Source organism: Streptomyces sp. XH2 (assembly GCF_049725035.1).
In the GTDB taxonomy this organism is placed as follows: Bacteria; Actinomycetota; Actinomycetes; order Streptomycetales; family Streptomycetaceae; genus Streptomyces; species Streptomyces roseoverticillatus.
Map to the genome: position 1 here is coordinate 296230 of NZ_JBMMMZ010000001.1, position 112803 is coordinate 409032.

Consider the following 112803-nt stretch of genomic DNA (forward strand, 5'->3'; position numbering starts at 1 on the left):
GGCACCCTGGCGGGTCCCCCGGGGGTGCCCCGGCCCCCCGGGGGGGGGGGGGCGCGGGGCAACGCGCTCGTCGTCGCGCCTCCGTCCGGGCGCGACCAGCGGGCGTGCCCGGCGCCGCCACTGCCCGCTGGTCCCGGCGGCCGAGGCCGTTCGGCCCTTCCTGCCCGGGCGCTCTTGGCGATCTCCTGATCAGGCAGCGGAGGAACACCGTCCCCCGGCACCGGCGCCCCGGGCGGCCGGGAGCGGACGGATACCACCGGTGGGCGCATTCCGGTGGCGGTCCGAACGGTCTGATGGGAGAACACCACACATGTTGAGGCCGGCAGTTGACCCGGAGGAGACCGAGGACGCGCGGCAGGGCGCCGCGGAACGGGCGCGGACCGGCGAGGTCCGTCCCCTCCTCGGAGCCGGGCGCACCTTCGCCTGGATGCTGATCGTCACCGGCGCGCTGGGCCTGCTCGCCTCCTTCGTGATCACCGTCGACAAGTTCCGGCTGCTTCAGGAGCCGGGCTTCCGGCCGTCGTGCAGCATCAACCCGGTGCTCTCGTGCACGAACGTGATGAGCAGCCCGCAGGCATCGGTGTTCGGCTTCCCCAACCCGCTGCTCGGTCTGGCCGGCTACGGCGCCGTCACGCTGATCGGCTTCGGTCTGCTGGCGGGGGCCGGCTACCGCCGCTGGTTCTGGATCGGGCTGAACCTGGGCACGCTGCTCGGCGCGGGCTTCTGCATGTGGCTGATGGCCCAGGCGCTGTACTCGATCGGCGCGCTGTGCCTGTGGTGCTGCCTGGCCTGGTTCGCCACCATCGCCATGTTCTGGTGCACGACCCTGCACAACCTCAAGCACGGGATCGTCCCGGCACCCCGCCGCCCGGTGATCGGACTGCTGGAGTTTCCCTGGGCGGTGCCGGTGACCTGGTACCTCGTCATCGCGATGCTCATCGCGACCCGGTTCTGGACGTACTGGCGGTCCCTGATCTGACCCCCTGCCGACCGGCACCGGGCAGGGACCGCGGCGGTCCTGCCCCGCAGGCCGTCCCGCGTCCGCCTTCCGGGGCGCCGCGGCGGGAAACGAGCCGACCGGCCCGAGGGGAGAGACGTCCGGACGCTGCCGCGACCGGACGGCGGAGAGATCATAGGAGAGAGCCCGGCCGGGAACCCGGCCGTCCGAAGGGAGACTCCGGTGACACCACCACCCCTGGACGACACCTCCGTGGCACAGCTGGTGGGGGACGCCGCGGCCGCTCCGTCCATGCACAACGCCCAGCCGTGGCGCTTCCGCTACGCGCGGGGAAGCGGCACCTTCCGGGTGTACGCCGACTTCGAGCGGACCATGCCGCACTCCGACCCGGAGGGCCGCGCCCTTCACCTGGGATGCGGTGCTGCCTTGTTCAACCTCCGCGTCGCCGTCGCGAACGCCGGCCTGCACCCGCAGGTCGACCTGCTGCCCGACCCCTCCGACGCGTCACTGCTCGCGGCCGTCCGGGCAACCGCACCGGGTGACGAGCGGGACGCGGACCTCGGGCTGCTCCACCCCGCGATCCGCGAGCGGCACACCAGCCGGTACCCGTTCACGGAGACCGACATCCCGGAGGACCTGCGGTCCGCCCTCATGGACGCCGCGCGCCGGGAGGGCGCCACCCTCGCCTTCCCCTCCTCCTGGCACCTGCGCTGGGTCCAGGAGCTCGCCGAAGAGGCCGAGGCCCGCAATCTCACCGACGCCGGCAGCGAGGAGGACCTGGCCCGCTGGACCAGGACCGGCCCCGAAGAGGCCGACACCTCCCCCGACGGCGTGCCCGCGTACGCCTTCGGTCCCCGCAAACGCGGCGGCCGGGCCCCCATGCGCGACTTCTCCGGCGGCAGGCCGTCGGCCGACCTGGGGTCGACGCCCTTCGAGACCAACCCCCACTTGGCGCTGCTCACGACGGAGGAGGACGGTCCGCGCGACTGGCTGGTCGCCGGCCAGGCCATGGAGCGCGTCCTGCTCCTGGCCACGGCGAAGGGGCTCGCCACCTCCTTCTCCACGCAGGCCCTCGAATGGCCCGACCTGCGCTGGCCCCTGCGCGACCCCGTCAGCGGCACGGGCCGGGTGCAGATGATCCTGCGGCTCGGATACGGCCCGAAAGGCCCGGGCGCGCCCCGGCGCCCCGTGGGCGACGTGCTCGGCTTCGAGCCGTAGCTCCCCGGTGGCCCGGCGCGCCCCTCCGAACCGGGGAACCGGCCGAGCCGGCGGCCGACCGGTCCACCGCCATGGCCCGGTCGGCCCCTGCCGCGGGACTCCGCCCGGCCCGACGCTGAAAGCAGCGACAGGCCGACGAAGGGCTCGCCATGGCGGACACCACGGATACGGCGCACACCGCACAAGCTGTCGGTTCTCCCGGCACCACGGACACCCGGCACCCTGCCGGGAAGGTCCCCGCTCCACCGGCGGACGGCACCACCGCGGAGATCCGGCCGGCGGATGTCACCGGTCTCCAGCGGCTGCTGCGCCCCCGGTCGATCGCCGTGGTGGGAGCCGGGCGCCGTGCGGGGTCCGCCGGACGGGCGGTGCTGCGCAGCATCCGGGCCGGCGGTTTCGCCGGGCGCCTGTACGCGATCAACCCGCATGCTCATGCGATCGACCGCGTGCCGTGTCATCCGTCCGTGGCGGACCTGCCGTGCACTCCCGACCTCGTCGTCCTGGCCGTTCCCCCGGCGGCCGTGCCCGGCGCCGCGGAGGAGTGCGGCACGCTCGGTGCGGGCGGCCTGGTCGTGGTGACCTCCCGGCTGGACGCGGAGCAGGCGTCCGGGCTCCTGTCGGCGTGCCGCCGGCACGGCATGCGGCTGGTGGGGCCGGGCTGCCTGGGCATCGTCAACACCGAGGCCGGGGTCCGGCTGGACGCCACGTTCGCGACCCGGCGGCCGCTGTCCGGCACGGCCGGGGTCGCCGTGCAGTCCGGCGGCGTGGGCATCGCCCTGCTGGGCGGGCTGTCCCGCCTCGGCATCGGCGTCTCCACGTTCGTTTCCCTGGGCGACAAGTACGACGTCAGCGGCAACGACATGCTCCAGTGGTGGGAGAACGACGGGCACACGGACCTGGCCATCCTGCACCTGGAGTCCTTCGGCAACCCGCGCGCCTTCTCCCGCACCGCACGCCGGGTCGGCCACCGGATGCCGGTGCTCACCGTGGACGCGGGCCGTTCGGAGCCGGGGCGCAGGGCCGCCGCTTCGCACACGGCCGCGGCCGCGACCCGGGCCATGACCCGGCAGGCGCTGTTCGACCAGGCCGGGGTCATCGCCACGCGCAGCATCGCCGAGCTCGTCGACACCGCAGCCCTGCTGCACGCACAGCCCCTGCCCGCGGGGCGCAGCGTCGCCGTCGTGACGAACGCGGGCGGGGCCGGGGTGCTCGCGGCCGACGCCTGTGCCGAGGCGGGCCTGAGCGTGCCCCTCTTCGACCCCGGAACGGCCGCCGAGCTATCGGCCCTCCTGCCTCCCGGAGCCGTCACGGCCAACCCCGTGGACGCCACCGCGGCCGTTTCCGAAGCGCAGCTGCGCGCCTGCGTCGACCGGCTGGCGCAGAGCGAGGCCGTCGACGCCGTGCTGGTGGCCCTGGTCCCCACCGCACTGGCCGCGGCGACCGGCGATGATCTCACCCGGGCCCTCGTCCCGCGGGGCCCCGCGTGCCGGATCCGCACGGTCGCCGCGGTCCTTCTCGACCAGAGCGTGCCCGCCGCGCTCCTGCCCGCGGGCGACGGCCGGCCGGTGCCCGCCTACGCCGACCCCCTGTCCGCCGCCCGGGCCCTCGCCCACGCCGCCGCCCACGCCCGCCGCCGGGACCGGCTCCCGGGCACCGTTCCCGAGCTGACCGGCATCGATGCGGACGCCGCGGCGGCGGTCGTGGACGCCCATCTCGCCCGCCACCCGGAGGGCGGCTGGCTCGACCCCCTGGCCTGCGCGAAGCTGCTGGGCAGCTACGGCATCCCGCAGCTGCCCTGGGAGTGGGCGACCGACGAGGACCAGGCCGTGGCCGCGGCCGCCCGGCTCGCCGGCCCGGACGGGCGCGTCGTCGTGAAGGCCCACTGGCCGGGGCTGCTGCACAAGAGCGAGCGCGGCGCGATCCACCTCGACCTGATGAACGCCTCGCAGGTGCGGGCCGCCTACCGCGATCTGGACACCCGCTTCGGCGACGTGCTCTCCGGAGTGGTCGTACAGCCACTGGCCGAACGCGGCACCGAACTGGTCGCCGGCGTGGTCCAGGACGAGGTCTTCGGCCCGCTGGTCCTCTTCGGCCTCGGCGGCACGGCCACCGAGCTGCTCGCCGACCGGGCGGCCCGGCTCGCACCGCTCGACGACCGGGACGCGCACGAGCTCATCACTTCTCCGCGCTGCGCCCCGCTGCTGCTCGGCCACCGCGGGGCCCGCCCGGTGGACCTGCGAGGCCTGGAACAGCTGCTGCTGCGGCTGTCCCGGATGGCCTGCGACCTGCCCCGGCTCGCCGAGGCCGAACTCAACCCGGTCCTGGCGCGGCCGGGCGGGGTGACCACGCTCGACGTCCGCGTACGGCTGGAGCCGTGCCGCGCCCGCAATCCCCATCTGCCCCGGCCGCGCTGACGCGCCCCGCCCGAAGCGGGCGTGACGGCCGGCCCGAGAGGAAGGAGAAGCCGTGAAGCACTGCAAGACCGGCACCGTCATGAAGGACGACGTCGTCCGTGCGGAGCCCGGCACGCCCTTCAAAGAGGTCGTGCGGCTCCTCGCCGAGCACCGCATCAGCGGCCTGCCGGTCGTGGACCCCCGCGGCAAGGTGCTCGGGGTGATCTCCGAGACCGATCTGCTCACCCGCCCGGGCGCCGGGGCCGGCGGCCCGGGCCGCCGGGGGCGGCGCCCCCGGCGCGGGCGCGCCGCCCGCAGGTCGGCCGCCAAGGCCCGTGCCCGCACGGCGGAGCAGCTGATGACCGCGCCGGCCGTGACCGTACGCGCCGGGGACAGCATCGCCGAGGCCGCCCGGACCATGGCCCGCCACCGCGTCGAGCGGCTGCCCGTCGTCGACGAGGAGAACCGTCTGGTCGGCATCGTCACCCGCCGCGAACTGCTGCAGGTGTTCCTGCGCACCGACGCCGACATCCGCCAAGAAGTCGTCGATGAGGTCCTCGTCCGCACCCTGTGGCTGGCTCCCCATGCCGTCGACGTCGCCGTGGCCGACGGAGTGGTCACCCTTGCGGGTGAGCTGGAGCAGCTCAGCGAGGTGCAGGTGGCCCTGCGGATGACGAAGGAGATCGACGGCGTCGTGGCGGTGGTGGACAAGCTGACGCACCGCGTCGACGACTCGCGCCTCCGGCCCGACGAGCAGGCCTTGCATGGCGTCGCGGACGGATGGCTGCGCAGACTCTGAGGAGTCAGGACGGGCACACCGGCGAGGAGAGACGGTGAACGACGACGGGAAGGCCGGCGGACACGCCGGAGCACCGGACGGCCGGCTGGACCAGGACATCTACCAGCAGGAGCTGTTCCGGCTCCAGACGGAGCTGGCCAAGCTGCAGGAGTGGGTGCGGGCCGAGGGGGCCCGGCTCGTCGTCGTCTTCGAGGGGCGGGACGCCGCGGGCAAGGGCGGGGTGATCAAACGTGTGACGGAGCGCCTCAACCCGCGCGTCGCACGGACGGTCGCCCTGCCCGTGCCGACCGACCGCGAGCGCGGCCAGTGGTACTTCCAGCGCTACGTCGCGCACCTCCCCTCGGCGGGCGAGATCGTGCTGTTCGACCGCAGCTGGTACAACCGCGCCGGCGTCGAGCGCGTCATGGGCTTCTGCACCGAGCAGGAGTACCGGCTCTTCCTGCGCCAGTGCCCGGTCTTCGAGCGGCTGCTGACCGAGGACGGCATCCTGCTGCGCAAGTACTGGTTCTCCGTCAGTGACGCCGTCCAGGAACAGCGCTTCCGCAGCCGTCTGGAGGACCCCACTCGCCGCTGGAAGCTGTCGGCCATGGACCTGGAGTCCGTCACCCGGTGGGAGGCGTACTCCCGGGCCAAGGACGAGATGTTCGCCCGCACGGACACCGCCGAAGCGCCCTGGTACGTCGTCGAGAGCGACGACAAACGCAGCGCCCGGATCAACATGATCGCGCACCTGCTGTCCACCGTGCCCTACCGGGATGTCCCCCGGCCGGATCTGACGCTGCCTCCGCGTCCGCCCGCCCACGGCTACCGGCGCCCGCCACGAGACCAGCAGACCCACGTCCCCGACCACGCCGGAACTCTCGCACCCGGCACGGCCCCTGACGGCCCCTGAAGACCGATTCCGCCCGAAGGCACAAGCGATTCCTTTGAAGACACATCCGTTTGGAGACACGGAGGAACTTCCCATGGATCCAGTCATCACCGCCGGGCTCGACGGTTCTCCCGAGAGCAGGTCCGCCGCGCTGTGGGCGGCGGGCGAGGCACAGCTCCGCGGCTGCACGCTGCGGCTGCTGCACGCGTGGGTCCTGCTCTCCCCGTCGAAGCAGGAGGACACCGCCGGCGCGGACCAGAACTACTGGGCACGAAGGATCGTCGACGACGCGCAGGAGGAGATCCGCCGGCACTACCCGGACCTGCCCGTCTGCGAGGACCTCGTGGCGGCGGACCCGGGGCCCGCGCTGCTGGCCGCTGCTGCGGAGTCCGATGCGCTCGTGCTCGGCTCCCGGGGCATGGCGCCCGTCGCGGCGTATTTCCTCGGGGACACCGGCCTGCACGTGATGGCGCGGGCGGGCAGTCCGGTGGTGGTCGTCCGCGCCCGGGGCGACGCGGCGGAAGACACCGGAAAGCCGTGGCCTCCGCCGTCCGCCCAGGGCGACGTGGTCCTGGCCCTGAGCCTGCACGGCCCGTGCGACCCGCTCTTCGATTTCGCCTTCGACGCGGCCGCGCGCCGGGGCGTGCCCCTGCGGGCCGTCCACGGCAGGAGCCTGCCGGTGCAGGCGTACGCTCCCTGGGGCATCGATCCCGACGTCGGGGAGGAACTTGCCGTCGATGCGCGGAAGGAGCTTCACGACGCGCTGCGCCCGTGGCGCTCGAAGTTTCCCGGGGTGGAGCTCACCGAGACCGTGCACCTGGAAAGCCCCGCCCGGGTGGTCTTGCGGGCCGCGGGCGGGGCGGGTCTGCTGGTCGCCGGCCGCCGGCAGAAGCGACCTGCTCTCGCCCCGCCCTTCGGGCCCGTCCTGCAGGCGGCCCTCCACCACGCCCCCTGCCCGGTGGCGGTCGTTCCGCACGAGTGACACGCGTGGCCGCGCCACCGGCGGATGCCGCCCCCGGGTGCCCGGGGGCGGCTGGAACCGCCTCTTCCCACTCCCCTCTCCCCTCAGAACTGAGGACCGACGACGGGCGGCTCGGGGAGCCGGTGCCGGACGACCGGGCCGGAGAGCCGCAGTTCGACGTTCACCACGCCTTCCACGGCCCGTACCAGCCGTGCCATGACCGGGACCAGCGCCGTGTCGTGGAGGGTCCCGGTGAGGGTCACCACGCCTTCCTTCACATGGGCTTCCACCGTGGGCGCCCGGTGGCGGAAGAAGTGACCGATCACCTCACGGCGTACTTCGTCGGCGATGTCCTCGTCGTCACGGAGGTAGACCTTGAGCAGGTCGCTGCGGCTCACTATGCCGACCAGCTTCCCTTCGCCGTCCACGACCGGAAGGCGCTTGACGCGCTGGTGCGCCATGGCGCGGGCGGCCTCGGCGAGCGTCGCGTCCCCGTGGACGGTCACCGCGGGGGTGGACATCAGCTCCCCGGCCGTCCCGGCTCCGGCCTTCACCAGTTCGTCCAGGTGGCGCATCTGCTCCAGGCGCGAGGGGTCGCGGTCCTTGAACTCCTGCTTCGGCAGCAGGTCCGCCTCGGAGACCACTCCGACGACGCGGCCCTCGCCCTCCAGGACGGGCAGAGCACTGACCTTCCACTGTGCGAGCGTTTTGGCGATCTCCTTGAAGGGTGCGGCGCGGCTGACCGCGACGACCGTCTGGGTCATCACGTCGCTGACGGTGTGCGGGGTGTCCTTCATCAGGGGCTCCTCCTTCTCGGCGGGCTGTATCCCGCGCGCTCCTGCTGCTGCTGCACGATGCGTTCCCGGACCGAGACCACGCCGTCCACAGCACGGCACAGCCTCACCAGGGCGGGGACCGTGCCCCGGTCCTGCACGGATCCCGTGAGCGTGACCTGCCCTTCGCTCACGTCGGCCGCGACGGCCGACGGGGCCAGCCCCAGGGTGCGTTCCAGGAGGTCGTGGACGATCTCCTCGCGGATGGCACGGTCGTCACGCAGGAAGACCCGCAGCAGGTCACCGCGGCTGACGATGCCCACCAGCCTGTCGGCCTCGTCGACCACGGGCAGCCGTTTGACGCCCTCGACGGCCATGAGGCGGGCCGCCTCGACGACGTTCCATCCGGGCCGTGCGCAGACGGCGGGCGCCGACATCAGTTCCTCCGCCCGGGTGCCCTCGGCCCTGGCGCGCTCCCACGCCTCCAGGCACGGCACCGGAAGGCGGCCGAACGGGTCCGTCTGATCCGCCGACTTGCACATCAGGTCGCCCTCGGAGACCACGCCCACCACCCGGTTCCCGGCGTCCACCACGGGCACGGCCGTGACGTCGTTCTGCGCGAGTTCCTTGACGATCTCCTTGAACGGGGTCGCCGGCCCCACACTGACGACCTTCTTCGTCATGAGCTCGTCAACAGTGCGGTGCTGCATGGCGCTCACCCTCCAGAGGCCGCGGCCGGCCGGTCCCGGCCTGCCTGATGCCAGCGTGCCCGGCAGAGGGCGGCCTTTGCATGAGCCGCACGGCCCCGCAGGAGGGACGCTCGGCCCCTCATCCGGCCGGCGAAGGCCGTTGCCGGACTCGGCGTCGACCGGCGCATCCGACGACAAGACGTGAGATCGTCCGCGGCAGCGTCAACGGCGTCCTCATCGAGGTGACCTGACGGGCGCCCGCCCGCGAGGCGGCCTCGACGGCGGCGCGCCGCTCAGTCCGGGGCGCCCGGACCGGCCCCGCGCGCCGCCGTGCCCGTTTCCCCCGTGGGCAGTGGAATTTCCCAGGTCAGAAGCGTACCGCCGCCGGGTGGCGTACCGAATCGCAGGCGCCCGCCGTGGCGTTCCGCCCGCTCGGCGAGGTTCCGGAGGCCGCTGCGGCGGCCTCCGGAAGGCATACCGACACCGTTGTCGGTCACCGTGAGCACCAGGGACCGGCCGTCGTTGGCCACGGCGACGTCCGCGGAAGCCGCGTGCGCGTGCCGGGCGACGTTGGCCAGGGCTTCTCCCAGGACGGCGACCACGTCGTCGGCGGCGGCACGGGGCACCTGGGTATCCAGCAGACCCTCCATCCGAAGGCTGGGCGTGAAGCCGAGAAGCGCGGCCGCCTCCCCTGCCGTCCGCACCACGCGCATGCGCAGCCCGTGCTGGGGCGCGGTCTCCCGGGACCGCAGCCCGAAGATCGTCGACCTGATGATCTTGATGGTTTCGTCCAGGTCGCCCACCGCGCGCTGCACGCGTTCCGACGCCTGCGGATGATCGATGAAACGGTCGGCGCTCTGCAGGGTCATGCCCGTGGCGAACAACCGCTGGATCGCCAGATCGTGCAGGTCACGGGCGATCCGGTCGCGTTCCTCCAGCAACGTGAGCTGCTCGGCGTCCATGCGGCGTTCGGCCAGCTCCATGGCGAGGGCCGCCTGTCCGGCGAAGCGCAGCAGGGGCTCGACCTCCGTCTCCGAGAACACCGGCCGGCCCGCGCCCCGGGCCAGGAAAAGCACTCCCTTCACCGTCTCTCCGGAGGTGATCGGCACCGCGACCGCCGGCCCGAGCCCCGCCACGGCTCCGGGTACCCCCGTCACCCTCGGGTCCTCCGCGACTCCCGCGCTGCACACCGGCTCGCGCCCGGCGAAGGCGGCTCCGGCCAGGGTGCCCTCCACCGGGAGCCTGAGACCGCGGACGTCATCGGCCGCCTCGCCGGTGGCGACGTCGACCGTCAGCGCCGAGCCGTCCTTGAGCGGCAGCGACACCGTGGCCAGCCGGGCCTCGGTGATCTCCTTCGCCAGCTCGGCGATCTGGGCGGTCACGCTCGCCCGCGGGCTGCCGGACATCAGGCTGTTGGTCACCTGCGCACCGGCTCGCAGCCAGCGTTCGCGCCGCGTGGACTCCTCGTACAACCGTGCGTTGTCGATGGCGACCCCGGCGGCGACGGCGAGCGTGGAGAGCACCGCCTCGTCCTCCTCGTCGAAGTGCGCCCCGCCGCGCTTCTCGGTCAGGTAGAGGTTCCCGAACACCTGGTCGCGGACCCGGATGGGGACACCGAGGAAGCTGTGCATCGGCGGGTGGTTGGGCGGGAATCCGTACGAGGCGGCGTGCGCGGAGATCTCGGGCAGCCGCAGCGGCTCGGGACGGCGGATCAGTTCACCCAGCAGACCGTGCCCGGAGGGGAACGGCCCGATCGCCTTGATCTGCTCGTCGGTCAGCCCGACCGTCAGGAACTGCGAAAGCCTCCGCCCGTCGGGCCCGATGACCCCCAGAGCGCCGTACCGGGCTTCGACCAGCGCCACCGCCGCCTCGATGATGCGACGCAGCACGTGCTCCACGTCCAGCCCGCGGCCGACCGAGAGCACCGCCTCCAGCAGGCTGTGCACCCGGTCCCTGGTGCCGCGCGCGGCGTCCAGCCGGGCCTGCAGTTCACCCAGCAGCTCGTCCAGCCTGAGATGCGGCAACCGGACCGGACCGTCCCCGATGGTCTCCAACGCGTCTCCTCACGGGTGCGCCCGACAGATCCCGAAGGGGCCTCCCCCGGACCACCGTATCCGCCTGTTTACGGAGCAGAAGCGTCTCGGCGCACGGAGGCCGGAAGAGGCTCCCGCTCGTCGCGGGCGGCGACGCTCCGCAGCGGTTGCCCGGCGGCTGACGCTCCCTCCGATGAGCGAGCACGCGATCACGCACCGGACCGATCGGGGCCGAAGAGGGGTTGCACCGCGCGCGGCATCAGGCGCGGTGTGCCAGCAGGTCGTCCAGTTCGGCCGCGAAGAGCAGGGCCGGGTCGAAGCCCATGTTGGTGAAGTGGCCGGCGAGTTCCAGGGACAGGAGGCCGTGCAGCCGGGTCCAGACGGTCAGGGCCCGGTGGAGGGCCGCGGGCGGGGCGGGGTGGCCGCCGGCCCAGTCCCGGTGGTCTTCCAGGTGGGCGCTGAACGGAGCCGCGGAGCCGTCCGGAGCGAGGGCGGTGCACGCGTCGAGCAAGGTTGTCATGATCTCGGAGGAGATGCCGGTGATGTCCTCGGGCGCGTGATAACCGGGGACGGGAGTGCCGTAGATGAGGAAATACCGCTGGGGGTCTTCCAGGGCCCAGCCGCGTAGCGCGTGTGCCAGGCCGGCCAGGCCGGCACCGCCGGCGGAGGCGGCGCGGAAGGTATCGGCGAGACTTCGGTACGCCTCGCGGATGAGTTCGGTGATGAGCTCGTCGCGGCTGGCGAAGTAGCGGTAGAGCGCGGGGCCGCTCATGCCCATCCGTTTGGCGATCGCGTTGAGGGAGAGCGCGGACGCCCCCGCCGTGGCGATCTGCTCCCAGGCGTGCTCCTTGATCTCCGCCCGCACCTGGGCGCGATAGCGCTCCCGCGGGGTCTTCCCGTCCGTCTTCACCACGGGCCCGGCCCACCGCCTTCCCCACTCATGCCACTACACCTTCAAGATTGAACTAGAGGCTATCACTCAACCGTTGACCCATCACTCCGCATTGCGTTATACCTTATAACGAACACGTGAGCTTCTAGCTCAATGCGTAGTGCGCGCACGTCTGACGTCCACCCGACAGCGAACGCTCGCCCAGCAGACAACACTCGCCCGCCGACTGACACCGACCTGACAAGGGGAACACCATGTCCGGCATGCACAGCACTCGAAACCGCGCCGCCTTGTTCGCGGCCCCGCTTCTCGTCATCGGCGCGCTCGGGGCCGCTGCCGCACCCGCCGGGGCCACCGCCTCGCACCCCGCCGCGTCCCTCACCTGCCGCGGGGAAGACGTCGACCCCGACGCCCGGGTTCGCCACCGGACGGAAACCGTGATCCACGCGCCACTGCGCACCATCTGGAAGCTGCAGACCGACGTGGAGCGCTGGCCGTTCCGGCAGAACGCCGTCACGACCGCGGAACGCCTCGATCACGGCCCGTTCCGCGAGGGTTCGGCGTTCCGGTGGACGACCCCGATACCTCCCAACCCCACGACTCCCGCCACCCGCCTGGAGATCACCTCGACCGTCGAGCAGCTCAAGCACAACACCTGCATCCGCTGGACCGGCCCCGCGGTCGCTGAAGGACTGCGCATCGACGGCGTCCACGTGTGGAACTTCGCCAAGGTCCATGGCGGCGTCCGGGTGAGCACCGAAGAGACCCACACCGGCGCCCAGGTCGCAGCGGACGTTCCCGCCGCGACCAAGATCCTCCGCGAGGGACTCGAAGCGTGGCTGCGCGACCTCAAGGCCGCCGCCGAAGCCCCCGCCCCCAACCCGCCGCGCTGAACCACGGAGCCGACCCGCCGGAGGTGCCGGAGGACGCGCAGTTCAGCGGCACAGAGCCGTGTCCACGACCTTCTCGATGCGCTCCTTGGCCGCCTGGTTCGGCTGCATGGTCACCGCGACGTCGGCGGCGCGGCCGTCGTCGGTGACACCGCCCCTGGTCTCGTATCCCGTCATGCTGCCGCCGTGGCCCCAGTAGACACCGCCGCACGACAGCGGCCTGCTCATGAGCCCCAGTCCGTAGCGGACGCCGGAGCCGAAGGCTTCAGCGGGGACGGTGGTGCGCATCTGGTCGAGCTGGGCCTCCGGGAGGAGCCGGCCGGCCAGGAGCGCGGCGAAGAACTGGTTGAGGTCGGAGTTGGTGGAGATCATCTGACCTGCCGCCCATCCCCAGGAAGGGTCCCATTCCGTGACGTCGACCTTGGGCGCGCCTGCCGACTCCTGGTAGTAGCCCTTGGGATGGGGTTCCCGGATGGTCGTGTCACCGGGGGCGGGGAAATAGGTGTGGCGCAGCCCGGCGCGTTTGATGATGCGCTGCTCCATCTCCTGGGCGAGGGCGTGGCCGGTGACCTTCTGGATGATCAGTCCCGCCACCACGTAGTTCGTGTTGCTGTACGCCCATTTCGTCCCAGGGGTGAAGTCGGCCTTGTACCGGAGAGCGATGTCCAGGAGGTCGCGCGGGTCGTAGTACCTCGGCTCCAGCTCGGCTTTGCTGTAGTCCGGAAGTCCGCTGGTGTGCTGGAGGAGCTGCCGGACGGTGATGCGTCGCCCGTCGATCCCCTTCCCGCGGACGAGCCCCGGCAGGTAGGTGTCGACCGGGGCGTCCAGGCCGATCTTCCCTTCACCGACCAGCTGCAGCACGACCACTGCGGTGAACGTCTTCGTGTTGCTGCCGATCCGCACCTGCCCGTCCCGGGGCACCTTCGAGCCGGTGGCCAGGTCGGCGACCCCTGCGGTGTAGGTACGGGTAAGGCCGTCACGAGCCTTCACGCTTGCCAGCGCGGCGGGCATGCCGTCAGTGCGCACCAGTGCGTTCAGGCCCTGCTGGACGGCGTCGGGCCTGCTGGCGGCAGACGCCGCCGGCGGTGTCAGCGCACCCACCGCCATGACGCCGACGGCTACCGCGGCCGCGAACGGCACGGCGCTGCGCCGATCGCCACGTCGCCATCCGGAAGAACGGAACTTTTGCCATGCCTGTTCACGCACGGGTCAACTCCTGGGGAATTGCTGGAAGATCAACGGAATGTGCCGGGCCCAGCATGTCCGTACGCGGCCGCCCGCTGCGATCCGGCCACCCTCCCACTGCAGGTGGGGCTATCCCCCGGTGGGCTCACCAGGCGGTGGGGAACCGGGGGCGGACGGCATGCCGTCCGGCACGCCGGCTGAGCTCGCGCATGCAACCGCCCCCAGGCAGGTGAGCCTCCTGCGGATGCCCGTGGGGTGACGCCTCGCGGGGTTGACACCCTCTGGTGCCCTTCCTGACGGCTGTGCCACCATGCCCTCCGCCCGCAACACGAGACGTAACGGAGCGGATGGCCATGGGTGATCACCGCAAGCCGGACCCGGACTTGGACAAGGGCAAGCCACCGCCCGGCAATACCGACGGGCAGGTGCCTCCCCCGCCTCCTCCGTCCGGCACGCGCAGAAAATGACGCCGGTGCGCGAACTGAGCTCCCTGCGCCGGGCTCACGACGCGGAGATGGAACGGCTCCACGGGTGGCCCGAGCGCTCCCCGTGGATCCGCCGGGCCGTCGCAGCGCTCCCCCGCGACCACTTCGCCCCCGACCGGCTCTGGCAGTGGGACGGTCACGCCTACGTCCCCGTCGACCGCGATATCGATCCGGGACGATGGGCGGGACTGGTGTACGGCAGTCCCCACGAAGCGGCCGTCACCCAAGTCATCGGCGGCCTGGCGACGTCCAGCCTGTCCTGCGAGTCCGTCGTCGCCGACATGCTCGACTGCCTCGGCGTCCGGCCCGGCCACCACGTGCTCGAACTCGGGACCGGAACCGGCCGCAACGCAGCTCTTCTCGCCCACCGGGCGGGCCCCGGCCGCGTCGTCAGCATCGAGACCGACCCCGGCCTGGCCGAGCACGCACGACAGCGTCTGAAGAAGAGCGGCGCAGACGTGCAGGTGATCGTCGGAGACGGCGCCGCAGGCCGGCCGCAAGCCGGGACTTCCGAACCTTTCGACCGGGTGATCTCTACCTACGCCGTCGATGCCGTCCCTTGGGCATGGGTCGAGCAGACCCGGCCCGGCGGCCGCATCGTCACCCCCTGGGGTCACCTCGGCCTCGTGTCCCTGACCGTGGCCGGCGACGGAAACTCCGCGCGCGGCCACGTCCAAGGGCTCGCCCAGTTCATGCCCGCGCGCGGGGGTTCCGGCGGTCCGGACGGAGACTTCTCCCGGGTACGCGCCGGACGCGAACCCGAGCACGAACACCACGTCCGCCTCGATCTGTCCCCGCTGCACGCAGACTGGCACCTCCGGTTCGCGTTGCGGGTCCTGCTGCCGGACGTGCACATCGCCGTCAGCACGGACACCGACGGAACCAACGCCTGGCTCAACGACAGCACGGCGTCCTGGGCCGCGTTCTACGCCCAGGACGACGGCACTGTCCTCGTCTGCCAGGGCGGGCCGCGCCGGTTGGCCGAAGGCCTCGAAGAGGCCTGGAACTGGTGGAGGGCCGCAGGCGAGCCCGATCTGTACGACTGGGGGATGACGGTCACCCCGGAGCGCCAGTGGATGTGGGTGAGGGAGGAGTCCACGTCGATGCCGGTCTTCCCCGGCGGTGCCGGCCCGGTCGCCGAGTAGGCCGGACGCCCCGCCGCTGCCTCGCGGCGGCGCCACGTTCCCCGAGCCGTGGGCAGGCGCAGCCGCCCCTCGCCGGGCTCGTTCAGGAGTCGGTCGATCCGTCAACGGGCCGGGGCGAGGGCGACGCCGGTGGCACCGAGGCGTCGGTCAGCAGAGGGAACAACCTGGCGACCGCGGCTACGGCCATGGCTCCGGCAGGGCGCGCGGCGGGTGTCCGTTCCCGTTCGCGGTAGCCGGCCAGGAGGCCGCGGATGGAGGCGGCGAGTTCGGTCACCTCCTTTGGGGTGAGGTGGACCACCGCACTGAAACTCTCGTCGTGCCGCCACTCGGCCGGCGCCTGGTCCCGGTGGGCCAGCCAGTGCTGGTAGCTCTCGTCTTCCAGGCCGCGCGCGAGTGTGTCGAACTCTTCCGGTGCTTGCCGGTCGGTCCGGTCAGTCCGGTCAGTCCGGCCGGTCCGATCGAGGGGCCCCCAGCGCAACCGCCACGGCCGTGCCCTGCTGTCCGTCTGGGGGGCCTCCTCGATGAGGCCGTGCCGGGCGAGCTGGCGCAGGTGGAAGGAGCAGAGGCCGGAGCTGTAGCCGAGGCGTTGGGCGGCCTGGGTGGAGGTGAGGGTGCCGGCCTCGGCGAGCAGGTCCAGCAGGGCAATCCGGACGGGGTGTTCGGGGAGGGAGGGCCGGTTGCGGTGCGGCAGCGGGCCCGTTCGCTTGTTGTCGTCTTCTGCGTCGCTCACTTTGCAAAGTCTGCTACTTTGCAAAGTGTTCGGTCAAGATCACCGGGCCGGGGCTTCGGCCCCTGCCCGGTTGAGGAATGTTCGGAAGGCGTTGGTAGTTCATGGCTGTTCGGTCCGGTCACGATGCTCATGACCGTCAGGCTCACGACCGTCGGGTGCGGGTGCAGGGTGAGCCTGTCGAGAGCTATCCACGGCGTGCCCCGGAGGCGGAACGGGGCGAGGTACGCCGCATCACCGTCGTCGGGGAGGAGATCCTGGCGCGCAGGTGCCGGGAGGTCACCGAGTTCGGCACTCCGGAACTGTCACGGCTGATCGATGACATGTTCGCCACCAACCAGGCGGCCGAGGGCGCGGGGCTCGCCGCCAATCAGATCGGTGTCGACCTGCAGTTGTTCGTATGGGACATCACGGACGAGTGGGGGGTGCGGCACGTGGGCCACATCGCCAACCCCGTTCTCGACGACGTACCGGCGGAGGATCGTGTGCTGGTCGAGGAGTCGGAGGGCTGCTTGTCGGTCCCCGGCCCCTACCGCATGGTGCCGCGTCCGGACCGTGCTGTCGTCCGGGGCCGCGACAAGGACGGCGAGCCGCTGGTGATCGAGGGCAGGGGCTACTTCGCCCGGTGCCTGCAGCACGAGACGGACCACCTCCACGGTCACCTGTACCTGGACCGGCTCGGCCGGAGGGAACGGAAGTCGGCGCTCGGCGAGATGGCCGCGGTCAAGGACGAGGTGTTCGCCCGGCGTGCCGCTCTGGCTCAGAAGCTCGGCAAGTGACGCATTGGGCACAGCCGGGGCTGCTGTCACCGGACCGGGCCGGCTCAGAAGCTCCGCAAGTGACGGCTTCGGCACAGCCGGGGCCGCTGTCACCGGACGGGGATCCTCACTAAATACGTGGCGACGCACGGGACTTCAACGCTAGGGTCCGGCCCGGACACGAGCTCGCATCAGGCTCAGCCGAGCACTTCGGCTGATCACGAGAGGAGCGGTACGTGGAGGGGTTCGATCCCGGCACGAGCTTCGGATATGAGGTGTCCCAGCGGTACGACGAGGATCCGCGCGGTGATGAGGACGCAACGGTCGCTTTCCTGGCCGGGCTCGCCGGGCTCGCCGGGCAGAACAGCGCCCTGGAGTTCGCAGTGGGCACCGGCCGGATCGCGCTGCCCCTGAGGGAAGCCGGGGTACGGGTGGACGGGATCGAGCTGTCGCACGACATGGTCGACCGGATGCGCGAGAAGCCCGGCGGCGATCACGTCGACGTGACCATGGGCGACATGTCCCGCGTCACCACCGGCCGGACCTACGGTCTCGTCTACCTGGTCTTCAACACGATCGGCAACCTGCTCACCCAGGACGACCAGGTCCGGTGCTTCCGGAACGCCGCCGGTCATCTCACCGAGGACGGCGTGTTCGTCGTCGAATGCCGCATCCCCACCGCGCCCTCGCGCTCCGGGCATCAGTACCTCGACACCGAGCACGTCGGCCTGGACTACGTCGACCTCGATGCCGGTCGCTACGACCCGCTCACCCAGGTCCTCGACCTCCATCACATCCGCATCAGCAGCGAGGGGATCAGGCTCTCCCCCATCCGGCTGCGTCTGGCCCACCCGCCCGAGTTCGACCTCATGGCCCGCATCGCCGGACTCCGGCTCCGCGAGCGTTGGGGCGGCTGGAACGGCGAGCCGTACACCGCCGCGAGTTGGCGCCACATCAGCGTGTACGAGCGAGCAGGCGGTACGACGTAACAGGCGCCCGGCAAGACGTGCAGCGGCGCGGCCCGGCCGTGCGCAGCGACGTTTCTCACCGTCGTCGACCAGGCCTCACTCCACCTCGCGGTGGGCGAGCGGCAGCCGCGGCCCGCGCAGCAGCACGGCCGGTCCGACCGGCCCCCACGTGCACCGTCAGCCCGTCGGCCCGTCACCCGGCATTGAACCGGCCCTCCGCGTGCCTGCCCCAGGCGCTGCTCGCCTCTCTGCTACGGGGTCACGGCTACGAGGAGGTCACGGCACGGTCGTCCAGCGCTGACGGGCGTCGTCGCTGCACGTCTCGGTCGTCACGTAGCCCGTCTCCCGTGCCGGTGCCACCAGGCACGTGTGTGCGGCTTCGTTGCGGACGCGGAGGCTGCCGTCGGCGTAGGTCTCCACCTGCCGGCGGTGGCCCGTGCCGTCGGTCTAGCTGCCGCGGTCGGTGCAGCCGTGCAGCACGGAACGGTCGCCGGGACGGGGCCGCTCCCCGTTCAGGAGGTCGATGCACCGTCCGCTGCCGCGTCCCTTGAGCCGGACGAGGTTGTCGCCGCTGCCGGCGTACTGGATGTCCCATCGCTGGCTGACGGCCCCGATGTCGCGCCGGCGGATGGTCAGTGGCGTGCCGTCGTGGCCGGGCCCGCTGAAGTTGTCGAGGAACAGGCCGTTGTACACACGCAGCTGGTACCGCTTGTCCTCGCCCTCCCACGCGCGCTCGTCCACCGCGCGGGAGTTGTCCCACCACAGCTGGGCGGAGCTGTCACCGCACGTGAGGGCCGCGACCTCCCCGTTCTTCCCACCGGTCAGGCACAGCTCCGGGTGGCGGGAGTTGCGCCAGCGCAGCGGGCCGCCGGGCGCGCACCTCGTCCGCGCGGGCGTGGGTGACCATCGCCAGGTTGACCCGGCCGCTCACCCAGCGGTCCCGCCTCGTGGTGCGGTCGCGCCGCGGGTCGGTCTGGAGGAAGTACACGTGGCGGCGGTGGTGGCGGTACTCCCACTGGGTGTGGTTCACGGAGCCCGGCAGGCCCGCCGGGAACGGACCGGGGATGGGGATCGACTCGCCGGTGCCGCGGGTCCGGTGCGGTTCGGCGGGGGGCCCGCTGCCGGCCTCCTGGAACGCGACCACTTCGTGGTGCATCGTCAGGGGGCCGACCTCGCCGCCCCATGGACCTGCGTCTTCCAGTCGCGGAAACCTCGCGCGCAAGCGCCACCGGACCGGAGAAATGGCCTTACCGGCGACGAAGACGGACCCCCGCGCAAAGAAGCGGTGCACCCCGCTCGGGGTGCACCGCGTCGGTCCCCGGCACCCGAACCGGGGCAGCGAGGGGTCACCACCTGCGGCGGTCGCTACCCGCGACTGCTGCAGGAGCGCCCCGCGGGCGGAGGTCAGCCGATCGTGATCATTTTGGCGACGCCGGGGACCCCCGCCGCGTCGAGTGCGAAGAGCATGTAGGTGCCGGGCAGGGCCACTCCGGGATCGTCCGGGACCTTCAGTTCGTAGGAGGCCCCGCCCGCGGGGTTGCGGTTCGTCTGCCGGAAGGTCAGCGGGACCCTCCTCTGGTCGTTGTCGACCGAATGCGTCGCCGCTCCGGCCCGTACCAGCGAGAAGGCGGTGACGGGCTTGTCGGTCGTCACCGGCAGGGCGGCGCCGTTCGCGATCCTGGCGGGCGGCGTACTGGTGATGGCCGGGCGGGGCTTGCGGGTGCCGTCCGGGTTGAGGAGGTACGGCGGGGTGAAGATCGCCCCGTCGGCGTGGTTGGTCGCGCAGTCACCGCACAGCCCTCCCCCGCCCGAGAAGATCCGCCCGTCGGGCAGCAGGTTCGCCACGCTGTGGTAGTTGCGCGGGACCGCCATACTGGCCATCTTCGTGAAGGCGCCCGTCGCCGGGTCCCAGAGCTCCGGGGTCATCACCGAGGTGGCGTCGCTGAAGGGGACGGGGTAGGACTGCCCGCCGAACACCGCCACCTTGCCGTCCGGCAGGACGACGCTGTTGCTGAACGAACGGGCGTAGGCCATGTCCCCCGTGCGCTTGCTGACGGGCCGGGGGCCGTCGCCGAGGTCGACGGTATAGGCGCGGCGGGTGGCGTTCGCGTTCTCGTACGCGGTAGCTCCGCCAAGGGTCAGGAGCTTGCCGATGTCGTAGGAGACGGCGTTGCCGTTCATGGCGTCCGCGCTGTCGGCGCGTGTTCCCGCCGGGGTGATGGTGCCGTTGCCGGTGGTGTCGATCCAGTTCAGCTGCTTGCTCGGCCCGAGGTGCAGCACCCGGCCGCGGGACGTGGCATGCAGCCACTGGTGGTTGTCGGCACGGTAGGGTCCGGCGGGGTCGGCGGTCAAGGTGTCCTTGGCGGGTACGCCGGGCAACGTGCGCCACTTGCCGCTCGCCGGGGACCAGACCTCTCCGTCCTTGTCCCCGCGGGCACCGCTCCAGGATCCGCCGAGCACGAACGCGTCGCCGTTCGAGAGCAGTGTCATCGCCTGGTAGCCGCGGGGGATGTTCATCTCACCGGTCGCGGACCAGGTGTCGGTGCGCGGGTCGTAGATGCTGGCGCGGGAGGCGTTGCTGCCCCCGGTGACCAGTACCCGGCCGTCGGAGAGCATGGCGATGCCGGGACAGAACATGTCGTGGCCGGTGTTGTCGACCCGGCGCTGGGTGACCTGCCCGGTGCCGAGGTCCATGACGGCGGTCTGGGTGTATCCGTTGCTGCCCCCGAACCGGTCGATCGCGTACGCGGACCAGGCCAGCAGCTTGTTGTTCGACAGGACGGCGGTGGCCACGGGGACGAGCGGGAAACCGGTGACCCGGTCCCAGGTGCCGGAGACGGCAGGGTCGGCGGGGCCGCTCAGCCGGATCTCGGCGGCGGAGCTCCACGGGCCGCGGTTGCCGGCCTCGGTGGTCGCGGTCAGCCGCACGAACCGGGCCGGAGTCGGCCGGGTGAACGTCGTGCTCTTGACCGTGTCGTCGTCCTTCCACACACCGCCGGCCACGGGGGCCCCGAACGAGACGCCGTCGAGACTTGTGGCGACGGAGTACGCGCCGATGCGCCCGTTGGGACCGCCGCCGGACTTGCGGGGCTGGTAGGTGAGCGCGGAGACCGTCTGCGTGCGGTGCATGTCGATGGTGATGGAGTGCGGCAGCGGGGCCGCGCTCCCCGACCACCGGCTGTGCCAGAGGGTGTCGGCGTCGCCGTCCAGGACGTTGGCAGCACGGTTGTCGGCCCGCGCGGTCTCCTCGTCGCTCGCGGAGGCGGTCCAGCCGGTGGTGGGCAGCTCGACGACGGAAGCGGGCAGCCCCGGGTCACCCAGCAGCTGGATCTCGGCGGCCGAGCTCCAGGGACCGCGCTTGCCCGCCTCGGAGGTGGCGGTCAGCCGGACGAACCGGGTGCCACGAGCGGCGAAGCTCAGCGTCTTGGTCGTGGCGTCGTCGGCCAGGGTTCCACTTGCCACGGCCGCGCCCCAGTTCTGCCCGTCGGCGCTGAGGTGGATGGCGTACTCGCCGATCCGGCCGTTGGGGCCGTCGGCGCGCGGCTGGTAGAGGAGCGCGGACACCACTTCGGTGCGGTGCATGTCGATGGTGATGGAGTGCGGCAGCGGGGCCGCGCTCCCCGACCACCGGCTGTGCCAGAGGGTGTCGGCCTTGCCGTCCAGGACGTTGGCGGCACGGTTGTCGGCCCGCGCGGTCTCCTCGTCGCTCGCGGAGGCGGTCCAGCCCGCCCTGGAGAGCACGGGCGCCGCCGGCTCCATGGCCGAGGCCGGTGCCGCGGCGTGGTGCGGGCGTGACGGATGGACGTCGCGGTCCTCGGCTGCGGCCCCACCGCCGCGGGCGCCCAGTACGGGCAGGAAGGCTGTGAGCACCGCCATCAGGGCGAGCAGGACGAGCCCTTGGGATCTGAGACGGGATCTGAGACGGGGTCTGAGGCGAGAGAGGCGGAAGGGGTCGGTCCGGTGGGATATGCCGGTCCGGCGGGACAGCTCGGGTAACACATCAGCTCCTGGAGGGTCTGGAAGGCCGGGTCCGTTACATCTGTCAGGTCTGTCAGGTCTGCCACGTCTGCCAGGTCTGCCTGAAAGCCAGGCGGTGAGCCAGTACAGACGAAGCCCCTGCACTCGGACAGAAGAGGTCACTTTCCTTGCCCGGAGGAGGGGTGTAAAGGCATCAATCCGGCCGACTGCCGGCGGTGCATCCCGGGTCCATCCATCCGTGCTTAGACTTCCGCCGTGAACGACACCACACCTGGCATACGGATCAGACCAGGCGGCCTGGCCGATGCACCGGCCATTCTGGGCATGCTCGACTCCGCGGTGGCCTGGATGAACGATCGCGGAAACACGGAGCAGTGGGGCACGACACCGTATTCGCGGAGGCCGGACGGGAAGGCGCGGGTCGAGCGGTACACAACCGAGAACGCCCCGTACATCGCGGAGCTGGACGGGTCAGCTGCCGGAGCCCTGGTGCTGGACTCCGGGCCGAGCCCCCGGATGCCGGTCGCGCCGGCCGAGGAACCCGAGCGGTACGTACGACTGCTGGTCTCCGACCGGCGCCACGCCGGTCGGGGCATCGGGGCGGCGCTGCTGGCCCATGCCGTCGAGCAGACCAGACGGGCCGGCGTGGGGCTGCTGCGGGTTGACTGCTGGGCGGGCGGCGGGGGCGAGCTGGTCGCCCTCTACGAACGCAACGGATTCACTCGCACCGACCGTTTCCTGGCCGATTCCTGGCCGGGACAAGTGCTGGCCCGCAGGGTCGGTTGACGGACGTGGGCACCCGTGTCTCCTTGAGGCCCTCGGGGAGGCCCTCGGGGAGGCCCTTGGGACAACTGCTCAACCGAGGCCGTTCAGGCCCGCGCCAGGGAAGAAGTCGGCGCTTTGGACGTATTCCATCGCTTTGGTGAACTCCGGGTCACTGAGGCGGCGTTCCACCTCCTGCGGGCTGAGGTCTTCCACACGGGTCTGGATCCAGTACAGGTTGCCCAGCGGATCACGCACCCGGCCGACCCGGTCACCGAAGAACAGGTGGGTGACCTCGGTGACGGAGGTGCCGCCGGCGGCAACTGCCCGGCGGTGCACGGCGTCGGCGTCCTCGACGTAGAGGCGCAGGAATCCGGGGGTCGGCGGCCACGCCGGCCGTGCGTCGAACATCATCACCACCGAGTCGCCGATCCGTACTTCCGCATGCTCGATGGCGCCGTCCTCGCCGGCCAGGCAGGCGAGCTCTTCCGCACCGAAGGCCCTCTTCATGTAGTCGATGAGCTGCACCGTGTCGCGGGAGATGATCCACGGCGTCACGGTGCTGCAGCCCTGGGGAACCGGCTTGACGGACATGGGAACTGCCTCCCGGAGTGCGCGTGCCTCGACGTCGTGATGACGCTCATCGCGGTCTAGGTCAGTTCATGTCCTAGAAGGCCCCGATGCGTGGGGCGGCCGCCTGCCGGCGTCCTGCCGGACGCGCAGCACGCCGGTCAGCATCGGCAGGGTGAACTCGCCGCGGGCGGTCTCCGGTGCACTCGCAAGGAATGCACGGATCCGGTCCAGCGTCGCCTGTTGTTCCTGTTCCGGCATGACCAGCATCCCCGCGCGCGTCGCGAGGGTCGCGACGAGAGAGTCGGCGGTGCGGCGCTGCCCGTGCGGGAACTCGGCCTGTTCCGGCGAGCCGAAGCGGGCGGCCACGCCGGTCTTCGGAAGGTGCATGCCGGCCGTCTCGGCGCGCCAGGCGGCGGGCGTGTCACGCGGGCCGATGGCCGCGCTCCCGCTGACCCGTGCGAGCCCGGCAACCCAGTCGACCTGGTCGTCCATGAGGTTCCACAGGCCGGCCAGAACGCCGCCGGGCGCGAGGACCCTGGCAATCTCGGGTCCGGCGACGGCCATGTCGAACCAGTGCATGGCATTGCCGGCCAGCACGGCATCGACGGAAGCGTCCGGCAGCGGAATCGATTCGGCGCTCCCCGGCAGCGCACGGACACCCGGCAGCGAGCGACGCAGCTCGGTCAGCATGTCCGGGTCGGGCTCGACCGCGATGACTTCGACGCCCAGTGCGACCAGCGTGGCGGTCAGCTTGCCGGTCCCGGCGCCGAGGTCGAGCACGCGCGGGCCGGGCGCGGTTTCGAGCGCCCAACGCACCGCGGCCTGCGCGTAGTCCGGACGGTGCTCGGCGTACGCGGCCGCCGCTGCGCCGAACGACGAGGCATGAAGCAGTAGTTCGTCTTGATCCATTCGCTCACCATATCCGTGCCGCAGATGGTGAGCGGGGCGATCGCGAAGGCCGACCGGAGGACCGGCCCGCGAACTGTTCGAGATCATCACCCTCGTGCATCCCTTCTGGCACACTGCCGTTGACTGACCGCGAGCAACCACCCGCCTGCGTGAGACATCACCTCCCCCTGGAGAAGTTCCCGATGGACGCTCTGTCCCCGGCCGGCCCCGATCGCGTCGGCCCGTACCGCCTTGAGGGCCGGCTCGGCGCCGGCGGTATGGGTGAGGTCTTCCTGGGGCGTTCCCCGGGCGGGCGGCAGGTTGCGGTCAAGCTCATCCGGCGGGAGCACGCCGCTGATCCGCAGTTCCGCAGGCGCTTCGCCCGGGGGGCGTGCTCGGCGCGGGGCTCGCCGAGGGGCTCGCGGCGATCCATGCGTGCGGGCTCGTCCACCGGGACCTCAAGCCCAGCAACGTGATCATGTCGGGTGACGGCCCGCGGATCATCGACTTCGGTATCGCCCGTCCGGTGGGCGCGAGTTCGCTGACGTCGGCGGGCGTGGTCATCGGTACGTTCGCGTTCATGTCGCCGGAGCAGGTGCGCGCGGACCAGGCCCATGCGGCCAGTGACGTCTTCTCGCTCGGGGCGGTGCTGGCCTACGCGGCGACGGGCCGCGGGCCGTTCGACGCGGGGACGATCCCGGCGATCGTGCATCGCATCCTCAACGAGGCACCGGAGCTCGGCGAGGTCCCGGGGGCGCTCCGGAACGCGATCGAGGCGTGCCTCGCGAAGGATCCGGACGACCGCCCGGACGCCTCTGGGCTCCTGACGATGCTGGGTCCGGCCACCGGGCGGGCCCGGCCCGCCGAGGATTCCGGCGTCCGCACACCCGGAGCACTGTCGAACCCTGCGGCCGCCACGGCCCCTACGGCTCCCACGGCCCCAACGACCCCTGCGACCCCTGCGACCGTCAGGGCCCCGCAGACAGCAACGCTGCCCGCCGATCCCTCCGCCTCGCAGGGCCTCAGCCGTCGCCGGATACTCGGTCTGGCCGGCGGGGCCCTCGCGCTCGTCGGTGGCGGCCTGATCGCCGCGACCCGGCTGGGCGGCAAGGGCCACGACGACGGAAGACCCCCGACGCCACTCACCGACGTGGCAACAGCACGGCCCCTCTGGCAGAGCCGCGACATCCCGACGGTGTCCGCGCTGACCGCACACCCCGGCGGCGTGCTCTGCATGGGCTACGAGCCCGAAGATTCCATCAGGCAACGCACTGCCTTGTGGAACCTGGGCGCCAAGGGGACCATCGCCTGGCATCTGCCGCTGCCCGACCTCGCCGTCATACGGTCCAGAGGGGTCGGCGCCGGCGCGGTCGACCAGGGCACGTTCTACTTCGGGGGCTCAGGGGCACGCTACAGCAGCGGCTCGAAGAAGGTTCCCACCCAGATCGTCGCCGTGGATCTCGCACGCGGGACCCAGGCCTGGTCGGCCGAGCTCGACGACCCGCCGCGCTACGTCGATTCGATATGCGGCATCAAGAACGGGCGCCTCTACGCCACCAGCACCACGACCAAGTGGGGACCGCGCCCCGTGCTCTGGGCGGTGGACATCGCCTCGCGCCGGGTGGCCTGGCGGTGCGAGACCGGCTACGAGAGGAAGAACCTCCAGCGTGCCGCGTCCAGCACCCTGATCGTGCCGCGCTCCGGAGACCGGGTGTTCCACCTGGCCTCCTCGCACGACACGGGCCAGGAAGCCCGGCTCCAGGCGTTCGATGCCGCTCACAGCTACATCGAGGGCTGGAAGAACACGCTGCCCGAGGCACCGGGCAACGTCAGCGACCAGCCCAACCTGTGCGCGGCGGACGATGCCCTCGTCTACGCGTCCACCACCCTCATCGGCCTCGACCCCGAGTCCGGTGATCGCCTGTGGACCAAGGAGCAGCCCTCCGGCAGCTACAACGGGTTCGGCACTCCGGCGGCCGCGGCGGACGGCTCGCTCGTCTATGTCGTCTCCCGGGCCGAGGACACGGCCACGTCGGGGAAGCGGGTCACCACGCTGACGGTGCAGGCTCTCGAACCCCGCTCCGGCAAGGAGAGATGGCACTCTTCCGTGGCAGCCGCGATCGGTTCCCAGGAGAAGCCCGGCCTGGTCGATCTCCTGGTCGACGGCTCCACGCTGTACGTCCTGGTCGGGCAGACCGTGAACCTCGAGTACGACGAGGACTCCTACATCGACGGGAACAATCCCGTCCTCCACCCCTTCGTCTGGGCCGTGGACGCCGCCACCGGAACGTCACGCTGGAAGTACATCCCTCCGGGCCCCTTCGACGTGGCCGCGGGGTACGGACGGCTCTACGTCTCCACCCGGGACGGCGTTGTCGCCCTGCCGGCCGAGGGTACGGGTACGTGACCGCCGAGGTCCCCTGCGGCGGTCAGCCGCACGACGGCCCGGCTGCGCCGAGCCGTCGGTGACCCGCTCCTGGTTCGCGCGGGCCAGGAGGTGGTGCCCACCCCGCGTGCCCGGGAACTGCGCGAGGAAGTACGCACGTTGCTGCGCGGCTGCGACAACATCCTGTGGTCCGGAGCCGCCTTCGACCCTGTACATCTCCAGCGCACGTTCACGGTGCAGGCAACCGAGCTGCTCCTGAGCGGGCTTGCCGGGATCTTCACTGATCGGATCCACTCGGAGGCCCCGCATGTGGACGTGGTCTTCCGGCCGGAGACGATCGAAGGCGGCCCCACGCTGCGGCAGGGCCGGGTGGACGTCGAACTGGGCGTCCCCGGCCACCCCTGGTTCCGCGACCACCTGGCGGCCTCGGTGCCGGCCCCGTCGAGGACGGTGGACGGCGCCCCTCAGGCGTCCGGCGAGCGTGCAGTTCCCGCACGAGGTAGCCACGTCAGGCAGGCTCCCTGACGCAGTTCATCCAGGTGAGCCTGTCACCGGCTCTGCCATCCACTCAGCGAGACGACGCCCCGGGCCGCGCAACGAATCGGGCCAGTGCCTCGGCTGCGCCACGGGGCAAGTCGGCGACCGCCTCCTCCGGCAGACCGTCGATCAGCAAGCGCACCGCGAGTGGCAGGACATAGGGCAGGGCCACCCGCTGCGCGATGAGCGTGCGTCAGATCAGCCGGTCGGAGTTCTCCCAGCGGAACACCCCGCAACTCATGCACCTTGCGGACCATCTGCGATGATGGAGCCGTTACATACCTTCGCCCGCGAGGTGATTTTTTGAACAAGGTGGCACTGCGTCCCCACGCACTGTTGCCTCGGCAGTACGACGACCGGAAGGTCCTGGCCACCACGGTGGACGCGTGGGGAAGAGCCCTGTGGCTGCTCTGCCCTGACGCAGAGCTCGTACCGAACCCTTATGGAAAACCCCGGCCCCGGGGCTATCCGTATGACGCGCTTGTCGTGATCAGCGACGCGGGAGACGTACAAGAACGTGTCCTGCGAGACGTGACACTGCTGCCACAGAACCTGGACGCATTGCCCAATGGCCGGCTTGTCCTGCAGGGCCATGGTGCCGTGGGAGAGCGGAACGCGCAGATATACGGCCGTGACGGTCGGCGGCGGCGCAGTTTCGCCATGGGGCGTGCGATCGAGTTCATGATGGCGGACCGGCAGAACAACCTGTGGAGCGCCTACTTCGACGAAGGGGTCTACGTCGACCCGGTCAGCGCCGCGGGTCTGGTCCGCTGGGACAGCGGAGGCAACCGGCTGTGGGGGTACTCGGCCCCGCAAGGCGTTGAATACATCGACACCGTCTACGCCTTCAACGTCCTCGACCGGATCGCCTGGGCCACGTACTACCCCACGTTCCCCCTCCTCGAAGTACACGCCGACGGGCGCTTCCGGCTACGGAAGAACCCCGTTCCCAGTCCCTTGGGCATGGCCGTCCAGGGCGATCAGGTCCTCATGCTCGGCAGCGGCCCCCGCGACCGCAGGGACCGGCTGCATCGCTGCCGCATGACCGCCGACGAGGCGGTCATCGTCGAGGAGGCGGAACTCACCATGCCCAACGGCGCCCCGCTCAAGCACTACGCACGCCCCGTCGGAAGAGGAGAGCGCCTGTATCTGCGCGGCACGTCTCCCAGGCAGTGGTACGTGCTGCGCGTCTAGGGCACCGTCTGCCATGGGGTGTGCGCATGGGATGCCGGGGCGCTGTGGTGCGGCACCCCCTCCTCCGTACACCTACCTCCGACGCGCTCTCCCTCTCGCCCTGTCACCTCTGCGTACCGGTGCAGTGACGTTTGGGCGCTGACATGGGTAACATCGCGGCTCACACACGGCAACCGGAGCGAGGACAGCCTCATGCCTGACATTGCCACTTCCCTCACGGACCAGTACGCGGCCCGGGTCACCGCGGACATCGAGCGCGTGTCCAAGGAACGGGAACAGGTGCGCGCCGAGATCTCGGCTCTGCAACAGCGTTTGGAGACGCTGGAATCCGACCATCAACAACTACTGAAGCTGCAGGCCACCCTGACCGGTGAGCCGGTCGCAGCGGTGGAGCCGTCACCGAGCGCTGCCGCTGCCGAGCCGGAAGCCGGCGGGAAGGCGGGCGCGAAGGTGCCGCGGCCGCGCTCCTCGCAGCCGCCCGCGCGGGCACGGGCCGATCGCCGCGGGAAGAAGGCGGCCCAGAGGGAAGCCACATGGGGTGAGGTTCTCCTGTCCTACCTGGCCGCGCAGCAGGGGCCGCAGTCGGTTGCGGAGATCACGAACGGCGTGAGCGCCGCTCATCCGGCGCGTACGGTGCAGGCGACGGTGGTGCGCAACACGCTGGAAGCCCTCGTCGCCCGGGGCAAGGTGCAGCGCAGCAAGCAGGCGCGATCGGTTGCCTACAGCATGGCGCCCCAGCAGGACGGGACCGCCCGGCCCGAGCAGAAGCAGGCAGACGCCGGGCCTTCCGAGCGGGCATAGCGGCCAGGGCCGTCACGAACCCCCGGGGCCCGGGGGGCGGGCGCCGCCCCCCCCCCGCCGGGGGGGCCCCCCGCGACCTGCCAGGCCGGCCCGGAAGTCGCGCGGTCCGAAGCCGGCGTGTGCGTCGGTCAGGAGCAGTTGCTCTTGCACGCTGGACATCTGCGGTGCGTACTCCCAGGTTGGATGACGATGCCGCCTTACGATGCGGCCGCCGGACACAGTGGTGACACCGATCGAGCACACCTCTTGCAGTCTGCTGTCCTCCATCGGTGCGGCTTCCGGCAGCGCATCGCCAGAGGAGAGGAGACCCGTGCCGTTCCTGCCGAACATCGTCGGCGCGCACCTGTTGTTCGAGCAAAAGGGCCACGTCCTGCTGGGACTGCGACCACCGGACGCGCTGTACGCAGCGAATGTCTGGCACGTGCCGGCGGGCCATGTGGAGCGGGAAAGCGCGCGGGCCTGCGCCGTGCGGGAAGCGTACGAGGAGCTCGGTGTCACCGTGGCCGAGCCCGACCTCGAGCTTGTGCACACCGTGCACCTGCTCGACGCCGATGACGCGGTGCCTCGATTGCAACTGTTCTTCCGTGTGCACCGGTGGCGCGGCGAGTCGCAGCTGATGGAGCCGGACCGGTGTGTGGAGTGGCGGTGGTGGCCGTCGCACGCTCTTCCCGATCCGACGGTGGCGTACACGGTCGCGGCACTGGAAGGCATAGCTCATGGCCGGCCGTACACAGAGGTGGGCTGGCCCCGGTGACCCTTGTCCTACGCAGCCGACAGCCGTCCGTCCTTGGTGCATGCCGCGCTCTTCGCGGCGGGCGGCCGTGACGCCCTCCGCGCCCGGCCCACGGAACCACCTGTTCGAACAGCAGCAGTTCCACGCGATCGTCGGTGTCCTTCGTCTGACGGGCCGGCGTCACCGCGTGGAAGCGGGAAATCGCCGCCGGGCCGCGTCACACTCACCTCCATGCGACTGTTCGCCGCAGTGATCCCTCCCCAAGCCGCCATCGAGGAACTGGCGGCTGAAGTGGCACAGCTCCGCGCCGCCCTTCCCGAGCGGCGCGGCCGACTGCGCTGGACCGACCCCGCCACGTGGCACTTCACCCTCGCCTTCCTCGGCGAAGTCGACGACGTCCTGCTCCCCGCTCTGGACGAGCACCTGGCTCGCGCCGCCCACCGGCACCCTGCGCACGAGCTGCGGTTCGCGGGCGGGGGCCGGTTCGGTGACCGCGTCCTGTGGGTCGGGGCTACCGGCTCGCTGGAGACCGTAGGCGGCCTGGCCCGCTCCACCGTCGCGGCGGCGCGGGAGGCGGGCGTGCACGTGGACGACGCCCGCCCCTTCCGGCCCCACCTCACCCTCGCCCGCGTGGCCGGGCATGTGAGGCTCCGCCCGTACGCGGAGGAACTGTCCGAGTTCCGGGGCCGCCGGTGGCGCGTCGAGCGTCTGGAACTGGTGCGCAGCCACCTGGGCGCAGGTGGCGGCGGGCGCCCGCGGTACGAAACCGTGGCGGCCTGGCCGCTGGGCACCCGGCGAGCCCCCTGAGCGGATCCGACCGGCTTCCTCTTGCCGCTGATGCCGGTGGGCGCTCAGCCGGAGACGGCTCCGCCGGCGGCACGGTAGACATCGATCGTTCGGGCTGAGTCGTCATAGACCAGGCCGTAGCCGTCATTGACCATGGTGGGTGAGACGGGACCGATGCTCGTGCGGAGGTCTTCGCCCGTACGAGTGTTCAGGGTCATGGCCTGATCGGCTTGGGCGTAGACGACCCCGTGCCATGCCGAGGTGATGTCGGGGGCGACACGGTTCGCCGATGGGCCGGGCAGACGCCACAGGACGTCCGAGGTGCGGATGTCCACTGCCCATGCGGTGGCGTGGCCGGATCCGTCGGCTCCCTCGCAGACCGTCGTGTTCCACCCGTCGTAGTGGCAGTCGAGGAGTGACGTGTCACCGGAGTCCAGGCGGGTCGTGCCCGTCGCGGCGTCGATGAGCAGGGTCCCGCCCGCGGCGGTTCCGTCGGCGAAGGTCAGCCCGGGGCCCGGATCCGCCGTCGTGATCTCGCCGAGGTGCAGGTCGCGTTCCCATTGCTGCCTGCCGTCAGCGGTCGACTTTCCCGCCAGGTCACCGTCGTCGCGGACACCGACGGCCACCGACTCTTCCAGATCCACCCCCTTGAAGTCGGTGTCGGTCCAGATGACCCGGCCGGTGCGCGTGTCGAGCAGGGTGGACAGCGGTGGTGTCTCCGAATGGCCCTGCTCGTACGAGGCGACGAGTACATGCCGGGCATCGGCCCCGACCACATGGGGTACGGCGGACCCCGCCGCGTCGCCGGAGACGCTGTCGGTGGAGATCCGGCGCGTCCAGAGGGTCTTGCCGCTGCCGGCCTCCATCGCGATGACGCTGATGCCGTGCTGGTCGGCGTACGTTCCCGCACCGCTCGTCGTGGTGGCGAAGGCTCCGATCACCGCGTTGCCCGTGAGGCGCGGTGCCTGTGCGACGGAGCCGCCCTCCGGGACGGTGGTGTGCCAGGCGACGTCACCGTTGTCCAGCCGGAAGGCGGTGATGCCGGTGTCGTCCTGGTCGTAGGCATAGGCGAGGCGTGCGCCCAACGCCACGACGTCGGCGGGATCGTGTTCGGTGCCCGGAGAAGGCCAATCTCCCTGAAACGTTGCGGTGGGATCCTGCGGGAAGGCTTCGGGGGGCGCCTTCGGATCGGCAGCCTTAGTGCCGCTGTGCGGGTGTCCGCCACCGCACCCGGCTACGGCAAACAGGACGGCGAGGACGACCAGTAGCAAACGTAGTGGGCACCGTACGGCGTTGCGCCCGTTCGCAGACCCCATGCACTTCATGAACACCAGAGGGTGGCAGAAGAACGAGCTCCGTGAGCTCGTCTCGGCAACATCCGGGACGGGATGCCATGCCCGCGCCGCGTCCGGGAACGCTGCGTGGACCGGCGGGCCGGACCGCCGGACAGCGGCCGCGGGCAAGGCAGTTCGACCTGCCGGTTAGGCTGTGCGGGCCCAGCGAGAGGAGTCCCTGTGACCGCCGATGACCTGCCGGTTTCTCCGGCCCGCAGCCCCCGTGCCCGGCGCGGCCGCGGGGCGCAGCCCGCCCTGAGCCGGGAGCGGATCGTGGCCGAGGCCCTCCGGTTGCTCGACGCGGAGGGCCTGGAGGCGCTCAGCATGCGCAGGCTCGCCGATCCGCTGGGCACCGCGGCCACGTCGCTCTACCGGCACGTGGCCGGCAAGGACGAGCTGATCGGACTGGCGCTGGACGAGGTCTTCGCCGAGTGCCTCCCGGCCATCGACGGGCAGGCGCCCTGGCGGGAGCTCGTGAGCGAATGCGGCCACGCCGTACGGACAATGATCCTCCGTCATCCCTGGGCCTCCGCCGTACTCGGCGGGGCGGGCGTGACCCACTTCGGCCCGAACCTGATGCGGCTGTCCGAGACCATGCTGGGCGTGCTGGAAGAGGCCGGGTTCCCGCTGCGGGAGGCCGGCAGCCTCATGTCCATGGTCTTCGCCTACGTGATCGGCATGGCGGGCACCGAGGCGGCGTGGCTCGCGAACCTGGCCCGTAGCGGGTTGACCGAGGAGGAGTGGACGCGCAGGGCGTGGCCCGCGGCGGAGCGCGCCGTTCAGCCCTTCCCCCGGCTGCGCCGGTTCTACGCCCTGCACACCGAGGATGGCGATGGGTCCGAGGGCGCGTCCGTGGATCTGCGGCGGAGCCGCGACGAGGAGTTCGCGTACGGACTCGGGTGCCTCCTCGACGGCGCCGCGGCGAACCGGCCCGAGGGCCCCTGAGTCCGTCCGGGGACCCTTCTCACCCGCCGGGATCCGGTCAATGCGTACACTGTTCGCAGCGACGTTCGCCGCAGCCGTGACGGACCCCTGAAGTCGCAGGTGGCAGGCACCACAGCTGCCACCAACACGTCGTGCACGCACGGTAATTGCCGCTGGTGCATGCCCGTGGCACGTTTCGGTCAGATGCCCGGCGCCCTCGTTCCGCTCCCCGTTTCGTGCCGCATCCTCGAATGCGATAGCGGCAGCCGCACAGGCTGCCCGCCGACACCGAGGGGTGACCCATGAGCGCTACCAGAACGAAGGCAAGGATCCTCACTGCTGCCGTGGCTCCGCTGCTGGCGGCCACGGCGGGGCTCGCGGTCGTGGCCCCGTCCGCCGAAGCGGCACCGACCGGCGCCGACGCCTGCACGCACCCGGCGTGGTCGAACAAGTCGGGCGCCAAGGGAACGGCCAAGGGCGCCGACGCCAAGGTCCGCACCGGCCCGAACGAGGGCTGTGGCGTCGTCGCCACGGTGGGCACCAGCGTGACGCTGTACTACCACTGCTGGGTGAACAACTCGGCGGACCACAAGTGGACCCACGTCCGCATCGAGGGCAGCAACCTCGAGGGCTGGGTCTACAACGCCCGCCTGGACGACGGCGGTCTGAAGGACTCCCGCACCCACTGCTGACCGCCGCACCGCGAGGCCGGCGGACCGGGCCGGGCCGGGCTGTGAGCATTGAGCGTCTTCGGCCTGTCCCACCCACCCGCTCGCCCACTCGCCCGCCGGGACTGTCGACGGGGCAGCCCCGGCGGGACCGGCCTTCCCCAGCGACCAGCCCCGGCGGAGAAACCGTTTGCCCGTGGCCGCCGCCCCGTGCAAGGCTCGGGAGATCAGGGAACTCCGTTCCCCTGCGTCTTGGCGAAAGGCTTGATCGTGACACTCGGCATGGTCCTCGGCGACACCTCCTCCCGCACTTCGACGCGAGAGCGGTAGCCGTACCCCGGGCCCACCCGGCCTGCCCTGTCACGCCCGCCCGTGCCCCGCACGGGCGGCGGCTTCCCCTGCTCCTCGCCGTCGAAGTGCTCGTCGTGTCACCTGCACGTTCGACCACGAGGAGTACGTGGTGTCCACGATCCACTGGACCGAAGCCCGCACCGCACGATCCGTCCCGTCCGCTCGATCCGCCCACTGGCAGTGCGAGAGCACGTCCCCGCTCCCGGCACGGGTCGTCGTCGCCGACGACCGGACGAAGGCCGCCACCGCCTACCGGCTCGCCTGTGAAGGCACGGCGCTGCTGTGGCGGGGCGATTACCACAACGCACGCCAGCTGCTGCGGGCGATGGACCGCCGCATCGCCCGCAAGGCCGTGCCGCCGGCGGACGACCCCTTGAAGTCGTTCCGCCTCCACCGCAGGGCCCGTCACCACCGCTCCCGCGTGCTGAGCCGCCTGCTCGTCCTCCTGGACGAGCACCACGCCCTCGGCCTCCGCCGGGCCCCGGACGTACGCCAGGCCTGCACCGAGGCGTACGGCCCGCCGCACCGGCCGACGGCGGTCCCGCTCACCGAGCTCCTCGGCGTGATCGGCGCGCATCAGTGGCGCCTCAAGGGAGTGGAGGTGCCCGCCCTCGGCGGTGCCCGTATCCATCCGCACTACGGCGTCTTCTCCCCCGTCCGCGGCGAGTACGTCGACCTGGTCGCCCGGACGCCGCTACCGGCACCGGTGGCCCACGGCGCGTACAGCACGGCGTTCGACCTGGGCACGGGGACGGGTGTGCTCGCCGCCGTCCTGGCCCGGCGGGGCGTCGGGCACGTCACCGCCACCGACATCAACCCACGCGCCCTGGCCTGCGCCCGCGACAACGCCGACCGGCTCGGCCTGGCCACCCGCATCGAAGTGACGGGCCCCACGCTCTACCCCCGAGGGCGCGCCGGCCTGGTCGTCTGCAACCCGCCCTGGTTCCCGGGCCGTCCGGCATCGCCCCTGGAGCAAGGCGTCTACGACCCTTCCAGCAGCATGCTCCGCGGCTTCCTCGACGGACTCGCCGACCACCTCGAACCGGGCGGCGAGGGCTGGCTCGTCCTGTCCGACCTGGCCGAACGGCTCGGACTCAGAACGCGCCACGAACTCCTGACACTGATCGACTCGGCAGGCCTGCACGTGCACGACAAGGTCGACACCACCCCACGCCACCCACGAGCGACGGACACCACGGACCCCCTCCACGCGGCCCGCGCGGCAGAGGTGACGTCCCTGTGGCGCCTGGTCCCCCAGTGACTTCCTTGCTTGCGTGCCGGACGGCATCGGTTCGGCGAGGGCCCGGCGCTCCGCCTGTGGGCGCTCAGGTGCGGCCCTCGCTCTCCTGGACCCGTTCCAGAAGAGGCTGCCGGGCCGTCCAGGTGGCCCACAGCACCTGGAATCCTTCGGCTTCGTAGGCGTCGCACACCTGGCGGTCGTCGTCGGCCACCACCGCGATGGCGCGGTCGCGGGCGAGGTCGCGCAGCAGCTCCGGCTTGCAGACCCGGGCCGGCCTGCGGTCGCCCCGGCCGCGCATGAGGAGCAGGCCCTCGGGCAGGTCGTGCCGGGCGAGCCAGTCGAGGGTGTCCTGGCGGCAGTGCTCCGGGCGACCGGTCACGTAGGCCACCTCGCACCGCTGCGCGGCGGCCGTGAGCAGCGCGACTCCCTCGGCGAGCGGGGGATCCTGCCCGGCGGCGGCGAAGAAGGCGTCCCAGTCGCGCGGCCGGCTCTCCAGGTGGTGCAGCCGGTGGCGGACGTCGGCCAGCGTGCCGTCCAGGTCGAAGACGGCGAGCGGCCGTGGCTCCGCGCCGGGGGCGGGCCAGAGAGGCATGGCCAGGCCCCATGTGGACTCGTGTCCCGGCCCGGGATCCTCCGCAGGATCCACCAGGAACCCGCCCTCGCCGTCGAACCGGACCTCGTACACCGCGTCGAAGCCGTCGGACCGTCGTGGTCTGCGGAGCCGTTTCAGCGTCGCGTACACGCCGACGTCCGGCACCCGTTCGGGGCCTTGTCGTACGGCGTTGCGGGCGAGCGCCCCCGTGACGTCGGGCGGGAACCAGTAGGCGACCACGCGGGCGCCATGGGCGCGGCCGGCTGCGATGAGCGGCGCCCATTCGTGCGGGGAGGGGTTGGTGTTGTCCACCACCACCGGCGCCCCCTCCGCCAGCGCCTCCTCGACCAGGCGCATCTGGCGGCGCTGCCGGTGCCGGGCCCGGCGGAAGAGGTCCTTGCTCACGTGCGCGTGTGTACCGGCGAAGGTACGGGCGTAGAAGGTGGACTTGCCCGACGCCTGGAGTCCGACCAGCACGATCAGCTCCAATCGCCCGTCATGCGGGGTGCTGGTCACCGGCACGGCGGCCTCCCTTCGCCCGTCGGGGCGGCACCGGCCCGGCGGACGGCCGCGGGGTGCGCGCCGCCGGTCCGGGCACTTTGAGCGGATCGTAGCCGCTGTTCATCAGTCCACGGCGTCGCTGGTCGCCGCATGGTCTACCAGGGCACGACCCGGCCCTGGTGATCGACGAAGTGCAGGCCGGGCTTCCCCCGGTGGCGTTCGATCGTCTCCGCCACCCCTGGAATGCTCTCCTCCACGCTGAGATCGGCATGGGGCCCGCCGAGTTCGGTGCGGACCCAGCCCGGGTCCATGAGCAGCAGTGTCCGCGTGTCCTCTGCGTGGCGGGCGGCGTAGCTGCGCATCAGCTGGTTCAGTGCGGACTTGCTGGCCCGGTACAGGTCCTGTCCGCCTTCGGTGTTCAAGCTGATGCTTCCCTGGCTGGAGGACATGACGCCGATGGTTCCGGTCGGCGCGACCAGCGGGCGGAGGGCCTCTACGACACGCATCGGGCTGAGGGCGTTGGTGACCATGACTTCGGTGAACATGTCCGTCGGAACCTCGCCGACCGGGATGTCGCCACGGGTGATGGCGGCGTTGACGAAGAGCAGGTCGAGCGTGCGCTGTGCCAGGCGGTCGCGCAGTGCCGAGATCTGCTCCGGATCGGTCATCTCCAGCGATTCGATGGTCAGCCGTCCTCCGGATGCTTCGGCCAGGTCGTGCAGGGCGGTGCGCCGGCTGCCGCGGACCGTGCCGATGACGTCCCAGTCGCGACGGAGGTATTCGGTGGCGAGCCCGAGGCCCAAGGTCCGTGAGGCTCCGATGACGACGGCGGTCTTGCGGGTGTTATCCACGTGATTCCTCAAGGATTGAGAAGGGAAGGACTGAGAATGGATCGAGGCGATCACCCTGCAAGTCTCCGAGCGGTCCGGCCGGGCGTCCAATACCCTTCGGATCGCATTGATACCGTGACGGCATGGATCTGGACCTGCGCAAGCTCCGCTATTTCGTCGCGGTGGCCGAGCACCGGCACTTCGGCCGGGCGGCACAGGCGCTGTTCATCGCACAGCCGGTCCTCAGCCGGCAGATCCGCGCGTTCGAGCAGGAGCTGGGATGCCCGCTGCTCACCCGGACCACGCGCAGCGTTGAGCTGACCCCCGCGGGACAACAGCTGTATGACGAGGCGTCAAGGATCGCCGCGGTGGTGGACGGGGCGCTGCAGCGCGTGCAGGAGGCCCAGCGGGGTGAGCAGCGGCTCGTCGTCGCCTTCTCGCCCGGCCTGCACGTGTCGGACGCGATCCGGGCGTTCACGGCGAGCCGTCCGGAGGTCGTCATCGATGTCTTTCCGCTGCGCTGGTGGGAACGGGACGCACCGCTCCGCGACGGCCGCGCGCACGTGGGATACCTCCGGCGCCCCTTCGACGACTCGGGGCTGCGCACCGTGCCCATCGGTCACGAGACCAAGGTCGCGTGCCTGCCGGTGACGCATCCGCTGGCCGGCCGGCGCACCCTCACGTCGTCCGATCTCGGCGGTGAGCCGGTCCTCGACGGCAGGACGCGGCGGGTGACCTCACTGGAGGAGAAGTTCGAACTCATCGCCTCCGGGCAAGGCATCGCACTCGTCCCGGTCAGCATCGCGAACTCGTACTCCCGCCCCGATCTCGTCTACCTGACCGTCACCGACGCCCTGCCCGTGGAGACCTGCCTGACGGTACCGGAGAGCAACTGCCCGGGCCTCGCACCGGACTTCCTGGACGTCGCCACCGCGACGCTGCGCCGGCGCACCGGCGGTTCGAGCGCCACCCCCATGCCACGGCCTTCTTCGTGAACCCGGCGTCGTGGAACCCGGAATCTCGTCGCGGAGTTCGGGATCACCACAAACATCACTCTTTCGTCAGCCGCTGGATGGCCTTGAGGGCCCGTCCGGCCCCGTCCTCGGTCGCCATGTGCTGCGCCGCTCCCGCAGCGGCTCGTGCGTAGGTCTGCTGCTTCACTGCCCGGGTGAGCGAGTCGGCGAGTCGTTCGGCGGTGAGGGACCGGAAAGGGATCGGGTCGGTGGCCGCGCCGAGTGCGGCAAGTCGTCCCGCCCAGAACGGCTGGTCGGCGGTCACCGGCACGGTGACCGCGGGAACTCCGGCACGCAGCGCTGCGGCCGAGGTTCCCGCTCCGGCGTGGTGGACGACCGCCGCCAGCCGCGGGAACAGCAGGGCGTGCGGTACGTCGCCGATGGTGAGCACGTCGTCGCCGTCGGCCGCGAGCCCGGCACTGCCTCCTTGGAGGATTCCGCGCAGTCCGGCGCGGCGCAGGGCTCGTACGGCGATCTCGCTCAGCCGTTCCCCGTCCCCGGCCGCCATGCTCCCGAAGCCGATGAGGACGGGCCGGGGCCCGGCGTGAAGGAAGTCCTCCAGTTCGGTGGGGAGCTGTTGGGCCGCATCGTGGTGGGGCCACCAGGTGCCCACGACCTCCAGGCCGGAACGCCAGTCGGAGGGGCGGGTCACCAGTGCCGTGCTGAAGCCGTGCAGGACGGGCCAGTTCGCCTGCTCCTGCCGGCGCCGCATGACGGAGGGAGAGAGCGGGGGCAGCTGGAGGCGGTGGCGCAGCTCGGTGACCGCCTGCTCGAAGACGCGGTCGGCCATGCGGAGGGCGAAGCGTCCGGTTGCGCGGTTGGCGAGGCGGCCCAGTGAGCGGGAGCTCGTGACGACGGGCGGGAAGTCGCCGGTCGGTGCGGTGGGCTGGAGATACACGCCGAGGCTCGGTATGCCCGTGGCTTCGGTGAGGTGCCAGCCGAGCGGGGCCGTGGTGGCCGACAGCAGGAGCAGTTCCGTGCCGTCGTCCACCGCGTCGGCGAACCCCTGGCCCAGTTCGGTGATGAAGGCGGCGGCGGTGCGCATCAGTTCACGTTTGTCCGTGATGTCGCCACGCGCCCGTGTGTCGCCGGGGAGGCTGCGGAATTCCAGCCCTGCGGCGCGTACGAGGGGTGCGAAGGCCTCCGTGGCGGCGAGGGCGACGTCGTGCCCCGCCCGGCGCAGTGCGGCGCCCAGGCCCGTATAGGGCGCGACGTCACCGCGCGATCCGGCCGCGGCGATCAGAATCCTCATCGATGCTCCTCGGGGTCGGTGGGGCCGCCTGCGTGGCGGGCGGCATTGGCGTGGACCGCCTTGCACAGGTAGGCGGCCAGGCCCGGTCGGTGCTGTGACGGCGGCACGACCAGGGCGAAGGCGCGTGGATCGGCTACGAAGTCGTCCGCGATACGCCGGTGCATGTCGGGTGGGCAGGAGGTGAACCAGCGGGAGATGTGCAGGCGGTGCTCCTCGGCGAGGTCCATGGCCCGCTCGCCGTTGCCCGGCTCCCCGTCGTCGAAGGCCGCGAGCAGCTCCGCGCGCCAGGCAGTGGCTTCTCCCATGAGCCGGCGCCAGTCCTCCTTGGTGTGGGCGGCAGCGCGCGCCATCGCCTCGCGCCGGCCTTCCGAGTGCGCCCATTTCTGCTCCGCCTCGGTGGCGTAGCTCAGGTCGAAGGTGATCTCGCCGAAGACCTCGAAGCGTTCCTGAGGCGTCAGGGACACCCCCGTCTGCTGGACCTCGATGGCTCGTTCCGCCACCTCGGCCAGCCGCTGCAACCTGGCGATCTCCTCACCCAGCTGCCGCTGGCGGGCCCGCAGGTGCTCCACGGCGTTCGCCTGCGGCTCCTTCAAGATGGCGGCGATCTCATCGAGGGAGAAGCCGAGCTCACGGTAGAAGAGGATCTGCTGGAGACGCGCCAGGTCGGCGTCGCTGTAGAACCGGTAGCCGGCGTGGCTGCGCTCGCTGGGCGAGAGCAGTCCCGCCTTGTCGTAGTGGTGCAGAGTACGCACCGTCACCCCGGCGAAAGCCGACACCTGCCCCACGGAGTAGCTCATCCACCTGCCCTTTCGTCGGCATCAGCCTTAAGCCTGACGTAAGGGGAGGGTCAAACCGGCCGCTGTGGTTTCGCGGTTTCACGGGTGAGGACGGGCGACTCGCCGGTCCATGTGCCCGCCGCCGTTCCGGTACGGGAACAGCGGGCCGGGTGGATCCGCCGCGCGGCGGTCGTCAGCCGCCGAGCAGCAGGTAGCCGACGCCGGAGGCCGCCAGGAGACCACCGAGCCCGGTCAGGCGTATGCCCCAGCGATAGAAGCGCCCCCGGCTCGTCCGGATTCCCTCGGCCCGGCCCACAAGCCGGCGGCCCTCAAGGCCGATGGCGGCGGACGACCGGGGCGGAGCGGAGCTCATGGTCGCTCTCCGTGGCTGAGCGAGCCGGAACTGTGACCATGCCAGGTCTTTCGCGGCCACCGGGAGGGATGCACGCTCCGCCTACGCGTGTGAACCTGAAAATGAGGTTAACGGGCGAGAGAGATGGGATCTGGGCCATGAGCTGGCTGCCGAAGAAGAAGCACAAGGAGAGCCATGCCGCCGGGGAAAAGCACCGGCAGCGGGACGAGGCGGAGCGAGCCAGGAAAGCGCGGGAAGAGACGAAGAACGACACCTATAAGACCCCACCCGAACAGGACGTCCTCGGCTGGGGTCACTACCACGACTACCCTCCCGACTGACGAAACCCCTGGCGTCAGAACGTGCATCGACACAGTGGTGGTGCTGTCATGGAGTCAGGGGAACATCCAAGCCGCACCTCACACCTTCCCCGGAGGTGATCTCCGTGGCAACTTTTCAGCTTGGGGAATCCGTAGGCAGGACGAAGGGCTTGACGGGTATCGGTTCTGCAGCGCCTCCCCCGGTCGTCCTCCGGGCACAGCCCGATTCCTACGTTCGCCTGGAGACTCCCGATGAACTCCAGGCTTGGGAAGAGGCCGTTCGCGCCACCACCGGCCTCAGGATCGATGCCAGCGGCATGGCAGGGTCGGCGTCCGAGTCCTGTTCGTGCGGCTGCAGCGACGATTGCTGCGTGGACTGCCCTGAGCAATGATCCTCACCGTGTCCGTCAGGGATGATCTCCACACCCTTGCCGTTCGGGAAGCCGCCGCCCGCCGCGGGTACGCCGATTTCCACATCATGGAGTGCGACCGGATCAGCGGGCGGCACAGCCTGGCGTGGAGTTCTCACGGAGACTCGTCCGCCACGGTTCTGACATCCGATGGCGTTGCCCTGCCGCTGGCCGATGTCTCGGTGCTGTGGTGGCGGAGAATGAGAGCGAATCAGCAAGCCTCGGCTCAGACGGAGGACGAATTTCAGCGTCGTCTGGTCAACAATGATTGCCGTGGCGCTCTCGGCGGGATCCTCGCGGCAGCCTATCGAGGCCTGTGGGTATCGCTGCCGGAGGCGACCGACCGCGCCGCGGACAAGCTGTACCAGCTCTCCGTGGCACAGGACGCGGGGTTCCGCGTTCCGCGGACCCTCGTCTCCCAATCACGCCAGGATGTCATTGACTTCGCTCGGCAGGTGGGACGGATCATCGTCAAGCCGGTGGTCGGTGCGAGCGGCCCGTTGATGTTCACGCAGTACATCGATGATCCCTCTTCCATCCCCGAGGAGTCTTTCACCGCGTGCCCTGCCGTATACCAGGAGTACATCCCCGGCAGGCGGCACGTGAGGCTCAACTGCTTCGGTGATCGCTTCTACGCTGCCTTGATCGAGACGGATCACCTCGACTGGCGCCCTGACTTGAATGTCCCCATCTCCAAGTGGAGCGTCCCGGCGGAAGTGGCCCGGCAGGTCGTTTCGGTGCTCCGGCGACTCGACCTGCGCATGGGGATCATCGACATCAAGCTCACACCGCACGGCGAACCCGTCTGGCTCGAAGTGAACCCTCAGGGGCAGTTCCTCTTCCTCGAGCCGTTGCTGGGAGAACCGTTGGCCGATCACTTCTTCGACTTTCTTCTGTCGAATGCCGAGGCTTCATGACGGCGGGCATGCAGGCCCGCACACGGACCACCGGCCGGCCCGGCTCTCACCGGCAGCAGCGGCGGGCGACTCGAGCCGGTCGGGTCAGGAGCCGCCCTCGCTCCGCTTCCTCTCATCCTGAGCTTTCCGGGGCTCCTTCTCCTTCCGGTCCGCCTCGTCCAGCTCGCGCATGCGGCGGTGGACCGCCTCACGCAGGTTGGGGCCGCCCGGGCCGGCATCACCCGGGGGCTCTCCCTCCGCAGGAGGCTGGGCAGCCTCGCTCGCCCTGAGTCGCTCGACCAGCCGATGCAGCCGGTCCGCGCGGGCCGAGCGGGCCTTGCGGTCCTCACTCATGGCAGGCATCCTCCTGCAGCCGTACGGTGTGCACCCGGCACTACTCAGTAAGTATCCTCCTCGCCTCCCTCCCACGTGCCCTCTGTGATCTGCCCTGCTCGCAGCGCCTGGATCCGTTCCCGCAGAGCCGTGGCACGCGAGCCGGTCGACTCCTTCAGCAGGGCGTTCACACTGCGGGCAGCGGCGAAACCCTCCGACTCCGGGCCACGGGCAGCGATCCGTGCCGCCGTCTTCGTACGGGCATCGACCGCCGAGCGGAGACTGCCGGCGCGGGCCGTCAGTTTGCCCAGATGACGGAAGCGCGGCTCGTCGCCTTCGAACCAGATCTGCTGCCACCAGTGGTCCGTCACGGGATCCCGCCAGCTGATGTAGCCGCCCGGCAGGAGCTGCCGGGGGCCGGGCATCTTTCCGCTGAAGCTGTAGCGGACGCCGGGGGCAGTGACCGGATCATAGAAGTGCGGGGTGATGAAGTCGGACACCAGGAGCCCGTTGACCGTGTACGCGAACCGTGCGTCCTGCGGCGGGTCGGACACCTCGACCAGGAACTCCACCACGCCCTGTCCCTGCTTGGGTGACTGCCCTGCCACCAGGCGGTTTCCCTTGGGGTCGCCCAGCATCTCCAGCATTTCGTGGCTGGTCGTCAGCGACCAGGCGTCGCTGTACTGGATCAATGAGAAGGGCTGTCCGTTCTTGTCCTCGTGGAACCCCTCCACCCCCGGCTCCTGGTGAATGTCGTCCATGACGATCAGCGGCCAGTAGCCGAGAGGCACGTCCTGCAACCGGTCGAACGCGTCGACGGTCGCGGGAATCCCCCAGACCGGGGTGAAATCGCGGGTCGCCTGCTTCTGCAGGGCAGCGGCAACACGGTTGAGCTGGGACGGGGTGATCCGTTCCGTCTCCGACACGAGGGCGAGCTGGGTGACGAGCACGGCGAGGCTCCTTTCGTGGACGACGCCCGAGCTCAGGGCACGGACGTATCAGAGCGTCCCCGCCGTCGCCGTGCGTGACCGGGCGCCCTGCACTAATCAGCCGGACGGAGCAAAGGCCGCCTTGTCCCGGCCGGAAAGCCTCGTGGGGGACGTTGGGCGGTGACGGTCGGCGAGCCCGCCGTCTTCGACGGCCTCGGCAGTCGAGGTGGACCCAGCCACTCAGGCTCCGTGGGATTCATTCCGGCCATCTGGCGGTTCCTCGGCCCTCATGGCCTGATGGCCCCTGGCTCTTCCCTCCGTGAGCTGCAAGGCCGTGGCGGGAAGGGCCGGTTCCGCCGGTGCTCTTCTCCGAGGTGGAAACAGGTGGAAACAGACGGAAACAAGTGGGGCGTCACCGCCTCACGTGACCTGCGGGTGGTCCGCCGATCCGCTCCCGAGCAGGGAGGGTTGCAGGCATCACGGCCGGGTATCCGGAGGCCCACGGGGGAACGCCGGACCCTGCGGACGGGGGTGGCAACCGGTCCACTGTGTGGTGAATTACCGGCCAAATACTGTATATCCCGCCATCGCGGCCAGTCCGACAATAGACATCCGGGAGACGCCGACGCGTCGGTACCAGGCGCGCAGGCGCATGTACCACCACCTCACGACAGCGGAGGGCGCCCTATGGCATCACGCAAAGTCCTGTTCACCTCTCTGACGGCAGCAGTCGCCCTCGCCTGTGCGGCAGGACCCGCGGTCGCGGCCCCCGCACAGGACGCATCCGCGATGGGGGACGTCCCCGGGTGCGTCTCGACGGACATCTACAACGAGGCTTCGGGGCAGGTCGCGTGGGTGTGGAACGCATGCGGCAACACGCAACGGGCACAGGTCATCATCGGCTGGGGGCCGGACAGCGACTGCTTCACCATTCCCCCGGGCTCGGGGGCGGCCTACCACTTCACCTTCGGCAACTACGGCAAGACGGTGACGTGCTGAACGATACGGCGCAGCCGTGAGGGGCTGGTCGAACCGTCGTGTTCGCCCAGCCCCTCCCCCTGCGGTGCTGCCGTCCGGGCCGGCCCCTTCCGGCTTGCGGCCGGCTCAGCCCGTCGTCCGCTCCGGCGGCCCCTCCGTGCCGTACAGCTTCGCCGAGGCGTCGACGGGGTGGGGAGGGGTGGAGATCAGCTCACCCGTCGATCCGCTCAACCGCCGATCCGACACGGAAGGCGCACCGAGGAGACTCCCTCCCTGCGCCGTACGGGTGGCACGGCCCGGACCGGCAGGTCGTGCGGATCACGGCGGGGAAGGCATGGGTCGCATGTCACCGTGAGTGACTGCGGGTGTCCGCGCCCTGAGCGAGGCGGGGTCGCCCCGGCACGTCGAATCCTAGGGCGACACCCCATGCGCACGAGAATCAGCAGGCACCTGGAATCCGTCTTCGCCGAGGTCGCCTTGCCCGCGGAGGCCCTGGAAGCCCGGGCGGCTGCGGCACCGGAAGCGCCGGCACCGCCACCGGGACCAGTCCTTCCGCCCGAGTTCAACTGGCGCGATTACACCATCATGCTGTTGCGCGTTGCCGCGGAGATCGAGCATTCGCTGATGGTGCAGTACTTGTTCGCCGCGTACTCGCTGGGAGGATCCCAGGTCCCCGAGCGCCTCCGTGAGGACGTGCGGCGCTGGCAGGAGGTCATCCTGGGCATTGCGAAGGAGGAGATGGGCCACCTGCTCACCGTGCAGAACCTCCTCGTCGCGCTGGGCGGCTCGGTCAATCTCGGCCGGGAGGACTATCCGTGGGGCACTGATTTCTACCCGTTCCCCTTCACGCTCCGGCGGCTCACCCGGAAATCGCTCGCCCGGTACATCTGTGCGGAGAGCCCTCTCGACTGGACGGGCGAGGAGGCCGAGCGGATCAAGCTCCTGGCGGCCGGCGAGCAGGAGGTGCCGGTGAACCGCGTGGGCGCCCTCTACGAACGGCTGTCCGACATCCTCCGGGACCGGAACCGGATCCCGGAGACCGCCTTCCAGGCCTCGACCCTTCCCTACCAGGCGTCCTGGGACGAGTGGGGCCGCGGGTACCGGCGCGGGGAACGCGCTCGGGACTCCGGAAACGTGCCCGAGACCCTGTCGCCCGATCTGCTCATCCTCCGCGTCGTCTCGCGCGACAGCGCCCTCCGCGCGCTCAGGAACATCGGCGAACAGGGCGAGGCGCTCCCGGCGGCCGACAGCCCGGACGGCGAGGATCGCAGAGACCCGTCCCACTTCAACCGTTTCCTTACGATCTTCCGCGAACTGGAGCAGCTGGACCGTCCGGACCAGGAGGCGGTGGCCCGGCCCGTCGCCGAGAACCCGCGAACCGACCACCGGCTCAACGAAGAAACCATGGCCCTCACGTCCGTACTGGCTGCCGGGCCGGGGCAGCCGCAACCCGAGGTCAACCCGATCACCGACCCCGAGGCCGCCGGCTGGGGCCATCTCTTCAACCTGCGCTACCGCATGCTGCTCACGGATCTCGCGCACGCCTTCCGCCTCGTCGGCCCCCTCGACAACGGCGCCGCCCCGACCGCGCGCGGATCGCTGATCCACCGGGCGTTCGGCGAAATGTACAACCTCCGGGCCATTGCCGGGGCACTGCTCCGGCTGCCGCTCGACCGGGAGAGGTCCTCCGGACTGCTGGCCGGCCCTCCGTTCGAGATGCCGTACGCGCTGGACCTCCCGGCGGGCGACCGCAACCGGTGGCTGCTGCAGCGCGACCTCACCGAGGCCTCGGTGAAGGCCGTCGACACCTTGCTGAGCGCGGCGCCGGCAGCCGAGGGCGAGGCGTACCTCCGCGCGCTCCGCGAGGCGGACATGCAGGCACGCGAGTCCATCGACCGCATCCTGGCCGGGGACTGAGCAGCACGCGACCGCGACCCACCACCGACGAGGAGAGAAGAGGAGAGAACGTGGTCATCAAGGAACTCCGGATTCTCCCGCCCCTGGCGATCGGTCGCCTGGGGGCGGCCACCCGGCCCATGGACAACTACGACGTGCTGCTGGACCCCCGCAACCCGCTGTCCCCGCGGCAGCTGCTCCCTGCCCCGACGTTCGAGGTGGATCCGGGCAGCGGGGCCATCACGTCGGCTGACGCCCCGCCCGTTCTGCGTTTCACCGAGGACGGCGGGGTCCGGCCGGTGGCGCCCTTCCTCGAGGTCTGGGTGCTGACCTCGGTCCCGGGCCGGGACGACGTGCTGGAACCGCTGACCACCGATCTGCTGGAGCAGTACGGTCTCGGTCCCGGGGACGTGCGCTGGTCCGTGCACGTGGCCAATCACAAGATCTACCGGCGCACGGGCAAGAAGACCGACCGGATCGAAGCCGAGGCCGGTCCGTTCCACGACCACGCCGTGCACGCGCTGAACGGCACGTGCGCGAACTTCTGGGAGGGCAAGAAGCTTCCGCTCGGGCACGTCCGGTACATCAGGCCCACACCGGACTTCCCCGGCATCCGGCTGCGCTTCACCCCCGCGGCGGGCCACGTCTACGGCTCCAGCAAGGTGAAGCCGCCACCCGGACCGCCGGACGACCCGAACCTGGTCGATGTCCTGTACAACGCGCAGAAGGGCAGCTGGCTGGGCTACAGCGACGCGGACGTTCCCACCGTGACCGCCCCCGGCGGCATCTATGCCAGCGACGACACAGGGGCCGGCAAGGGCTATCTGGACGACGAGTGCGACGGCCTGGTCAGGGCGGAACTGACCACCGAGGGCACGCGGCTGACCGCCTACGCGAGGATCGGCGCCGGGCCGCCGGCCTACGCTCCGGACAGCTTTCCGGTCCGGTCGGTCGCGGACGAGCTGGAACAGGCCATGTTCGGCCCCACGGCCGACGAGGACGATGCGACCCTGGAAGCGGCCGAGGACGTGGTGCGGCGGGCCTTCGACACCGTTCGGCTGATGAACACCTCGGTGCTCAACGGCAACGCGGTGGTCGGCCTGGTCGGTGCCGCCAACACGATGGCCGCCCAGGACACCGGCGACACCGGGCGCCTCTTCGAGCCGATCATGGCGCCGTCACTGGTCGACCCCACGGCGCTGCTGAATCTGCACCAGCACGTTCTGACCGGCCTGCGCAGCGGAACGGCCCCATGGTTCGCCGACGTGTTGCGCGACTTCGACGAGGTCGGCGACCTGTCCGCCAAGGGGCGGCGCAAGATGCCGGCCCTGATGCGCGGAGCGGACGGCCGCTCACTCGCACTGACCCGCCGCCAGGTCGACATCGTCCGCAAGGTCGCCCGCCGGTCCATCTTCCCGGAGGACGGATCGGGCGGAGCCGCCGCCCCGGACACCGGCCGTCAGGAGCAGGAATGACACAGCCTCAGCCGATCGCCTCGATCCACCCGACCAACCTGTCGGCTCAACTGCACTACCGGGCAGCCGGCAATCCGCCGAGCACCCTGGCGGCATCGGCCATCTCCAACGCCTTCCCCGGGCTCGAATTCGACTTCCGCAACGTCTGGCGACGCATCTTCGAGGGCATCGAGCTGCACGAGGCGGACAACTACGTCGTCCGCGCCGACCCGGAACACCAGAACCTCAAAGGCTGCCGGCTGCTGCGGGTAGGCGGCGAACCGGTGGTCGGCAACCTCACCGGGCCACAGATTCCCGGGAGCGACCAAAGCCTCGCCTCGGCCCGCAACCCCGACGGCGTGGTGATGCTGGAATGGTCCAACTCCCTCGCCGGCGTCCTGGACCGTCACGTCAACCAGAAGGTCCCCTGCGACTTCACCAGCAAGCCCTCTCCCAATCCGGTGGGCATCCCGGAAGACCTTGCCGAGCTGCGGACGGTGGAGCTGACCGTCCGGCCGCTGTTCGCCACCAGCGAGGCGGTGAACGAACGACTGGCCGTGATCGACGAGCGGCTGGTGCAGCCCGGAGACCTCACCAGCAGTCTCTGCTCACCCTGGCAGAACGACTACCGCGAATGCGCCTGCTACTACTGGGCGGCGAGCCGGCCGGACTTCGTCAACGTCGACACCGACGAAGAGGGTCTCAGCGTGGGCAACAACTGGCTCGCGGTGCACCGCGTGCCCAAGGAGTACGTGCTCGACAGGGGAGCAGACACTCGCCTCCTCACATACGACGATCTGTTCCGGGAATGGCAGCAGCAGCTCCGGTTCGTCGTCGGCGGCCGGGACTACCCCGACACCGGCACCACCGACGAGGTCATTCGATGAACCCCTCCCCCACCGGGGCCGCCGCCTGCAACCAGGCCCGCGAGCTGATGGAGTCGTCCGCCCCGGTCAGCCCCGACCTGCACCTGTTGCGCACCGAAGTCGGCTCGCACGCCCTCGTGGTCAACGGCAGCCGCCTGTTCGACCTGGATGCCACCACCTACGCGCTCCTCGACGGCGCCCGGCAGGCCGGGGACGACACCGGGCTCTCCCGGCTGATGTCCGAACTCGGGCTGGACGCGCCGCCGCTGATCGACGACAGGCCGCCCGCCGAGCCGCCGGTGCGCGCACTGTCACTCGCCGTGGCACAGAAGTGCAACCTCGGCTGCACCTACTGCTACGCCCAGCAGGGCAGCTTCGGACAGGCGCCCACCAGCATGTCCACCGAGACAGCACGGAAAGCGGTCGATCTGCTCTTCGGCACCGCCGCACCGGGCGAACGAGTGAACCTCTCCTTCCTCGGTGGCGAGCCCCTGCTCAACCGGCCCGTCATTCACGCCGCCACCGAGCACGCGGTCCGCCTCTCGGACGAGAAGGACCTGCCCGTGACCTTCTCGATCACCACCAACGGCACGACGCTGACGGCCGCGGACGCCGCCTTCTTCGAGGAACACGGCTTCGCGGTGACGGTCAGCCTCGACGGCACCCAGGAGGTGCACGACGCGCTGCGCCCGTACCGGGGCGGGCGGGGCAGCTTCCACAAGGTGATCGCCAATGTGACGCCGCTGCTGGCCGCGCAGCGCCGGATGCAGGTCTCGGCCCGGGTGACGGTCACGCCGGACAACCTCGCCCTGAAGGAGACCCTGGATGCCTTCGTCGAGCTGGGTTTCCACAGCGTCGGCTTCTCCCCTCTGCTCAACTCGCCCAATGGCCGGGGCGAGCTCTCCACCTCCGACCTGGAGGTGATGCTGAGCCAGATGGTCGCGTGCGGCGAGGAATTCGAACGGCAGGTCATCGCCGGCCGTCGCTACCCGTTCGCCAACCTGGTCAATGCACTGCGCGAGCTCCATCACGGCACGCACCGGCCCTATCCGTGCGGCGCCGGGGCGGGGTACCTGGGCGTCTCGGCAGAAGGAGACCTCGCCGCGTGCCATCGCTTCGTGGGCGACCCGAAGGGCACGATGGGAGATCTCAGCCGGGGAGTGGACCGCAACCGCCGGCTGAAATGGCTGAGCGACCGGCACGTACACCGCCAGGAACCGTGCCGCTCGTGCTGGGCACGGTACCTGTGCGGTGGCGGTTGTCATCACGAGGTCATCCAGCGAGGCCGGCCCGCCTGCCACTACATCCGTGGCTGGCTGCACTATGCCCTCGGCGCGTACCACCGCCTGCGCGTCCGCCGCCCCGACTACTTCCAGCAGGTGCCGGCCACCCGGGCACCGCAATGACCCTCCGGGCGAGGCCCGCTGCCACCGCGGCCGTCTCCAGGGCCGAGACCGAGGTGTGTGTCATCGGCGCCGGACCGGCCGGGTCGGTCTGTGCCCGGCGTCTGAGCGAGCTCGGCCACCGGGTGCTCGTCGTGGAACGGCACCCGTTCCCGCGCCCGCACGTCGGCGAAGCGCTGACCCCGGCCGTCCGGCCGCTGCTGCACAGCCTCGGGACGCTTCCCGCGGTACGGGGCGCGGGCTTCCTCGCCTGCACCGAATCGAGCGTCCGCTGGGCGGACGACCTGGTGCGACACGTCCGGCTTCCCGCGAGCGCGACAGGACTCACGGTCTGCCGAGGACGCTTCGACCAGCTCCTGCTGGACGCCGCCCGCTCCGCCGGCGTCGAAGTGCTCCAACCCGCCTTCGCGCGCCGTCCCCGCCGGGAGGCCGGCGGATGGACGGTACCGGTCACAACCCCTGAGGGAGCGCGGCTCCTGCGCGCCCGGTTCCTGGTCGACGCCGCAGGCCGGTCGCGTGTCCTCGGCGGACGCGTGACCCGCACCGGCCCTCGGACCATCGCGCTGCACGCGACCTGGCGCGCCGACCCGTACGAGACCCCGGCAACCCGCGTGGAGGCCTTGCCGGACGGCTGGCTGTGGGGCACGCTCCTGCCGGGCGGGAACTACCGGGCCATGGCCTTCACCGACCCGGAGCGCCTCCGCCGCTCCGGCGTTCGCAAGACCTCTCTCGAAAGCCACTTCCGAAGCCTGCTGGCAGGCTCGGAGCTGTTCGGCGGGCTCGCGAGAGAGCGGCCCCGGGACCTGGTCCGTGTCTGCGACGCGACCAGCTACTTCCATCCCGACCCTGCCGGCGAGGACCACCTCAGCATCGGCGAGGCCGCATTCGCCATCGATCCGCTCTCCTCGTCCGGCGTGGAAAAGGCCCTGCAGAGCGCGATGTCGGGCGCCGTCACCGTGCACACCCTCCTCTCCGAGAACGGTGACCGTACCGCCGCACTGGCCTACTACCGCGACAGCCAGCGGCACTCCGCCGAACAGCACGTGAAGTGGGCCGGCGGACACTACGGGGAACACCGGCCCCATCAGGGCAACGCCTTCTGGCGCCGCCGGGCCCTCCCTCCACCGGCCACCACGTCCGCCCCCGCCTCCCCTACGGACCTGGCCCACCTGATGCACCGGCGACTGCGCCTGACACCTGCCGCCCAGCTGGTGAGCACCCCCTGCGTGGTGGGTGACCAGGTGTCGTTCCGCCCCGCCCTCAGCCATCCCACCCTGGCCCGGCCCGTGGCCTACCTCGGAGGGCTGGCGCTCGCCCCGCTCGCGGAGTCCTTGTCCGGCGAGCACACACTGGCCGAAACCCTACGGGCCTGGAGTCGCACCATGCCGCCCGAGCGGGCCATGGCCATCGCCCGGTGGCTGCACCGGCACGACCTCGTGAGCGTAGCCTGCTGACGGGTTCGCATGCGGGCTCAGCAGCAGCGCCCTTGCGCCTCGGCCTTGCTGAAGTCCCCCGCCGCGAATGCCTTCGCGGGGATCGTGAAGTACATCGTTCCGGCGTCGCCCCAGCCCCATCCGAGGTCCTCGTCCTCCGCGAGCTGGAGCAGGTGGACCACGGGGCCGCCGGCGTCGCGGTAGGACACCCCGGATCCGTAGGAGGTGTCGGGCCAGCCGAACGCGCAGTGGCTGCCGGCGGTGTTCCCGTCGAGGTCGCCCAGCTTGCTGAGGATGAGCGACGGCGCGCCCCAGTGCTCGTCCGTGTCGAACTCGACGTCATCGTCCTGGACGTCCCAGCAGTCCGGGAGCATGATCGTCTCGGCTGCGTGGACGGGGCGAGGCGGATAGCTCCGCGCCGGCCCGGGTGCGGCTGTCTCGACGGCCCGGGCAGGATCTGCGGGAAGCACACGGCAGGCCTCGGGCTTCGATGCGTCGAGCTTGCGGTATTCCTCGTACGGCACGTCCGGGTCGAGGTAGAAGAAGTTGAGCAGGCCAGGCCGCGTCGGCAGCTCGTTCCCGAGCCGGGCGGCGAGGGCATCGGTGTCGAGCACGGCGTGCAGGGACAGCGGGACACCGTCGATTTCGGGCCAGGGGGTTCCCGGCTCGAGCAGGGCGGGGCCGCCGAGCCGGGACCGGCCGGCGGCCGGGGCGTCGTCCGTCGGGGCAGTCAGCCGGAAGCCGAGGCGGGCCATCGCCGCGAACTGCCGGCCGGCCTTCTCGCCGAGCCGTTCCGTGCAGACTCGGTGCATGCCGGCGGGGTCATCGAATTGCATGCCGGGATCTTCTCAATGCTCACTTGCCGTCGGTCCGCCAGGGCCTGTTATTTGCCCCCGCACCCTCACCCCGCCGAGAGCGTCACGGGACTGCTCGCGTCCCGCCTACGTGCTACCTGACGGGACAGCCCGCGGGCACCGGCAGCCAGCGTCCACAACAGGACGGGAAGTGCCGCGACCCGCTCCATGCCTCCCATGCCCAGCCCCAGGTAGTGACGGGACAGAAACAGCCCGAAGGCCGTGATCGCCATGGCTCCCAGCAGGCTGGTGACCCACCGCAGTGGGCCCGGAACGTCGTCCGGCAGTCCGGCTCCCGCCAGAAGAAGGCCTATGTTGCCCGCTCCCATGATGAGCAGGGCGCCCAGGACGTGCTGGTTCTCGTTGACGTCCGCAGGCGCCAGCCCGGCGAGGACGAAGCCCGGACCGGCACCGGCCAGGAGAATCCGTGCCACGGCGGCGGTCGCGCCCCGGCGCCACAGGGGACCCGTCAGGGCGGCACCGACGACAAGCAGTGCTCCCAGGACGATGAACGAGACGTTCATCAGGCCGTGTTCGGGCGAACAGACATACCGCAGCTCGGGTTCCTGCTGTGTGGCGCAGTGGGCGTTCCCCAGGTCACTGATGTTGTTCCGCGCCCAGCTGTACGGCCTTGCCCAGGCCGACTCCACGATCCCGTGGATCACGAAGAACTGCACCACTCCCGCGATCCATGCCCAATACCCGATCCGAGCCTTCACCTGTCCGCCTTCTGCCGCACGATCCTGTACGAGCCAGCGGATCATGAAGCTCCGGCCGCGGACACTCCGGTGAGCCCCCGAAGCGGGGTGGGGCAGACCCTACGAACGGGCGCGCACCAACGGGTGCGCATCAGCGTCAGCGCTCCGGGCCGTACCGCCACGCGGCCTCACGTACCGTTTCCGGCTTGACCTCGCCCCGCCGCGCCGGCGCCGCCGGCGCTGCCACAGCCACCGACGCGGCGTCGACGCCGAAGTGGCGTCGCGCCGCCTCCCGCGTGTCGCAGAGGCCGAAGCCGTCCGTGTCCGATGGATGTCCAGTCCTGCTCGGCCCAGGGGGCGATTCGGCCGGGGACCGCCCGCATCCAGTCGCTGACGGCGACGACCGACGGCGGCCGCGTCCCAGCGGGTCCGGGCGGTGATCCGGTCTCCGGCTCCTCGTCGCCCGGGTGGCCGGGCTCGGCGGAGGCCGGGATGGTGAGTGGTGATCCGGAAACGCACGCCCTACAGGCGCAGCCCCGCCGCCTCCTCCGCTGACAGGGTGAGCCCGGCCGCCGCGGCCGAGTCGCGGATGGAAGCCGGTCGGCGTGCGCCCGGGATCGGGATCACGACCGGCGACCGGGCCAGGTGCCAGGCGAGGCAGATCTGTTGCGGGCTGACGCCTCGGGCGCGGGCGAGAGTGTGGAAGGGGGTGCCCGGCGACGGTGCGCTGGTTCCCGGATCGTCGACGGCGCTCAGGGAGATCCCGCCGAGCGGGCTCCACGGCAGGAAGGCCAGGCCGAGCTCGGTGCAGAGGTCGAGGGTGTCCCGGGTGGTCCGGTGCGCTGGGGAGAAGCGATTCTGCACCGAGACCAGACGTGCTCCGAGGATCTCCCGAGCCGTACGGATCTGCTCACGGTCCACGTTGGAGAGGCCGATCATCCGGATCGTGCCGGCATCGGCCAGGTCCCGCAGCGCGCCGACCGAGTCGGCGAAGGGGACGGCCGGGTCCGGTTTGTGCAGCTGGTAGAGGCCGATCGCCTCCCCGCCGAACCGGGCCGCCGAGGCCTCCGCCGCGCGGCGGAGGTGGCGCGGGTCACCATTGACCGTCCATGTCCCGTCGCCCGGACGGCCACGGCCGCCCTTGGTCGCCACCAGCACCTCCTCCGAGCCCCTGCCGTAGGCGGCCAGCGCACGGGCGATCAGGCGTTCGTTGTGGCCGGCTTCGCCGGCGTGCCAGTGGTAGGAGTCGGCAGTGTCGATCAGCCGTACGCCCGCGTCGAGTGCGGCGTGGATCGTGGCGATCGCCTGCTCCTCGTCCGGTCGTCCCTCGACGGAGAGCGGCATCGCGCCGAGTCCGATGGAGCCCACCGCGATGCCGCCGATGGTGCGGGCGGCGGTGTGCGCTGCCGGAATGTTCTTCATCATGCGCTTCGTCTCGTCCTTCGTCGTGTCTTTCATCCCCGGGCCTCCTTGAGTGCCAGGGGCAGCCAGTCGGAGACCGACGAGAACCGGAAGCCCAGGCGGGCCGCCCGACCGGTGTCGATGGCGTAGCTGCGGTCGAAGGAGAACGGCGAGACGGGCTCGCCCGTCCCGGCGACCAGTTTCGGCTCCCTACCGACCGCACGGCCGATTGCCTCGCACATCCGGCGGGCGTCCAGCGTCCCGTGGGACGCCGCGTTGACGGGGCCGGTGAAGTCCGCCGTCGCGGCCCAGGCCAGGAAGCGGGCGATCTCCGGCGCGTGGATGAAGGACGCGGGCTGCGGTGCGCTGTGGACGGCAACCGGCAGGCCGTGCTCGATCCGCTCGGTGTAGTGGGCCAGCCGCCCGGTGAAGTCGGCGCCGCCGAGGACGTGCGCCGTGCGGACGGCGACGACGTCGAAGGGCGCCTCCCGGGTCAGCAGCGCTTCCGCCTGGCGCTTGCCCTCGCCGTAGTGGTCCTCCAGGAATTGCGGGTCCGTCCAGGGCAGTGTCAGGTCCACCGGCCAGGTCGAGGGATCGACGGCCTGCTCCGGGAGGGCCGACCCGCCCGGTCGGCCGAGTTCGGCGTAGACCTCGACCGTGGAGGTCAGCACGTAGCGCCGGGCGCGGCCGGTGAAGGCCCGGGCGGCGATGGCCGCTTGGAGCGGCGTGTAGCAGACCTGGTCGATCACGACGTCGAAGGACCGGTCGGCGAGCACGGTGCGCAGCGCGGCCTCGTCGTCGCGGTCGGCGCGCAGATGGGTCACGCCCTGCGGGGCGGGTGTCGACCCGCGGTTGATGACGGTCACTGCTGCGCCCGTGTCCCGCAGTTCCTCGATCAGCCGCCGTCCGAAGTAGCGGCTTCCTCCGATCACACACACGTCCATGCCCCGGCCCTCCCGGTCCGTCTCCTCGCGCTTTCGCGCTGGTCACGCTGTTTGCGTCTTCGGTGATCAGCCTGCTCGACGGTGATCGACAGCAGTAGTATCGATTGCTGCACCTCGTCTTAAGGAGAACTGTTGATTGACGTCCAGCGGCTGGCCGTGCTGCGCGAGGTCGCCCACCACGGCAGCTTCAACCAGGCGGCCCAGGCGCTGTACTGCACGCCCTCGGCCGTCTCGCAGCAGATCGCCGCGCTGGAACGAAGCCTCGGCACGCCCGCCGTCGAACGCTCCACCCGAGGCGTTACGCTGACGGACGCGGGCCGCCTGCTGGTGGAGGCTGCCGATGCGATCGCCGCCGAACTGGCTGACACCCAGCAGCGCATCGAGCGGCTGGGCGCCGAGCGGATCTCTCTCACGGTCGCCACGTTCGCCAGTGCGGGCCGGCGGCTGTTGCCCGCGGCCCTGGCCGCTTTCGTCGCCGACCACCCGGAAGTGGAGCTGACGATCCTGGAGGCGGAGCCGGAGGAGAGCCTGCCCGACGTCCGCGAGGGACGGGCGGACCTCGCTCTCGCCTACCATCTCGACGGCCCGCCGCCCGCCCGGCCCGGTGACCGGTCCGGTCTGGACTGGACGCCCCTCGGCACGGATCCCTTGCGGGTCGTGCTGGGGCACTGCCACCCGGCCGCGGCCCGCTACCAGGCCCGGCCCGAGCCGCCCCATCTGGCCGAACTCGCCGACCAGCGATGGATCCTGGGCTGCCGGAAGTCCGCCGACCAGCTCGCCCGCCACGCCGATCTGGCCGGCGTCGAGGTGCAGATCTCGTGCACGGCGACGGACTACGACTTCGCCCAGTCGCTCGTCCGCGCCGGCATCGGCATCGCGCTGATTCCCGAGATCGGCTTGGCCCGGCACCCGGAGCTGGTCGCGATCCCGCTCGCCGAGCCGAGCCCGCGCCGCCATCTGGGCCTGGCCCTCTCCCGCCGCCGTCGCGGCCCCGCCGCACGGTTGGCCGAGAAGCTGGCATCCCTGCTCATCGAACAAGCGGAGGACACGGCGGGCCGGTAGCCCCACGGCAGGTGGCGTTCAACTGCCGCCGGTTCTCGCGGGTGTCCGGCCCGCTGGTGACCGGCCGCACGTGAACTGGAGCTGTACGTGAAGGAGCTGTGCGCCTGCGTGGCCTGCTACGGCCCGTCATCGCCCGCCGGCAGGAGGACGGGGTCGACTCCGTCCAGCTCGGCGACCACGTGTCGATCGCCGGCGACTTCCCACGTGGGAATGGGACGCCTATATTTGCGAAGCTCGTTCGAGGCACTGCCTTGCGGGACTCGGAATACCCCGCCGCACGCCCGTACCGGTCACTCGACTCGCCGTCTTCCATGGGGGCTTCAGTCAGTCGAACTACCGGGTGCAGTACTGCACGGCCACCAATCACAACCCCCGCACCCGCGTCGGGTCCACGCCCCCTTCACGCGCGGCAACCTGCAGGGCAGCTACCGGATTCACTCCATGAAGCACCAGTAGCTGCCGGAACCGTGTCCGGGGTGCGGAAGGAACACCTGCCTTCCGCACCCCGGACACGGTTCCGGCAGCGAGCGCTACACCATGAAGGTTGTTCAGAAAGCCCTCAAGGTCAGACGGGCGGCATCAGATCGCTCTCACTGATGGTGTACGTCAGCAGGGGGTAGATGAAGTCCGTTTCGTTGTTCTCACGGCGCCGCAGTTGATAGAACTCGCGCCTCTGCTCATCGTCGGCCGACACAAGGCGCGCACCCTGCGGGAGGTAAACATGTCCGTCGCGAAACCGAACGAAGGTCTTTGACGTTCGAAACGTTACACCCAGCCACTGGTTGTCCACCGCCCGGACGGGCGCGTCCAATACGATTTTGTGCCTGAATCGCCGATTCGAGTCGACGGAAAACGCGACGACACTGTTGTGGGCGAGGGGGATCTCGAACTTCTCATCACCGGACCCCTTTGATTCGAAGATCAGCTTCCTCGGCGGGCTCACTTCGGGGTGCTGGTAGCAGGAGAAGACGGCGATAAACGACTCGCCGGCCAGGTCGAGGGCTTGGTCGGAATGGCTGCCCATGGTCGTGTAAGCGTTCGTGTAGCTCTCGATGAGAGCGTTGTTGAAGCCGACCGGCAGCGCCGCACGTTCTTGAATCTGTTGCGCCAGCCGTTCGTGCACTGCCCGGAAACGCTGCGCCGGGCTGCCGTATCGAGTGGTCGTACGTACGAGAGGCACACCACCCGCCTCGTCGGTCCTGGCGAGCACGGCGCCTCGCCGGCCTTTCCCTACGTCTTCCCACCGAGCCGAAGCGGACAGCTCCGCAAAGAGATTCTCCTCGGTCGGCAAATCGCACAAGAGGATCTCGTCCGGGATCCTAGACTCGGGGGGCAACGTAGTCTCCCGTGTTCATGCTGAAGAGAAAATCATCGCCGTAATCAATGAAGGACGAGGTCCTGTTCTCCTCGGCGTACAGCCTGCGCAGCTCGTCCATGCCGGCCGGTGTGGGCGGCTCCAGCTTCACCAAACCGCCGGCCGTTTTGAGGAATGTGTGGCCGTTCTTGTGAACGGCTTCGGTGCTCGAACAGCGCACCACGTATCCCAGGCGGGTCGGGAGCAACTCGGCGTCCAACGCTGAGGGCCGGATTTCGTGCGTATACAGACGGTTCGTGGACAGCGGCATGAAGAACACGGAGCCGGGGTAGAGGGTCAGGGTGAACTGCGGGGGGAGTGCGGCCTCGTCGCGTGCTTCGGCCGGCTCCTTGAGGCGGAAGTGGAGTCTGGTCAGTCCGCTGGCACCCTTCACGCCGTAGTCGAAGGCGTCTTCGGCTAGGGGCTGCAGCTTGTCGAGCCCGTCATAGAAGGTGCAGAAGGCCATGATGCCATTGACGGGCATGTCCTTGGTCTTGTCGGCATGGGACGAGATCTTGGCCTTGGACTGCTTGCGCTCAGCCGTGGCAAGGGTGTTGTGGTAGATCTGAGCGAGGACGTGATTCAGCGGTGCCTGGCCCCGGAAGAGGGTGGCGGACTCCCGGTTCAGAGCCTCGACGATGCGCGTGTCGGTCGGGCGAAAACTCTCGGTCGGCCCCGAGAGGTTCGTGGAGCACCGGAGCAGGCGGAAATGCAGTTCGTCACCGTCTCGTGTGACGGGCGTCAAATAGATTCCGCTGCGATGGGCTGTTCCAGGCTTGGTGGACTCCGTCAGGGACTGGAACGCGTGCTCCGCACCGATCCGTCCGAAGTGATCGTCGTCGAGCCCGAAAAAGCGGCGGTAGTAGACACCGACGCCGTGTACGCGGACGGGAACCCGGCCGAGGCCGACGAGGGTCCAAGGCCCCTCGGCTTCCTCGTGGTAACCGTGCGACAGCTCCCGGATGACGAATACCCGGGCAGCCGCATGCAGTTGACGGCCACTGATCCCGGATATATCGCCGCACAGGTAGACGGTCTTCTGCGTGAGGTCGGGTGAACCGGAAACAAGGTCCTCCGGTGTGATCGTGGACCCGAAGAAGTCTCTGATCACGCCATCGTCCTGCAACGTCGACGGCGCTACCAAGATGTTGCTCGCATCATCGATGCAGGCTTCTGTTGGCTCTGTCGTGTACATCAAACGGCACCTGCCATTCGCAGATCTTGGTGGATCGTTCAAAACCGTGGACATGGCAACGGCCCGAACTCCTTCATTTGCGTTGTGAAGCGCAAACGAAAGGAGACGGACCGTCGAACCTTGATGCTCTCACGGGGGCTCGTCAGCGGGCAACGGGTTGTGCTGTACGGGCGGTGTGCGGAGCTGCTCGGCGAGGCCGGACGACCGGGCGGACGGCCCGCGGCGATCGGGGCGTACGCCTTGTCGAGACCGAACTACCCGCCGTCGGCACGGCTTTCAACGGCCGGCTTTCCGAGCTTCCGCGCCCTCGTCGACCAAGCCGTCGCAACACTCACAGCTCGGCGCAGGCCTCGGCCAGGATCAGGACGACGCCGCTGGTCCTGATGCCGGAGGCGACTGGAGTGGTGATGCCGCGCTCGCGCGGCTGCTGGTCGAGGTCGGTCTTCGGGCGGCGCGGCCGGGATCGCGGGCTGGTAGTCCATGACGAGAAGAGCGGTGTGCGCGGGGTCGAGTGCGGGGGCGGTGCTCACGCGCGTGGGCTCCTTGCTGATGATGTGCGTGGTCGACGCGGACGTGCGCCGGCGGATCAGCTGCGGCCTGCCGGCTTCAGCGACGGGTCGCGGGGCGTCATGCGTGGCTACGGGACGGTTCCGGCTCGTGCTGCGGCGCCTGTGACGCCCGTGACGTCCGGCCGCGCCGGGGAAGCAGGAGCGGTGTGGCCAGGATGAGCAGTCCCGCGGCCGTGAGAGCGGTGCGTGGGCTGGTGACGTCGGCGAGCAGCCCGCCGAGCGCGGTGAAGACGGCGATGGACGCCTGCTGGCCGATCGACCAGGCCGACAGGGTGCGGGCCACGAGGTGCTCGGGGGTGCGTTCGAGCCGGTAGGTGGCGAGCACGGGGGTGAACAGGCTCATGTTGATGATGATCGCCAGCTCGACGGCCATCACGGTGACGAGGCCGACGACACCGGGGCGGACGAAGGCCAGGCCGATCAGCCAGACGGCACGCAGGGTGCCGACGGTCCGGAAGACCCGGTCCCGGCCGTAGCGGGCCACGACACGCCGGGCCAGCCGGGAGCCGATGAGTCCGCCGAGGCAGGGTGCGGCGAAGGCGAGGCCGTACTGCCAGGGGGCGAAGTCGAGTTGGCGGAGCAGGAGCACGGCGAGCACCGGCTCGGTGGCCATGATCAGACCGGAGACGAGCATGTTGTTGAGGTAGAGCGCGCGCAGCGCGGGATCGCCCATGATGTGTCGCCAGCCGTCGAACACGGCGCACGCCCGGACCGGGTTCTTGCCGGTCGGCTGCGGTGCTTCCTCCCGGCCGCGGATCGCGGTGATGCCCAGCGCGGAGAGCAGGTAGCTGAGCGCGTCGGCCACCACGGTGGTGACCGGCCCGAACAGGCCGATCGCCGCCCCGCCCAGCGGTGGACCGACCGCGATGGAGCTCCAGTTCGTGGACTCGAACCGCGCGTTGGCCACGAGCAGGTCGTCCGGCCGGACGAGGGCCTTGAGGCAGGCGCCGCCGGCCGCGCCGAACGCGATCTTTGCCGCGGCGACCACGACCGAGACCACGAGCAGCTGGGCGAAGCCGAGCCGGCCGAAGGCGTAGGCGACCGGGATCGTCGCCATGGCCGCGAACCGGGCCAGGTCCATCGCGATCATGACCGGGCGCTTGCGCCGGAACTCCACCCACGGCGCGAGCGGCACCGCGATCAGCGCGCCCACCGCAGGCCCCACCGCGGACAGCGCGGACACCTCAGCGGGGCCGGCGTGCAGCACCAGTACGGCGATCAGCGGCAATGCCCCGAACCCCAGCCCGGACCCGTACGCGCTCACCGCGTACGCCGCCCACAGCCAGCCGAACTGCCGGCCCAGCCGTCTCCTGCCCGTCATGCTCAGCACGCTCCCTTCGACGTCCCGGCCGAACAAGCCGGCGTTGACCGATGAGAGCTAATCCGGCGGCGCAACGGCAGGTCAAACAACCATCCTGCCAGCCATGTACAACCAAGGGTTGTTCACTAGGGTGGGTCGGCGTGGATCTCGAAGCAGTGCGCACCTTCGCCGCCATCGCGGAAGCCGGCCAGTTCCAGAAGGCCGCCGTCGACCTGTCGGTCACCCAGCAGGCCGTCTCCAAGCGCGTCGCCGCGCTGGAGCGCGACCTCGGTGTACGGCTGTTCACCCGCACGCCGCGCGGTGCCGAGCTCACCATCGACGGGCAGGCCTTCCTGCCCCACGCACGCGAGCTGCTGCGCGTCGCCGAGCGCGCGGTGGCGTCCGTGCGCACGGGCCACCGCCCGCTGCGCGTCGACGTGATCAACTCGCGCGGCGCCGCCTCGGGCCTGATGCGCGGCTTCCACCGCGCGCACCCCGAGATCGACCTCGACGTGCTGATGCTGTTCGACGTCGAGACGGCCGTCACCGCCATCCGCTCCGGTGCGATCGACGCGTCCTTCCGCGCCGTCGCCGCGCCCGGCCGGCCGTTTCCCGAGGACATCAAGTCCGTCCGGGTGCTCGACGAGCCGCTCCAGCTCCTCACCGGCCCCGACCACGCGCTGGCCGACGCCACGTCGGTGACCGTCGCCGAGCTGACCGGGCACCGGATCTGGATGCCCGGCATCGTCCCCGGCACGGAGTGGGCCGCCTACTACGACGATCTCGTCGCCGAGTTCGGCCTCACCATCGAGGCGACCGGCCCCAACTTCGGCTCCGACGCCCTCCTCGACACCATCGCCGACACCCCGGCCCTGGCCACCTTCATAAGCGAGCGGACCCTCCCCCAGCTACCGCTGGGAGGTACCCCCGACGCCCGGCCCGCCGGCCACGGCCTGCGCCGCATCCCGGTGACCGACCCGACGCCCGTCTACCCGCACTCGCTCCTCTGGCACCGCGACAACCCCCACCCGGCCCTGACCACCCTCCGCACCCACCTCGCCGCCGCATCGCCCGGCGGCGACACCGCCGGGACCTGGGCGCCGGGCTGGGTGATTCCGCGCTGAACGACACCGCGTTCAGCAGAGGACCGCGTTCAGCAGAGGCAGGTGCGGTAGCAGTGCGTGATGTACGGCATCGAGATCTTGTCGGTGCCGGCCAGCGCAGGTGGGTGTCGCAGAAGACTCGGACTTCTGCGAAGAGCACTGACGTACGCACGTCAGCGCCTTTGCCGCGTGCCGCACCTCCCGCTTGCCGAAGTCGGCCGAAACCTGCCCCGTAGGGCCGCGTCCGGCGATCGGGGTTGGCCTGGCTCAGCGGCAGGTCATCCTGCCGCATGATCCGGCACGATGGCCGGCACCTCACGACACGCCGGCGTTCGCCCGGGCAGGGGGGCGGCAAGCGGACTGCCCTACCGCCGGGATGCGGGAGCGATGTCGCCTCGGAGGAGGACCACCGTTCCACCGTGCGGCGGAAGGAGTGGCACCTGAAGGGTGATGTGGTCGGGCTCTGCGAAGCGGCAGGCTGAACGGGAGCGGCCGGGAGGCCACGCGGAACGCGGAACCGACACGGACCCGGCCGCTCCCCACGACGACCAGGAGGAACAATGACCCGGATACGCCGCCGCTCCTTCGCCACCGCCGCCGTATCGCTGGGCGTCTGCGCCGCTGCCGTCCTCGGCGTGACGACAGCCGGCGGATCAGCCGCAGCGGAGACCAAGGACGAGCCCTCCGTCGCCGGCTCCGGCAAGCTGAAGCGGAACCCTGGTGACAACGCCTACTTCACCGTCGACGCGCACGGGTTCGGCGGCGAGGCCCGGGGAACCTTCGACGTCAGCCACCAGTACGGCAAGAAGTTCGACGTGCGGTTCAAGGGCCGCATCGACTGCCTGCTGACCGGCGGACCGGTCGCCGTAGCGACGGGGATCGTCACCGACGCCCAGGTCAAGGCCGCACCGGGGGTACCGATGCCCTCTGCCGACGAGCTGAAGGGCAAACGGTTCGGCTTCACCGTCCTCGACGGCGGCAAAGGCGGCAAGAAGGACCGGCTCGGCTACAGCTGGGCCATGGACGGCCTCCCGGTCAACAGCGTCGGCAAGTGCGTGAGCAGTGCCCCCTTCGAGACCCTGGAGAAGGGCGACTTCACCACCCACCACTGGATGCCGTCCCGCACCGGCGCATAGGGCGCCTCGCCGCCGAAGGGTGCCGTACGGGGGTCGGCACCCACCGCGAGTGCGACCGCTGTGCTTACCGCGAAGGCTGGTCGGAGCCGGAGACCACTTCGGTGAACGAGGCCACGAACGCAGTGATGAGCCGGGCGAACTCGGACCGGTCAGCGTCCGGCCAGTCCGCCATCACCCGGGCGAAGAGCTCCTGCCGGAACTGGTGCGTACGGTCGAGCTGCTCCCGCCCGCGGTCGGTCAGGGTGAGCAGCGTGCGACGGGCATCGGACGGGTCCGTCCGGCGTGCCAGCCACCCCTCCTCGACGGTGCGGAGCACCAGCCGGCTCGCCCTCGGCTGATCCACGCCCAGCACGGTGGCAACGTCCGTGACGGCGCACGAATCGCCACGGTCCTCGACGGCGTCCAGCACATCGCCCCGTCCTCAGCCTCAGCCTCAGCACTGGACGATTGACGTAATCCAGGCAGTGGCGGAGCCGGTGCCGAGGCGCAGGCCCTGCCGCCTCGCCGGGGGGCGGCGTGGGTATCTGCCACCCTGGAGAGGAGAGACGGCAGGGCCGAGCGGTGGAGGAGCGAGCAGTGACCGAGCGCAAACCCCGTGGCATCGACTTCGAGACGTGGACCGACCGCCAGATCCGGGAAGCCGAGCAGCGCGGCGCCTTCAAGGACCTTCCGGGGTTCGGCAAGCCGCTGCCCGGCCTCGAGCGCCCCTACGACGAGGACTGGTGGATCAAGGAGAAGATGCGGCGCGAGAAGGTCTCCTTCCTCCCGCCGGCGCTCACCCTGCGCAAGGAGGCCGAGGACGCCCTCGCCGCCGCCGTGGAGGCCAGGACGGAGCGTGAGGTGCGGCAGATCATCGCCGAGATCAACGACAAGATCACCACTGCCTTGCGCATGCCCCCGCCCGGCCCACCGCTGAACCTCTCCCCCTACGACGTCGAAACCGTCCTCACGACGTGGCGGGAGAACCACCAGGGCCCTGAGACCTCGGCGAGGTGATCACACCGGCGGCAGAGGCACCACGGCGCTTCCTGCATGTGATCTCGCGGTGGTCCGGTCGCCGCGGCGAGGGCGGCACGGGCGTCTGCTGGGCTGCCCTTCCGAGTCCGGGTGGGGGTCTGCAGACCGCAGTCGCGCCCGTGCCGGACGATCAGTGGCCCCGTCCAGGGCGCCTGCATAACTCACCAGAGGTCGTCACCCCAGGTAGGGGTACTCCCGGTGTTCCAGGAAGCGCTGGATGCGGAGCTGCTGGGCGTGGTGCATCGGGAGTGCGGCGATCTCGTCGGGGTGGATGAACCGCAGCTCTGTGGACTCGTCGGAGATCGCCAGTTCCCCTCCGGTCACCCGTGCGGTGAAGCAGACGTTGAACTGCCGCCGCACCTCTCCGTCGGAGTAGGCGATCACATGGCGCGGGTCGGTGCAGGTGCCGACCAGCCCCGTGACCTCCACGTCCAGACCCGTCTCTTCCTTGACCTCACGGACGGCCGTGCCGGGGAGGGAGTCGGTCATCTCCATGCCGCCGCCGGGCAGGGCCCAGAGAGCGTTGTCCCGCCGCCGCTGCAGCAGGATCCGCCCCTGGCCATCGGTCACGACAGCCGACGCGGCAACAACCAAGCTGTTCGGCTCGGGGGCCTTCGGATCGTCGTAGTACTCAGTACGGGACAAGATCGCTCCTCCTGGACCGGGGCCGCGGTCGCCCACATCAAAAGGTCGAACGTCTGGTGCCGGCGCACCGGCTCCAAGTGCTCGGAGGGATCTTCTCCGGCGACCTCACCGTCACCGTCGTCGCAAGCGCCGTCTGCCCGGCCCGGTCGCAAGTCCCCCCCGGCCGTCCGCAACCGACGCCCCGCCGGCAAGTCGTCAAGCCCGGCCGTCGGCCGTCCGGAACCGGGCTGTTGCGCCCAGCCGTTGATTGACGCCCCACTCCACTGCACCCAACTCTTGAACACCGATAAGAACAGAACTCCCCTTTCGAGCACAGGAGATACACATGCAACGCCGGAACCGGAGCAGAGCCCGATCAGCCCTCGCCGCACTCGGCGTCACCGCGGCGCTGGTAGCGGGGGTCGTCACCCCCGCATCTGCCACGCCGCCTCCGGCCGCCGCGGTCGGCGAACGCTACGTCGCGCTGGGCGACTCCTTCACCTCCGGCCCCCTCGTCCCCCGTCAGGTGCACCTGAGGTGCGCCCGGTCCGACGCCGACTACCCTTCCCTCACCCGCACGGCGCTGGGCATCACAGACTTCACCGACGTCAGTTGCAGCGGCGCCAAGACGGACGACATGTGGGAGCCGCAGCAGGGGATGGGCAACCCCGCCCAGCTCGACGCGCTCAGCCCGGACACCACTCTCGTCACCGTGGGCATAGGCGGCAACGACATCGTGTTCGGCGAGATCATCCTCCTGTGCACGACGCCCTTGGGCACGCCTGTCCCCCGCGACAACCCTTGTGAGCGGCGCTACGCACAAGGCGGCACCGACGAGCTCCAGCAGCGCATCGACAGCACCGCGTCGAAGGTCGCCGACGTCCTCACCGCGATTCACCAGCGGGCCCCGCACGCTCGCGTCGCACTCGTCGGCTACCCGGAGGTGATCGGCGACGACACCGAAGGCTGCCGCCAGTCCCTGCGCGTCGCCGACGGCGACCAGCCCTACCTGCGCGGCGTCCTGCACAGTCTCAACGCCATGCTGCAAAGCGAAGCGGACACGCACGACGCCCTCTACGTCGACACCACGGCCGTCACCACCGGCCACGACGCCTGTCAGCCGTTCGACGACCGCTACGTCGAAGGCCTCTTCACCCGGCCCACCCGCCCGGCGGTCGCCGTCCACCCCAACGCCAACGGCGAACGGGCCATGGCCGAGGCCGTGCTCGGCGTGCTCCAGGACGGATCCCGTTCCCGCCACTGACCACATCCGGAGAACTGTCCGGCGGGGAGCAACAACCGTACGCCGGCAGGTCTCCTGCTGTGGCTGCCGGGGTGTTGAAGACGAGGCCGTGAAGGGCAGCGAGTTCGGCGTGGGCGTTATCCTCGGCATCGCCTACACCGCGCCGAAGGAGACACCGATGGCTGCCCCGCACGACCCCAACCGGCCGGCGCCGGCCGCGAACACGCCCGCTACCCACGCCCCCGCCGCCATGATGGAGCGTCTGGCCGACGAGCTCGGGAGCCGGGTTTCGAAGACGATCGTGTACGGCGAGCCCGTCACCGCCGAAGGCATCACCGTCATCCCGGTCGCCGAGGTCGGCATCGGCTTCGGCTTCGGGGGTGGAGCGGGGCGCAAGGCCGAAGCAGCCATGACCGGCGAAGGTGGAGGAGGCGGAGGAGTCATGGCCCGGCCCCGCGGCTTCATCGAGATCAAGGACGGCACCACCGTGTACAAGCCGCTCCGGAATCCCTGGGTGGATGTCGCGATGCCGATCGCCGCTCTCTTGGCAGGCACCGCCGTCCCGTTCCTCGCGCGTCGCCTCACCAAGCACCGTCGTAGCTGAGCAGGCTGCCTTTCGGGCGGCCAGGGCTGCGTCCGCTCCCCTCTGCCCCTTCGCAGCTCAGCGGATGTGACGCCAGCTTTCGGCCTGATCCCGTGGCCCGTCAGGGGGCACCGGATCAGGCCGAAGGCCACAGCGGAGGGGTCAGCAGCTCGGCTGGAGGACGACGGCGTCGCCCTGGTCCTGCTTGTCCAGGCCATCGACACCTCCGCCGCGATCGGCCGGATGTTCTTCCAGATCCTCGGCGCCCTCGCCGAGTTCGAGCACGCCCTGATGCCCGAGCGCACGATGGACGGCCTGGCCGCCGCCGTGGCGCAGTTAGCCGACGCCCTCACAGCCTGACCGACGAGCTCACTCCAGGAGAGCCTCACCCACCCCGTTTTGCGGTGCCGGTTACAGGATGATCACCTGGAAGGGCTCGTTGTCGATGATGCGGTCGGACCGCACCGCAGCTCCGAACTCATCACGGCCCGCCGCGACGTTGTCGGCCCTGGTGACGTGGGAGCGCACACAGGGCGCGTTCGCGGCGTTCGCGCCGTTCCGCAGGACCTTGACGTTCTTGACATCCCACACACCACCCACCTGCTGCGGAAGGATGTCCACGCACAGGGAACCCATATTGCCGCCCTCCTGGGACGCGGCGAAGGGGAACTCATCACACGAGTCATCCGGCACCAGCGAATTGTCCCTCACGAACTTGTCCGGTCCCAGATTGCAGGTAATGTCTCGCCTGCGGTCTATTTCCTTTTCGGTGGCTTCCTTGCGGTGCAGGGGCTTGGCCTCGGTGCCCATGCTGAAGGTGGTCAGGTTCTTCTGCGCCCACTCGTAGGTGACGGCGGCGGCCCGGTAGAGCGACTTGCGGATGGTCACGTTGGCCATGTGCTCCGGGATGACGCAGCCCGGCCATTGGCCGACCATGTCGTCACAGCGTATCTGGGGTCCGGGCCAGTCGGGGTTCGCAGACGGCAGACGGGCCGAGGGAAGCAGGATGTCCAATTCCAGGTGGTATCGCGACTGGACCAGCGCCTGGGTGCCCTTGCTGACCGAAGAGCTGTAAGTGATGGACCCGCCACCCTCGCCACCCACTTTCTCCAGCTTCGCCACGACGGGCCCTGACGTCACGGCGCACTGGCCGATGCAGGTGGGCAGCAGGGCCACCTCCACGGCGGGGATATTGTCCGTTTTACTGCGCAAGATGGCGACAACGCTCTCCGTCCAATTGGCCTTCGGCGTGCCCTTGAGCCTGGAGTAGATCGCAAGGTCGCCCTCGGCGCCACCGATCACCGTCTTCTGATCGCTGCTCAGGTAGGTCCATCTCAATCCCTTTGTCAGGCAGTACGCGAGGCGAGTGGAGTTGTCCGGGGGTTGTTTGCCGCACAGGCTGTCCGGACTGTTCGGATCGTCGCCGTCGCGGGGAGCGGGGGCGAGGGTGCGTACGGGGGCGTGCGAGCCGGAACTGATCTCGTAGCAGGCCCATGCCGCGTCCTTGGGGGCTCCCTTGCCCGGGGGGATGGGCTTGCAGGTGCCCTGGCCGTGGGGGGCGGGCCGGGCCGTGGCCGGGGCAGCGGCGGCCTGGGAGGTTCCCAGGGCCGGCAGGGCGGCGGTGAGGGCGAGTGAGGCCATCACCGCGAGCAGTCGTCTGACGCGTTTCAAAGGTGGTCCTCCTTTTTCCGGTGGCATGTCAATCCACTCGGGATCGAACCGGCGTAGTGCCAGAATCTTCCACGTGCGTTCTTCGGCCCGTTCGGGCCTCACACCGCCGCCGTCTTCGCGACGGCACTACCGCGGTCGGCAGGATGCGCGGGCGTGGCGGCCGTCGCTGGACCGCTGAATGCGACAGCGGCGGCCGGCGTCGCCCCTGACAGGGCACGGCGCCGCCGGGGCGGCCGTCGGGAAAGAAGCTCCTCCTTCCGGCTCACCGCCGGACACTGCCCGGCTCGATTCGCTGGATTCTCTTCTGACGCGCCGATGCCTCTGCCCCCATCGTTCATAGGGCCGTTCACGCCGGCGCGCAAACATTCAAGGCGCCACGGCCGCCGAAGGTCCTCGGTTTCAGAATGTGCAAGTTGGCCGAATAGCGTGTTGGCTTGGTGCCGGTCGGCCGCGCCGGAGGATGATGAGGCCGGTCCGGCAGTCGCCGGCCGTCGAGGTGACGGCAGCGGAATCACGACGGAAACAGCCCCTCTGCACGGCGGCGGTGGCGGATCGTAGCTTCGCAGATGAAATTCCGGTGACCCCGGGCAGGTCAAGGCTGTGTAACAGCCCATGAAGGGTCATGGGTTTCGCCTCGGACCGGCTGATTCCGTCATCGTCACTGCGTCGCTGCCGACGCTAAGTTCGCCTCGATCGACCACCGCTCCCCACCACATGACTGGCAGGGTTCCGGCCTGGGGCGTCATGGCGCCCGGCCGGGGAAAGGGCATGATGAGCCACTTAAGATCTTCCGGCCGCTGGGCCAGAGGGCTGGTCGCCCTCACCGTGACCGCTGCATCGACGCTCGCCGCCGTAACTGCCGTGGCCGGCCCCGCCGCCGCGGCAGGGCATCGGAAACCCGCCACAACCGCCGACAAGCCGAAGCTCGGCGACGCCTGCGCCTCCACCGACCTCGGCACACGCCACCCGTTCATCAAGACCACCGAAGTGTCTCCGACGATCACCCACTTCAAGGGCTGGTACGTCACCCAGGGCACGACCGGCAGCCAGACCATCTCCACCAACACCCAGACCACCATCTCGGTCTCCGTCGGCCTCAACGGCAACGTGCAGGGCAGCTTCGCCGTCGACACCCTCGGCATGGTCGGCGCGAGCCTGGGCCTGAACGTTCAGGTCAACTACTCCTCCACCAGCAGCGTGTCGAACTCCATCACCTGGAGCTTCTTCCAGCCCGGCTACTACGGGCTCTACAAGGGCACCAAGAAGGTCACCGGCACCTACGGCAGTCTCAACTGCAACCGCGTTCGGCAAGGCGACGGCAGCTACGCGCTGAAGTGGGTCGAGGGCCCCGACAGCGGCAGCTACACCACCTACACCACCGTCGAGGAAGGCGCGGTGCGCTGCGAGGACAAGGTCCCCGCCAACAGCATCATGGCCAAGGCACAGAGCCTGCTGGACTGCGGCTCCGCCACCGCCACCGCGAAGCACCCGGCCGGGCCGGTCCCCTCGGCGAAGGCCGAGGCCGCCAAGGCCGGGCACGAAGCCGAGAGCGCCGCCAAGGCTGAGAAGAGCGTGAAGGCCACCGGGAGCCCGGCCCCCGCCACGCGGGCCGCCCTTGACTGCCGATCCGGCGCCTACAGGATCGACGTCCCCGGCAAGCCCCTGAACTGGAGCGCACCGCTCCTGGCCAACGACGGCATCCGCCTGCGCCAATCCACGATCTTCAGCGCCCACCTGGACAACTGGTTCCTGTGCAACGTGACGGAGAACAACGGGGTCCTCGAGGCGTCCCTGAAGAACTGGGGCAACGGTGGATGCGCGACCATCCCGGCGGACATCGCCAACCTGGAACAGGCCTACCTGACGACGGCCAACTGCGGTGAGGACGACCTCCAGCGGTTCTACATCTACCGCGACGTACCCGGCAGCTCGAAGATCGGTGTGCAGAACAAGTACACCGGCTCCATGATGGGCCACGACCGGTACGCGGACGGGGAGTTGATCCGCCAGTACTCCAGCGGCAGGCAGGACGGTACGGGTACGTACACCCTGACCGGGGTCTGACGGCCCCCTCCTTGCGAGCGCAGCCCCGCACGTGAATTCCCGGCCTCCCGGTTCCGTGCGGGGCTTTTACGGCTGGGCTTGGCGGTGGGGGCGCAGGGGCCGGTAGCCGGCTGGGGCGAGTTCGGCCAGTTCGGTGGCGATCTCGACGGTGATGGTGCCGAAGAGGTCGGCGTTCTCGCTGTGGGCCGGGGAGATGTGCGCCAAGAGCTCGTCGTCGACGGCACGGCCCTCGGCGCGCATCTGCGCGACGGCCAGGCCGTAGCAATCCGGCGTCCAGGTCACCACCGGGTCGGTCATTGGTCAGCAGCGTCAGGCACCGTGCCTGCTCGGTCTGTGCGGCCAGGTGACGGTGGCGGATCGCGTCCTCGTGGGCGTAGAGGAGGCTGCGGCGCAGGGAGTGCAGGGATCCTTCGGACTACCGCCCCGGCCCGGGTCGATGAACCCCACGTCCGCCGGCGTCAGCGTGAGGAACCGGATCAGCTCTTCCTTGTTGATCTCCGGAGAGCCCCGCAGCCGCGCCGGCTCGTCATCCGCGAACACCCGCGTCGCCACCAGGCCCCCACCGTCGCTCACCGCGGACACCCGGTCATATAGACGGCTTACCGCGCTGCGCGGTGAACGATCCGGCTGCCGCACACGGCACGGGATCCCGTCTGGTCAGGGGCGGTCGCAGCCATATTCGTTGTTTTTGCGGCCGGTGCTCCGGCTACCCCGGCCGCCTCCCCGACGCACGCGCCCACGCCGACGAGCTGATCGAGCTGATCGGAGTTCACCGCGTGCGGTGGCAGCAGGGAGGTAGGGAGATCCTGTGTCGCGTGGGCGCTGCGAGGAGGCGGGCCGCGGCCTGCGAGCACGGCCGCGGCCCGCCATGGTCGTCACCTGCTCCCCCGTCACAGGTGAGGCCGGTCCGGGCGGATCCACCGTAGCCACGGCCGGGCGGGCTGGGGAACCGGCGTTCCGGTGAGCGGAACGGCTCTGGTCAGGCGCCGATCGAGGGATTCAGGCGGCGCTCAGCAGTCGTTTATCGCCGCCCCGTTGACTTACCGTGATGAAGGGGCGCGAGGAGGTCGTTCACGATGGCGCCAATCACCGCAACCGAGTCCGGAGCGGCAGCGGGCCGGAGCGTACTCGAAGGCGCGTTCCTCCTCCTGGAATCCCTCCGGGAGCAGGAGCAAGCCGGGCTGGCCGCACTGGCGGGCGCCACCGGTCTGCCCAAGACCACCGCCTACCGTCTCCTGGAACAGCTGGCCGGCCTCGGCGCCGTCGAGCGTCACGGCACGTCCTACCGGATGGGGTCGCGGATCTTCCGTCTGGGCCGCGACTGGCAACCGCACCCGGGCCTGCGGCTCGCCGCGGCGGGGCCGCTGCGCCGCCTCGCACAGTCCACCGGGGCCACGGCCGGGATCTGCGTGCTGCGCGAGGGACGGACCTTCGCGGCCCAGGGCCTGCCCGGGATGACGGACGAACTGGCCCCCTTCCGCCCCGGCACCGTCTGGCCCTGGACGACGGCTGCCGGAAAGCTGCTGGTGGCGACGGCCACGACGGACCTGCCCCTCGGCCCGTTGCACTCCTCCTGGCAGCGGGAGGCCGCTGCCATCCGGGACGCGGCGACCGCGGTGGACCGCGAGGAACTGGTGCCGGGCGTCTGCTGCGTCGCCACGCCGGTGCTGCTGCCGCACGGCGAAGCCGTTGGCGCGGTGTGCGCGATGGTCACCCCCTCCTTCGACCTGCGGAAGCTGACGGACGCCGTCACCCGCACCGGTCGCGCGATCAGCGCGGGGCTGACAGCGGCTGCTTCAAGACAGCGGCTGCTTCAGTGACCGTCTGGATGATGTGCTGGGGACGCGTCTCGGTGTCGGCGAGCGGTCGGCCGTGGGAGACCCACACCGTGGTGAGGCCGGCACGGTGGGTGCCCGCGATGTCGCTCTCAAGGCTGTCGCCGACCATGACCGCGTGCGGTCCCGGCTCGGCGCCCAGGCGGGCAAGGGCGTGGCGGAAGATCCGCGCGTCCGGCTTGCGGATCTCCACTGCGCCGGAGATGACGACGGCGTCCACCAGGTCGTAGAGACCGGCACGGTGGAGCTTGTTCGTCTGGTTGTCCACCATCCCGTTCGTGACCGCCCCCGGCCGCCGGCCCGCCTCCCGCAGGCGGGCGAGCATTGCGCACACCTGCGGGTCCGGCTCGATCAGCGGCACCAGCCGGATGTGCCCGAGCTCGGATACGGGCGCCCGTTCGATGCCGGTCTGCATGTCGTCCTCGTGGTGCCCGCCGAGCACCGCGGGCTCGGCCACGATCTCGCACCTGGACGATGCCCGGACGGCCACGGCCGCACTCCCGTACGGAACCGGCCCGAATGGATGACGGACGCGACCCGCGCCGCGCCTGTAGGGTCCGCCCATGACGTACAAGGCGGACCGGATCGGCAGCGCGCGGCGAGGGGAGAACCCGACCGTCCTGCGCCGCCTGCACACCTCGTTCGCGGTCATCGGGGATGTGCAGTTCCTTCCCGGGTACTGCCTCCTGCTCCTCAACGATCCCGACGTGGAGCAGTTCTCCGAGCTGCCGAAGGCTCGCAGACTGGCGTTCCTCGCCGACATGGACACCCTCGCCGAGGCCGTAGAACGGGCTTGCCGGAAGCAGGACCCCGCCTTCCACCGTCTGAATCTCGAAATCCTCGGCAACGCCGAACACTTCGTCCACGCCCACGTCTGGCCTCGCTACGGCTGGGAGCCCGCCGACATGATCGCGCGCCCGGTGTGGGCGTATCCGCGTGGTCGCTGGCACGACCCGCAGCACGCCCTCGGGTCTGAGCACAAGCAGATGCGGGAGGCGATCACGGCCGAGCTCGATTCCGTACTCGGCCGCGACCATTCCTGCCTAGGTCCTGTCTGACAATTCCCGACGGGCCAGGAGAGATTGTGACAGGCAGGCCGGCCCCGATGGGAATCTTCAGGCAGGCCCTCAATCCCAGCGGCTCGGATCGTGGACGGCCCGGGTCCACTGGGCCTCGAACTCTTCTTGGCCGATCACGAACGGCAGCCACGCGGGGTCGTAGCGGTCCACCCACGGCGGGTTGAAGGGCCAGTCCTCCGGGGTGCTCCGGTAGGCCGTTCCGTCCTCGGTCAGCTCGACCTGGCGGAGTCGACGACCGTCGGGGCCGACCTCCATCAGGTAGATCATCGGGTCGTCGTCCTCGTCCCACCGGCGGCTCAGATACAGCAGGTCCCGGCCGGCCAAGGCGCCGAAGCCCGGCATGGCGCGCTGGGCGTTCCGTTCAGCGCGGGCTTCGGCCAAGCCGGGTGGTGTGGCCGGTCCGTCGACGTCGGCCTCGTCAAGGCCCCAGGTCTCGGCCTCCGCGCGGGTGGCCTCGGCGTGCACGACTTCCACGTCGGCGAAGGTCTCCAGCACCTCCTGTTCGGACCGGGCGTGGACCCACCACCAGGTGCCGCCCATGCCGTAGTCGTTCAGGACCAGAAAACGTGTCTTCGATACAGCGTCAGAACGGGCCACCCGCACACCCTAAGGCGTGCCTGATAATTGATCTTGTGGCGGGTCGAGGTGATTTGACGGACGCGGCGTGGGAGCGGATAGCGCCCCTGTTGCCGCAGATGGACGGGCATGGCCGTCCGTGGCGGGACCGCCGCCAGGTCGCCGCCCGGCGACGGCGATTCCAGGTCCGCGACGAGGCGGCGGGCCGTGTGAAGTGGACCGTCCCGGTCGGCTCCACGGTCAACCGTGCTCACCAACATGCCGCCGGCGCCCGAAAAAAGGGGACCGAGACAGGGACGAACTGGAAGATCCGGGCCGCTCGCAGGCGCGCCAGGGCCTCGGCCGGTCCCGAGGCGGGCTGACCACGAAGGTCCGCCTCGCCGTGGATGGCCGGGGCCTGCCGCTGTCGATCGTGCTCACACTCGGCAACACCCATGACGCCACCGCGTACGGACAGCTCCTCGACGGGATCCGCGTCCCCGATCCGCCACCGGTCGGCCCCGTACCACGCCGAACCGAGTCCTGGGCGGCAAGGCCTACTCCAGCAGGGAGATCCGCCGACTGCTGCGGCGCCGGAGCATCGCCCCCACAATCCCCGAGCGCCGCGACCGGATCGCCAACCGCAGGCGGCCCGGGACCCGCGGGGGCCGATCGCCTGCCTTCGACCAGGTCGTCCACCGCGACCGGAACGTGGGCGAGCGATGCTTCGCCCGTCTGAAGCAGTTCCGCGCGATCGCCACCCGGTTCGACAAACTCGCCGTCCGCTACCGCGCCGGGACCGTACCGGCCTCCCTGATCCTCCGGCTCCGCGAACCCACCAGATGATCATTTGCCGGACAGGGCCTGACGGTCCCTCCTACCCCTCGGCCTTCACCAGGCCGTCCTCGACGAGCCCGGCCAGGACCGCCTCTCCGAGGGCGTGGACGGCGGACCGGGGCCGGACCATGACGGTGAACTCCTTGATCCTGCCGTCGTCGGCGAAGTGCAGCAGGTCGATGCCGTGGATCTCCTTGCCGCCCGCCCTGGCGCGGAACAGCAGCACCGCCGACGGGGCGGGCGTTCCGTCGGCGCTGGTCTGTGCGGTGCCGGTGTGGTCACCGACGTAGTGGAAGTCCTCGAAGGTGCGCAGGAGGACTCCGAAGAGGCCCAGCACCATCGGCTTGCCCTCGAAGGGGGTGAACTTCACGGGGCTGTAGAGGCGGATGTCCTCGGTGAACAGGCCGTCCAGGGCCGCGAGGTCGCGCTGGTCGACGGCGGCACGGAAACGATCGGCAGTGGTCATGGTCTGGCTCGCCCCTCTTCATAGTCATGAATGTGACTAGTCACTTTCATGACTATCATGGAACGTGCCTCCGCCGACAGGGACATGAACGAGGCGAAGAGGAAGAGACAGCAAGGAGACGATCCCGTGGCTCTACGGCACGCCCTGCTGGCAGCGCTGCTCGACGACGAGCTCAGCGGCTACCAGTTGGCCAAGGCGTTCGGCCTCGGCGTGGCGAACTTCTGGCACGCCCGGCCGCAGCAGCTCTACGCCGAGCTGGCCCGGCTGGAGAAGGACGGACTCATCGCGGGCCGCGAGGTCGTCCAGGAGGCCCGCCCCAACAAGCGCCTGTTCCGGGTGACGGGTGCCGGGATGGCGGAGCTCGAGGGTTTCACGGCCGCCGCCGCGAAGCCTTCCTTCATCCGTGACGACCTGCTCGTCAAGGTCCAGGCCGCCGACCACGTCGACACCGGCATGCTGATCGCGCAGCTCACCGAACGTGCCGACTTCGCACAGTCCAGGATCGACCTCTTCGGCAAACTGCTGCGTACGATGCGCGGCGACCGTACGGAGGAGGACTTCCTGCGCCACGGCGACCGCGTCGGCCCGTACTTGACGTGTCAACGCGGCCTCGCCTTCGAACAAGGCAACCGCGACTGGTGCGAGCACACGATCGCGGTCCTGCGCGAGCGGCAGCGGGCGGCCCGCCCCCGGACTGCGCCCGCGCCCAGCGCTGACACCGCACGCAGTCCGCGGCGCACTTGAGGTTGACGCTGCGGAGCGGGCGCGAGCTGTGTGCTGATCCGTTCGAGGTTGACGGCGACGGCGGTCAGAACGTGCCGGACGCGGGCCCTGCCCTGGTTTCTCTGTATTTCTACGGTTTCTACCGCGTGGCGTGCACCAAATAGCCTCCGGCCGTCGGGGCGGGTGTGGCGGCGCTGATCTGCGGCCACCGTCCCATTGCCTGCCCCACCTCGGAGTACGGCACGGACTCCGCCTTCCAGCCGCGCTCGGCAAACAAGGACAGCGGCTCATCCGTGCCGTAGTGCCAGACCGCCCCCTGCTCGGCGAGCGCATCCAGCATCGGGCGGGCTGCCGCGTCGCGGAACACGGACGCGGCGACGAACTCGGCCAGCAGATGGCTGCCGGGTGCCGAGCATCCGGTGATCCGGTCGAACAGCCTGATCACGTCGGCCTCTTGGAGGTACTGGGTGAGTCCCTCGACCAGCCAGCACGTGGGCAGGCCGGGCCGGAAGCCCGCCTGCGCCAGTGATCGCGGCCAGTCACCCGCGAGGTCCGCGCTCACCGCGACCCGGCGGCAGACGGGCTCGGGCACGTCCGCCAGCAGCGCGTCCTTCAGGCGCAAGAGCTCGGGCCGGTCCACCTCGTAGAGAGTGGTGCCGGCCGGGAAGGGCAACCGCTGGGCCCGGGTGTCCATGCCTGCCGCGAGCAGGACGAACTGCAGGAGCCCTTCCCCGGCACCGGCGATCCCAGTGAGCAGGTCGTCGAAGAACCGGGTGCGTACCGCGATGGCCGGCACCTCTCCCAGCTGGTCGGCGAGGGCCCGCGCGGACTCCCCGGCCAGCCTCCCAGCGAATACGTCGCTGAACAGCCGGTCGGGCCGCTCGGACTCCCTGGCCCGCAAGGCGGCGGTCAGCCGGGCGGTCCTGGCTACCGGATCAAGATCGGACATGGGTACTCCCCTCCCCCGCAAGAACGGTTCACTCGGCCAGGGCACGGCGCAGGACGGAACAGAGCGCGGCGATCTGCCGCTGCGACACCTCGGCGGACAGGATCGCCAGCGACCCGTGGAAGGTGCCGGGCCACTGGTGCAGTTCGACCGAGGTCCCCGCCTGGAGCAGGCGCTGCGCGTACTCGATGGCTTCGTCGCGGTTCGGGTCGAACTCCGCGGTGGCGATGTAGGCGGGTGGCAGGCCGGACAGGTCGGTGGCGCGGGCCGGGGCGGCGTACGGCGTGGCGGGCCGGGAGCCCAGGTAGTAGTCCATCACCGCGATGCGTATCGCTCGGTTGTTCCAGGGCGTGGCGGTGAAGTTCCGCGCCGACCAGGTCTCGTGCCGGTCGTCGAGGATGGGCTCGTTGAGCAGCTGGAAGCGGACCGGCGGCCCCTGCTCGTCGCGGGCCCGCAAGGTCATCGCGGCTGCGAGGTTCGCGCCGGCGCTGTGGCCGCCGACCGCGATCCGGTCCGGGTCGATGCCGAGTTCGTGGGCGTGCTCCGCCGCCCAGGTCAGTACGGCGTAGGCGTCGTCCAGAGCCGCCGGGAACCGGTGCTCGGGGGCACGGCGGTAGCCCACCGAGATCACCACCGCGCCGGAATCGGAGGCGATCCGGGTGGCCCAAGGGTGCTCGGCGTCCAGGCCGCCGAAGACGAATCCGCCGCCGTGCAGCCAGACGACGGCGCCCCGCGCCCGCTGCGGGCGGTAGATCCGCACCGGCACGCCCGGCTCTGCGGGCACAGTGCGGTCTTCGATCTCCAGGCCCGAGGTGTCCGGCGCTGGCCGCGTGGCGGCCAGCTCGTCGAAGTTCCTGCGGGTGCCGGCCACATCGGTCATGTCGACCTTGGGGAGCAAGGGAATGAATGCTTCGAGTTCGGGATCCATGCGAGCCATCCTCACGGTCGCCACCCCCACGGCTCATCCGCCGCCCGTTGGGCATGCCGACCCCATCACGCGACGATCGGCGCGCGGTCGGCGCCTATCCTTGCGCCATGGAGGCACTGGCCGAACGGATGTCGCACCTGGACTCGCACGTCCAGGGCACGATCCGCATCGTCGCGTTCTACGACACGCTGATGCGCCGCCGAGTGGATCTCCCGGCACTCGCCCGGGCCTCGGCGGGCCTGGCCGAGTGCGTGGCCGGGATCCGGCTGCACGGCACGGGGCGTGCGATTCGTATGGCGCCCGACGGCAGGAAGGCACCCGCTCCGCCGTCTCCCGCCACGGTCACCACCACAGCCACAGCCACAGCGCCGATCGTCCTCGACGAGGAGGAGATCGGTACGGTGTGGCTTGAACGCCCCGGCACGCCCGGCACCCTCGACGACGTCCTGCTGGACCGGCTCGCCATAGCCGCCGCGGCGGTCGTCGAGAGATACGGTCCGGCCAGCACCACCATGGCCGACCCCGCCCTCGTCGAACTGGCCATCAGCTCCGACAGTGACGAGGCGGCCAGAGTCCGGGCTCTACGGCTCCTGGGCTTCGCCACCGGCCTTCCCGTCCGGGTCGTCGCCGTACGCTCGCGGCTTCCCCTCGACAAGGTCGCCGCTCTGCTCTGCCCGGCCCGCCCCGTGAAGGCGGCAGCACTCACGGACGTGGGCGTCATCCTGGCCACCGGTCTCGACCACACCCGGTTGCCGACGGACGTACGCGCGGGAATCGGCACCACCGGGAGCCCTGACCGGTCATGGCGGGAGGCCCGCACCGCGCTCCGCTTCACCACCTCACGCGAGCCGGTCGTCCGTTACGACGACCTGGGGGTGCTGGCGCTCCTCGCCGAAATACCTGAGCACGCCGTACGCTGCAACGCTGACGTGGCGGCGCTCGCCCGGATGGCCGGCACTCCGGAAGACCTGGAGACGCTGGACGCCTACTGCGCGACCGGATCCCTGCGCCGGGCCGCCGACCTTCTCCATCTGCACCACAGCAGCGTTGCCCGTCGTCTCGAACACATCGCAAAGACCCTGGGCATCGACCTCACCGAACCGGCCGGACTGACGCGCGCCAGGCTCGCCCTGACCATGTGGCGGCTGCTCGACGACTGAGGGAGACCCGTCCCGCTCCGCGGTCTTGCGATCGTCCCGGAAGTCGTCACGAGTCACTGCTGAAAGGGGCGAAGCGAAGCCTCCGTCGGCTCCTCCAGGAGCGTCCGCGCGGCCGGTTCCGGCCCGCGGCCCGCCTCGCGCGCCGCCTGTTCGGCCCTCTCCGACCAATGGCGTGCCTCACCCGGCTGCCCCTCGCCGTAGGCGACCTGGGCCGGCAGCACGACCAGGGAGGCGGGCAGACCGGGCCCCGAGGGCGGCGCAGGAGGCGGAGCGGGCGCAGGAGGCGGAGTCGGCTCGACGGCTGGTGGAGGGCAGACCGCTGGAACCGGAACTTCAACCGGAACCGGCCCCCGGACTCACCGCGAGCGCGCCCAGAGCCGCGCGCGCCGCGGCCGCGCAGCCGCCAGGTGCGGGAGATCGCAGAGCAGGCTCTGGAAGCAAACCGTTGGTGGGCGCCGCATCAGCAACGTCTACTGCAAGGCCTGGCGCGCCACGCGGTAGCGGAGATAGACGACTCCTGAGCTGAAGGTGCGGGTCTCGACGAGTTCGAGATCCACCCGGCGCTCGCGCTGAGGAAAGTACGGAATGCCACCGCCGACGAGTACCGGGTAGACCCTGGTCCGGTACTCGTCGATCAGACCCGACGCGGCCGCCTCTGCGGCGAGGGTCGCGCCGCCGATCGCGATGTCGCCCTCCCCCGGCTCGGCCCGCAACCGCTCGATCTCCTCCGCCAGGCCTCCGGAGGCCAGGCGGGCATTGCCCTGCACGGTTGACAGCGTGGTGGAGAACACCACCTTCGGGAGCGCCTTCCAGATCGCGGCCCACTCGAGCATTGAGTCGTCGAGCGACGGATCCTGGTCGGCGGTCTCCCAGTACAGCATCGTCTCGTACAGCCGTCGCCCCAACAGATGGACGCCGACCTCCCGAATCTCGTCGGTGACGAAGCGGAAGACCTCCTCGTCGGGCGCCGTCCAGCCGAAGTTGCCGTCCGGCCCGACGATATAGCCGTCAAGCGAGATGCCCATCGAATAGGTCACGCTGTGCATCAGGAAGCCCTCCTCGGGAACAGGTCCGACACTACGACCGCCGGACCGAATACAGGGCGTTCCGCGACGAGAACCCTCCGGCCGTGGCCGGAATAGGCCTGCTCGGGTGCTGTCGCTCTCCCGGCCTTGGCGAGGTTCGCTTGTCCCGCCGCACATGGGCAACGGCGTTGGCCCACGGCGATCCCGGCGAGAGCGATTCCCCTGTTCGTGAGGGTCTGAACGAGGCGCGGATCGTCGGCCGTCGGGCCGGGGGAATCCACCGCCACAGCTTCACTGTCCTCGATCGACGTGCACACGGCCGGGCCGCCGGGCGTTTCTCCGACTACCGTCCGCGACGCCTGGCATGGCGTCGGCGAGGCACTCACGGTGCCCGCGAGGGCCGGCACGTGTGGCTGGATGTCCTGATCAGAACGGAGCGGTGAACAGTTCCCAGGGGCCCACGGCGGTTGCCCTGGCCCGCAGCATTCCGTAGGTGTCGCCGCCGTAGCCCAGTTCGGCGGAGACCAGTCGGCCGTTGGCTCGCGAGGTGATCACCACGCTGCCGTAGCACGCGGAGGCCGTACCACGTTTCGCATGATCTGCGATCACAGCCGACAGGTCCTGTGGTGCATGGTCTTTCGTGGCGGTGGCCGCGGACCACGCCGCTGGGGCCATGGCGCACATGAGCGCGAGCAGTAAGGACATCACCATGCCCACGCGTCTGCCGGTACGAAGCGGTCTTGTCATCATGCTCCTTCGCCGGTGGTCGCCCTTCGCCCGCGTCTCGCCGGCAAGGGGCCGTCGTCGCGCGCAGCATCTCGTCGGCGGGGTGCCGCCGCAAGCGTTCGATCCGCTGAGCGGACCTTGGGTCGGCCGGGAAGTGACTGACGGCCTTGGCGTGCCGGCGACGCAGACCGACCCGGGGCGGCTCGTCAAGCGCGCCGGCCGGGTGTGCGGGCCGCTGAGGGATCGGTGACTTCGGCGGTAACCGGCCTGCCCGCGCTCCGTACGGCTCCCACATGAGCACGCCGGAAGTAATGCTTCAGGAGGGTCTGTCCGGCGGATCTTGCCGGGCCCGCGCGGCGGAAGCGGCTGGAACCTCCTCCAGAGGGAGGTCCTACCGGGCACCGGGCGCTTCCGGTCACCTTGCCCGGCGTGGCCGTGCGGGCGGTAGAGGACCCCGCCGGCGTCGGGCTGGGCGCGCACACCGACGCCGTGGCGGCGCTGCTCGACGCGGAGGGCCCGGGGGTCGTGCCGGTGGCGCACCGTTACGGCGTCTTCCCCGCCCTCGCGGCGGCCGACCGGCGCCCCGGACAGGTCGCCCGCGTGGTGTTCGTGGACACCCGCTTCCCGGAGCCGGGTGAGTCGGTGGTGGCGCAGATGCCGCAGCCCGGCCTCCTGGACCGCGCCGCCTGCGGCGTCATCCCGGTGCCCGAGGAGATCCCGGCGGTGCACGCCGTCCCGTCGGCGGAGCTGGAGCGCTACCACCGCCCGGCCGCGTGCCCCCGCCGCCCGGCCACGCCCCCGCCGCCCGGCGCCGCCGCACACGCAGTTCCGCCACACGCCTCACTCGCGACCCAGCCGACAGCGCCGGAACGCCTCGAACTTGCCGGTGGCATCGTCGGCGGCTCCGGCAGCCGGGGAACTCCCGTCGTCACAGGTCACAAGGCACGTCTTCGCCTTCAAGGCACACGCAGGCAGCTACCGTTCGGTCGATCCGGCTTCAAAGCCTGAGCACAAGTTGCACACATCCCCCTCTTCAGGCGGGCCTCAATGGTCTACATTGACCTTCGCTTCGCATGTTTGGACACGAAGCGACAAATAGTGATCTTCAGGTCCGGCGCCACAGACAGCCAGCAGTCGCATCCCCGGCACCAGGTGCGGGGTGATCAATTCTTGGAGCCCGAGAGGGGGGACCTTGGGCATGGGGAGCAACCGTCAGCGGGTTCCCGCGAACCTCAAGTCTCCCGCAGGACACGCGAGTTCTCTGCTGCCCGGGCGGGGTTCTCACGGAGCGCTGCGATAGCCGGTTGTCATTCGCGGGGGCGGGGGCCTCCCGGAAAGAGGAACAGCGCGGCGCGGGGGGCGGGGGCCTCCCGAAGGGAGGAACAGTGCGGGGGGCGCGAGCCTCCCGGAGGGGGAGGAACAGTGTGGAGCGAACGCGTCGAGCCCACTGGCGGCCTGGAGGGGGATGTGCAGCAGGGGGAAGGGGAATTAGTCAGCCCGTTTTTACCGGCGCGCGGGCGGCCGGTGAACGGGGCGACCAACCAGCCCGCGACCAACCAGCCCGCGACCGACTGGGAGCAGCGGTACCGCCGTACCGTGATCACCAGCGATACCGTGGCCACCGCCTTCGTGGTGGCGGCGATCGGCGGCTTCTTCGGGGTCCGGGACGCGGCCGACTGGCACGAGAAGTGGAGAATCCTCGCCTTCGGCACTGAGTTGCTGGTGCTGGGGGCGCTCGCGGTGAACCGGTCGTGGGCTCCGGCCGTGCTCGGTCAGGGCGCCGAGGAATTCCGCCGGCTCGGACGCTCACTGTTCACGGCGGCCGTCGTACTGGCGCTCGGCGGGATCGCCCTCACCTCGCACAACATCAAGCTCTGGATCTTCGTCGCCCTCCCGGCGATCGCGCTCGCCACCATGACCGAGCGGTATCTGCTCCGCCTCTGGCTGCACAAACAGCGCAAGGAAGGACGGTGCCTGCGCCCGGTGCTCGCTGCCGGGAGCCCGGCCACCGTGCGCGACCTGATCACCCGGACCCGCAAGTTCCCGCACCTCGGCTGGCGGGTGGAGGCGGTGTGCACGCCGGACGGTCTCGGGCTCGACGGTGACCGGCTGGACGGGGTGCCGGTCGTCGGCCGGCTGACGGACGTCGCGGGCCACGTCCACCGCGACGGCTACCGTGTCGTCGCGATCACCCCGGACCCCCACTGGTCACCGGACCGGTTGCAGCGGCTGGCCTGGAACCTCGAAGGCAGCGATGCCGAGATGATCGTGGCTCCCGTGCTGATGGAGGTGGCCGGCCCCCGGCTGCACGTCGACGCGGTGCTCGGGATCCCGCTGCTGAGGGTCAGCATGCCGACCTTCACCGGGGGCCGCCGGGTGATCAAAGGGGTCGTCGACCGGGTGGGCGCGGCGATCCTGCTGGTCCTGTTCGTGCCGCTGATGGTGCTCGTCGGGCTGCTCGTGCTGGCGGACAGCCGGGGTGGGGCGTTCTACCGCCAGCGAAGAGTCGGCAAGGACGGCCGCGAGTTCACCATCTTCAAGTTCCGCACCATGGTCGCCGGAGCCCACGGGGCGCGTGCCGAGCTGGCCGGCCTCGACGAGGGCGCCGGGCTGCTGTTCAAGGTCCGCCGGGATCCGCGGGTGACCCGGGTGGGAACGGTGCTGCGCCGGTACTCGATCGACGAGCTCCCGCAGCTCTTCAACGTGCTCACCGGATCGATGTCGCTCGTCGGTCCGCGGCCTCCGCTGCCGGAGGAGTCGGCCGCGTACGGCCCGGACATCCGGCGGCGGCTGCTGGTCAAGCCCGGGCTCACCGGCCTGTGGCAGATCAGCGGGCGCAGCGACCTGCCGTGGGAGGAGGCGGTCCGGCTGGACCTGCGGTACGTGGAGGACTGGTCGCTCGCCCTCGACACGGTGATTTTGTGGAAGACGCTGCGTGCGGTGCTGCAGGGGCAGGGGGCCTACTGATGCGCGAGGGGCGTCGTCCGGTCGGCGCACGGACGGCAGGCCACGAGGGCCTGCCCGGGGGGAGGAACGCGTCATGAGAGTCAGCGTCTTAGGGCTCGGCTACGTGGGCTGCGTGTCGGCCGCGTGCCTGGCCCGCCTCGGTCACGAGGTCATCGGGGTGGACGTGAACCAGGTGAAGGTCGACCTGGTCAACGACGGCAAGGCCCCGGTGGTCGAGGAGCGGATCGGCGAGCTCATCGCCGAGGTCGTGCGGGCCGGGGCGTTGCGCGCCACCGGTGACGTCCGCGAGGCGATCATGGGCAGCGAGGTGTCGCTGGTCTGCGTGGGCACGCCGTCGGAGCCCAACGGCAGCCTGTGCACCACGTACCTGGAGCGGGTCACCGAGCAGATCGGTGCCGCGGTGGCCGAGCGGGGTGGGCGGCAGACCGTGGTGTTCCGCAGCACCATGCTCCCGGGCACCTGCCTGAACCTGCTGGTGCCGATCCTGGAGAAGTACGCCGGCGGCACGGCCGGGGTGGACTTCGGTGTCGCGGTCAACCCGGAGTTCCTGCGCGAGGGCACGAGCGTGCGGGACTTCTTCGACCCGCCCAAGACCGTCATCGGCGAGCTCGACCCGGCGAGCGGCGACGTGGTGGCGGCGTTGTACGACGGCTTGCCCGGCGAGGTGTTCCGGGTGCCGGTCCCGACGGCCGAGGCGATCAAGTACGCGGACAACGCGTTCCACGGCCTCAAGATCGGCTTCGCGAACGAGCTGGGCACGGTGTGCCAGGCGCTCGGGGTGGACTCGCACCAGGTGATGGACGTGTTCCTCGCCGACCGCAAGCTCAACATCAGCCCCGCCTATCTGCGGCCCGGCTTCGCCTTCGGTGGCTCCTGCCTGCCCAAGGACCTGCGCAGCCTGGTCCACGCGGCGCGGCGGGCCGACGTCTCGGTGCCCATCCTCGCCAACGTGCTGCCCTCCAACTCCGCGCATCTGCAGCGCGCGGTGGAGCTGGTCGAGCGCGCCGGCAAGCGCCGGGTGGGCCTGTTCGGGTTGTCCTTCAAACCCGGCACCGACGACCTCCGCGAGAGCCCGCTCGTCGAGCTGGCGGAGAGGCTCTTCGGCAGGGGTTACGACCTGCGGATCTACGACCCCAACGTGAACCTCTCCCGGCTGCTCGGCGCGAACCGCGAGTACATCGAGACCCGGCTGCCGCACCTCGCGCAGCTGCTCGCGGAGTCCGTCGGCGAGGTGCTCGAGCATGCCGAGGTGTGCCTGGTCGGGACCAGGGATCCGGACGTGCTCGCGGCGCTGCCCCATGGCGACGGCCCGGTGATCGTCGATCTCATCCGCCTTCCCGACGCCGAGGCGCGCCGGGCCGAACCGGGGTACGTGGGCCTTGCTTGGTGACACATCGTTCGGTGACGCAACCAGCGGCGACGGGCCGGCCCGTCGCGCGCTGATCCTGGTGGAGAACCTGTCGGTGCCGTTCGACCGGCGGGTGTGGCAGGAGTGCACGACGTTGCGCGACGCGGGCTGGACGGTGCACGTCATCTGTCCTCAAGGGGAGAAGCGGGACACGGAGCCGGAGGCGGAGATCGACGGGGTGCGGATCCACCGCTACCCGCTGCGCGCGGCCACCGGAGGGCCGGCCGGCTACCTGCGGGAGTACGGATCGGCGCTGTGGCATACGGTCCGGCTGGCCCGCAAGGTCGGCCCGGTCGACGTGGTCCACGCCTGCAACCCGCCCGACCTGCTGTTCCTGCCGGCGCTGTGGCTGAAGCGGCGCGGCGCGCGGTTCGTCTTCGACCAGCACGACCTGGTCCCCGAGCTGTACCTCTCCCGGTTCGACCGCGGTGAGGACGTGCTCTACCGCGCCGTGCGAGCCCTGGAACGGCGGACCTACCGGGCCGCGGACGTGGTGCTCGCCACGAACGAGAGCTACCGGGACGTCGCGGTGCGCCGTGGCGGTAGACGCCCTGCTGACGTTTTCGTTGTGCGCAGCGCTCCCCAGGCCGACCGGTTCCAACCCGTTCCGCCCGAGCCGGAGTTGAAGCGCGGCAAGCCCCATCTGCTGTGCTACCTCGGCGTCATGGGTCCGCAGGACGGCGTCGACTACGCCTTGCGGGCCCTCGCGAAGCTGCGCGACGATCTCGGGCGGACCGACTGGCACGCGGTGTTCGTCGGCTCCGGTGACGCCTTCGACGCGATGGTGGAGCTGTCCCGGCGGCTCGGACTGTCCGAGCAGGTGCAGTTCACCGGGCGCGTTCCGGACGCCGACCTGGTGCGCTACCTGTCCACCGCGGACGTGTGCCTCTCACCCGACCCGCGCAATCCGCTCAACGACGTGTCGACCATGAACAAGGTCCTGGAGTACATGGCAATGGGCCGGCCGATCGTCTCCTTCGACCTCCGGGAGGCGCGCGTCTCCGCCGGTGACGCCGCCGTCTACGCGCCCGCCAACGACGAGGCCGAGTTCGCGGGGCTCATCGCGCTGCTCCTCGACGATCCGCAGAAGCGGGCCCGGATGGGCAAGATCGGCCAGGAACGCATCGGCGGGCCGCTCTCCTGGCGGAACTCGCAAGCGTCTCTGCTCGCCGCCTACGCCGCTGCCTGCCGCGACCGCGCTCCGGTGCCGGCGGGCGACCCGGGCCGGGTACGGAAGAGGCCGCGCCGTTGAGCGACGACACGATACGCCTGGTCACGATCGGCCGGATCATCCGTCGGCGCCGGCGGCTTCTCGCCATCCTCACCGTGGTGGGTGCGCTCGTCGGCTACGGCACCTCGCTGCTGTTTCCGCCGCGTTACACGACGTCGGCATCAGTACTGCTGCCGGGGCAGTGGGAGGAGCGCGCGCTGCTGACCCAGGCGGAGATCGCGACCAGTTCCGTGGTGGTCGGCCGCGCGGCGGTCACGCTCGGCTGGACCGGGGTCAGCAGCAGCAAGCTGCGGAACCAGGTGAGCGCCAAGGCCACCGACGGGAACATCATCAAGATCTCGGGGACGGCCGACACCCCGAAGCGCGCGCAGCAGCTCTCCGACCAGATGGCCCAGCAGTTCGTCACCTTCGCCGCGCGGATCGCGGGCGACAACTCCGACTCCGAAGCGGCGTCGGGGCCCGAAGCGCTGCGGAAGATGGTGGTGCAGACCAGCCGCCGCATCACCGACCTCGCCGATGCGGCCGGTGCGGGACAGAGCGTGGAGAGCGTGCAGACCCGCACCGAACTCGCGAAGCTGCGCACCGCGCTGCAGGAGGCCGTCAAAAAGCTGGACCAGGCCGCCCCGGCCGCCAACAAGGCCAACATGCTCGTCATGGGGCCGGCTGCCCGGCCGTCCGGCGAGGCACCGCCGACGAGGGTGCAGCTCATCGTCGCCGGGGCGCTGCTGTTCTTCCTGCTCGCGGTCATCGGCCATCTCACCGCCGCGCGGAAGAGCCGCCGGCTGCGCACCGAACCGGAGATCGCCGCGGCGCTGGGCTCGGCACCGCTCGGCGCCGTCGACGTTCTTGGTGAACGGCCCGCGCACCGGCCGGAAGGCCGTGGCCCGCGGGCCCGGATCCGCCGACTGCTGGGCGTCGACGTCCGGTGGGACGTACCGGACCCGCGGGCCTGCGGCGACGAGGCCGGCCGGCAGATCCGCTACCGGCGGGTGTGTGCCCGCCTCCGGGGCCGGCTGCCGGCCCCCCGGCGGCTGCTGGTCGTCGTCCCGGACGGCGACGAGACCGCCCGCCGGGCCGCCGGGCAGCTCGTCGCCGAGGCAGGGGGCGATCCGCTGCTGCGGGTGGTGGAGGTTCCGGTGTCCCGGCCGCTGGTTCCGGACGGCGACAGCGAGTCGGGTGCCCTGGTCGTGCTCAGCGCGGGCAGCTGGACCGCAGGGGAGCTCGCCGGCGTCGCCGAGGCGTGTGCGGATGCCAAGCACGAGGTCGTCGGCTTCGTCGTCGCCGGCATGGTCCGGGCCCGTCCGGCGCGATCTGCCGGCCGTCCTGCGGAGGACGCCACGCCGGCGCTCGCGGTCGGCGACGGCGCGAGGGGAGGTTCAGGGTGACGACGCATACGACTTCGGAACCCTCGGCCGCCGCGCCGCTGCTCGACCTGCAGACGCTGGTGGCCGCGGTGCGCAGGCGGCGCCGCCTCTGGTCTTCCCTGGCGCTGCTGGGGCTGCTGCTCGGCGCGGCAGTGGCGGTCCTGCTGCCGCCGCCACCGACCGCGGTGACCACGGTGCTGGTCGCGCATCAGGCGGACCAGCCGAACGACCCCGGAACGCTGATCCGCACCGACGTCGCGCTGCTGCGCACCACGAGGGTCGCCGGTAAGGCTCTGCAGTCCCTCGGTTCCCCGGAAAAGCCGGAGGACTTCATGCAGCACTACGGGGGTACCGGGTTGACCAACAACCTGCTGCAGATCAAGGTGACGGGTGACAGCACCGCGGAAGCGACGGACCGGGCCGAGGCGCTGGCGGACGCGTTCGTCGCGGACCATGTGAGGCGGCTGCAGGAAGCCGCGAACGCCGAGGCCAAGGCCCTGCTCGACCAGCGTGACCGTATGCAGGACGAGCTCGCCCAGGTCAACAAGGCGATCGGGGACCGCTCGCCGGGAAGCGACCCGAAGGCGTCGGCGAGCATCGAGTCGCTCTTCGCCCGCCGGGCCGAGCTCACCACGCGGATCGCCGATTTCGGCCAGCGCGCCGCGGAGGCGCGCACCGGCACGCCCAAGCTCATCGCCGGCACACAGATCGTGGACGCCCCGCGCGCGGTGCGGCACTCCCTGCCCAGGACCGCCCTCACCGACGCCGCGGTCGGGCTCGCCCTCGGACTCGCCCTCGGACTCGCGGTGGCCGCGGTCGGCGCGGTGGTGGCGGACCGCCCCGTGCTGCGCCGGGAGATCGCGGCGAACCTGGGCGCCTCGGTCATCGCGGAGCTGCGCCGCGCGCCGCGCCTGCCGGCCGTGCCGTGGCAGCGCCGGCGGAGCCACGACGCGGCACGCGAACGGCTCACCACGACCCTGGCCCGCACCGTACGGGGCTCCGCGGAACCGGTGTCGCTGCTGGAACTGGGCTGTGCGCACAGCGCGAGCCTGATCGCCCTGGACCTCGCCGGGGCTCTGGCGGCGGAGGGACCCGTGGTCGTCGTCGATGGTCTGCCCGGCCCGCAGCTCGCCAACGGCCGGCGGCCGGGAGACCCGGTCGTGGTCAGCGGCGAGCGTGCCGCGGCCGTGTCGCATCAGGAGCGCCGGCTCGGCGTCGGCTCGGTGGCGCCCGGCACGGCGTGGACCGACCTCCGGTACCTCGGCACCCGGACCGTGCTCGTCGTGCGTGCCGGGCACGGCAGCGCCGCATGGCTGCACACCGTGGCGCGGCAACTCGCTGACCAGCGCATTCCGGTGATCGGTGTGGTGCTGATCGACCCCGATCCGCGTGACCGGACCGACGGCACGCTGTGGGACGGGCTGCACGTCGCGCTGCGGGGCGGCAGCGAGCGGCCGGCCCGGCAGAACGGGACGGACCCGTTGCAGACGAACCGGTCGCCATGGGCTGCAAAGCTCCGGGACAGCGACCAGGAGGCGCGGTAGGACATGTGTGGCATCGCAGGCACTTACCGGTGGCCGGACGGGAAGGCCGTGACCGACCGGCTCACCGATACCCTCGCCCACCGCGGTCCGGACGGGGCGGGCCGGTACGGCCACCCCGTCGGTGACGGCGAAGTGCACCTCGGGCACCGCCGGCTGGCCATCATCGACCTGTCCGGGACCGGCGCCCAGCCGATGGCCTCGGACGGCCTCGTCCTGACGTACAACGGCGAGCTGTACAACGCGCCCGAGCTGCGCGCCGAGCTGGCGGCCGCCGGGGTGCGCTTCCGCGGCACCTCCGACACCGAGGTGCTGCTGGAGGCCTGGCGGCGCTGGGGCACGGGCTGCCTGCCCCGGCTGCGCGGCATGTTCGCGTTCGGGATCTTCGACGAGCGCACCGGTGAACTGGTGCTCGCTCGCGACCAGCTCGGCATCAAGCCGCTGTTCCTGCTCCGGCGCGGCGAGGGCCTGGTGTTCGCCTCCGAGCTCAAGGCGCTCGCCGCCGTGACCGGCGGGACGCTGCAGGTGGACCATGCGGCGCTGGTGGCCTCGCTGCTGTACTACTGGGTGCCGGACTCGCGCTGCGCGTTCCGCGAGGCGGAGAAGCTGCCGCCGGGGAGCTGGCTCCGGTGCCGGCCCGACGGCCGGGTGGAGCGCGGCCGGTTCTGGCACCTGAAGGACGTCGCCGCCGAGGGCCGCGAGCGGGCCCGCAGGGGCGAGCGACCGGACCTGGCCGCCGTCGTCGAGGAGTCGACGCGGCGCCACCTGCTCTCCGACGTGCCCGTGGCGGCCTTCCTCTCCGGCGGTCTCGACTCCAGCTATCTGACCGCGCTTGCGGCCCGGCACCAACCCGGGATCTCCGCCTACACGATCGGGTTCCGCGCCGAGGACGCCAGGTTCGAGGCGATGCCGGAAGACCTGCGCTACGCCCGGCGGGTGGCCGAGCGCTTCGGCGTCGACCTGCACGAGATCGAGATCGCTCCGAACGTGCTCGACCTGCTGCCGCGGATGACGTACCACCTGGACGAGCCGATCGGCGACCCCGCCGCGATCAACACCTTCCTGATCTGCTCGGCCGCCCGGGAGGCCGGGGTCAAGGTGATGCTCTCGGGCATGGGCGCCGACGAGCTGTTCGCCGGTTACCGCAAGCACCTGGCCAACCTGATCGCGCTGCGCTACCAGCGCGTCCCGCGGCCCCTGCGGCGCGGCCTGTCCAAAGCCGTGGACCGGCTGCCGGTGGCCACGGCCCGCCGGGGGTACCGGTCGGTGCGGTTCGCGAAGCGGTTCCTCTCCTTCGCCGATCTGCCGGAGGAGACCGCTTTCCGGCGCAGCTACACCTTGTACGACCGGGAGGAGCTGCTCGCCCTGGTCGATCCGGACCTGGCCGGGACGGTCGAGGACGTGCTCGCCGAGCACGCGGACGTCTATCAGGACAACGACCTCGACGACTTCGTCAACCGCATGTGCCTGGGCGACGCCCGGATGTTCCTGCCGGGCCTGAACCTCGCGTACACGGACCGCTCCAGCATGGCCGCGTCGACCGAGGTGCGGGTGCCGTACGTGGACGTCGAGGTGGTCAAGGCGGCGTTCGCCGTGCCCGGCGAACGCAAGATCGTCGGACGGCAGGGCAAGGCCGTCCTCAAGGAGGCGGCCGTCTCGGTCCTGCCCCGGGAGATCGTCTACCGGCCCAAGGGCCTGTTCAGCGCCCCGCTGCGGGCCTGGATGAGCCGGGATCTGGCGCCGCTGGTGCGCGAGGTGGTGCACGACGGCGTGCTCGTCGGCTCCGGGCTCCTGCGCCGCGACGCGCTGGCGCGCATGGTCGCCGAGGACGCCTCCGGGCAGCGGGACTTCTCCAAGCATCTGTGGCACGTGCTGACCCTCGAGTACTGGTATCGCGACGCGACCTCTGGGTCCGGCCAGAGCACTCGGTTGACGGCTTAGGAATTCAGAGGAGTTCGGGTGAAACAGGTCGTGCAGAACTACAAGAGCGGCGAGCTGGCGGTGCTCGACGTTCCGGTGCCGGGGTGCAAGCCGGGCGGTGTGCTGGTCCGCACCGCCTACTCGCTGATATCCACCGGGACCGAGCTCATGAAGGTGTCCGAGGCCGGCATGTCGATGCTGGGCAAGGCCCGCTCCCGGCCGGACCAGGTGGCCAAGGTCATGCAGAGCGTGGCCACCAACGGGGTGCCCGCCACCTACCGCAAGGTGATGGGCAAGCTGGACTCCTACACGCCGCTGGGCTACTCGCTGTGCGGGGTGGTCGAGCAGGTCGGCGCCGGGATCGACGAGGTGAAGGCCGGCGACCTCGTGGCCTGCGCCGGCAACGAGCACGCGCTGCACGCCGAGCTGAACTGGGTGCCGAAGAACCTCTACGCCCACGTGCCGCACGGCCTCGCGCCGCGGCACGCGGCCTTCGGCACCGTCGGGTCGATCGCGTTGCAGGGCGTTCGCCGCGGCGAGCCCCGGCTGGGCGACGTGGCGCTGGTCATCGGCCTCGGGCTGATCGGGCAGCTGGTGGTGCAGTTGCTGGGCGCTTCGGGGGTCCGCGTCGTGGGGGCCGATCCCGACCCGGCGCGCTGCGAGCTCGCCGAGCGCCTGGGCGCCGCCGCCTGCGGCGACCCCGCCTCCGCGGCCGTGGAAGCCGCCGTCGCCGAGCTCACCGGCGGTCACGGCGTGGACCAGGTGTACCTGGCGGCCGGCGGCGGCAGCAACCAGCCCGTCGAGCTGGCCGCCCGCCTGAGCCGGGACCGCGGCCGGGTCGTCGACATCGGCAAGTGCCGCCTGGACCTGCCGTGGAACGCGTACTACGAGAAGGAGCTCGACGTCCGGTTCTCCCGCTCGTACGGCCCCGGGCGCTACGACCCGGAATACGAGCTCGACGGGAGGGACTACCCGATCGGCTACGTGCGCTGGACCGAGCGCCGCAACCTGGCGTGCTTCCTCGACCTCCTCGCCCGCGGCCGCGTCGACGTGGAGCCCTTGGTCTCCCACATCGCCGGCTTCGACGACGCCGTCGAGACGTACCGGCGCCTGAAGGACGGCGACCTGAAGGCCGTGGCCGTGCTGTTCCGGTACCCCGAACGCTCAGGGGAAGGCGAAGGGGAAGCGGAGGCCCCGGCGATGGCCGTGCCCGCCGTGAGACGCAGCGGCGCAGTGCCCGCCCCGGCCCGGCCCGTCAAGACCCCGGTACGGCTGGCGTTCGTCGGCGCGGGGAACTATGCGACGTCGATGCTGCTGCCGCACCTGGCGCAGCGCGACGGCGTCGAGTTGTCCACGGTCGTCACCACGACGGCGCTGTCCGCGGCCAACGCGAAGCGGAAGTTCGGCTTCGCCGGGGCGACCACCGATCTCGACGCCGTGCTCGGCGACGAGTCCGTCGACGCGGTGTTCGTGGTCACCCGGCACAGCTCGCACGCCGAGCTGACCCGAAGGGCGCTGCTGGCCGGCAAGGCGGTGTTCGTGGAGAAGCCCCTGGCCCTCACCGAGGACGAGCTGGCCGGTGTGCTCGCGGCGGTGGAGGAGTCCGGCAACGACCGGCTGCAGGTGGGCTTCAACCGCCGGTTCGCGCCGCTGCTGCAGGAGGCCAGGAAGCGGTTCGGCGCCCGGACCGGGCCGGCGAGCCTCCGCTACCTGGTCAACGCGGGCCGGCTGCAGCACGGCAGCTGGTACCTCCAGCAGGGCACCGAGGGCTCGCGGTTCGCCGGCGAGGGCGGGCACTTCATCGATACGGCGAGCTGGCTGCTCGAGGCCGATCCGGTCTCGGTGTACGCGGTCGCCACGCCCGGCAACGAGGACCTGAACGTCGTGCTCCGCTACCCGGACGGGTCCACCGCCACCATCAGCTACGTCACCACGGGCGCGCCCGGCTTCCCCAAGGAGACGCTGGACCTCGTCGCGGACGGCAAGGTGCTGCGGCTCGACGACTTCGTCCGTGCCTCGCTGTATTCCGAAAAGAGCACGGCCGGCCGCAAGCGGTGGGTCAGTTCGCGGCTGCCCCAGGCCCGGGACAAGGGACAGAACGCCGAACTGGCCTCGTTCGTCAAGGCCGTGCGGACCGGCGGGCCGATGCCGGTGCCGCTTCAGTCCCTGGCCGCCACCACGGCGGCCACCCTCGCCGTACAGGCCTCGCTGACCGGTGGTGCGCCGGTGACGCTGGCGAGGGCGCGATGACCATGAGCGCGGGCTGGTACCTGCGCCGGTTGTCCCGGATGGGCCCGCGGGAGGTCGGCGGCCGGGTGGGCGACGCGGTGCGCAGGCGGCGGTGGCGCTCGGCGCTGCCGGACTCCCCGAGCGTGACCGGCGCCCGGTTCACCGCGGTGCTGCCCGCCGGGACGATCGCCGCGGTGCCGCCGGACGCCGCGAAACGTCTTATCGCCGAGGCGGACCGGCTGATGGCCGGGCACGCCGGGTACTTCGGGGTGGACCGCGACGACCTGGCCGACCCGGACTGGTGGTACGACCCGAAGACTGGGCGGCGGGCTCCGTGGGGCTACGCCTTCGACGTGCCGTACCGGAACGAGGACGCGGCCGGGGACGTCAAGCAGATCTGGGAGCTGTCCCGGCACCAGTACCTCACCGTGCTCGCCGCCGCCTACGCGGTCACCGGGAACGAGCGGTATGCCGAGCGCGTGGCCGAGCACCTGCGGTCGTGGTGGGCGGCCAACGCGCCGCTGCGCGGAGTGCACTGGATCAGCGGCATCGAGCTGGGGATCCGGCTGCTGTCCTGGGTGTGGATCCGCCGGCTGCTGGACGGCTGGCCGGGCGCGGCCGGGCTGTTCGAGGGCAACCCGGTGGCGCTGCACCAGATCTGGCACCACCAGCGCTGGCTGGCCGCCTTTCCCAGCCGGGGGTCCTCGGCGAACAACCACGTCATCGCCGAGGCCGCCGGGCAGTTCGCCGCGGCCTGCGCGTTCGGGTGGTTCCCCTCCTCGGCGCGGTGGCGGGCCGGCGCGCTGCGGTCGCTGGAGCGGCATCTGCGCGGCAACACCTTCGGCTCCGGCCTCAACCGCGAGCTGGCCACGGAGTACCACGGGCTGGTGCTGGAGCTCGGCCTGGCCGCGGTGGCCGAGGCGGATGCCGCCGGCGTGCCCGTCCCCGCGTCGGTCCGGCTGGTGCTCCTGCGGATGACCGACGCGCTCGCGGCGATCGTGGACAACCGGTTGCGGCCGCCGCGCCAGGGGGACGCGGACGACGGGCACGGTCTGGTCGTGGACGGCGCGGGCACCGACCGCTGGGCCTCGCTGCTGGCCACCGGGGACGCCGTGTTCGGCCGGCTCGCCTGGTGGCCGGAGGTGACCGGAACCGATGTGCGCACCCCGCTGCTGGCCGCGCTCATCCGGCCGTACGCGAAGAACGGCACCTCACCGGCCGTGAGCCGCCCGGCGAGCCGGCCGGCCCACTTCGCCGACGCGGGCATGACCATCCTGCGCGGCCCGGCGGAGATCTGGTGCCGCTGCGACGGTGGCCCGCACGGGTTCCTGTCCATCGCCGCGCATGCCCACGCGGACGCGCTGTCCGTGGAGGTGCGGCACGACGGGGTCGACGTGCTCGCCGATCCGGGGACGTTCTGCTACCACGGGCAGCCCGAGTGGCGGCAGTACTTCCGGTCGACCCTCGGCCACAACACCCTGCAACTGGACGGCGGTGACCAGTCCGTCTCCGGCGGCCCGTTCCTGTGGACCCGGCATGCCCGCAGCCGCGTCCTGGTCGCGGACGCCTCCGGCGCCTCCGACGGCGGGACCGCCCGCTGGCGCGCCGAGCACGACGGTTACCAGGGCTCCGTGCACCGCCGCCGGGTGGAGCTGACGGCCGCGGCCAAGGAGCTGCGGGTGGTGGACGAGGTTCACGGACAACACGGTCCGCGCCGGGCCGTGCGCCTGGCGTTCCACCTCGGCCCGGCGATCGCCGTGGACCTGGTGGGGAACCGGGCAGTGCTCACCTGGACCCGGGACGGCGAGGACCGCTCCGCGGTGCTCGACCTGCCCGGGCAGCTGAGCTGGCGCGCGCACCGCGGCGAGACGGCCCCGCCGCTGGGCTGGTACTCCGCCGGATTCGGGCGCAAGGAACCCTCCACCACGCTGATCGGCACCGGCTTCGCCGACGGCGCGGAGGGGTTCACCACCGTACTCGGGTTCCACGGCTAGGAGGGGCGCGTGGAGATCAAGTGGCAGCACTGGGCGTTGCCGGCGGCAGCGCTGGTGCTGGTCCTGCCGGCGGCGACCGGCTGCACGAGCACGTCGGACGACCCGGCGGAGCAGGCCGGTACGCCGTCCACGTCCGGGGCGCCCTCCGCGTCCGTGGCCCGGGTGTGCGCCAAGCCCGGGGCCGGGCCGGCGACGGCGCCGGCGGGCGCGGTGACGGTCGACCCCGCGGTGGTCGGGGACCTGGCCGCGAAGACCAAGAGCAGCCCCCCGAACACCACGTTCTGGCTCCAACCGGGCACGCACAGGCTCGAATCGGACCGCTACGCCCAGGTCGTCCCCAAGGAGGGGGACAGCTACCTCGGCGCGCCGGGCGCGGTGCTCGACGGCCGGAAGACCAACCAGTACGCGTTCGGCGGTACCGCCCGCAACGTCTCCATCCGCTACCTGACCGTGCAGGGTTTCGTCGCCCCGCAGAACGAGGGCGTGGTCAACCATGACTCGGCCGACGGGTGGGTGATCGAGCACGCGACGATCCGGGACAACTCCGGCGCCGGGCTGATGGCCGGTGCCCGCCAGCAGGTCCGCGCCAGCTGCCTGCGCGGCAACGGACAGTACGGAATGAACGCGTACAAGACCGGCGACCCCATCAGCGGCCTGGTGGTCGAGGGCAATGAGATCACGGGCAACAACACCGACGACTGGGAGCGGCGGCAGGAGGGCTGCGGCTGCACCGGAGGCGTCAAGTTCTGGGCCGTCAACGGTGCCGACGTACGCGGCAACTGGGTGCACGACAACCGCGGGACCGGGTTGTGGGCGGACACCAATAACAACGACTTCCGCATCGAGGGCAACGTGCTCGAGGCCAACGACGGTGCCGCGCTGCTCTACGAGACCAGCTACAACGCGCTCATCCGGAACAACACGATCCGGCGGAACAACTGGGTCGAGGGCCGCAGGAGCGCCGACCGCGGCGACGACTTCCCGTTCGCGACCGTCTATCTGTCCGAGTCCGGCGGCGAACCACGGATCCGGGCCCGCACGGACAAGATCGAGCTCTACGGGAACGTGCTGGAGAACAACTGGTCGGGGATCACCCTGTGGGAAAACGCCGACCGGTTCTGCAACAGCCCGGCCAACACCTCCTCCGGTGACTGCACGCTGCTGGTGAAGAACACCAAGCGCTGCGCACAGCCGACGATCGCCACCGCGCCGCTCTACGCCGACTGCCGGTGGAAGACCCAGCGGGTGGACATCCACAACAACCGCTTCGTGCTGGACAAGTCCGTCGTCGACTGCACGGTGAAGTGCGCCCGGATGGCGGTGCTGGCCAACTACGGCACCTATCCGGACTGGTCGCCGTACAAGGGCCAGCCGGTGGCTGAAGCGATCACCCACAAGCAGCAGAACCACTGGCACGACAACGTCTACCTCGGACCGTGGAGCTTCGTCGCCCACGACCCGAGCCGGATGCTCGACTTCGAGCAGTGGCAGGGCACGCCGTACCAGCAGGACGCGGGCAGCACCTTCCAGCCGCAGGCCGGTGGTTGACATGGGCCGGGACCTGACGCGCGACGGGCTGCCGGGCGGGCCGGATGCCTCGGGCACGCGGCCCGGCGCCGGACCGCGCCCTGCCGGCGCGCCGAAAGCCGTCGGCATCGTCTGGGGGTTGCTGGTCCTCAACACGCTCGGCTCCGCCGGGGCGAAGACCATCGTCCCGCTGCCCCGCTCCCTCATCCAGGTGGCCACCATGGGCGCGCTGGTCGCCGCGTTCGCGCTGGCGCTCGCCCTCAATCTCCGGCTGCGCGTCCGGGCCGGCGCCTTCCTGTTCCTGCTGACCCTGCTGCTGGTGCCGAGCGTGATCTCCAGCGCGCACCTGGAGTCCGGTTTCGGCGCGCTGTTCCGCTGCGCCCGGCTCGCTCTCTTCGTCGGCACACTGTGGCTGCTCAGCCGCTGGTGGGACGGCAGCCCGTCGTTCGTCCGGCACCACATCCGGATGTACTTCGCGGTCCTCGCGTCGGTGGCCGCCGGCCTGCTCGTCTCACCGGGCGCGGCCATGCCCGGCCTCTACGGCGGGCGGCTGGTCGGCGCGCTGTGGCCGCTCACCCCGCCGCAGATCGGACAGTACGCCGCGGTCATCACCGGGCTCACCGTGCTGCTCGTACTGGACCGCCGGACCACCAGGGGCAGCGCGGCGGCGGTCATCGTGCCGTCACTCGTCCTGCTCGCCCTGACCCACACCCGCACGGCCACGCTCGCCCTGCTCGTCGGGTTGGCGTTGGCGATCGGCTCGCTCATCCTGACCAGCGCCGCCGCCCGCCGGTTCTTCGCCTGGGTGGTGCTGTGCGCCGCCGTCGCCGCGGTGGGGTTCAGCTCCGCGCTGCAGGCATGGTTCCTGCGCGGACAGGACAAGGAGAACTTCTCCAACCTCACCGGCCGGGCCAAGGTCTGGGACGCCCTGCTGGCAGCGCCCCGGACGGTCTCGGAGCAGGTGTTCGGCGTGGGCCTGGGCGACAAGTCGTTCGGCGGGCTGCCGATCGACAACAGCTGGCTGGCCGTCTACCAGGAGCAGGGGCTGACCGGCACCGCGATCGTGGCGGCGATCATCATCGTGCTGGGCGGCGCCGCGCTGCTGCGGCCACCGTCGCTGCCGAGGGCCTGCGCGATCTTCCTGATCAGCTACTGCGCGATCGCGTCGTACACCGAGGCCGGGCTGGGCGACGCCTCGCCGTATCTGCTGCACCTGACGGTGGCCGCCTCGCTGCTGGCGGCACCTGCCGCGGCCACTCCCCCGCCGGCGCCCGCAGTCCCTCAACGGCACATACCGCGATGGGCCCGAAGACCGGAGGTGACCTGAGCATGCACGTCCTCGTGGTGCACAACCGCTACTCCTCGGCGCAGCCGAGCGGGGAGAACAAGGTCGTCGACCAGGAGGTGGGGCTGCTGCGCGAGGCCGGCCACCGGGTCGAGGTGTTCGAGCGGCGCAGCGACGACATCGCCGCCCGGTCCCTGCCGGGCAAGGCCGCGGTGCCCCTGCTGGTGCCGTGGAACCCCGCGGTCCGCAAGGAGCTCGCCGCCCGGCTGCGCACCGAGCGGCCGGACGTGGTGCACGTCCACAACGTCTTCCCGCTCCTGTCGCCCGCGGTGCTGGCCGCCTGCGCCGACGCCGGCGTGCCCGCCGTCGCCACGCTGCACAACTACACCCAGGTCTGCCCGCCCGGCACGCTGCAGCGGGACGGCCGGCCGTGCACCGAGTGCGTCGGGGCGACGCCGCTGCCCGCCGTCCGGCACGGCTGCTACCGGAGCTCCCGGCTGGCGACGGTGCCGCTCGCGATCAGCCTGTCGGTCAACCGGCGGCGGTGGTGGTCGGGCGTGGAGCGGTTCTTCTGCATCTCCGCGGCGCAGCGCGACGTCCTGGCGCGGGCCGGCATGCCGCCCGAGCGGCTGGCGGTGAAACACAACTTCGTGCCCGAACCGGGCGCCCGCCGAGCGGGCGCCGGCGAACATCTGCTCTACCTCGGCCGGCTCGCGGAGGCCAAGGGCGTGCGGCTGCTCATGGCGGCATGGGACGAGGTCGCGGCGAGCGGTGGTGCGGGCGTGCCGCTCGTGATCGCCGGCGCGGGGCCGCTGGAGCGGGAGGTGACCGCCTGGGCGGCGGGCCGGGACGACGTGCGGTACGCCGGCCTGTACGACCCCGCCCAGTGCCGGCAGGCCGTCGCACGGTCGGTCGCCGTGGTGGCTCCCTCGACGTGGCTGGAGGCGTTCGGCCTGGTGGTCGTGGAGGCGATGGCGGCGGGGGTCCCGGCCGTCGCCGCCGGTCACGGCGCCTTCGTCGAACTCGTCGAGGACGGGGTGAGCGGGCTGCTGCACCGGCCGGGCGAGCCCGCCTCGCTCGCGGCCTGCCTGCGCCGGATCACGGCCGAGCCGGACCGCAACCGGGAGATGGGCCGGGCGGCCCGGCGCCGTTACGAGCAGGGGTTCAGCCCGGCCGTCGGGCTGGAGCGCCTGGTGGAGGGGTACCGCACCGCGATCGCGGTGCGGACGGAACTCATGGGGGGCAGCAAATGACACGATGCCGACTCTGCGGCTCGGCGACACTGGCGAGCGTCGTCGATCTGGGGGCGACCCCGCCGTGCGAGAGCTTTCTCGCCGCGGACCAACTGGACCTGCCGGAGCCGGCGTACCCGCTGCACCTGCGGGTCTGCACCGACTGCTGGCTCGCGCAGATCCCTCCGCTGATCACGCCGGAGGAGACGTTCAAGGAGTACGCGTACTTCTCGTCGTACTCGACCTCGTGGGTGGAGCACGCGCGCGCGTTCGTCGCCGACGCCGCGGCGCGGGTGGGGCTCGGCCCCGACGCCTTCGTGGTCGAGGTCGCGAGCAACGACGGGTACCTGCTCAAGCACGTGGTGGACCGGGGGATCCGCTGCCTGGGCATCGAGCCGTCGGTGAACGTCGGCGCCGCGGCGCGGGATGCGGGCGTGCCCACGCTCACGGAGTTCCTGGACCCGGCCACCGGCGCGGCCGTCCGCGCCGAGCACGGCCCGGCGGACCTGGTCGTGGCCAACAACGTGTACGCGCACATCCCCGACGTGGTCGGGTTCACCCAGGGGCTGCGCGCCCTGGTCGCCGACGACGGCTGGGTCTCCATCGAGGTGCAGCACCTGCTGACCCTGATCGAGAAGAACCAGTACGACACGATCTACCACGAGCACTTCCAGTACTACACGGTCGCGTCCGCGATCCGGGCGCTGGCGAGCGGCGGACTCGCGCTCGTGGACGTCGAGCTGCTGCCCACGCACGGCGGCTCCGTCCGGCTGTGGGCCCGGCCGGCCGAGGTGGCCGGCGAGCCGGCCCGGAGGGTGGCCGACGTGCTGGAGCGGGAGAAGACCGCCGGGCTGCAGGAGCTGTCCGGGTACACCGAGTTCTCCGCCCGGGTGGCCAAGGTGCGCCGGGACCTCCTGAAGTTCCTCATCGAGGCGGCCGAGCGCGGCGAGACGGTCGTCGGCTACGGGGCGCCGGGCAAGGGCAACACCCTGCTCAACCACTGCGGCATCCGGCCCGACCTGCTCGCGTACACGGTCGACCGCAATCCCTACAAGCACGGCAGGTTCACCCCGGGCACCCGCATCCCGATCCTGCCGCCCGAGCGGATAGCCGCCGACAAACCGGACTACGTCCTCGTCCTTCCCTGGAATCTGCGGGACGAACTCGTCGAGCAGCTGTCCTTCGTGCACGCCTGGGGCGGCCGGCTGGTCTTCCCCATCCCCGAACTGAGCGTTGTCGAGGTCACGTCTTGAAAGAGGTTGCAGCATGAAGGTCGTCCTGTTCTGCGGCGGTTACGGAATGCGGATGCGGAGCGGTGCAGCGGACGACGTGCCCAAGCCGATGGCGATGGTCGGCCCGCGGCCGCTGATCTGGCACGTCATGCGTTACTACGCGCACTACGGGCACACGGAGTTCATCCTGTGCCTCGGCTACGGGGCCCACCACATCAAGGACTTCTTCCTCAACTACGAAGAGACGACGTCCAACGACTTCGTGCTGCGGGGCGGGAAGACCGAGCTGCTGTCCACCGACATATCCGACTGGACGATCACGTTCGCGCAGACCGGCATGGAGTCGCCGATCGGGGAGCGGCTGCGCCGGGTGCGCCACCACCTGGACGGCGACGAGATGTTCCTCGCCAACTACGCCGACGTGCTCACCGACGCCCCGCTGCCGGAGATGATCGACCGGTTCGCCCGGCGCGACGCCGGTGCGTCGATGATGGTGGTGCCGCCGCAGTCCTCGTTCCACTGCGTGGAACTGGGCGAGGACGGCCTGGTGGGGGGCATCACCGCGGTGAGCGAACTGCCGCTGTGGGAGAACGGCGGCTACTTCGTGCTCCGCCAGGAGGTCTTCGACCACATCCCGGAGAACGGCGACCTGGTCGCCGACGGGTGCGCCCAGCTGGCCAAGCGCGGCCGGCTGGTGGCCCACCGGCACCGCGGCTTCTGGAAGCCGACCGACACCGTGAAGGAGCGGGCCGCGCTCGACGCCTCCTACGCCCGGGGCGACCGGCCGTGGGCCGTGTGGGAGCGGGACGTCGTCGGAGCGCGGGCGTGATCCGGCTCGGGGCCGCAGGCCTGGGCAGGATCGTCGCGGTGGGCGCGCACTGCGACGACATCGCCATCGGCGCCGGCGGCACGCTGCTGACGATGTGCCACGCACGGCCGGGCCTCCGCGTCGACGCGCTGGTGCTCTCCGGCGGCGGCAGCGAGCGGGAGCAGGAGGAACGGGCCGCGCTCGCCGCCTTCTGCCCGGGCGCCGACCTGCGGCTGACCGTGCTCAAGCTGCCGGACGGCCGGCTGCCTGTGCACTGGGAGGAGGCCAAGGCCGCGGTCGAGGAGCTGCGCGCGCGGACCGAGCCGGATCTGGTCCTCGCGCCGCGCACCGAGGACGCGCACCAGGACCACCGAGGCCTGGCGAAGCTGATGCCCACCGCGTTCCGCGACCACCTGGTGCTCGGCTACGAGATCGTCAAGTGGGACGGCGATCTCGGCCGTCCGGCGGCGTACCAGCCGCTGTCGCCGGAGACCGCCGAACGGAAGGTGCGGCTGCTGCAGGAGCACTACCCCTCGCAGCGGCACCGGCCCTGGTACGACCGGGAGGCCTTCCTCGGGCTGGCGCGGATCCGCGGCATCGAATGCCACGCGCGCTACGCCGAGGCGTTCGCCGCCACCAAACTCACGCTCGATCTCGGCACTTTCGATCAGGGGGAATGAACCTTGCGTGTACTACTGACCGGACACCAGGGTTACCTGGGCACCGTGATGGCCCCGGTCCTCGCGGCCGCCGGGCACGAGGTCGTCGGCCTTGACGCCGGCCTGTTCGCGGACTGCCTCCTCGGCCCGGTGCCCGCGGACCCGTCCGGGCACCGGGTGGACCTGCGCGACGTCACGGCCGAGCACGTGGCCGGGGTGGACGCCGTGATCCACCTGGCCGCGCTGTCCAACGACCCGCTGGGATCGCTGGCACCGGAGCTCACCTACGACATCAACCACCACGCCTCCGTGCGGCTGGCGCGCCTTGCCCGCGACGCCGGGGTGCGGCGCTTCCTGTACGCGTCGACCTGCTCCGTCTACGGCGCCGCCGGCGGCGACGAGCTGGTGACCGAGGACGCCCCGCTGCGCCCGGTGACGCCCTACGCGGAGTCCAAGGTCCGGGTGGAGGACGACCTGCACGCCCTGGCCGACGGCGACTTCACCCCGGTGTTCATGCGCAACGCCACCGCCTTCGGCCACTCCCCCCGGCTGCGCGCCGACATCGTGCTGAACAACCTGGTGGGCCACGCGCTCCTGTCCGGCGAGGTGCTGGTGCTCTCCGACGGCACCCCCTGGCGCCCGCTGGTGCACGCCGCCGACATCGCACGGGCCTTCACGGCCGCGCTGAGCGCGCCGCGGGAAGCGGTGCACGACCGGGCGTTCAACATCGGCAGCGAGACCAACAACGTCACGGTCGCCGAGATCGCCGAGCAGGTCGCCGAGGCGGTGTCCGGCGCGAAGGTGGTGATCACCGGGGAGACCGGTGCCGATCCGCGCTCGTACCGGGTGGACTTCTCCCGGTTCGGCGCCGCGATACCCGGCTTCGCCTGCGAGTGGACGGTCAAGCAGGGCGCGCACGAACTCGCCGACGCCTACCGGAAACACGGGCTGACCCGGGAGGACTTCGAGCGACGCTTCACCCGGCTGGCCGTGCTGCGCGCGGCGTCCGAGGCCGGCACCGTCGACGACACCCTGCGGTGGCGCCGGTGACCGCGGCCGGCGAACGGCCGGCGGCCTCGGCCGGCGAGCGGATGCACGCGCTGGTGGAGCGGCTGTACCCGCTGTGCCGGAGCATCACCGGCGACGGAGTGCGCGCCACCCTGAAGATCGTCGGCGAGTACGTCCCGCTGCAGGTGCACGAGGTGCCGACCGGGACGCAGGTGCTCGACTGGACGGTGCCGCAGGAGTGGAACATCCGGGACGCCTACATCGCCGACACCGCCGGCAACCGGGTCGTCGACTTCGCCGCGTCCAGCCTGCACGTGCTCGGCTACAGCGTGCCCGTGTCGGCCACCATGCCGCTCGCCGAGCTGCGCGAACACCTGCACACCCTGCCGGAGCACCCGGCCTGGGTGCCGTACCGCACCAGCTACTACAAGCCGGAATGGGGGTTCTGCCTGTCCCAGGAGACCTTGGACGCGCTGCCGGACGGCGAGTACGAGGTGCGCATCGACTCCACGCTCGCGGACGGCCACCTCACCTACGCCGAGCACGTCGTCCCCGGTCAGGTCCTCGACGAGGTGATCGTCTCCTGCCACGTCTGCCACCCGTCGCTGGCCAACGACAATCTGGCCGGCATCGCGGTGGCGACGTTCCTGGCCCGGGCGCTGGCGGAGACGACGCCGTACCACACCTACCGGTTCGTCTTCGCGCCCGGCACCATCGGGGCGATCACCTGGCTGGCCCGCAACGCGGAGCGGATCGATCGGGTCAAGCACGGGCTCGTGCTGGCCTGCGCCGGCGACTCGGGCCGGCTGACGTACAAGCAGAGCAGGCGCGGCGACGCGGAGATCGACCGGGTGATGCGGCACGTGCTTCTCGCCTCCGCCCGCCCGCACCGCGTCGCCGAGTTCACTCCGTACGGCTACGACGAGCGGCAGTTCTGCTCGCCCGGGTTCGATCTCGGCGTGGGCTCGCTCAGCCGGACCCCGTACGCCGGCTATCCCGAGTACCACACCTCGGCGGACAACCCCGGCTTCGTCTCCCCGGAGGCGATGGCCGACACGCTCGCCGTCTGCCGCGAGGCGTTCGCCGTTCTGGACCGCAACCGGCGGTACGTCAACCTCAGCCCCTACGGCGAACCACAGCTGGGCCGGCGCGGGTTGTACGACGCGCTCGGCGGCCGCAGCGACACGAAGCAGGCCCAGATGGCCATGCTCTGGGTGCTCAGCCTCTCCGACGGCGAGCACAGTCTGCTGGACGTCGCCGAGCGGTCGGGGCTGCCGTTCGACACCGTCGCCGCCGCGGCCGACGCCCTGCACGGCGCCGGGCTGATCAAGGCATGACGCCGATGACCACCGAGGAGGAGCAGACGAAGCCGACGGCGGTGACCGCCAGGCGGGCCGTCGTCGGCCGGTTGTCCTGGGGACTGGCCGATCAGGCGGCCTCCAGCATGACCAACTTCGCGGTGGGGATCTACGTGGCGCGCTCGCTGGGAGTGACCGCGTTCGGCGTGTTCAGCCTGGCCTGGCTGACCTACGGCGTGGTGCTCAACGTCGCCCGCGGCCTGGCCACCGACCCGCTCGTGGTCCGCTTCAGCGGCGTGCCGGACGCGTCCTGGCGCGCGGCGACGGCCCGTTCGTCGGGTGCCGCCCTCGGCGTCGGCACCGCCCTCGGCGCAGTGTGCCTGCTGGTCGGGCTGGGCCTCGGCGGCCGCGTGGGACCCGCGTTCACCTGCCTCGGCGTCGTCCTGCCGGCGCTGCTGCTGCAGGACGCCTGGCGGTTCGCGTTCTTCGCCGCCGGCGCCGGGCGAAAGGCGTTCGCCAACGACCTGGTGTGGGGCGTCGCGCTCGTCCCGGCCATGGTCGTGGCGGCCCGCGTGGGCAGCGTGGCCGCTTTCGTGCTCGCCTGGGGCGCGGCCGCCGCGGTGGCCGCGGGGTACGGCTGCCTCCAGTCCGGCATCCGGCCCCGGCCGGCCCGAGCGCGCGGGTGGCTTCGCGAGCAGCGCGACCTCGGCTACCGGTACCTGGTCGAGAACGTCAGCCTCAGCGGCGCGAGCCAGCTGCGGGCGTACGGGCTCGGCGCGATCGCCGGCGTCGGCGCGGTGGGTGCCGTCCGGGGCGCGGAGCTCCTGCTCGGCCCGTTCCTCGCCCTGCTGATGGGGCTGTCGCTGGTCACCGTCGCGGAGGCGGCACGGGTGCTGCGACAGGCCCCGCACCGGCTGGGCAGGTTCTGCCTCGTGCTCGGCGGCGGGCAGGCCGCCGCCGCACTGCTCTGGGGCGCGGCGCTGCTGCTGATGCCGGACCGGGCCGGTGAGCTCGTACTCGGCGGCGTCTGGCACTCCGCCTCGGAGCTCATCGTGCCGGCCACGCTCGGCGTCGCGGGCGCCGGCCTCGGCAGCGGCGCGGCGGCCGGGCTGCGCGCGCTCGCCGCGGCCCGGCGCAGCCTGCGCTGCCAGCTGTTCGCCTCCGCCTGCTATCTCGGCGGCGGGCTGGGCGGGGCGGCCGTGGCCGGCACGGCCGGCTCGGCCTGGGGCGTCGCCGCCGCGACCCTCTGCGGCTCGGCCGTGTGGTGGCTGCACCTGCGGTCCGCCCTGCGCGAGCGCCACCAGAACTCCATCCCCGAAGTGAGGACCGTATGACCGCCCACCCCAGGCTGAGCATCGGCCTGCCCGTGTACAACGGCGAGGAGTACCTCGCCGAGTCGTTCGACGCCCTGCTCGGCCAGACCTATGAAGACTTCGAGCTGGTCGTCTCCGACAACGCCTCGACCGACGGAACCCAGGACATCTGCCGCAAGTACGCCGCGCAGGACGCGCGCATCCGGTACATCCGGCTGCCCCGCAACATCGGCGCCGCGCCCAACCACAACTATGTCTTCACCGAGTGCCACGGCGAACTGTTCAAGTGGGCCTCGCACGACGACCTTTACGCCCGGGACCTGTTGCGGCGCTGCGTGGAGGCCCTCGACGAACGGCCGGACGTGATCCTCGCGCACGCCGACCAGGCGGTCATCGACGGCGACGGCCGGGTGAAGGTCCCGTACGCGTACACGCTCGCCACCGACTCGCCGCTCGCGCCGGAGCGCTTCCGCAGCATGCTGTTCGAGCCCGGCGGCGACGACTTCTACGGGGTGATGCGGGCCGACGTGCTGCGCCGGGTGAAGCCGCACGACAGCTACCACCACGCGGACCGCACGTTCGTCGCCGAGATCGCCCTGCACGGGCCCTTTCACCAGGTGCCGGAGCTGCTGTACTTCCGCCGCGACCACCCCACGCGCGCCGAGCGCGCGAACCCGGGCAAGCGCTCCCGGTGCGTCAACCTGGACCCGCGCCGGGCGGGCCCGCTGCACCCGACGCCCCGGCTGCTCGCCGAGTACGTCTGGGGCTTCGTCGCGGCGATCCGGCGGGCGCCGCTGTCCGCGGCCGACCGGCGCGCCTGCTACCGCCACCTGGCCCACTGGATGACCAGCCGGGCCCGGCCGGGCGCCGGCGAGCGGGTCGAGGACCGCGCCCCGGTCGACCCGGCCGAGCTCACCGTCTCCGTCGACGCCCTCGTCGCGGGGCGTGAGGGGCGCGGGGCATGAAAGCCGCTTCACGTGTGGGGGTGTTCGGCCTCCTCGGCTCCGGCAACCTCGGCAACGACGGGTCGCTCGAAGCCGTGCTCGGCTACCTCCGCGCCGAGCACCCGGGAGCGGCCGTGGACGCACTGTGCGGCGGACCCGAGGTCGTCGCGGCCCGGTACGGAATCCCCGCGACGCGGCTGCACCGGTACCGCGGGGAGTACCGGACCGCGTCGCGTGCGGGCGCGATCGCGGCGAAGGGTCTGGGGAAACTCGTCGATGCCGTCCGCACCGCCGCCTGGGTCCGCCGGCACGACGTGGTGATCGTGCCGGGCATGGGCGTCCTGGAGGCCACGCTGCCGCTGCGGCCGTGGGGCTTCCCGTACGCGCTGTTCCTGCTCTGCGCGAGCGGTCGCCTGCTGCGCACCCCGGTCGCGCTGGTCGGCGTCGGCGCCGCCCCGATCGGCAACCGGCCGACCCGGGCCCTGGTGCGCTGGTCGGCACGCCTTGCCGCGTACCGGTCGTACCGGGACGCCCTGTCCCGCGACGCGATGCGGGAAATGGGCGTGGACACCACGCGCGACGAGGTCTACCCGGACCTCGCGTTCGCACTGCCGGTGCCGCCCCCTGATCCCTCGGGCCTGGTCTGCGTCGGCGTCATGGACTTCCACGGCGGCAACGACGACCGCGCCCGCGCCGGGGAGATCCACCACCGCTACCTCGACGGGATGACCCGGTTCGTCCGCGCGCTGGTCGAGGACGGCAGGCCGGTCCGGTTGCTCACCGGCGACGAGTGCGATGCGCCGGTGGTCGCCGCGATCCTCGATGCGGTGGACTCCCCGCTGGTCACCGCGGCCGAAGCGACCTCACTGGCCGACCTGATGAAGGAGACGGCGGCCGCCGGCACCGTGGTGGCGACCCGCTACCACAATCTGGTCTGCGCACTGAAGACCGGTACGCCGACGCTCGCACTCAGCTATGCGGCGAAGAGCGACGCGCTCATGGTGCGGATGGGGCTGGGCGCGTACTGCCACCCGGCGCGCGAGGTCGACGCCGACCGGCTGCTTGAGCAATTCAGGGCGCTGGAGGAGCGGTCGGCGGAGCTGCGGCGGACCCTCACCGAGCGGAACCAGGACACCGCCCGGCGCTTGGAAGACCAGTTCACCGCCTTGACCGCGGCCCTGTTCCCGGCGGCGGACCACACCCTGCGGGAGACCCCATGAAAGCGACCGAAGTCCCGGCGATCACCGGCGCCTACCTGTTCGAGCCCACCCCGCACGCCGACGAACGCGGCTTCTTCTGCCGCACCTTCGACGCCGACGTGGTCCGCTCGGTGGGCATCGACCCGGGCGCCTTCGTCCAGGACAGCGTGTCCCGCTCGGCCCGGGGTGTGCTGCGCGGCCTGCACCTGCGCTCCGGAGCCGGTGAGGCCAAGCTGGTGCGGTGCTCGCACGGGAAGATCTTCGACGTCGTCGTCGACCTGCGACCGGACTCACCGACGTACCGCAACGTGGCCTCCTTCGAGCTGACCGGCGAGACACAGACGACCCTCTACGTCCCGGCGGGGTGCGCCCACGGCTTCCAGGCGCTGTCCGAGACCGCCGACACCTCGTACCGGATCGACCGCCCGCACGATCCGGCCGAGGACGTGACGATCGCCTTCGACGACCCGGAGCTCGCCATCCCCTGGCCGCTGCCGGTCACCTCGATGTCCCGACGGGACCGGGAGTCACCGAGCCTCGCCGAGGCCCTACCGCATCTCCCGGGGGACAACCCCCGGACCCCCAGCAGGACAAGCAGGTCAGCCGAGGACCCCGGTGCGGACAACGCAAAGCGAGCCATTGCCGGGAACACAGAGAAGTGAGGTCGGCCGTGACCACCGAAGAGTTCCAGCTGCCACGGTCGCGGGAGGCGAACGAGCGGCTGCACGCCATGATCCCCGGTGGCGCCCACACCTACGCCAAGGGCGACGACCAGTACCCCGAGAACCTGGCCCCGGTCATCAGCCACGGCCACGGTGCCCACGTGTGGGACATCGACGGCAACCGCTACGTCGAGTACGGTTCCGGCCTCCGGTCGGTCAGCCTCGGCCACGCCCACCCACGCGTGCTCGACGCGGTGCGGCGGGAACTCGACCGCGGCAGCAACTTCGTCCGGCCGTCCGTCGTGGAGGTCGACGCCGCGGAACGCTTCCTGGCCACGGTGCCGACCGCCGAGATGGTGAAGTTCGCGAAGAACGGCTCCGACGTCACCACCGCAGCGGTACGACTCGCCCGCGCCGTCACCGGGCGCGCGCGGGTGGCCATCTGCGGCGACCATCCGTTCTTCTCCGTCGACGACTGGTTCATCGGCACGACGCCGATGTCCGCCGGCATTCCGGCGGCGACCACCGAGCTCACCGTGACGTTCCCCTACGGGGACCTGGCCGCCACGGAGGAGCTGCTCACCCGCCACCAGGACGAGGTCGCCTGCCTGATCCTCGAACCGGCCGGCCACGTCGAGCCTTCCCCAAGCTCTCAACTTCGTTCGAGCAGGGGAGACCCCACTCCCGGCTACCTCGCCGGCCTGCGCGAGCTGGCGGACCGGCACGGCTGCGTACTGATCTTCGATGAGATGATCACCGGCTTCCGCTGGTCCGAGGCGGGGGCCCAGGGCCTGTACGGCGTCGTCCCCGACCTCTCCACGTTCGGCAAGGCGCTGGGCAACGGGTTCGCCGTCTCCGCGCTGGCCGGGCGCCGCGACCTGATGGAGCGGGGCGGGCTGCGGCACTCCGGCGACCGGGTGTTCCTGCTGTCCACCACGCACGGCGCGGAAACGCACTCGCTGGCCGCCGCGATGGCCGTGCAGACCACCTACGCCGAGGAGGGCATCACCGCGCGGCTGCACGCCCTCGGCGAGCGGTTGGCCGCCGGTGTCCGCGAGGCCGCGGCCGCCATGGGTGTCGGCGACCACGTGGTCGTCCGGGGCCGGGCCAGCAACCTGGTCTTCGCCACCCTCGACGAGAACCGGCAGCCGTCGCAGCAGTACCGCACGCTGTTCCTGCGCCGGCTCCTCGCGGGCGGAGTGCTGGCCCCGTCGTTCGTGGTGAGCAGCGCGCTCGACGACGCCGACATCGACCACACCGTCGACGTGGTGGCGCAGGCATGTGCGGTGTACCGGAAGGCGCTGGACGCCGGTGACCCCACGCCCTGGCTGGCCGGGCGGCCGGTGAAGCCTGTGTTCCGCCGCTTGGCGTGACGTGACGTCAGTGACGCTCTCGTCGATCGACGAGTTGGTCGGCCGTCCGGTCGACCAGCCACGCCGTCGCCGGTGTCACCGCCAGCGCGGTGCACCAGCCACCGAGGACGTCGGTCGGGTAGTGCGCGCCCAGGGCGACCTGCGCCCAGCCCATGGCGGCGCCGGCAACCAGCGTCGTGGCGAGCACGAGTAACGCGCCGGCCGTCCTGCCGAGGCCGAGCCGGCCGGTCGCGAACAGCGCCACGACGAGGGCGAGCGCGGTGAAGAAGGCGGTGTGCCCGCTCGGGTAGGACAGGTTGCCGGCGCCGTGGATGGTGCGGCCCACCAAGTGCTTGAGCAGCGTCGCCACCCCCACGCTGATGCCGACCCCGGCAACGACGAACACCGCCGCGCGAGGACGCCGAAGCAGCAGGCAGCCGCCGGCGGCGGCCACGACCAATATCGCCGATCCGGCGGGCTCCCCCAAGAAGTCCGCCGCCAGGGCGACGCGCCGCCACGGCGGCCCCACACTGTCCGCCGTCGGCTGGATGACCCACCTGTCCACCGTGCCGGGCTCGCTGTGGCCGACGTACAGGACCCCGAGCACGACGACCACCAACGCGGCGAGGGCCGCGATCAGCCCGAGCCACGCGCGCAGGAGTGAGGGCACTACCGCAGGCGCCTGCCGGCCGGTCATCCGCCCACCGCGTCCGGCCGGACTGCGGTGGTGACCTTCTTGTCTGCCGTGCGCAGCGTCGGGCGTTGCGGGATCGGCGTCAGGCCCGGGCTGCCGGGCGCACTGGTCCTCCAGGCTGTGTGGTCCCCGTGTTGCACGACGCCGAGGTCACGCATCTGCTCGCTGGGCCGCACCGTGGTCACGTGACGTCTCCTCGGATCGTGTCGGATTCGGGCCTTACGGGGAAGCGCAGCTCCAGGTGCGCACCGGCCGGGGGGCGTCGCGCTGGAAGGCCGGACACCTGACCGTTCGGCGAGCACGGCCTCGCTCACGATGGAAGGAGTCAACTCAGTTTTGCCCGGTCGGAGCTGTGTGAGCCCAAGTCCTTCAAGACACCCACAAGTCCCCTCCCCTGCCGCCTGTCGTTCATCGGCATCATGTCGCGCGAACGGGTGCCCGAGCGGGCACTTTCGAGGATTTGAGCGAGCGAATGGACGTGCCGCCCGGCGGCACGTCCCAGACGTGCCCGAGCGCCGGCGGCCTGTGGGCCCGGCTGATGGAGGCGCTGGTGGCTGAGCGCCGCCCCGACCGGCCGGTACCGCCGGTGGCCGGTACCGTCGCGATCGGGGCGGTTGTGCATCTGCCGGCCACTGCCACCGAGGAGGGCCAGGACCTGTCCTCGACGAGCGCCCTGGCCGACGCCGTCCTACTGTGTGTCGCCGGCCTGACGGCCCGGCCTCACTTCAGGTGCCGGGCGAAGAACCGAGCCTCCGCGTCGAGCTCGAACTGCGGGACGCCGGTGTGCCCGCCCATATTGGCGTGCAGGGTCTTCTCCTTGGAGCCGAAGGCGTCGAACAGGTCCAGGGCCGCCTGCCGGTCGTTCCCTTCGTCGTCCCACTGCAGCAGGACTTGCAGCGGAATGGTGACCTGGCGGGCCTCCTCGAACATGGCGGCGGGTACGAGGCTCCCGGCGAAGAGGCCGGCGGCCACGATGCGCGGCTCGACCACCGCAAGACGCACGCCGATGGAGATCACTCCCCCCTCGTACCCGACCGGGCCGCCGATCCCGGGCAGCGACAGGAGGGCGTCCAGGGTCGCCTGCCATTCCGGGACCGACTTTTCGACGAGCGGGAGGACGAGGGCGTCGATGATCTCGTCGCCGACCGGCTCGCCGGCCTCCATCGCCCGGCGCAGGTCGGCGCGGGCCTGCTCGGCCGCGGCCCACCGGGGCCGGTCACCGCTCCCGGGGAGCTCGATGGTGGCCGCGGCGAAGCCGTACTTCGCCGCGTAGTACCGGGCCCGCCCCGCCAGCCGGGGGTACACCTTGCGCAGCCCGAGGGGCGGAGGGCTGATCAGGATCAGCGGCGCAGGTGCGGATGCGGATGCAGATGCGGGCGTCCACAGGATGCCGGGGATCTCACCGAGGGTGAATTCGCGCTCGAGGACACCGTCGTCGAGACGCTGCTCAGAAATGACGTGCATGGTCGTGCCTTTCGGGAGTGCTCTTGAACGGCGCTCCCGGACGACCTATCGCCCGACCGTGACCCCGGAGGGGAGCACCCATGTCGATACTGCGTTCACGGGTACCACCTCCTCGTTCTCTTGCACGGCTTCCGAAAAGCTAACACGTGATCGCCTCGGTCCGCCAACAGGTTTTCGCGGAGGCTCTGTGCAGCGTTGGCGACGCGTCGCGAGAGCAGCCGACGGCCGCTCTCGTCGATCGCGACGCAGTGGTGATGGGTCTTACCTGTGGTCAAGGCTCTGCCGCTTGTGGCTTCCAACGATCGGCCGCCCGACGCCCCACGACGACTCGGCTGCCGATGAGGAAGGGACCATGGCCGCGATCCGGGCCGGCATCGACGTCCTCGGCGACTTCGAACGCGAACACCGTCTCGATCCGGCCCCCGGACTCAACCGCCAGGCCCGGCAGCCCGTTGACGGTGCGCTCGAAGATCGTGCGTCGGCCAGGAACCCGAGCATCCGGTAGGCGAGATTGAGCAGTTGTCGCCGCTCGCTCATGAGCCTGCTCAGTCCCGGGTCCCGCTGCTCGTCCGCCTGCCGCTGTGCCTGTCCCGGCGGGGTGGTCATGCGCTCTCCAGTTCCCTCGCTCACGTTCCCGAACGGCTTTACCGCCGAGCTGCTCGACGACACCGCGGCGGCCCGCGCCCGCATCAAGGATCTGATACCGGAGGGCGCGGGCGTGTTCACCAAGGCCAGCGAGACACTTCGGCTGTCCGGTAGCTCTGTGTCGGTCGCGAGACCTCGCGGTGGCCTGTGTTGCGGCGCCCTGGTCAGCTTTCCGCCGGTAAGGGGCGGGCCCCCTCCCTGGTGCAGCAGGGAGGGGGCCCGGGAATGAGGGGGTTACTTCTTGGGGCCCGTGCCGCAGAGGAGAATCGCTTCGCCGAGGCCCTTGACCGTGCCGGTCATCATGCCGATGGCGAGGCCCGGTACGGCGCCGACGCCGCCTGCCATGGCGCCGGTCGCCGTTCCCACGACCGTGCCGAGGTAGATGCTGCTGCCCAGGTGCTTGAGCATGCACTTGTTCCACTCGTCTTCGGTCTTGGGCTTCTCGAAGAGGCCCGTCGGAGACATCTTGGCCGTGTTCAGCTTGCCGGCGGTCTTCGCCAGGGCGGCGGCCGGAACGCCGTCACGCACCGCGATGGTGGGCGGCGTCACGAAGCCGGTGACCGTGTCCCCGGGGACGCCTTCGATCGTCTGGGTC

107 protein-coding genes and 3 pseudogenes (1 of these 110 only partly in view) are annotated in these 112803 nt (G+C 71.1%); 66 read left to right on the top strand and 44 right to left on the bottom strand.

Annotation, left to right across the window (positions count from 1 at the left end; all coding sequences use genetic code 11):
* Nucleotides 1-310: 310 nt before the first annotated feature.
* From ACOTKD_RS01305 to ACOTKD_RS01330, 6 genes are all read left to right on the top strand, one after another.
* A complete protein-coding gene (locus ACOTKD_RS01305) occupies nt 311-979 on the top strand; it encodes a vitamin K epoxide reductase family protein (RefSeq protein WP_424886929.1) in 669 nt (222 codons plus the stop codon).
* 201 nt (nt 980-1180) lie between these two features.
* Complete coding sequence (locus tag ACOTKD_RS01310) at nt 1181-2176, top strand: Acg family FMN-binding oxidoreductase (protein ID WP_424886930.1); 996 nt, start codon at nt 1181-1183, stop codon at nt 2174-2176.
* Nucleotides 2177-2325: 149 nt separating this feature from the next.
* Entirely contained in the window at nt 2326-4590 is a 2265-nt protein-coding gene (locus ACOTKD_RS01315) for an acetate--CoA ligase family protein (RefSeq protein WP_424886931.1), read from the top strand.
* A 52-nt stretch (nt 4591-4642) separates the two neighbouring features.
* Nucleotides 4643-5368 carry a CBS domain-containing protein gene (locus ACOTKD_RS01320; protein WP_424886932.1) on the top strand — a complete coding sequence of 242 codons (726 nt, stop codon included), beginning with the start codon at nt 4643-4645 and terminating at the stop codon, nt 5366-5368.
* Between the two features lie 34 nt (nt 5369-5402).
* A complete protein-coding gene (gene ppk2, locus ACOTKD_RS01325; RefSeq protein ID WP_424886933.1) occupies nt 5403-6260 on the top strand; it encodes a polyphosphate kinase 2 in 858 nt (285 codons plus the stop codon).
* A 73-nt stretch (nt 6261-6333) separates the two neighbouring features.
* The gene (locus tag ACOTKD_RS01330) at nt 6334-7221 is read left to right on the top strand and encodes a universal stress protein (RefSeq protein WP_424886934.1); all 888 of its coding nucleotides are present in this window, start codon (nt 6334-6336) and stop codon (nt 7219-7221) included.
* Nucleotides 7222-7304: 83 nt separating this feature from the next.
* Here the strand turns inward: ACOTKD_RS01330 and ACOTKD_RS01335 are convergent, their stop codons facing one another.
* The 4 genes from ACOTKD_RS01335 to ACOTKD_RS01350 all read right to left on the bottom strand — a co-directional run bounded on the left by ACOTKD_RS01335 (nt 7305) and on the right by ACOTKD_RS01350 (nt 11608).
* Nucleotides 7305-7997, bottom strand: a complete 693-nt coding sequence (locus ACOTKD_RS01335) for a CBS domain-containing protein (RefSeq protein WP_424886935.1) — start codon at nt 7995-7997, stop codon at nt 7305-7307.
* Nucleotides 7997-8683 carry a CBS domain-containing protein gene (locus ACOTKD_RS01340; protein ID WP_424886936.1) on the bottom strand — a complete coding sequence of 229 codons (687 nt, stop codon included), beginning with the start codon at nt 8681-8683 and terminating at the stop codon, nt 7997-7999. The genes ACOTKD_RS01335 and ACOTKD_RS01340 overlap by 1 nt, the downstream gene beginning before the upstream one ends.
* Before the next feature lie 272 nt (nt 8684-8955).
* Nucleotides 8956-10716, bottom strand: a complete 1761-nt coding sequence (locus ACOTKD_RS01345; protein WP_424886937.1) for a GAF domain-containing protein — start codon at nt 10714-10716, stop codon at nt 8956-8958.
* A 238-nt stretch (nt 10717-10954) separates the two neighbouring features.
* Complete coding sequence (locus ACOTKD_RS01350) at nt 10955-11608, bottom strand: TetR/AcrR family transcriptional regulator (protein WP_424886938.1); 654 nt, start codon at nt 11606-11608, stop codon at nt 10955-10957.
* 233 nt (nt 11609-11841) lie between these two features.
* Between ACOTKD_RS01350 and ACOTKD_RS01355 the strand changes: the two genes are divergently transcribed.
* Nucleotides 11842-12480, top strand: a complete 639-nt coding sequence (locus tag ACOTKD_RS01355; protein WP_424886939.1) for an SRPBCC family protein — start codon at nt 11842-11844, stop codon at nt 12478-12480.
* A gap of 42 nt (nt 12481-12522) precedes the next feature.
* Here ACOTKD_RS01355 and ACOTKD_RS01360 read toward each other — a convergent pair whose 3' ends face one another.
* Entirely contained in the window at nt 12523-13617 is a 1095-nt protein-coding gene (locus ACOTKD_RS01360) for a serine hydrolase domain-containing protein (RefSeq protein WP_424886940.1), read from the bottom strand.
* Nucleotides 13618-14125: 508 nt separating this feature from the next.
* Here ACOTKD_RS01360 and ACOTKD_RS01365 point away from each other — a divergent pair.
* Nucleotides 14126-15292: a methyltransferase domain-containing protein gene (locus tag ACOTKD_RS01365; protein WP_424886941.1), complete on the top strand. Its 1167-nt coding sequence runs from the start codon at nt 14126-14128 to the stop codon at nt 15290-15292.
* An 82-nt stretch (nt 15293-15374) separates the two neighbouring features.
* Here the strand turns inward: ACOTKD_RS01365 and ACOTKD_RS01370 are convergent, their stop codons facing one another.
* Complete coding sequence (locus ACOTKD_RS01370; protein ID WP_424886942.1) at nt 15375-16022, bottom strand: helix-turn-helix domain-containing protein; 648 nt, start codon at nt 16020-16022, stop codon at nt 15375-15377.
* 101 nt (nt 16023-16123) lie between these two features.
* Between ACOTKD_RS01370 and def the strand changes: the two genes are divergently transcribed.
* Together def and ACOTKD_RS01380 are read left to right on the top strand one after the other, a co-directional pair.
* On the top strand, nt 16124-16798 hold the full coding sequence (gene def, locus ACOTKD_RS01375) for a peptide deformylase (RefSeq protein ID WP_424886943.1): 675 nt from the start codon (nt 16124-16126) through the stop codon (nt 16796-16798).
* 215 nt (nt 16799-17013) lie between these two features.
* Nucleotides 17014-17766: a class I SAM-dependent DNA methyltransferase gene (locus ACOTKD_RS01380; RefSeq protein WP_424886944.1), complete on the top strand. Its 753-nt coding sequence runs from the start codon at nt 17014-17016 to the stop codon at nt 17764-17766.
* 255 nt (nt 17767-18021) lie between these two features.
* Here ACOTKD_RS01380 and ACOTKD_RS01385 read toward each other — a convergent pair whose 3' ends face one another.
* The 4 genes from ACOTKD_RS01385 to ACOTKD_RS01400 form a co-directional block, all read right to left on the bottom strand.
* Nucleotides 18022-18165 (bottom strand): hypothetical protein, encoded by a 144-nt coding sequence (locus ACOTKD_RS01385; RefSeq protein ID WP_424886945.1) that lies wholly within the window; start codon nt 18163-18165, stop codon nt 18022-18024.
* 27 nt (nt 18166-18192) lie between these two features.
* Nucleotides 18193-18486 (bottom strand): RICIN domain-containing protein, encoded by a 294-nt coding sequence (locus ACOTKD_RS01390; RefSeq protein WP_424886946.1) that lies wholly within the window; start codon nt 18484-18486, stop codon nt 18193-18195.
* Between the two features lie 37 nt (nt 18487-18523).
* Nucleotides 18524-18901 carry a hypothetical protein gene (locus ACOTKD_RS01395; RefSeq protein WP_424886947.1) on the bottom strand — a complete coding sequence of 126 codons (378 nt, stop codon included), beginning with the start codon at nt 18899-18901 and terminating at the stop codon, nt 18524-18526.
* Nucleotides 18902-19149: 248 nt separating this feature from the next.
* Nucleotides 19150-21621, bottom strand: a complete 2472-nt coding sequence (locus ACOTKD_RS01400) for a discoidin domain-containing protein (protein WP_424886948.1) — start codon at nt 21619-21621, stop codon at nt 19150-19152.
* 357 nt (nt 21622-21978) lie between these two features.
* Between ACOTKD_RS01400 and ACOTKD_RS01405 the strand changes: the two genes are divergently transcribed.
* The gene (locus ACOTKD_RS01405; protein ID WP_424886949.1) at nt 21979-22509 is read left to right on the top strand and encodes a GNAT family N-acetyltransferase; all 531 of its coding nucleotides are present in this window, start codon (nt 21979-21981) and stop codon (nt 22507-22509) included.
* Between the two features lie 69 nt (nt 22510-22578).
* On the opposite strand, the gene ACOTKD_RS01410 is transcribed toward ACOTKD_RS01405, so the two are convergent.
* Together ACOTKD_RS01410 and ACOTKD_RS01415 are read right to left on the bottom strand one after the other, a co-directional pair.
* Entirely contained in the window at nt 22579-23079 is a 501-nt protein-coding gene (locus ACOTKD_RS01410) for a VOC family protein (RefSeq protein ID WP_424886950.1), read from the bottom strand.
* A 66-nt stretch (nt 23080-23145) separates the two neighbouring features.
* A complete protein-coding gene (locus ACOTKD_RS01415; protein WP_424886952.1) occupies nt 23146-23967 on the bottom strand; it encodes a class I SAM-dependent methyltransferase in 822 nt (273 codons plus the stop codon).
* Nucleotides 23968-24337: 370 nt separating this feature from the next.
* Between ACOTKD_RS01415 and ACOTKD_RS01420 the strand changes: the two genes are divergently transcribed.
* From ACOTKD_RS01420 to thpR, 6 genes are all read left to right on the top strand, one after another.
* A complete protein-coding gene (locus tag ACOTKD_RS01420) occupies nt 24338-26353 on the top strand; it encodes a protein kinase domain-containing protein (RefSeq protein ID WP_424886953.1) in 2016 nt (671 codons plus the stop codon).
* A gap of 93 nt (nt 26354-26446) precedes the next feature.
* Nucleotides 26447-26857 (top strand): hypothetical protein, encoded by a 411-nt coding sequence (locus ACOTKD_RS01425; RefSeq protein WP_424886954.1) that lies wholly within the window; start codon nt 26447-26449, stop codon nt 26855-26857.
* Between the two features lie 672 nt (nt 26858-27529).
* Nucleotides 27530-28063, top strand: a complete 534-nt coding sequence (locus tag ACOTKD_RS01430; protein ID WP_424886955.1) for a hypothetical protein — start codon at nt 27530-27532, stop codon at nt 28061-28063.
* A gap of 192 nt (nt 28064-28255) precedes the next feature.
* The gene (locus tag ACOTKD_RS01435) at nt 28256-28864 is read left to right on the top strand and encodes a hypothetical protein (protein WP_424886956.1); all 609 of its coding nucleotides are present in this window, start codon (nt 28256-28258) and stop codon (nt 28862-28864) included.
* 310 nt (nt 28865-29174) lie between these two features.
* On the top strand, nt 29175-29618 hold the full coding sequence (locus ACOTKD_RS01440; protein ID WP_424886957.1) for an NUDIX hydrolase: 444 nt from the start codon (nt 29175-29177) through the stop codon (nt 29616-29618).
* A gap of 210 nt (nt 29619-29828) precedes the next feature.
* Nucleotides 29829-30404, top strand: coding sequence for an RNA 2',3'-cyclic phosphodiesterase (gene thpR, locus ACOTKD_RS01445; protein ID WP_424886958.1), 576 nt, complete (start codon nt 29829-29831; stop codon nt 30402-30404).
* Between the two features lie 44 nt (nt 30405-30448).
* Here the strand turns inward: thpR and ACOTKD_RS01450 are convergent, their stop codons facing one another.
* Nucleotides 30449-31474 (bottom strand): hypothetical protein, encoded by a 1026-nt coding sequence (locus ACOTKD_RS01450; RefSeq protein WP_424886959.1) that lies wholly within the window; start codon nt 31472-31474, stop codon nt 30449-30451.
* Between the two features lie 423 nt (nt 31475-31897).
* Here ACOTKD_RS01450 and ACOTKD_RS01455 point away from each other — a divergent pair, with 423 nt between their 5' ends.
* The 3 genes from ACOTKD_RS01455 (at nt 31898) to ACOTKD_RS01465 (ending at nt 34921) form a co-directional block, all read left to right on the top strand.
* Nucleotides 31898-32662: a TetR/AcrR family transcriptional regulator gene (locus ACOTKD_RS01455; protein WP_424886960.1), complete on the top strand. Its 765-nt coding sequence runs from the start codon at nt 31898-31900 to the stop codon at nt 32660-32662.
* A 281-nt stretch (nt 32663-32943) separates the two neighbouring features.
* Nucleotides 32944-33333, top strand: coding sequence for an SH3 domain-containing protein (locus tag ACOTKD_RS01460; protein ID WP_424886961.1), 390 nt, complete (start codon nt 32944-32946; stop codon nt 33331-33333).
* Nucleotides 33334-33769: 436 nt separating this feature from the next.
* A complete protein-coding gene (locus ACOTKD_RS01465) occupies nt 33770-34921 on the top strand; it encodes a methyltransferase (protein WP_424886962.1) in 1152 nt (383 codons plus the stop codon).
* 64 nt (nt 34922-34985) lie between these two features.
* Here the strand turns inward: ACOTKD_RS01465 and ACOTKD_RS01470 are convergent, their stop codons facing one another.
* From ACOTKD_RS01470 to ACOTKD_RS01480, 3 genes and pseudogenes are all read right to left on the bottom strand, one after another.
* A complete protein-coding gene (locus ACOTKD_RS01470; protein ID WP_424887356.1) occupies nt 34986-35492 on the bottom strand; it encodes an LNS2 domain-containing protein in 507 nt (168 codons plus the stop codon).
* A 141-nt stretch (nt 35493-35633) separates the two neighbouring features.
* Nucleotides 35634-36014, bottom strand: a pseudogene (locus ACOTKD_RS01475) (AAA family ATPase); the annotation flags it as partial.
* Nucleotides 36015-36148: 134 nt separating this feature from the next.
* Nucleotides 36149-36844, bottom strand: coding sequence for an SDR family NAD(P)-dependent oxidoreductase (locus tag ACOTKD_RS01480; RefSeq protein ID WP_424886963.1), 696 nt, complete (start codon nt 36842-36844; stop codon nt 36149-36151).
* Nucleotides 36845-36966: 122 nt separating this feature from the next.
* On the opposite strand from ACOTKD_RS01480, the gene ACOTKD_RS01485 reads away from it, so the two are divergent.
* The gene (locus ACOTKD_RS01485; RefSeq protein WP_424886964.1) at nt 36967-37818 is read left to right on the top strand and encodes a LysR family transcriptional regulator; all 852 of its coding nucleotides are present in this window, start codon (nt 36967-36969) and stop codon (nt 37816-37818) included.
* Nucleotides 37819-37873: 55 nt separating this feature from the next.
* Here the strand turns inward: ACOTKD_RS01485 and ACOTKD_RS01490 are convergent, their stop codons facing one another.
* From ACOTKD_RS01490 to ACOTKD_RS01500, 3 genes are all read right to left on the bottom strand, one after another.
* Nucleotides 37874-39088, bottom strand: a complete 1215-nt coding sequence (locus tag ACOTKD_RS01490; protein WP_424886965.1) for a glycosyltransferase — start codon at nt 39086-39088, stop codon at nt 37874-37876.
* The gene (locus ACOTKD_RS01495) at nt 39085-39885 is read right to left on the bottom strand and encodes a MerR family transcriptional regulator (protein WP_424886966.1); all 801 of its coding nucleotides are present in this window, start codon (nt 39883-39885) and stop codon (nt 39085-39087) included. The genes ACOTKD_RS01490 and ACOTKD_RS01495 overlap by 4 nt, the downstream gene beginning before the upstream one ends.
* 172 nt (nt 39886-40057) lie before the next feature.
* Nucleotides 40058-40237 (bottom strand): hypothetical protein, encoded by a 180-nt coding sequence (locus ACOTKD_RS01500; RefSeq protein WP_424886967.1) that lies wholly within the window; start codon nt 40235-40237, stop codon nt 40058-40060.
* Between the two features lie 137 nt (nt 40238-40374).
* Here ACOTKD_RS01500 and ACOTKD_RS01505 point away from each other — a divergent pair, with 137 nt between their 5' ends.
* Together ACOTKD_RS01505 and ACOTKD_RS01510 are read left to right on the top strand one after the other, a co-directional pair.
* The gene (locus ACOTKD_RS01505) at nt 40375-40557 is read left to right on the top strand and encodes a hypothetical protein (protein ID WP_424886968.1); all 183 of its coding nucleotides are present in this window, start codon (nt 40375-40377) and stop codon (nt 40555-40557) included.
* Between the two features lie 367 nt (nt 40558-40924).
* A complete protein-coding gene (locus ACOTKD_RS01510) occupies nt 40925-41863 on the top strand; it encodes an ATP-grasp domain-containing protein (RefSeq protein ID WP_424886969.1) in 939 nt (312 codons plus the stop codon).
* A gap of 84 nt (nt 41864-41947) precedes the next feature.
* Here ACOTKD_RS01510 and ACOTKD_RS01515 read toward each other — a convergent pair whose 3' ends face one another.
* Both ACOTKD_RS01515 and ACOTKD_RS01520 read right to left on the bottom strand, forming a co-directional pair.
* The gene (locus ACOTKD_RS01515; RefSeq protein ID WP_424886970.1) at nt 41948-42196 is read right to left on the bottom strand and encodes a hypothetical protein; all 249 of its coding nucleotides are present in this window, start codon (nt 42194-42196) and stop codon (nt 41948-41950) included.
* A gap of 44 nt (nt 42197-42240) precedes the next feature.
* On the bottom strand, nt 42241-43125 hold the full coding sequence (locus tag ACOTKD_RS01520; protein WP_424886971.1) for a hypothetical protein: 885 nt from the start codon (nt 43123-43125) through the stop codon (nt 42241-42243).
* Nucleotides 43126-43791: 666 nt separating this feature from the next.
* On the opposite strand from ACOTKD_RS01520, the gene ACOTKD_RS01525 reads away from it, so the two are divergent.
* From ACOTKD_RS01525 to qhpG, 6 genes are all read left to right on the top strand, one after another.
* Entirely contained in the window at nt 43792-44103 is a 312-nt protein-coding gene (locus tag ACOTKD_RS01525; protein ID WP_424886972.1) for a hypothetical protein, read from the top strand.
* 405 nt (nt 44104-44508) lie between these two features.
* The gene (locus ACOTKD_RS01530) at nt 44509-45999 is read left to right on the top strand and encodes a ferritin-like domain-containing protein (RefSeq protein ID WP_424886973.1); all 1491 of its coding nucleotides are present in this window, start codon (nt 44509-44511) and stop codon (nt 45997-45999) included.
* 50 nt (nt 46000-46049) lie between these two features.
* Nucleotides 46050-47453 (top strand): hypothetical protein, encoded by a 1404-nt coding sequence (locus ACOTKD_RS01535; RefSeq protein ID WP_424886974.1) that lies wholly within the window; start codon nt 46050-46052, stop codon nt 47451-47453.
* Complete coding sequence (locus ACOTKD_RS01540) at nt 47450-48319, top strand: hypothetical protein (RefSeq protein WP_424886975.1); 870 nt, start codon at nt 47450-47452, stop codon at nt 48317-48319. Before ACOTKD_RS01535 ends, ACOTKD_RS01540 begins: the two co-directional genes overlap by 4 nt.
* Entirely contained in the window at nt 48316-49704 is a 1389-nt protein-coding gene (locus tag ACOTKD_RS01545) for a radical SAM protein (RefSeq protein ID WP_424886976.1), read from the top strand. The genes ACOTKD_RS01540 and ACOTKD_RS01545 overlap by 4 nt, the downstream gene beginning before the upstream one ends.
* The gene (qhpG, locus tag ACOTKD_RS01550) at nt 49701-51155 is read left to right on the top strand and encodes a flavin-dependent monooxygenase QhpG (RefSeq protein WP_424886977.1); all 1455 of its coding nucleotides are present in this window, start codon (nt 49701-49703) and stop codon (nt 51153-51155) included. The genes ACOTKD_RS01545 and qhpG overlap by 4 nt, the downstream gene beginning before the upstream one ends.
* A 17-nt stretch (nt 51156-51172) precedes the next feature.
* On the opposite strand, the gene ACOTKD_RS01555 is transcribed toward qhpG, so the two are convergent.
* From ACOTKD_RS01555 to ACOTKD_RS01575, 5 genes and pseudogenes are all read right to left on the bottom strand, one after another.
* Entirely contained in the window at nt 51173-51970 is a 798-nt protein-coding gene (locus ACOTKD_RS01555) for a DUF1963 domain-containing protein (RefSeq protein ID WP_424886978.1), read from the bottom strand.
* Between the two features lie 65 nt (nt 51971-52035).
* Nucleotides 52036-52668: a DUF998 domain-containing protein gene (locus tag ACOTKD_RS01560; protein WP_424886979.1), complete on the bottom strand. Its 633-nt coding sequence runs from the start codon at nt 52666-52668 to the stop codon at nt 52036-52038.
* Nucleotides 52669-52843: 175 nt separating this feature from the next.
* Nucleotides 52844-53099: pseudogene (locus tag ACOTKD_RS01565) on the bottom strand (hypothetical protein); the annotation flags it as partial.
* Nucleotides 53100-53208: 109 nt separating this feature from the next.
* A complete protein-coding gene (locus ACOTKD_RS01570; RefSeq protein WP_424887357.1) occupies nt 53209-54108 on the bottom strand; it encodes an aldo/keto reductase in 900 nt (299 codons plus the stop codon).
* Nucleotides 54109-54140: 32 nt separating this feature from the next.
* Nucleotides 54141-55031 carry an NAD-dependent epimerase/dehydratase family protein gene (locus tag ACOTKD_RS01575; protein WP_424886980.1) on the bottom strand — a complete coding sequence of 297 codons (891 nt, stop codon included), beginning with the start codon at nt 55029-55031 and terminating at the stop codon, nt 54141-54143.
* Nucleotides 55032-55163: 132 nt separating this feature from the next.
* Between ACOTKD_RS01575 and ACOTKD_RS01580 the strand changes: the two genes are divergently transcribed.
* Entirely contained in the window at nt 55164-56093 is a 930-nt protein-coding gene (locus ACOTKD_RS01580; RefSeq protein WP_424886981.1) for a LysR family transcriptional regulator, read from the top strand.
* Between the two features lie 565 nt (nt 56094-56658).
* On the opposite strand, the gene ACOTKD_RS01585 is transcribed toward ACOTKD_RS01580, so the two are convergent.
* From ACOTKD_RS01585 to ACOTKD_RS01595, 3 genes are all read right to left on the bottom strand, one after another.
* Nucleotides 56659-57429, bottom strand: coding sequence for an alpha-ketoglutarate-dependent dioxygenase AlkB (locus tag ACOTKD_RS01585; protein WP_424886982.1), 771 nt, complete (start codon nt 57427-57429; stop codon nt 56659-56661).
* A complete protein-coding gene (locus ACOTKD_RS01590) occupies nt 57413-58642 on the bottom strand; it encodes a hypothetical protein (RefSeq protein WP_424886983.1) in 1230 nt (409 codons plus the stop codon). The genes ACOTKD_RS01585 and ACOTKD_RS01590 overlap by 17 nt, the downstream gene beginning before the upstream one ends.
* A gap of 627 nt (nt 58643-59269) precedes the next feature.
* Nucleotides 59270-60532, bottom strand: a complete 1263-nt coding sequence (locus ACOTKD_RS01595; RefSeq protein ID WP_424886984.1) for an MFS transporter — start codon at nt 60530-60532, stop codon at nt 59270-59272.
* A 140-nt stretch (nt 60533-60672) separates the two neighbouring features.
* Between ACOTKD_RS01595 and ACOTKD_RS01600 the strand changes: the two genes are divergently transcribed.
* Nucleotides 60673-61635: a LysR family transcriptional regulator gene (locus ACOTKD_RS01600; protein ID WP_424886985.1), complete on the top strand. Its 963-nt coding sequence runs from the start codon at nt 60673-60675 to the stop codon at nt 61633-61635.
* Between the two features lie 539 nt (nt 61636-62174).
* Nucleotides 62175-62750 (top strand): hypothetical protein, encoded by a 576-nt coding sequence (locus ACOTKD_RS01605; protein WP_424886986.1) that lies wholly within the window; start codon nt 62175-62177, stop codon nt 62748-62750.
* A gap of 64 nt (nt 62751-62814) precedes the next feature.
* Here the strand turns inward: ACOTKD_RS01605 and ACOTKD_RS01610 are convergent, their stop codons facing one another.
* Nucleotides 62815-63159, bottom strand: coding sequence for a MarR family winged helix-turn-helix transcriptional regulator (locus ACOTKD_RS01610; protein WP_424886987.1), 345 nt, complete (start codon nt 63157-63159; stop codon nt 62815-62817).
* Nucleotides 63160-63326: 167 nt separating this feature from the next.
* On the opposite strand from ACOTKD_RS01610, the gene ACOTKD_RS01615 reads away from it, so the two are divergent.
* A complete protein-coding gene (locus ACOTKD_RS01615) occupies nt 63327-63746 on the top strand; it encodes a DUF1992 domain-containing protein (RefSeq protein ID WP_424886988.1) in 420 nt (139 codons plus the stop codon).
* A gap of 195 nt (nt 63747-63941) precedes the next feature.
* Here ACOTKD_RS01615 and ACOTKD_RS01620 read toward each other — a convergent pair whose 3' ends face one another.
* Nucleotides 63942-64412: an NUDIX domain-containing protein gene (locus ACOTKD_RS01620; protein WP_424886989.1), complete on the bottom strand. Its 471-nt coding sequence runs from the start codon at nt 64410-64412 to the stop codon at nt 63942-63944.
* Between the two features lie 325 nt (nt 64413-64737).
* On the opposite strand from ACOTKD_RS01620, the gene ACOTKD_RS01625 reads away from it, so the two are divergent.
* The 3 genes from ACOTKD_RS01625 (at nt 64738) to ACOTKD_RS01635 (ending at nt 66577) form a co-directional block, all read left to right on the top strand.
* Entirely contained in the window at nt 64738-65655 is a 918-nt protein-coding gene (locus ACOTKD_RS01625; protein ID WP_424886990.1) for an SGNH/GDSL hydrolase family protein, read from the top strand.
* Between the two features lie 88 nt (nt 65656-65743).
* Nucleotides 65744-66238, top strand: a complete 495-nt coding sequence (locus ACOTKD_RS01630; RefSeq protein WP_424886991.1) for a spore germination protein GerW family protein — start codon at nt 65744-65746, stop codon at nt 66236-66238.
* A 66-nt stretch (nt 66239-66304) separates the two neighbouring features.
* A complete protein-coding gene (locus ACOTKD_RS01635; protein ID WP_424886992.1) occupies nt 66305-66577 on the top strand; it encodes a recombinase family protein in 273 nt (90 codons plus the stop codon).
* Nucleotides 66578-66628: 51 nt separating this feature from the next.
* On the opposite strand, the gene ACOTKD_RS01640 is transcribed toward ACOTKD_RS01635, so the two are convergent.
* Entirely contained in the window at nt 66629-67888 is a 1260-nt protein-coding gene (locus tag ACOTKD_RS01640) for a NucA/NucB deoxyribonuclease domain-containing protein (protein ID WP_424886993.1), read from the bottom strand.
* 771 nt (nt 67889-68659) lie between these two features.
* On the opposite strand from ACOTKD_RS01640, the gene ACOTKD_RS01645 reads away from it, so the two are divergent.
* Nucleotides 68660-69952 (top strand): hypothetical protein, encoded by a 1293-nt coding sequence (locus ACOTKD_RS01645; protein WP_424887358.1) that lies wholly within the window; start codon nt 68660-68662, stop codon nt 69950-69952.
* A gap of 66 nt (nt 69953-70018) precedes the next feature.
* Here ACOTKD_RS01645 and ACOTKD_RS01650 read toward each other — a convergent pair whose 3' ends face one another.
* The gene (locus ACOTKD_RS01650) at nt 70019-70249 is read right to left on the bottom strand and encodes a hypothetical protein (protein ID WP_424886994.1); all 231 of its coding nucleotides are present in this window, start codon (nt 70247-70249) and stop codon (nt 70019-70021) included.
* A 779-nt stretch (nt 70250-71028) separates the two neighbouring features.
* Between ACOTKD_RS01650 and ACOTKD_RS01655 the strand changes: the two genes are divergently transcribed.
* A complete protein-coding gene (locus ACOTKD_RS01655; RefSeq protein WP_424886995.1) occupies nt 71029-71772 on the top strand; it encodes a helix-turn-helix domain-containing protein in 744 nt (247 codons plus the stop codon).
* On the opposite strand, the gene ACOTKD_RS01660 is transcribed toward ACOTKD_RS01655, so the two are convergent.
* Nucleotides 71723-72244: an HAD family hydrolase gene (locus ACOTKD_RS01660; RefSeq protein WP_424886996.1), complete on the bottom strand. Its 522-nt coding sequence runs from the start codon at nt 72242-72244 to the stop codon at nt 71723-71725. The genes ACOTKD_RS01655 and ACOTKD_RS01660 overlap by 50 nt on opposite strands.
* Nucleotides 72245-72350: 106 nt before the next feature.
* On the opposite strand from ACOTKD_RS01660, the gene ACOTKD_RS01665 reads away from it, so the two are divergent.
* A complete protein-coding gene (locus ACOTKD_RS01665) occupies nt 72351-72845 on the top strand; it encodes an HIT family protein (protein WP_424886997.1) in 495 nt (164 codons plus the stop codon).
* A 69-nt stretch (nt 72846-72914) separates the two neighbouring features.
* On the opposite strand, the gene ACOTKD_RS01670 is transcribed toward ACOTKD_RS01665, so the two are convergent.
* Nucleotides 72915-73463 carry a hypothetical protein gene (locus tag ACOTKD_RS01670; protein ID WP_424886998.1) on the bottom strand — a complete coding sequence of 183 codons (549 nt, stop codon included), beginning with the start codon at nt 73461-73463 and terminating at the stop codon, nt 72915-72917.
* Between the two features lie 35 nt (nt 73464-73498).
* Here ACOTKD_RS01670 and ACOTKD_RS01675 point away from each other — a divergent pair.
* Nucleotides 73499-74267, top strand: a pseudogene (locus ACOTKD_RS01675) (IS5 family transposase).
* A gap of 31 nt (nt 74268-74298) precedes the next feature.
* Here the strand turns inward: ACOTKD_RS01675 and ACOTKD_RS01680 are convergent.
* A complete protein-coding gene (locus tag ACOTKD_RS01680) occupies nt 74299-74724 on the bottom strand; it encodes a nuclear transport factor 2 family protein (protein ID WP_424886999.1) in 426 nt (141 codons plus the stop codon).
* Nucleotides 74725-74850: 126 nt separating this feature from the next.
* Here ACOTKD_RS01680 and ACOTKD_RS01685 point away from each other — a divergent pair, with 126 nt between their 5' ends.
* On the top strand, nt 74851-75468 hold the full coding sequence (locus ACOTKD_RS01685) for a PadR family transcriptional regulator (protein WP_424887000.1): 618 nt from the start codon (nt 74851-74853) through the stop codon (nt 75466-75468).
* Between the two features lie 118 nt (nt 75469-75586).
* Here the strand turns inward: ACOTKD_RS01685 and ACOTKD_RS01690 are convergent, their stop codons facing one another.
* Together ACOTKD_RS01690 and ACOTKD_RS01695 are read right to left on the bottom strand one after the other, a co-directional pair.
* Nucleotides 75587-76396 (bottom strand): SAM-dependent methyltransferase, encoded by an 810-nt coding sequence (locus ACOTKD_RS01690; protein ID WP_424887001.1) that lies wholly within the window; start codon nt 76394-76396, stop codon nt 75587-75589.
* 28 nt (nt 76397-76424) lie between these two features.
* On the bottom strand, nt 76425-77321 hold the full coding sequence (locus tag ACOTKD_RS01695; protein WP_424887002.1) for an alpha/beta hydrolase: 897 nt from the start codon (nt 77319-77321) through the stop codon (nt 76425-76427).
* Nucleotides 77322-77428: 107 nt separating this feature from the next.
* Between ACOTKD_RS01695 and ACOTKD_RS01700 the strand changes: the two genes are divergently transcribed.
* Complete coding sequence (locus tag ACOTKD_RS01700) at nt 77429-78481, top strand: PucR family transcriptional regulator (RefSeq protein ID WP_424887003.1); 1053 nt, start codon at nt 77429-77431, stop codon at nt 78479-78481.
* Nucleotides 78482-78951: 470 nt separating this feature from the next.
* On the opposite strand, the gene ACOTKD_RS01705 is transcribed toward ACOTKD_RS01700, so the two are convergent.
* Both ACOTKD_RS01705 and ACOTKD_RS01710 read right to left on the bottom strand, forming a co-directional pair.
* Entirely contained in the window at nt 78952-79527 is a 576-nt protein-coding gene (locus ACOTKD_RS01705) for a dihydrofolate reductase family protein (protein ID WP_424887004.1), read from the bottom strand.
* A gap of 405 nt (nt 79528-79932) precedes the next feature.
* Nucleotides 79933-80061: a hypothetical protein gene (locus ACOTKD_RS01710; RefSeq protein WP_424887005.1), complete on the bottom strand. Its 129-nt coding sequence runs from the start codon at nt 80059-80061 to the stop codon at nt 79933-79935.
* A 118-nt stretch (nt 80062-80179) separates the two neighbouring features.
* Here ACOTKD_RS01710 and ACOTKD_RS01715 point away from each other — a divergent pair, with 118 nt between their 5' ends.
* From ACOTKD_RS01715 to ACOTKD_RS01825, 23 genes are all read left to right on the top strand, one after another.
* Nucleotides 80180-80482 carry a hypothetical protein gene (locus tag ACOTKD_RS01715; protein WP_424887006.1) on the top strand — a complete coding sequence of 101 codons (303 nt, stop codon included), beginning with the start codon at nt 80180-80182 and terminating at the stop codon, nt 80480-80482.
* Nucleotides 80483-80661: 179 nt separating this feature from the next.
* Entirely contained in the window at nt 80662-81240 is a 579-nt protein-coding gene (locus ACOTKD_RS01720) for an alpha/beta fold hydrolase (protein WP_424887007.1), read from the top strand.
* A gap of 459 nt (nt 81241-81699) precedes the next feature.
* A complete protein-coding gene (locus ACOTKD_RS01725) occupies nt 81700-83199 on the top strand; it encodes a sugar transferase (RefSeq protein WP_424887359.1) in 1500 nt (499 codons plus the stop codon).
* Between the two features lie 73 nt (nt 83200-83272).
* Complete coding sequence (locus ACOTKD_RS01730; protein ID WP_424887008.1) at nt 83273-84589, top strand: nucleotide sugar dehydrogenase; 1317 nt, start codon at nt 83273-83275, stop codon at nt 84587-84589.
* Nucleotides 84579-85859 (top strand): glycosyltransferase family 4 protein, encoded by a 1281-nt coding sequence (locus ACOTKD_RS01735; protein WP_424887009.1) that lies wholly within the window; start codon nt 84579-84581, stop codon nt 85857-85859. Before ACOTKD_RS01730 ends, ACOTKD_RS01735 begins: the two co-directional genes overlap by 11 nt.
* Nucleotides 85856-87223 carry a Wzz/FepE/Etk N-terminal domain-containing protein gene (locus tag ACOTKD_RS01740; protein ID WP_424887010.1) on the top strand — a complete coding sequence of 456 codons (1368 nt, stop codon included), beginning with the start codon at nt 85856-85858 and terminating at the stop codon, nt 87221-87223. Before ACOTKD_RS01735 ends, ACOTKD_RS01740 begins: the two co-directional genes overlap by 4 nt.
* Nucleotides 87220-88746 carry a Wzz/FepE/Etk N-terminal domain-containing protein gene (locus ACOTKD_RS01745; RefSeq protein WP_424887011.1) on the top strand — a complete coding sequence of 509 codons (1527 nt, stop codon included), beginning with the start codon at nt 87220-87222 and terminating at the stop codon, nt 88744-88746. Before ACOTKD_RS01740 ends, ACOTKD_RS01745 begins: the two co-directional genes overlap by 4 nt.
* A 3-nt stretch (nt 88747-88749) precedes the next feature.
* Entirely contained in the window at nt 88750-90684 is a 1935-nt protein-coding gene (gene asnB / locus ACOTKD_RS01750) for an asparagine synthase (glutamine-hydrolyzing) (RefSeq protein ID WP_424887012.1), read from the top strand.
* Between the two features lie 18 nt (nt 90685-90702).
* Nucleotides 90703-92913 carry a bi-domain-containing oxidoreductase gene (locus ACOTKD_RS01755; RefSeq protein ID WP_424887013.1) on the top strand — a complete coding sequence of 737 codons (2211 nt, stop codon included), beginning with the start codon at nt 90703-90705 and terminating at the stop codon, nt 92911-92913.
* Nucleotides 92910-94886, top strand: coding sequence for an alginate lyase family protein (locus tag ACOTKD_RS01760; RefSeq protein ID WP_424887014.1), 1977 nt, complete (start codon nt 92910-92912; stop codon nt 94884-94886). Before ACOTKD_RS01755 ends, ACOTKD_RS01760 begins: the two co-directional genes overlap by 4 nt.
* 9 nt (nt 94887-94895) lie before the next feature.
* A complete protein-coding gene (locus tag ACOTKD_RS01765) occupies nt 94896-96434 on the top strand; it encodes a right-handed parallel beta-helix repeat-containing protein (RefSeq protein ID WP_424887015.1) in 1539 nt (512 codons plus the stop codon).
* Nucleotide 96435: 1 nt separating this feature from the next.
* Nucleotides 96436-97740, top strand: a complete 1305-nt coding sequence (locus ACOTKD_RS01770) for an O-antigen ligase domain-containing protein (RefSeq protein ID WP_424887016.1) — start codon at nt 96436-96438, stop codon at nt 97738-97740.
* A 2-nt stretch (nt 97741-97742) separates the two neighbouring features.
* Nucleotides 97743-98951 carry a glycosyltransferase gene (locus ACOTKD_RS01775; RefSeq protein WP_424887017.1) on the top strand — a complete coding sequence of 403 codons (1209 nt, stop codon included), beginning with the start codon at nt 97743-97745 and terminating at the stop codon, nt 98949-98951.
* The gene (locus ACOTKD_RS01780) at nt 98948-100183 is read left to right on the top strand and encodes a class I SAM-dependent methyltransferase (RefSeq protein WP_424887018.1); all 1236 of its coding nucleotides are present in this window, start codon (nt 98948-98950) and stop codon (nt 100181-100183) included. The genes ACOTKD_RS01775 and ACOTKD_RS01780 overlap by 4 nt, the downstream gene beginning before the upstream one ends.
* A gap of 13 nt (nt 100184-100196) precedes the next feature.
* Nucleotides 100197-100991: a glucose-1-phosphate cytidylyltransferase gene (locus ACOTKD_RS01785; protein WP_424887019.1), complete on the top strand. Its 795-nt coding sequence runs from the start codon at nt 100197-100199 to the stop codon at nt 100989-100991.
* Nucleotides 100988-101650, top strand: coding sequence for a PIG-L deacetylase family protein (locus tag ACOTKD_RS01790; protein WP_424887020.1), 663 nt, complete (start codon nt 100988-100990; stop codon nt 101648-101650). The genes ACOTKD_RS01785 and ACOTKD_RS01790 overlap by 4 nt, the downstream gene beginning before the upstream one ends.
* A gap of 3 nt (nt 101651-101653) precedes the next feature.
* Nucleotides 101654-102679, top strand: a complete 1026-nt coding sequence (locus ACOTKD_RS01795; RefSeq protein WP_424887021.1) for an NAD-dependent epimerase/dehydratase family protein — start codon at nt 101654-101656, stop codon at nt 102677-102679.
* 41 nt (nt 102680-102720) lie between these two features.
* Nucleotides 102721-103974 (top strand): DUF4910 domain-containing protein, encoded by a 1254-nt coding sequence (locus ACOTKD_RS01800; RefSeq protein ID WP_424887360.1) that lies wholly within the window; start codon nt 102721-102723, stop codon nt 103972-103974.
* A gap of 5 nt (nt 103975-103979) precedes the next feature.
* Entirely contained in the window at nt 103980-105269 is a 1290-nt protein-coding gene (locus ACOTKD_RS01805; RefSeq protein ID WP_424887361.1) for a hypothetical protein, read from the top strand.
* Nucleotides 105266-106213, top strand: a complete 948-nt coding sequence (locus tag ACOTKD_RS01810) for a glycosyltransferase family 2 protein (RefSeq protein WP_424887022.1) — start codon at nt 105266-105268, stop codon at nt 106211-106213. The genes ACOTKD_RS01805 and ACOTKD_RS01810 overlap by 4 nt, the downstream gene beginning before the upstream one ends.
* Entirely contained in the window at nt 106210-107412 is a 1203-nt protein-coding gene (locus ACOTKD_RS01815) for a polysaccharide pyruvyl transferase family protein (RefSeq protein ID WP_424887023.1), read from the top strand. The genes ACOTKD_RS01810 and ACOTKD_RS01815 overlap by 4 nt, the downstream gene beginning before the upstream one ends.
* Nucleotides 107409-108053 carry a dTDP-4-dehydrorhamnose 3,5-epimerase gene (rfbC, locus tag ACOTKD_RS01820; RefSeq protein ID WP_424887024.1) on the top strand — a complete coding sequence of 215 codons (645 nt, stop codon included), beginning with the start codon at nt 107409-107411 and terminating at the stop codon, nt 108051-108053. Before ACOTKD_RS01815 ends, rfbC begins: the two co-directional genes overlap by 4 nt.
* A gap of 8 nt (nt 108054-108061) precedes the next feature.
* Entirely contained in the window at nt 108062-109426 is a 1365-nt protein-coding gene (locus ACOTKD_RS01825) for a glutamate-1-semialdehyde 2,1-aminomutase (protein WP_424887025.1), read from the top strand.
* A 7-nt stretch (nt 109427-109433) separates the two neighbouring features.
* On the opposite strand, the gene ACOTKD_RS01830 is transcribed toward ACOTKD_RS01825, so the two are convergent.
* The 3 genes from ACOTKD_RS01830 to ACOTKD_RS01840 form a co-directional block, all read right to left on the bottom strand.
* Nucleotides 109434-110102, bottom strand: a complete 669-nt coding sequence (locus ACOTKD_RS01830; protein WP_424887026.1) for a phosphatase PAP2 family protein — start codon at nt 110100-110102, stop codon at nt 109434-109436.
* Complete coding sequence (locus ACOTKD_RS01835; protein WP_424887027.1) at nt 110099-110284, bottom strand: hypothetical protein; 186 nt, start codon at nt 110282-110284, stop codon at nt 110099-110101. Before ACOTKD_RS01835 ends, ACOTKD_RS01830 begins: the two co-directional genes overlap by 4 nt.
* Before the next feature lie 535 nt (nt 110285-110819).
* A complete protein-coding gene (locus ACOTKD_RS01840) occupies nt 110820-111563 on the bottom strand; it encodes an alpha/beta hydrolase (protein WP_424887028.1) in 744 nt (247 codons plus the stop codon).
* A gap of 352 nt (nt 111564-111915) precedes the next feature.
* Between ACOTKD_RS01840 and ACOTKD_RS01845 the strand changes: the two genes are divergently transcribed.
* Nucleotides 111916-112068: a hypothetical protein gene (locus ACOTKD_RS01845; RefSeq protein ID WP_424887029.1), complete on the top strand. Its 153-nt coding sequence runs from the start codon at nt 111916-111918 to the stop codon at nt 112066-112068.
* A 374-nt stretch (nt 112069-112442) separates the two neighbouring features.
* On the opposite strand, the gene ACOTKD_RS01850 is transcribed toward ACOTKD_RS01845, so the two are convergent.
* Nucleotides 112443-112803 carry the 3' end of an RICIN domain-containing protein gene (locus ACOTKD_RS01850; protein WP_424887030.1) on the bottom strand. Its footprint extends 1226 nt past the window's final position, so only the last 361 of its 1587 coding nucleotides appear in the window; its start codon lies off the right edge, out of view; its stop codon occupies nt 112443-112445.

Coding starts and splice junctions, on each gene's coding strand:
- ACOTKD_RS01340 (WP_424886936.1), bottom strand. CDS start 8,683: ATGCAGCACCGCACTGTTGACGAGCTCATGACGAAGAAGGTCGTCAGT.
- ACOTKD_RS01845 (WP_424887029.1), top strand. CDS start 111,916: ATGGCCGCGATCCGGGCCGGCATCGACGTCCTCGGCGACTTCGAACGC.
- ACOTKD_RS01715 (WP_424887006.1), top strand. CDS start 80,180: ATGGCGCACATGAGCGCGAGCAGTAAGGACATCACCATGCCCACGCGT.
- ACOTKD_RS01840 (WP_424887028.1), bottom strand. CDS start 111,563: ATGCACGTCATTTCTGAGCAGCGTCTCGACGACGGTGTCCTCGAGCGC.
- ACOTKD_RS01355 (WP_424886939.1), top strand. CDS start 11,842: ATGTCCGGCATGCACAGCACTCGAAACCGCGCCGCCTTGTTCGCGGCC.
- ACOTKD_RS01775 (WP_424887017.1), top strand. CDS start 97,743: ATGCACGTCCTCGTGGTGCACAACCGCTACTCCTCGGCGCAGCCGAGC.
- qhpG (WP_424886977.1), top strand. CDS start 49,701: ATGACCCTCCGGGCGAGGCCCGCTGCCACCGCGGCCGTCTCCAGGGCC.
- ACOTKD_RS01530 (WP_424886973.1), top strand. CDS start 44,509: ATGCGCACGAGAATCAGCAGGCACCTGGAATCCGTCTTCGCCGAGGTC.
- ACOTKD_RS01515 (WP_424886970.1), bottom strand. CDS start 42,196: ATGAGTGAGGACCGCAAGGCCCGCTCGGCCCGCGCGGACCGGCTGCAT.
- def (WP_424886943.1), top strand. CDS start 16,124: ATGGCTGTTCGGTCCGGTCACGATGCTCATGACCGTCAGGCTCACGAC.
- ACOTKD_RS01815 (WP_424887023.1), top strand. CDS start 106,210: ATGAAAGCCGCTTCACGTGTGGGGGTGTTCGGCCTCCTCGGCTCCGGC.
- ACOTKD_RS01415 (WP_424886952.1), bottom strand. CDS start 23,967: ATGGATCAAGACGAACTACTGCTTCATGCCTCGTCGTTCGGCGCAGCG.
- ACOTKD_RS01805 (WP_424887361.1), top strand. CDS start 103,980: ATGACCACCGAGGAGGAGCAGACGAAGCCGACGGCGGTGACCGCCAGG.
- ACOTKD_RS01400 (WP_424886948.1), bottom strand. CDS start 21,621: ATGGCGGTGCTCACAGCCTTCCTGCCCGTACTGGGCGCCCGCGGCGGT.
- ACOTKD_RS01470 (WP_424887356.1), bottom strand. CDS start 35,492: ATGCCTCTCTGGCCCGCCCCCGGCGCGGAGCCACGGCCGCTCGCCGTC.
- ACOTKD_RS01495 (WP_424886966.1), bottom strand. CDS start 39,885: ATGAGCTACTCCGTGGGGCAGGTGTCGGCTTTCGCCGGGGTGACGGTG.
- ACOTKD_RS01645 (WP_424887358.1), top strand. CDS start 68,660: ATGAGCCACTTAAGATCTTCCGGCCGCTGGGCCAGAGGGCTGGTCGCC.
- ACOTKD_RS01485 (WP_424886964.1), top strand. CDS start 36,967: ATGGATCTGGACCTGCGCAAGCTCCGCTATTTCGTCGCGGTGGCCGAG.
- ACOTKD_RS01625 (WP_424886990.1), top strand. CDS start 64,738: ATGCAACGCCGGAACCGGAGCAGAGCCCGATCAGCCCTCGCCGCACTC.
- ACOTKD_RS01555 (WP_424886978.1), bottom strand. CDS start 51,970: ATGCAATTCGATGACCCCGCCGGCATGCACCGAGTCTGCACGGAACGG.
- ACOTKD_RS01365 (WP_424886941.1), top strand. CDS start 14,126: ATGACGCCGGTGCGCGAACTGAGCTCCCTGCGCCGGGCTCACGACGCG.
- ACOTKD_RS01695 (WP_424887002.1), bottom strand. CDS start 77,321: ATGGATCCCGAACTCGAAGCATTCATTCCCTTGCTCCCCAAGGTCGAC.
- ACOTKD_RS01700 (WP_424887003.1), top strand. CDS start 77,429: ATGGAGGCACTGGCCGAACGGATGTCGCACCTGGACTCGCACGTCCAG.
- ACOTKD_RS01595 (WP_424886984.1), bottom strand. CDS start 60,532: ATGACGGGCAGGAGACGGCTGGGCCGGCAGTTCGGCTGGCTGTGGGCG.
- ACOTKD_RS01705 (WP_424887004.1), bottom strand. CDS start 79,527: ATGCACAGCGTGACCTATTCGATGGGCATCTCGCTTGACGGCTATATC.
- ACOTKD_RS01500 (WP_424886967.1), bottom strand. CDS start 40,237: ATGAGCTCCGCTCCGCCCCGGTCGTCCGCCGCCATCGGCCTTGAGGGC.
- ACOTKD_RS01730 (WP_424887008.1), top strand. CDS start 83,273: ATGAGAGTCAGCGTCTTAGGGCTCGGCTACGTGGGCTGCGTGTCGGCC.
- ACOTKD_RS01305 (WP_424886929.1), top strand. CDS start 311: ATGTTGAGGCCGGCAGTTGACCCGGAGGAGACCGAGGACGCGCGGCAG.
- thpR (WP_424886958.1), top strand. CDS start 29,829: ATGCGACTGTTCGCCGCAGTGATCCCTCCCCAAGCCGCCATCGAGGAA.
- ACOTKD_RS01780 (WP_424887018.1), top strand. CDS start 98,948: ATGACACGATGCCGACTCTGCGGCTCGGCGACACTGGCGAGCGTCGTC.
- ACOTKD_RS01540 (WP_424886975.1), top strand. CDS start 47,450: ATGACACAGCCTCAGCCGATCGCCTCGATCCACCCGACCAACCTGTCG.
- ACOTKD_RS01505 (WP_424886968.1), top strand. CDS start 40,375: ATGAGCTGGCTGCCGAAGAAGAAGCACAAGGAGAGCCATGCCGCCGGG.
- ACOTKD_RS01570 (WP_424887357.1), bottom strand. CDS start 54,108: ATGAAGAACATTCCGGCAGCGCACACCGCCGCCCGCACCATCGGCGGC.
- ACOTKD_RS01410 (WP_424886950.1), bottom strand. CDS start 23,079: ATGTCCGTCAAGCCGGTTCCCCAGGGCTGCAGCACCGTGACGCCGTGG.
- ACOTKD_RS01605 (WP_424886986.1), top strand. CDS start 62,175: ATGACCCGGATACGCCGCCGCTCCTTCGCCACCGCCGCCGTATCGCTG.
- ACOTKD_RS01830 (WP_424887026.1), bottom strand. CDS start 110,102: ATGACCGGCCGGCAGGCGCCTGCGGTAGTGCCCTCACTCCTGCGCGCG.
- ACOTKD_RS01525 (WP_424886972.1), top strand. CDS start 43,792: ATGGCATCACGCAAAGTCCTGTTCACCTCTCTGACGGCAGCAGTCGCC.
- ACOTKD_RS01680 (WP_424886999.1), bottom strand. CDS start 74,724: ATGACCACTGCCGATCGTTTCCGTGCCGCCGTCGACCAGCGCGACCTC.
- ACOTKD_RS01760 (WP_424887014.1), top strand. CDS start 92,910: ATGACCATGAGCGCGGGCTGGTACCTGCGCCGGTTGTCCCGGATGGGC.
- ACOTKD_RS01490 (WP_424886965.1), bottom strand. CDS start 39,088: ATGAGGATTCTGATCGCCGCGGCCGGATCGCGCGGTGACGTCGCGCCC.
- ACOTKD_RS01690 (WP_424887001.1), bottom strand. CDS start 76,396: ATGTCCGATCTTGATCCGGTAGCCAGGACCGCCCGGCTGACCGCCGCC.
- ACOTKD_RS01330 (WP_424886934.1), top strand. CDS start 6,334: ATGGATCCAGTCATCACCGCCGGGCTCGACGGTTCTCCCGAGAGCAGG.
- ACOTKD_RS01810 (WP_424887022.1), top strand. CDS start 105,266: ATGACCGCCCACCCCAGGCTGAGCATCGGCCTGCCCGTGTACAACGGC.
- ACOTKD_RS01770 (WP_424887016.1), top strand. CDS start 96,436: ATGGGCCGGGACCTGACGCGCGACGGGCTGCCGGGCGGGCCGGATGCC.
- ACOTKD_RS01395 (WP_424886947.1), bottom strand. CDS start 18,901: ATGCACCACGAAGTGGTCGCGTTCCAGGAGGCCGGCAGCGGGCCCCCC.
- ACOTKD_RS01335 (WP_424886935.1), bottom strand. CDS start 7,997: ATGAAGGACACCCCGCACACCGTCAGCGACGTGATGACCCAGACGGTC.
- ACOTKD_RS01545 (WP_424886976.1), top strand. CDS start 48,316: ATGAACCCCTCCCCCACCGGGGCCGCCGCCTGCAACCAGGCCCGCGAG.
- ACOTKD_RS01315 (WP_424886931.1), top strand. CDS start 2,326: ATGGCGGACACCACGGATACGGCGCACACCGCACAAGCTGTCGGTTCT.
- ACOTKD_RS01430 (WP_424886955.1), top strand. CDS start 27,530: ATGGGGCGTGCGATCGAGTTCATGATGGCGGACCGGCAGAACAACCTG.
- ACOTKD_RS01655 (WP_424886995.1), top strand. CDS start 71,029: ATGGCGCCAATCACCGCAACCGAGTCCGGAGCGGCAGCGGGCCGGAGC.
- ACOTKD_RS01785 (WP_424887019.1), top strand. CDS start 100,197: ATGAAGGTCGTCCTGTTCTGCGGCGGTTACGGAATGCGGATGCGGAGC.
- ACOTKD_RS01575 (WP_424886980.1), bottom strand. CDS start 55,031: ATGGACGTGTGTGTGATCGGAGGAAGCCGCTACTTCGGACGGCGGCTG.
- ACOTKD_RS01460 (WP_424886961.1), top strand. CDS start 32,944: ATGAGCGCTACCAGAACGAAGGCAAGGATCCTCACTGCTGCCGTGGCT.
- ACOTKD_RS01665 (WP_424886997.1), top strand. CDS start 72,351: ATGACGTACAAGGCGGACCGGATCGGCAGCGCGCGGCGAGGGGAGAAC.
- ACOTKD_RS01590 (WP_424886983.1), bottom strand. CDS start 58,642: ATGTACACGACAGAGCCAACAGAAGCCTGCATCGATGATGCGAGCAAC.
- ACOTKD_RS01510 (WP_424886969.1), top strand. CDS start 40,925: ATGATCCTCACCGTGTCCGTCAGGGATGATCTCCACACCCTTGCCGTT.
- asnB (WP_424887012.1), top strand. CDS start 88,750: ATGTGTGGCATCGCAGGCACTTACCGGTGGCCGGACGGGAAGGCCGTG.
- ACOTKD_RS01650 (WP_424886994.1), bottom strand. CDS start 70,249: ATGACCGACCCGGTGGTGACCTGGACGCCGGATTGCTACGGCCTGGCC.
- ACOTKD_RS01435 (WP_424886956.1), top strand. CDS start 28,256: ATGCCTGACATTGCCACTTCCCTCACGGACCAGTACGCGGCCCGGGTC.
- rfbC (WP_424887024.1), top strand. CDS start 107,409: ATGAAAGCGACCGAAGTCCCGGCGATCACCGGCGCCTACCTGTTCGAG.
- ACOTKD_RS01800 (WP_424887360.1), top strand. CDS start 102,721: ATGCACGCGCTGGTGGAGCGGCTGTACCCGCTGTGCCGGAGCATCACC.